A 113,182-nucleotide genomic window follows, 5' to 3' on the forward strand; every position below is an offset into this window, starting at 1 on the left:
TCGCGGTGCTCGGCTGGACGTCCTCACGGAAGGCCAACGCATGATCATCGACATCCTCTCCGGAGGCGTCCGCGGCGGCACGTCCCTGCTGTTCGCGGGCCTGGGCGAGACCATCTCCGAGCGAGCCGGCGTCATCAACCTCGGTACCGAGGGCTCCATGCTCGTCGGGGCGCTCGGCGGCTACGCGGTGACCTACCACACGGGCAGCCCGTGGCTCGGGGTCCTCGGCGGCGCCGCGGCCGGAGCGCTGCTCTCCCTCATCCACGCGATCCTCGTCGTGAGCCGCGGCGCCAACCAGTACGCGAGCGGCCTCACGCTGTTCTTCCTGTCCCTCGGCCTCACCGCGCTGTTCGGCGTCGACTACGTCAGCCGCCAGATCACCGCCTTCACCACCGTGAAGATCCCGGTCCTCGGCGACATCCCCCTCATCGGGCCCGTGCTGTTCAACCACGACCCGCTCGTCTACGCGGGCTACATCGTGGTCCCGCTCGTCGCCTGGGTCATGTTCCGCACCCGTGCCGGGCTGCTCCTGCGCTCCGCAGGGGAGCGGGCCGACGCCCTCGGCGTCAACGGCTACTCCGTCAAGGCCGTCCGGTACGTCGCCGTCGTCGCCGGCGGGGCGCTCGCCGGCATCGGTGGGGCGCACATCTCCATCGCCTACGCCAACAGCTGGTTCGAGAACATGATCGCCGGCCGCGGGTTCATCGCCGTGTCCCTCGTGATCTTCGCGATGTGGCACCCCGTGAACGTCCTCCTCGGCGCGTACCTCTTCGGCGCCGCACTGTCCCTCGCCTCGGTCCTCCAGGCGAACGGCGTGGACGTCAACCAGTTCGCGCTCAACGCCATCCCGTTCCTCATGACCCTCGTCGTCCTCACCGTCCTCGGCAAACGCACCCTCCGCAAGGCTCCCGACGAGCTGCTCAAGGTCCTCGACACCGCCAAGGCCTGACCGGGCGGGCGCACCACCCCCGGCGCCCGTCCACCCGAAGCCCCCACCTCACGCACCGAAGGATCACCATGACCCTCTCCGCACGCCGCACCCCGACCACCCGCCAGCGACTCGTCTCCGTGCTCGCCGGTGCATCGATCCTCACCCTCGCCCTGAGCGCCTGCACGAGCGCCACCGAGTCCAGCGCCGGCGAGTCCTCGTCCGACGGCGCACCCGGTGAGGACGCCACGACGATCGGCTTCATCGCCGTCGGCCCCAAGGACGACTTCGGCTACAACCAGGCCGTCTACGACGGCATCCAGGCCGTCGCCGAGGCCAACCCGGACCTCGAGATCCTCGAGGCGTACAACATCCCCGAGAACGACCAGGCCGTCGAGGCCCTGCAGACGATGGTCGACCAGGGCGCCACCGTCCTGTTCGCGACGAGCTTCGGGCACCTCGACGCCGCGCGTCAGGTCGCCGAAGCCAACCCCGACGTGGCCGTCATGCACCAGGGCGGGCTCATCGACGACTCCTCGCCGGAGAACCTCGGCACGTACTACGGCACCGTGTACGAGCCCGTGTACCTCGCCGGGATCGCCGCCGGTGCGGCGACGGAGACCGGTGTCCTCGGCTTCGTCTACGGCTACCCCGTGCCCCAGGTGCTCGCCAACATCAACGCCTTCACGCTCGGCGCGCAGTCCGTCAACCCGGACGTGAAGACCATCGCGGTCTCCACGACGAGCTGGTGCGACCCCGCGACGCAGGCCGACCGTGCAGCGTCGCTCATCAGCCAGGGCGCCGATGTCCTCACCCAGCACCAGGACTGCACCAAGACGATCATCGAGGCGGCCGAGGCCGCGGGCGTCTACAGCGTCGGGTTCCACGCGGACGCGTCCGAGCTCGCACCCGAGGGCTGGCTCGCCGGCTCGCAGTGGGACTGGACGGGCCTGTACCCGTCGATCGTCGAGACGATCATCGACGGCGACTTCATCGGCAGCGAGTACAACGCGAACTTCCGCGGCGGCGCCGCGGACGGCAACAGCCCGTTCGTCCCGTCGCCCCTCGGCGCGTCGGTGACCCCGGACACGAAGGCGCTCATCGACGCAGCCCAGGCGCAGCTCTCCGACGGCTGGACCCCCTTCACCGGCCCGATCCTGGGCCAGGACGGCGTCACGCCCGTCATCCCCGAGGGCACGACCCTCACCCCCGCCGACGCCGACCAGATGGACTACTTCGTCGCGGGCGTGACCGGGAACCTGGCCGGCTGAGCATGCACGTCGCCGACACCACTCCCTACCCGTGGCCGTACGACGGCCTGTTCGGCGAGGCAGGCACCGCGTTGCTCCTCGTCGAGCGGGGCGGGCATGGCGGAACAGACGTGGCGTCGGCCACGGGCGGGGCGGCGCGGGACGCCGTCGCCGCCCTGGTCGGGGCCGCGGCCGCGGCCGGAGCCCCGATCATCCACGTCACCACGACCCTGCCCGCCGTCGCGCTCCGGCGCGGCGCGGGCGGGGCCCGCCCGGAGTCGGCGGGCGCGTCCGCGCTGCCCGACGACGCCGCTCCGAGCAACGACCGCACGACGTACCACCTCATCACCCACCGACTCGCTGCGCGGGGCGTGGACGCCTTCTACGAGTCCGACCTCGAGCTCGTCCTCACCGGGGCCCGCATCCGGCGTCTCGTCCTCGCGGGGTCGCCCCTCGAGGCGGAGGTGCACTCGACGATGCGGGCCGCGAACGACCGCGGGTACGAGGTCCTCCTCGTCATCGACGCCTGCATCTCCGCGGACCCGGCGCTCGCGGCCGCGTCCCGCGGGATGGTCGAGACGTCCGGCGGGATCTTCGGCGCCGTCGGCACCACGGCCGAGGTCGTCGCCGCGTGGGCGGCGTCGTCCGGAGCCGTCGCCCCGCCCGTCGCACCACGTCCCGACCAGGCCCTTCTCGCCGCAGCCCCGGCGCTCGTCGCCACCTCTTCCACCGCACCCAAGGAGCACTGACATGGACCAGCACCCGGGCGCCGCACACTTCCCCGCGGTCGACGCCGAGCCCTACACGTGGCCGTTCGACGGCACCTTCTCCGCGGCCACGACGGCCGTGGTGAACATCGACTGGCAGGTCGACTTCTGCGGCGAGGGCGGCTACGTCGACGCCATGGGCTACGACCTCGAGCTCACCCGCGCGGGCCTCGCGCCGACCGCCGCGATGCTCGAGGTGGCGCGTGCAGCGGGGCTGCTCATCATCCACACCCGTGAGGGCCACCGCCCCGACCTCGCGGACCTGCCGGCCAACAAGCTGTGGCGGTCCAAGCGGATCAACGCGGGCATCGGCGACGCCGGCCCGTGCGGCCGCATCCTCACCCGTGGGGAACCGGGCTGGGAGATCGTCCCCGAGGTCGCGCCCCTCCCGGGCGAGCCGATCATCGACAAGCCCGGCAAGGGCTCGTTCTACGCCACGGACTTCGACCTCATCCTGCGCAACCGTGGCATCACGCACCTCATCTTCACGGGCATCACGACGGACGTCTGCGTCCACACGACGATGCGCGACGCCAACGACCGCGGGTACGAGTGCCTCCTGCTGTCCGACTGCACGGGCGCGACCGTCTACGAGAACTACCTCGCGGCGCTCGAGATGATCAAGATGCAGGGCGGTGTATTCGGGGCCGTCGCGACGTCGGAGGCATTCATCGCGTCGCTGAAGAACCCCGTCACGGACCTCGCTCTCGACGGGGTGTCCGCATGAACGGACTCGGTGGTCTCAACCCGGCGCCCGGCGCCCTCGTCCTCGGCCTCGTGCAGTTCGCCGTGCCGCACATCGCGACCCGCGACGACGTGCTCAGCACGGTCGACCGGATCGCGGGGATGGTCCGCGGCGCCAAGCGCGGCATGCCGACGCTCGACCTCCTCGTCTTCCCGGAGTACAGCACCATCGGGCTCGCTCCCGAGAACTGGCTGAACGACGAGCTGCTGCTCGACGTCGACGGCCTCGAGGTCGCGACCCTCGCTGCCGCCTGCGCGGAGGCGTCGATGTGGGGCTGCTTCTCCGTCATGGAGCGCAACCCCGGCGGTGCGCCCTTCAACACGGGGATCATCGTCGACGACGCCGGCACCGTGCAGCTCGTCTACCGCAAGCTGCACCCCTGGGTGCCGCTCGAGCCGTGGGCTCCGGGCGACACCGGCATCCCGGTGTGCGACGGGCCCAAGGGGTCCAAGCTCGGGCTCATCATCTGCCACGACGGTCAGCTGCCCGAGGTCGCCCGGGAGGCCGCGTACCGGGGGGCCAACGTCATCCTGCGCACCGCGGGGTACACGTACCCGATCAAGCACAGCTGGCGTGCGACGAACATCGTCAACGCGTTCACCAACCTCGCGTTCACGGCCTCGGTGTGCCTCGCCGGGGCCGACGAGGCCGGCATCTGGTCGCAGGGCGAAGCCATGGTGTGCGGGTTCGACGGGTCGATCATCGAGGAGGGCGACGGCCTGCCGGACCGCATCGTCACCGCCGCGGTCGTCCCGGCCCAGGCCGACGAGGCCCGCCGCACGTGGGGCGTGGAGAACAACATCTACCAGCTCGGCCACCGCGGGTACGTATCCGTGGAGGGCGGCGCGACCGACAACCCGTACACGTACATGCGTGACCTCGTCGCGGGGGAGTACCGGGTGCCGTGGGAGGACGAGGTGCAGCACACCGACGGGACGCTCGTGGGGTACCCGGAGCCTGCGGGGGTGCGGGAGAAGGCGCAGCCGAAGTAGGGGAACTGCAGGGGGCCGCGACCAAGGGACGGTCGCGGCCCGTCCCAGCCAATGGTGCCGACCCCACGGGGGACGAACAGGACCCTCGACCCACGGCGGTCGTGGGATCGTCACCGGCCGGAAACACCGCGTTCGTACCGTCACCCCCGTGCCACTGACACCGACGACGACGATCCATCCCGACGACACCTCGGGACCTCTCACCTCCTGGTCCGCCACGTCCCTGAGCCGCGCCCTGCGCGCCGGGGAGCTCTCAGCACGGGAGGTGATGACTGCTCACCTCGACCGCATCGACGAGCTCAATCCGCAGGTCAACGCTGTCGTCTCCCAGCTCGAGCGGGCCAGCGCCGTCGCTCTCGCGGACCGCGCGGACGCTCGTCGGGCAGCAGGTGAGCCAGTGGGTCCGCTCCACGGCCTCCCCGTCGCCGTCAAGGACCTCTCGGACGCCGCCGGGCTACGCACGACGCTGGGATCGCGGGCGTTCGCCACTGCACCCCCCGCGGCGCATGACGCCCCCTTCGTCGCGCACATGCGCCGCGCCGGGGCGATCGTCATCGGCAAGACCAACACGGCGGAGTACGGGGTCGGCGCACTCGCCGCGAACGAGGTATTCGGTGTCACGCGCAACCCCTACGACCTCGCACGTCACTCGGGCGGGTCCACCGGAGGGGCAGCCGCCGTCGCGAGCGGCATGCTGCCGTTCTCCGACGGCTCCGACTCCGGTGGGAGCATCCGGGTGCCCACCGGGTTCTGCAACGTCGTCGGGCTGCGCACGACCCCCGGCCTGGTGCCCAGCCAGGGGCACGGGAACGTCTGGGAGCCGCACGCCATGCAGGGGCCCGTGGCGAGGGACTCCCGTGATGCTGCGCTGCTCCTGTCCGCGATGTCCGGGGCGGACGTGGGCGACCCGGGCTCGTGGGGGCGGACGGCGACGGCGCCTATCGCCTCCGGGGAGTGGGGAGACGCACCCGTCAGGCTGGCCTGGAGCGCTGACCTGGGAGGAGTCCCGGTGTCACGAGAGGTCCGGGCCGTGATGAACGGTGCGCGGGTGGAGCTGGAGCGCCACGGGATCGAGGTCGTCGACGTCCCACTCGATCTCAGCGAGGGCGACGCCGCCTGGCAGGTGATCGAGAAGCTCGACCTCTTCGGTTGGGGTGGACCGGGCGTGGCCGAGCACCCTGAGCTGTACGGCGCAGAGATGGTGCGTAACTCTCGCGAGGGCGGCGCGCTCACCGCTACCGAGATCGGCGCGGCGAAGCAGACGCGCTACGCGCTGTACCTGCGGATGGCAGCGGCGTTGCAGGGATTCGACGGTCTCGTCGCGCCTGCCGCTCCCGTCATCGCCCCGCCCGCCGAAGAGACGTCGGTGTGGCAGGTCGACGAGGTGCGCTTCGAGCGGTACTACGAGTGGCAGTCGCTCGCGACGCGCTTGGCGATGACCGCGCACCCCGTCCTCGTGACCGGCGCGGGCTTCACCCCGGGCGGGCTTCCGGTCGGGATGCAGATCGTGGGAGCCATGGGCTCGGACCGCCGTCTGCTCGCGCTGGGTGAGCGGATCGAGTCGCTCACGTCGTGGAACCGGGTGCAGCCGGTGCTCTGAGGACCGCTGCTCTTGACGGACGCCGACCCTCCCCCTCCTCGCGGGTGTCGCAGGGCGAAGCCATGGTGTGCGGGTTCGACGGGTTGATCATCGAGGAGGGCGACGGCCTGCCGGACCGCGTCGTCACTGCCGCGGTCGTCCCCGCGCAGGCCGACGAGGCCCGCCGCACGTGGGGCGTGGAGAAACGCGCCTGGCGTGATCGCGCCGACCTACGTACTGAGCGCCCCGAGCAGGTCCATGCCGACCCGGTCGACGCTGCGCGCGTCGTGGGCCAGGGCGACGACCCGACGCCGGTGGCCGGGACGAAGTCGGCGACTGTCGCGCATCGCGCAGAACCAAAAAAGGGACGACGGGTCGCTCATCCGTCTGGAAAATCGGGGGACTGTGACCGGAGCGGAGATTCCGAACTTCGTCGACGTCGGCGCACGCCTCGGCGCAAGACTTTGCATCGAGCGGCATTGCGTTGCGTTGACTCGCCTGAAGAAGCACACAGGCGGCAGCGCGGTCGGTTCAGGCAGAAAGTCACTTGCATGCTGAGCGCGCGCGACGCGTGGTGACCTCTTTCGCAAGACGCAACGGCTGGTCCGTGGAGACGCAATCCACGCCTTCAACGATGATGCACGCGTTGGTGGTGGGGCGGGACTGAACCCCATACCTTGCAACCCATGGGTTACGAGGCGTCTCGCTGGCTAACTTCTCGGGCGACCCCACAGTCCTGGGTAGGAGCGAGCATGCATCAGTCCGAGATGAGCACCGTCAGCGGCGCGCCGGCCGTCTGTTGCAAATAGTTGGCAACACCGGCTAGCACTGGAAGCTGATCGTCGCGGACCTTTGACTTCGCCAGCCCTGGTTGGGCGATGATCACCTCAAATTGCGGACGAAGTTGACCGGAGAGTTCGCAGATTCGGACGAGCGCCGCCTCGTCACCGATCTCAAAGGGCTGGTGTCCGAGCTCGAGCTTCCGACCCGCCCGACGAGCCAGTAGGTCAAGCATAATGCCCGTGCGTTTGCGTCGACGTATGCTCCGCACCGACTGTCCGCACACTTCGTACAGGTCCTCAACCCGTGCACCTGGCGCCGACTCCGCCGAGTACTTGCAGTGCACTAAGGTCACGACCAGATTGCCGTCGGAAACCCGGAGTCCGACCAGGTCGGCGACCTCTCCGGTGCCGTCATCATCAAGCAGCACGTCGAAGGTCCGCAAGTCTCGCAAGTACCGGGAAACGTAGTGCTGGATAGAGTCGGGCCTCTTCTCCCGGCGCTGAGACTCCTTCTTCAGGTTGACGCCCGTCCAAGGAAGTGCAATGAGACGATCGCGCGCAAAGGCAGGGGTGACCTTCGCACGCAACACCTGCCGCCCCTCATACACGAGCACGTCGTCGGCCAGCACTAGCGTCGGCGGATGGTCCGTGAGCCACTGCGCGAAGGGGAACTCGTCACCGCGCGTCGAACGCACGGTCACGTCGGATTCAACGGCCGAAAAAGTCAGCCTCTTATCCTTGACGCTTAATGCGTATTCGACTTGCCACTGCTGATCGTGGTCCGGGGCTTGCCGGAGCAATGCCAAGCGCTTAGGCGCGCCCGGAGACGAGGGAAGAGCGACCAGGTCTAAATCAAGTAGGTCCCAGATCACGCCGGCGCGATCCTCGATCTCAGGCAATGCGGTAAGGCTCTCGTACACAAGTGCGGGCCACTCGACCGCGAGCAACATCTCCTCTGGCATTTGCTTTAGTGGCTCAGGGACCACGAAACCCTTGATTACCTCGACAGGGTTGATGCTGGAATCTAAGAGTTTTCCGCCTTGCACATCGCACCATCGGACCCACTCCTGTACGCTCTGCGCCGAACGCGGGCTCCAGATCCGCCCTGATCTAGCCGCGCTGATCACGACACGGTCGCCCTCGTCGAATCCCTTGAGTGCGATATGCGTCTGGGACTTCGTGCCGGTGTCTTGCGTCCGCAGTCCGGCAGTGACATCCCCGCCGGTGTGCATACTGAAGCGGTTGTCCCCGTCGATGAGGTCCACTAGACCGACGTTCGTGGGAACCGGGTAGCCTAATCCGCTGAGGACACGGAACGCGGTTGCCTCCTTAAGCAACTCGGCTTGTCCCTGCAACACTGCATCGGCCACATCCTCAAACTTGCTTGACTTCTCTGACCCGTGAATGAATAGCAACCTGCGCTCAGGGTCAAAACGCATGACTACGAGTTCATGGGTCGCGTCCTCCATCTGCGCCGACGATGACCAGGGCACGGCATCCAGACGCGAGACGATAAACCAGGCGACATTGCCCTCGTGGCCCACGGTCAGTGGCGACACTTCCAACGCGGCGGCACGGAACACGCTCGGGCTGACCGAAGGGTCCCACCGGCTCGACGGAGTCCGGAACGCAACAGCGCTGAGAGTAGGGCGCAGTGTCGAGGTGGGTATCGCCTCCCCGGAAGCGGTGAAGGACCTATCAAAATCGGCTGTGCGCTCCGCCTCAGCCGTGAGCCGCTCGCTGGCGTCCCTCATAATGCCGTTCCAGTCGGCATCCTCCCGGTAGAGCTCGCTCAGAGGCGACAGTGCACTCTGTGCGTCTCGTGCAGCGAAGACCGACGCGGTTCCCAGAGCGCTGTCTTCCGCGGTACGCGTGAAGCGTCCGACGAGCTGGATGAGGGGGCTGAGACTCTTTCGGGGGTCGTGCAGCGCTGCGACCTTCAGCTGCGGCATATCAAAGCCCTCACCGAGCATGTCAACACAGATGATGACGCGGCTCTTGCGCGTACGTATGGCCTCGAGCGCCTGGCGCTTTGCTTTAACGCTTAGACGACTGTGGATAATAACCGGCACGAATTCGACAGCGATATCCATATAGAGGGACTGGAGCTCCGAGGTCCTCGGAATCGACCCGACCCGGGCCATCAGGAGATGGTCCTTCCCTGCCGTAAGGTCCTGCCGAAGCCGATCGACCGCCGCTTGAGCGATGCGCCGATCAGCATCGTGGAGACTCACGATTGCCGAGTAATCGATTTGCCGGTAGTAGCCTGCATTCTGTGCGGCCGCGAGTGAATACCGGTAGATCTGCCGTCCCCGCAGCCCCTGCTTGTCTCGTCGGTGCGGTGTCGCAGTGAACAGCAGCACCTGTCTTCCTGGGAAGCGGCTGATTGGGGCTTGCCACGTGGCTGCGGGCGCGTGATGGGCTTCGTCGACAAACAAGTGACTGCTTCCATTAAGCAAGACGTCCTGCGCCTCGCTCGAACAGGCGCGGAGTGAGTCCGGAGTTGCAACCACGACTTGCGCTGCCGCGAGAAGAGATAGCGCGTCCTCACTGGTTGCTACCCCGCGCTGGAGCTCAACGACTGCGGGCAGGAGCGCACTGTCCGCCACGACCCCCTCGCGCTGGAGAATCCCGAGCGTGAGGAACTTGCGGGCAAGTTGCTCACGCAGCGCTGCAGTGGGGACCAGGACCAGTAGATGGCGCACACGCTCGTGTACCGCGATCGCGAGCATCGACTCAGTCTTGCCCGTCCCCGTCGGCATGACGATCAGTCCTGGCTCCTCGTTGCTCGACAAGAAGTGGCCGAGGGCCGCGTGAACGGCGCCGATCTGCGGGCTCCGAAGCGCGCCAGGCTGATCGGGTTCACCGAATCGGAACGCACCTTCCCAGGAAGCGCGAACCTTCTCAGGGGCGGGTGGGTCAGTCTTGCCGGTCCACGCGACGCCTTCTGCCGCGCCTCCCGACCGGGCAAGTACGGCGAGCGGCCCGTCCTCATCGGCCACGGCCGTAATCGGCCACGCGCCAAACCGCCCCGTCACGCTGCCACCGACGGCCTCAACCGCGACCTTCATCGATGGCAAAACCAACTGGCGCACGACATTGCCAGCGATCTTGATCGGTTCAGCCCACAACTCGGGCATGTCCAGCGTGTTCATTTAGAGTGCTCACCGTTCATCACAAGTGCGACGATAGAGGCTGCGGCCCGGAAAGAGCCGGTGTTCTGCCGTTTGGCTTGCGTGTCCTTTTGGTAGGCATACCTGCACAACCCTTCGCAGCACCCGTTCGCGCCCTAGGCGTAGGCGAGCGGCTTTCGCCCTTGACTGCGTCCTGCAACCCTAGGGTTGCGAGACGTCTCGCCGATTTCGCCGACGCCGGGACGGAACGGCGCGGCGACGGCGGCCCGCGTGTCTCGTAGCTATGTCTCGCAAGATAGCGGCACTTTCGTTGTCATAAACCTGGCTTGCGTGACAGGTGGACGCCGTCCAGCGGGACGGTGATCGGCTACGCACGAGTCTCGACTCGTCATCAGAGCACCGACCTTCAGCTGGTCGACCTCGCCGCAGGTGTGCGCATCCGACGAGCCAGGCCTTGGGTCTATTCACGCGGCGTCGATTGTGTGGCAGGCGGAGCGCTCCCCCTGCGGCGCGATTGCGGGCGCCGGCGTGGGGACGGGTGGGTCAACCGGCGGGACGACGACCGGCACGATGGCGAGGACGAACTCTTGTACGGCGATCATCTCCCCGGGTGCGCTGGAGGCTGGGCCGCCCCGCGCTGCTCACCGGAGCGCATCGGTCGCCAGGGTGCGCCAGGCCAGCCAGCCGCGGCACAGGACGTAAGCCGACGCGACGACCGCCACGAGCACGAGGTCGACCACGGCGGCTTGGAACGCCTCGGGGACGTCCCCGACCAGGAAGGCAAAGACCGTCAACCCCGCCTTGCCGACGAGGAGGATCTCCCACACGCCCGCGGAGCGCCGGGGGCGCAGCGCGAGCAGGGCAAACAGCCCCGTGAAGATCGCGAAGCTCGAGACCCGCCAGCCTTCGACGAAGAGCCGGTCGGAACCGGCGGCGCTCGTCAGCAGCAGCCCGTGGGCGAACGCCCCCGCGGTAGCGAGGGCGGCAAGCCCGACGAGCACGCGACCGGCGAGGTCGGCCCCGCGAGGCGGTGCGGCGGGGGTGGTACGGGCAACGGTCACGGTGGTCATGGCAGCTCGTCTCTCGTGGCGGGTCAATGACTTTACGCCTGTAAACCTACCTCCTCGATTAACGGGTGTAAAGTGATCGATATGACGACGTCGAAGACACGAGCACCCAACCGGCGCGGCGATGGTGCGCAGCTGCGCGAGGAGATCGTCGACGCGGCCACCCGGCTCGTCAACGCCGGCTCGGTGCCCGTGACGCTGCGGGCCGTCGCCCGCGAGGCCGGGATCTCCGCGCCCGCGATCTACGCACACTTCCCCGACCTCGACTCGGTCCTGCTAGCAGTGACCCAGCGCGCCTTCGCCGCCCTCGAGCAGGCGCTCGACGTACCCCAGGACAGCGACCCGGCGGAGCGACTGCGGGCCGTGTGCGCCGCCTACCTCTCCTTCGCCGAGGAGCAGCCCCACCGATACCGGGTCATGTTCGGTGCCGTCTGGGACGCCAGCCGCGCCCTCGACCGGTCGCCGGCGATCGCCGACGAGGTCGCCACGCTCGGCATGGGCGCCTTCGACGTCCTGCGGCGCGCCCTCGCCGACTGCGTCGCGGCCGGGCGTTCGACCAGCACCGACCCGTTCGTCGACGCGACCGCGTTGTGGGTGGGCCTGCACGGGTTCGCCCAGCTGCAGGTTGCGGCGCCGGTGTTCCCCTGGCCGGCGCCGCTCCGCGGCATCATCGTCGACCGGCTCGCACTGCTCGTGTGAGCTGTGCTCGGTGCGCGATGAACGCTTAGGACGCGCGTCTACAGCGAGCCCTGTGCGGCTCGCCAGCTGTTCGAGCTCAGTCGGTAGAGCACGCTGCGCCGCAGCGGGTGGCCGACGGGGATCGTCGGGTAGTCGAAGTCGCCGTCGAGGTCACGGGTCATGCCGATGCGGCGCATCACCGCCTGCGAGCGTTCGTTGGACACGGCCGTGAACGACACGACCTCGTCCAGTCCGAGCTCGACGAACGCGAATCTCAGGGCCGCTCGCGCGGCCTCGGACGCGTAACCGCGCCCCCACGCCCACGAGGGCAGTCGCCAACCGATCTCCACGCAGGGGGTGAAGGCTGCTTCCCAGGTGGGGACCGACAGGCCGGTGAAACCCGCGAACCGTCCGCGGTCCTCGCCGTCCGTGACCTCGAGCGCCCACAACCCCCAGCCCCGCTCGGTGAGGACCGTGTCGGCGCGGTCGGCCAGTGCGTCGCTTCCCTGTCGATCGAGCAGTCCGGGGAAGTGCTCCATGACCCGCTCGTCCGCGTTCATCTCCGCGAACGGGTCGCGGTCCTCGGGCGTCCAACCGCGCAACAGCAGGCGCTCAGTCTGAATCTGCGTGGTCACACTGGGCAGTGTTCCTTGTCTCGGCCGCAGACGCCATCCCCGCAGGGTCGTCGGCGATGGCGCGTTGCGACATGCTGGACCGGTGCCTGAGCAGAGCATCTTCCTCAACGGATCAGTCGGCGTGGGCAAGACGACCACGGCCGGTGCGCTGAGTGATCTTCTGATCCGCCGACAGATCCCGCACGCTGTCGTCGACCTCGACGAGACGCGCCGGATGTGGCCGAGCCCCCCGGGCGACAGGTTTCATCACGGGCTCTCGATGCGGAACCTGTCCGCGCTGAGTGCGAACTACCGAGCAGCAGGTGCACGACGGCTCGTGCTTGCCGGGGTCGTCGAGTCCCGGCATGACGTCACGGCAGTTGAGCAGGCGATCGGGGGCGACGTTGCTGTCGTCCGGCTCGTTGCGGCAGGAGATGTCGTCGACGCGCGACTGCGAGGACGCCATGTCCACGACGTCGATGGCCTTGCGTGGCACCTCGAGCGCCGAGGCGAGCTCGACGCGCTCCTCGATGCGGCACACCTCGACGACCACGTGATCGTGTCGGATGGCCGACCGCCGGGGGCGCTCGCCGAGGAGATCTTCGCGCGCCTCGGGTGGTGAGGCGACCCGCTCCGCCCAACAGTGGGGTCGATCGCCGCGGCGGCCCACCACCGCGACCGCCAACTCAGCCCAGGAGCTGCCCGGCGAGTACCGCGTGCCGTGGGAGGACGAGGTGCAGCACACCGACGGGACACTTGTGGGGAACCCGGAGCCTGCGGGCGTGAGCGCTCAGCCCGCCACCGAAACTGGGCGGGCCTTCCCATGTTGTGGGGACTGGACAAACTCATGCCTCGGCTCCCGCTCATGCCGATGAGCGCGCTCATGGTGCGCCTGGCGACGCTGCCACCGGTGCGGGTCCCGGGTAGCGTGACCACCGTGCCACTGTTAGGACCCGCGGACCCTCTTCCCGGCCAACCCCGTCGAATCCTTGTCGCGGGAACTTCCGGATCGGGGAAGACCACCCTGGCTGCACAGATCGCCGCGGCGTTGGACGTGCCCCACGTGGAGATCGACGGCCTCTTCCATGGCCCGGACTGGACAGCACGGCCGTCCTTCGAAGACGACGTGCACCGCTTCAGCGCCGAGCCTGCATGGGTGACTGAGTGGCAGTACAGCTCCGTTCGCGCCCGCCTCGCTGAGCGCGCCGACCTGCTGGTCTGGCTGGACCTACCGAAAGCCATCGTCATGCGCCAGGTCGTTCGTCGCACCCTCGTGCGCCGGATGCGCCGCCAGCAGTTGTGGAACGGGAACATCGAGCCGCCGTTGCGGACCTTCTTCTCCGATCCGGAGCACATCGTGCGGTGGGCCTGGACCACCCACCACAAGACGTCGATCCGCGTCACGGAACTGCTCGAGCAGAACCCGGATGCCGTCGTCATCCGCGTCCGCAGCCATGACGAGGCACGCCGCTGGTTGCGAGGACCCCTGCTCGGTCGCGAGCTCGCAGGCTGACCAGCAGAGCTGGCCATCCCGACATGCCGCAGGCAGCGCGCGGCAGCACGCCCAGGGCGGGCTCGGCTGCGTAGGCGGTGAGGAGGCTGGGCGGCGGCCGGACTCAGCCGAGCAGCTCCGCAGCGAGCAGCCGCAGCGTCTCCTCGCGCGTTGTCGCCTGCTTCGGGTCGCCCCCGGTGTGCTCGGACGCGACGGGGGAGATCATCACCTCGTCGGTCCCGACGAGCACGGCGAGCTCGCGGACAGCCGCGGCGGCTGTCGCGGGGGTCCCGATCGCCCAGGTGGAGCGCATCTGGGTGGCCATCGCGGCGTGCTGGGCGCCGACGGTCTCCTGCTCGGCGTCCTCGATGAGCTCGAGCGGCTCGAGCCCGCCACCGCTGCGCAGCCGGATCATCGACTTCGTGTGCGGCAGGGCCCGGCGCTGGGCCTCCTCGTCGGTCTCGGCGACGACGGCGTTGATGATCGCGAAGGTCTTGGGCGCGTCGAGGTACTCGGACGGGCGGAACGACGACCGGTACGTCTGCATCGCCTCGAGGGTGCCCTGCCCGGCGAAGTGGTGGGCGAAGACGTAGGGCAGGCCGAGCGCCGCAGCGAGCTGCGCGGAGTACATGGACGACCCGAGCAGCCACGCCTCGGGGGACGACGTCGCGCGGCTCGTCGCGCGCAACGGGTACTGGCGTCCGCGCAGGTCGAGCGTCACGCCGGCGGGGGACATGAGCTCCATGACGTCGCGGATGTCGTCGGGGAAGGTGTCGACGGACTCGTTGCCGCGGGCGGCGCCGGAGCGCAGCATGTGGCTCGTCACGGGGTCCGAGCCGGGTGCCCGGCCGAGGCCGAGGTCGACGCGCCCGGGGAACGCGGCCTCGAGGAGCGCGAACTGCTCCGCGATGACGAGCGGCGCGTGGTTGGGCAGCATGACGCCACCGGACCCGAGCCGGATCTGCTGCGTCGCGCTGGCCAGCAGTGCGATGAGCACCGCGGGGTTCGTCGAGGCGACGGCGGGCATGTTGTGGTGCTCGGCCACCCAGTAGCGCCGGAACCCGAGCTCGTCGGCAGTCTGCGCCAGCCGGGTGCTCGCCGCGAGGGCGTCACCTGTCGTCTGGTCCGTGCGGACGGGGATGAGATCGAGGACGGACAGGGCGTTGACAGGCTGAGTACTCACCCACGGTGCAACCCGGGGTGCGGTGGGGCTATTCCGACGCCTCCGGGGCGGTTGACCCGCGAACCTGTTTTACGGCCGCGTATTCCGTTCGGCACCAGTGCGAAACGTCCGGGGCGTTGACTCGGTCCACGGCACGCGAGCGGCCGTCGAGCACAGGCTAGAGCATCCCCTGGAGGCACCGTGACGACCGTCGACCTCACCCTCACCCGACGGCCCCCGGAGATCCCGCTCGCCGCGTCAGGCTGCTGCCCCCCGGCGGCCACCACCAGGTCCACCACCCCGACCGGCAGCACCACCCCGGACGCGCTGGACACCCGCCTCGACGTCGCGGTGCGGGGCGTCCGCGTCGACGCCCCCGTTCACCGCGAGGCGGGCGCCGGGCCGAGCGACGACGGTCACGTCCTCCTCGACGGCGCGCAGAGCGCGATCCCGCTCGACCCCACGAGCCCCTACGAGGTCCGCGACGGCCGGCTCCTGCTCGACGGCGCGGACCTCGGTATGGACGTCACGCCCGTGGCGCGGCCCCGGTTCTACGACCTCGTCACCGCCGAGGGCGTGCCCTACGAGAAGATCGCCCGCCTGCACGGCGCGACCGTCCTCGCGACGACGGTCGTCCAGACGTGCATCCGCTACGAGGAGTCCCAGCGGTGCCGGTTCTGCGCGATCGAGGCGTCGCTCGCCGCCGGGTCGACCGTCGCGGTGAAACGCCCGCACGAGATCGCGGAGGTCGCCGAGGCCGCCGTCCGGCTCGACGGGATCCGCCAGATGGTCATGACGACGGGCACGACGAACGGCCGCGACCGCGGTGCGACGCACCTCGCCCGCTGTGTCCGGGCGGTCCGGGAGGTGCTGCCTGACCTGCCGATCCAGGTCCAGTGCGAGCCCCCCGCGGACCTCGCGACGATCACGGACCTCTACGACGCCGGCGCGCGGTCCATCGGCATCCACGTCGAGTCGATGGACGACGTCGTGCGGCGCCAATGGATGCCCGGCAAGTCTGCCGTGAGCCTCGACGAGTACCGGGCCGCGTGGCGGGAGGCCGTACGGGTGTTCGGCCGCAACCAGGTGTCCACCTACCTGCTCGTCGGGCTGGGGGAGGACCCCGACGAGATGGTCGCCGCGGCGCGCGAGCTCATCGAGATGGGCGTGTACCCGTTCGTCGTGCCGTTCCGCCCCCTGGCCGGGACACTCGCGACCGACGTCGACAAGATCCCCGCCCCCTCGGCCGAGACCCTCGGGTACATCTCCCGCGCGGTGGCCGGCGAGCTCGTTCGGGCGCGGATGTTCGGCGCCGACCAGTCCGCCGGGTGCGCCGCGTGCGGTGCCTGCAGCGTTCTGCAGAGCGCAGGAGCCTGACGATGACGGTCGAGGCCCTCTCCGTCCTCACCGGTCCGGTGCTGCGCACCGCGCCGGCGCCGCGCTCCGACGTGCTCGTCGAGGAGGCCGATGCCGCCCAGGTCGCGGCCTACCGCGCCCTGCGCCGTGCGGCGTTCGTCGAGGAGCAGGGCCTGTTCGACGGCACGGACCACGACGACGTCGACGACGACCCGCGGACGGTCGTCCTCGTCGCACGCGACCGCACGGGGACCGTCGTCGGCGGGGTGCGTCTTGCGCCCATGACCCCCGGGCGGGACCTCGGCTGGTGGGCGGGCAGCCGCCTCGTCGTCGCACCCGGCGCCCGGGGTGGCGCGGGCCTGGGGACGGCACTCGTCCGCGCCGCGTGCGCGCTCGCGGAGTCCCGCGGCGTCCTCCGGTTCGACGCCCAGGTGCAGCGCACCGCCGCGGTCCTGTTCCGCCGCCTCGGGTGGCGGCCGACGGGCACGACGACCCTCCGCGGCGTCGAGCACGTGAGCGTCACGTGGCCGATCGACCGGGTGGAGCGCCTCGTCACCGCCTCCAAGGCGCACCTCGCCGCCCTGCTCGGCCCCGGGAGCGCACCACCGGGGTTCGTCGGCGACGACGGCGCCCCCGTCGCCGGGACGGACGTCATCGCGGCCTGCGACGCGATCCTCCCCTCGATGGTCGAGCGCCAGCCCGAGTGGGCGGGCTGGTGCGCGGCGCTCGTCAACCTCAACGACCTCGCCGCCATGGGCGCCACCCCCGTCGCCCTGCTCGACGCCCTCGGTGCGCGCGACGCCTCGTTCGCGACCCGCGTCATGTCCGGGCTGCGCGCCGCCGCGGACGCGTGGGGGGTCCCGCTCATCGGCGGCCACACCCAGCTCGGCGTCCCGGCGTCCCTCGCCGTGACGGCGCTGGGACGCACGAGCCGCCCCGTGCGCGCCGGCGGGGGACGAGCAGGTCACGCGCTCACGGTCACCGCGGACCTCAGCGGGGGCTGGCGCCCCGGCTTCGCGGGGCAGCAGTGGGACTCCACCTCCGGACGCACCCCCGCAGAGCTGCGTCACCTGCAGGGCATGGTCGCCCGCGCCGCGCCGGCGGCTGCCAAGGACGTGAGCATGGCCGGGCTCGTCGGGACGGCCGGGATGCTCGCCGAGGCGTCCGGCTGCGCCGCCGTGCTCGACGTCGCGAGCGTGCCCGCTCCGGCAGGCGCCTCGACCGGTGACTGGTTCACGTGCTTCCCGGGCTACGCGATGATCACGGCGGACGACCCGGGGACCTCCCGGATGGGGTCGGACCTCACGACGCACGCCGAGTGCGGCACGCTCGAGGAGGGGTCCGGCGTGCGCCTGCGCTGGCCCGACGGCGTCCTCACGAGCGCGGTGCCATCCACCGTCACCGGGCTGGGTACCGCGTGACGGCCGTACCGCGGATCGCGCTCCTCACGTACTCGACCAAGCCCCGCGGCGGCGTCGTGCACACCCTCGCCCTCGCCGAGGCGCTCGCCCTCGCGGGCGCGGCCGTCGACGTGTGGACGCTCGGCCGGGGCGGCGACACCACGTTCTACCGCGACGTCGACCCCGCCGTCAGAGTCCGCGTCGTCGACTTCCAGGCCCGCGACGGGGAGGACGTGGGCGCGCGCATCGTGCGGTCCATCGCGACGATGCGCGCCGCGTTCGACCGCACCGGGTACGACGTCGTGCACGCCCAGGACTGCATCACGGCCAACGCGGTCCGCGGCGTCGTGCGCACCATCCACCACCTCGACACCTTCACGACGCCGGAGCTCGCCGCGTGCCACGAGCGGGCCGTCGTCGAGCCCGTGGCCCGGATCTGCGTGTCCGACGCCGTCGCCGCCGAGGTGCGTGCCGGGTGGGGCCTCGACCCGGTCGTCATCCCCAACGGCGTCGACTCCGCGCCGTACGAGGCCGCGGCGGCTGACGTGGCCGGCATTCGTCGCTGGCGCGACCGGCTCGGCGACTACGTCCTGGCCGTCGGCGGCATCGAACCCCGCAAGGGCACCCTCGACCTGCTCGACGCGTACGCCGGGCTGCGGGACGCCCACCCCGGGCTCCGGCTCGTCCTCGCGGGCGGCGAGACGCTCTTCGACTACCGCGACTACCGCGCGGCCTTCGACGCCCGGGCCGCCGAGCTCGGTGTGGAGCCCGTCCTCCTCGGCACCGTGCCCCAGGCGGACATGGCGCCGCTCGTCGCCGCGGCGCGCGTCATGGGGTTCGTGTCGACGAAGGAAGGGTTCGGGCTCGCGGCCATGGAGGCGCTCGCGGCCGGCGTGCCCGTCGTCGCCCGGGACCTGCCCGTGCTGCGCGAGGTGTTCGGCTCGGCCGTGCGGTACGCGGGTGACGTGGCGGGAATCCGCGAGCAGCTGCACGACGCCCTCGTCGACCCGGCCGCCATACCGGCTGCGCGCGGCGCCGGGCTGGCGAGGGCCCACAGCTGGGACCGGGCCGCGCGGGAGCACCTGCGGTTCTATGCCGGGCCCGGCATGGTCAGCGTCGGTAGCTGACCGGCACGCGTTCCTTGAGGTGGGACAGGGTCCGCCGGGACCGCGTCACCTCGGCCTCGACGTCGAGCTCGGCGGTGACGAGCCCGCCCTTGCCCCACAGGCGCGCGAGCGTCTGACCGCCCGGCCCGACGATCTTCGACTGCCCGAGGAACCGCAGCCCACCGAGCGTCCCCGTGTGGTTCGCGGAGACCACGACCACCTGGTTCTCCGCAGCACGCGCCTCGTCGTAGAGGTCGAACAGGTGCGACTGGCGGTCGGCGCGCATCCGGTCGGAGCGTTCCGTGACGCTCGCCGGCCACGCCGAGAGGCACGCGAGGAGGTGGGCGCCGTCGAGCGCGAGGGACCGCGCGCCCTCGGGGAACGTCTTGTCGTAGTCGATGAGCATGCCCAGGCGCCCGACGGGGGTGTCGATCGCGTCGAACGTCGTGCCCGGCGCGTAGACGTCCCGCTCGCCGAGCGTGAGGTGCACCTTGTGCTGCACGCCGAGCACCCCGTCGCCCGAGAGGCAGACGGCGGTGTTGGTGGGCAATCCCGTGGCCGACGCCGCGGCGAGGCCCACGCACACGACCATCGGACCCGCAGCCGCGACGAGGCGGCTCACCTCGGGGCCGTCGAGCGCCACCGGTGGCGGGACCGCGCCGGACGACGGGTCCTCGAGCTCGATGAGATACCCGCCGATCGTCGCGCCCGGCAGGACGAGGAGGTCGACGCCCTGGCCGCGCGCCTGCTCGAGGATGCCGTCGAGCTTGTCCATCGTCCGGCCCACGTCTCGGCCGAAGTGCCCGGCGACGGCACCGAGGGTGAGCAGGCTCATCCGGTCAGCCTAGGCGAGGGCCGGGGCGCCGAGCGGGACACCGACCGGGGACGCGGGGTGCGCAGCGGCGGGCGAGGCGTCCACCGCTGCTGCCGGTGCCGTCGGCACCACCGGGCCGAGGGTGGCGGTGATGTGCTGCGCGAGGTGCTCGGCGTCGCGCGCGATCGCCGCGAACCGGCCCGAACCCCACGTGTGCAGCCAGGGCAGGCCGATGAACGACAACCCCGGCACGGAGGTGATCCCGCGGCGGTGGGTGGGCCGACCGCTGCCGTCGAACACCCCGACGTCCACCCAGCGGTAGTCGGCCCGGAAGCCGATGGACCACAGGACGGTCGTGATGCCGGCGGCGGCGAGGTCGAGCTCGGCCGGCTCGTCGGCCGGCTCCCACACCGGCGTGTAGCGCGGCTCGGTGGGTGCGTCGATGCCCTGGGCCGCGATCCACCGGTCGATGTCGTCCTTGATGGACTCCGCCACGGAGTCGGCGTGGTCGAGGGACTGACGCAGCGTCGGCGCGAACCGCAGCGCGCTCCCCGTGCCGCCCGTGAGCCGTCCGTAGAGGGACATGCCCTCGCTCGCGAGGCGCCGCAGGTCGAGGTCCCGACCACCGTCGCGTCCGGTGACGTAGTGGTTGGTGTTCTCCCGCTTGGCGAGGCCGCCGGCGTGCTCCTGGACCGCGACGTCGTACACCCCCATGTCGTGCAGCCACGCGACGCAGTCCCGGCCGCGGTAGCGGCGCGCGACGCGCGGCGCGTTGCCGACGGCCAGGTGCACCTTGCGCCCCGCGAGGTGCAGGTCTTCCGCGATCTGCGTCCCGGACTGCCCCGTCCCGACGACGAGGACCGCGCCGGGCGGGAGCTGGTCGGCGTTGCGGTACTCGTACGAGTGGAGCTGCCGGACCGTCTCGGGGATCCGGTGCGACACGGGCGGCACGACGGGCACGTGGTACCCGCCGGTGGCGACGACGACGTGGTCCGCAGTGAAGGCGCCCGCGGTGGTCGTGACGGTGAAGCCGCCACCCGCGCGCTCGCAGACCGACGTCACCGCGGTGCTCTCGCGGACGTCCGGGGAGAACGTGTCGAGGTACCCGCGCAGCCACGCGTACACCTCGTCGCGCGTCATGAAACCGTCCGGATCGTTCCCGGCGTAGGGGTAGCCGGGCAGGACGCACTGCCAGTTGGGGGTGACGAGCGTGAAGTTGTCCCAGCGGCCCGAGAGCCACTCGTGGCCCGCGGTGTGCCGCTCGACGAGGACGCACCTGACGCCGGCCTTCTCGAGGTGCCAGGCGACGGACAACCCCGCCTGCCCGGCCCCGACGACGAGGACGGGGACGTGCTCGGCGGTCGCGGTGCTCATGACGCCTCCTGCGGTCGCGGTGCTCATGACGCCTCCCGGGGGAGCGGCGGTTCCATCGACAGGACGCGCACGGGACGACTCTCGTCCGGGGCGTACCGGGTGGCGCTCTCCCGCAGCTCGGCGAGCTGCTGGCGCGCTGACGTGCACTCCATCCCGTACCTCGCCCGCACCCGAGCACTCGCCTCGGTCAGGGCGGCCGCGGCCTTGTCGAGGAACTCCGGGACCGGGTACGCCTCGCCCGGCGCGAGGTGGTCGTGCAGGACGAGCGACGGCGAGTAGCAGGACTCGACGACGCCGTCCGGCCACGCGATCTCCATGCGCATCTCAGGCATGAGCGAGCTCCGTGGGGTCGAGGGCTGCCGTCCGCCGCACCCGGGCGTCGGGTGTGATGACGGCGTCGGCGACGACCGCCTCGTAGGCGAGAGGCCGCCGGTCGCGCAGGTGGAACATGCCCTTGCGCATCGCGGAGAACGTGGCGTCGACGTCGATGTCCGCGACGGCCATGCCGCCCTCGACGCCCGTGCTCGCCAGGACGTTGCCGCCCGGGTCGACGACCTTCGCGTTGCCGACGTACCGCAGCGACCCGAACGTGCCCTCCTGGTTGGAGGCGAGCCAGAACACCTGGTTGTCGAGGGCGCGTGCGGCGTCGAAGAGGTTGAACCGGTACGTCCACCGGTCGTCCTGGAGGTTCTCGGCGGTGGCCGTGCGGGCCGCGGGCCACGCGGACATGCTCACGATGATCTCGGCGCCGTCGAGCGCGAGGCTGCGCGCGGCCTCGGGGAACGCCTTGTCGTAGCAGATCTGCAGCCCGATCCGGCCGACGGGGGTGTCGAACGCCCGGTACCCGTCGCCCGGGGAGTAGGACATGTTCTCCCCGAGCGGCTGGTGCACCTTGCGGTAGGACCCGAGCACCCCGGAGCCGTCGACGGCGGCTGCCGCGTTGTAGCGGGTCTCCCCGTCGTCGTCGAGCTCGCAGAAGCCGATGCAGACGACCATGTCGCCCGCGATCTCGGCGACGCGCGCGAGCTCCGGCCCGTCGAGGCGGATCGCGGGCGGCAGGGAGCGCGTGGTGGTGCGGGCCGTGTCCCCGTGGTCGCCGAGGGAGGACAGGTAGCCGCCGATCGCGGCCTCGGGGAGGGCGAGGAGCCGTACGCCACGGGCGCGAGCGGCGCCGACGAGCTCCGTGATCGTCGCGAAGTTCTCGTCGAGGTCGCGACCGAAGTTCGCGGCGCACGCCGCGACCGTGAGCGTCATGGCGACCTCCTCAGAGGTTGTACGTCGAGTTGATGATCGCGCCCTTGCGGGCGTAGTGGATGACGGCGTCCTGGACGTCGAGCGGGTGCGCCGGGATGGTGCCCTCGATGAGGTCCTCCTCGCGGATGCCGTGCAGCGACAGCCCGAACCGGCAGACGAACACGGTGCCGCCCTCGGCGATGAACGTCTTGAGCGCGTCGTTGATGTTCTGCTCACCCGGGAACGCGCTGTCGCCCGTGGTCGGGAACCCGCGGGTGTCGACGGCGTTGATGGCACCCGGACCGTAGAAGTAGATGGCCGACTCGAACCCCTTGCGCAGCGCGCGGGTCGCCTGGAGGATCGCCACGAAGCTCACCGACGACTCGTGGGCGATGCCGTGCACGAGCGTGAAGTACGCCTCGCCGTTCTCGGCCTGGTAGTCGGGGAAGATCTTCGTCGACCCGTAGATGTTGCTGCCCTTGGGCAGCGACGGGTGGGGGATCTCGGCGATCGACTTGGCGATGTTCTCGGCGATGGTCTGCTCGACGTCGGGCATGATGCTCCTCGGGGGCTCCTGGGACCTGCGCGCCGCTGCCGTCGGGGCGACGACCGGCTCGTGCTCACCAGCGTGGCCACCGGCCGTGTCGCAGTGGTTTCCATGGGAAGTCGGTCCGGTAAAAGCACGACGAGGGCATGGAGAAGCCCGTGGGCTGGTGGTTTCCCACCGCGCCGTGGTGGACGATTCCACGGCTCCCACGGGCTCCGGTGACTGCCTGGTACTCGCTGCCGCCCACCTCTCGGTGCGGGCCCGGGTATCCGACGATGTCGACCGGTCGTCCGCGTGTGTCCGGGCCTGGGGCCCGGTCAGCACTGGCGACTAGCGGACAGCCACCTCACGTGTCCTAGGGGAAATCATTTCTGGGACCACCTCCTTCCTCATGTGCCCCCGACGCTACGCCCGGCTGTCAGGGCCGGGCAAGGGTTTTTCCCGGTGGCGTAGCGGGGCATTCGGGAGGGTGGTGGTCAGTCGCCGAACAGGCGGGGGAAGCGCACCAGTCAGTGCATCATCGGTGCAGGCTCTCCCACGACCGTCGGGGGCTTGCGGACGAAGGCGCTCGCGGCGATGGCAAGCAGGCTGACGAGCGCCCCGACGAGGAACGCGGCCTGCACGCCGCCCGCGGTCGCCTCGACCTCGCTCGCCCCCTCGGCGATGCGGTCGGCCGCGCCGGTCGTGAGCAGGGTGACGAACAGCGCGGTGCCGACGCCACCCATGACCTGCTGGACGGTGCTGAGGATCGCACTGCCGTGGGAGTACAACGCCGGTCGCAGCGACCCGAGCGACGCGCTGAACAGCGGCGTGAACGTCATGGCGAGGCCGATGCTCAGGACGACGTGCACCACGGGGATCATCACCTCGGACGTGTCCGCGCGCAGCGTCGTCGCCATCGTCCACAGCGCACCGCTCACGAGGACGGACCCGCCCACGAGGAGCGCGGTGGGGCCGACGCGGTCGTAGATGCGCCCGACGAGAGGTGAGAGCACACCCATGATGAGCCCGCCCGGCAGCAGCAGCAGACCGGTGGTCAGCGTGCTGAGGCCCAGGACCGACTGCATGTAGATGGGCAGCACGATGAGGCTGCCGAACAGCGTGATGCTCGAGATCGCGATCATGACGATCGGGATGGTGAAGTTCCGGGTGCCGAAGGTCCGCAGGTCCAGCAGCGGGGCCGACGTGCGGGAGAGCTGCAGCTGACGCAGCACGAACAGGACGAGCGCGACGGCGCCCACACCGACGGGCACGAGCGGGGACACGGACGGCGACGCACCGTGCGCCGCGCCCTCGCCGACGGCAGACAGCCCGTAGAGCAGCCCGCCGAACGCGAGTGCGGACAGGACGACGGACAGCACGTCGAGCGGGACCTTGCGCGGCTCCGTGACGTTCTGGATCTTCGAGCCGCCGAGGACGAGCGCCGCGATCGCGATGGGCAGGACGAGGATGAACATGAAACGCCAGCTGAGGACGTCGAGGATGATCCCCGAGATCGTCGGGCCGATCGCCGGTGCGACCGAGATGACGATCGAGATGTTCCCCATCGTGCGCCCGCGGGAGGCCGCCGGGACGAGCGTCATCGCCGTGGTCATGAGGAGCGGGAGCATGATCGCCGTGCCGCTGGCCTGGACGACCCGGGCGACGAGGAGGATCACGAACCCTGGTGCGACGGCCGCGAGGAGCGTCCCGACGCTGAACAGCGACATCGCGAGCAGGAAGATCTGCCGCGTGTGGAAGCGCTGGAGCAGGAACCCTGTGATCGGGATGACCACCGCCATCGTCAGCAGGAAGCCGGTGGTGAGCCACTGCGCCGTCGGGGCGCTGATCGAGAGGTCGGTCATGAGCGTCGGCATCGCGACGCTCATGATCGTCTCGTTGAGGATGACGACGAACGCCGAGACGATGAGGATGCCGATGACGAGGCGGTTGCGCGCCGCGTGGGGGTCGGGTGCGTGCGGATCGCCCGTGGGAGGCGTTGTCCCCGTGGACGAGGAGGCGGTCGAGGGAGCTGTGGGCGCGTTCGGCACAAGGAGTCCAGTGTTCGTGCGGCTGGGGGGGGTCGGCGTGCCCGACCTCGGTCGGTGCTGCGCGTAGACGGTACCCAGGGGAGCGCGGCTCGCGTGAGTTGTATTCCCGGTGAGGACATGGGCAGGTGGAACGACCAGGGCCGGGTCGGTAGGTTCGACCGCATGAAGCACACACCCCACGACTCTGTGATCGCGCTGCTCATCGGCCTGACGGCGGTGACGGGCGCGGCGACGATCCTCACCATCCCGAGCCTGTTCGGGCCGGACGGGGGCCGGGTGTGGGTCACCGTGGTGCTGGGGTGCGCAGCGCTCGCCTTCGCCGGTCTCGCGGTGCACGAGCGGCGCCGCCGCCCGTCGGGGCACAGCTAGTCGGCGCGACGCCGGGGGCCGAACAGCGCGAGACGAGAGGTCGTGGGATGTACAGGATCATGACGGTCTGCACCGGCAACATCTGCCGTTCGCCGATGGCGGAGGTCGTGCTGCGGGAACGGCTCGCGGAGGCTGGTTTGGACGACCGCGTCGTCGTCGACTCGACCGGCATCAGCTCCGAGGAGCGGGGCAACCCGATGGACCGGCGCGCCCGGAAGGTGCTGCAGGCAGCCGGGTACACCGACGCGGCCCTCGACGACCACCGGGCGCGGCAGGCGCGCCCGGAGCACCTCGCGGACCGGGACCTCGTCGTGGCGATGACCGCCGAGCACGCCCGCGCGCTGCGGCGGCTCGCCGACGGCGCTCGTGACGTGCCTGACGACGTGGTGTCCCGGGTGCGGATGTTCCGGTCGTTCGACCCGGCCGCACCCGCCGTGCACGGCGTCGAGGACGAGCACCGGCTCGACGTCGAGGACCCCTGGTACGGGGATCTCACCGACTTCGAGGAGTGCCTCGAGCAGGTGGAGGCCGCCGTCGACGGCATCGTCGCGCACGTCCGCTCGCGCCTGACCTGAGCGCCGTCCCGGTTGCGGGCATCGCTGACCCACGGTCGAATCGTCCCTGGACATCCCACGACGAGAGGGGCTCGACATGGACAACGACCAGGTGGTCTGGGCGATCGCCGCGGTGGTGGTGCTGGCGGTGATCGTCGTCGCGGTGCTCGCAGCGAAGAAGTCCCGGGCGGCTCGCGAGGAGAAGCAGCGTGAGGAGCAGCGCCACGAGGCGCAGGAGATCCGGCGGCGTGCCGAGAAGGAGCAGGTCGAGGTGCAGCGCCGTGAGGCCGAGGCCGCCCGTGTGGACGCGCAGGCCCGCCTCGCGCAGGCCGAGGCAGACGCCCGCGCGGCGGACGCCGCCCAGCTGCAGCAGGAGGCGCGTGAGCACACCGAGCACGCGACCGGCGCCCGCTCCGAGCTCGACGAGCAGTTGCGCCGCGCCGACGAGCTCGACCCGGAGGGCACGCCCGCCGCGGCCGCGGACCCGCGTCCCGCACAGTCCGGCGACCAGTCGGACGTCCGTCCCCAGCACAAGGAATAAGCCGATCACCGACACCGAGGCACCCACGACCACGAGCCGTCCGCACCGCGCGAGCAGGTGGGAGGACCGCTTCACCCACGCGACCGCCAGTGCCCTGCGGCGCCGCGGCTGGCAGCCACGGGTCGAGCCGTACACCGGGTACGGGCTCGCTCCGGGCAGCGAGCCCGGGGCCGACGGCAACCCCGCGGGCGCCGGATGGGTGCGCGTCCTCGCGCGCGTCATGCTCTCCCCGCAGAGCCCTCCGGGCACCACGACGGAGCGGGACGACGCCACGGCGCGGCCGGAGGACTCCGCTCCGGAGCCAGCGGCCGTCAAGCGCGAGACCACCACGACGACGAGCCCCGACGCCCTGCGGGCGGTGCGCGGGTGGCGCAGCTTCTTCACCGCGCAGCTGCCGCTCGCCGAGGTCGAGATCCGCGTCGGGGAGCGCGTCCACCGGGTCCGGGCGGACCGCGGTGGGTACGTCGACGTCGTCGTGCCGTCCTCCCTCGGGGAGGGGTGGCACGAGGTGAGCGTCCGCCCCCGCGGCGGCCCCGCCGTCGACGCGCCCGTGCGCGTGCTCAGCGACGAGCCGCACCTCGGCATCGTCAGCGACATCGACGACACCGTCATGGTGACCGCCCTGCCGCGACCGCTCATCGCGGCGTGGAACAGCCTCGTGCTGCACGAGGACGCGCGGCGTCCCGTGGCGGGCATGGCACAGCTGTACGCGAAGATCGAGGCCGCCTACCCGGACATGCCCGTGCTCTACCTGTCCACGGGTGCGTGGAACGTCGCGCCCGCGCTGCGCCGCTTCCTCGCGCACCACAGGTACCCCGCGGGTCCGCTGCTCCTCACCGACTGGGGACCGACGAACACGGGCTGGTTCCGCAGCGGGCAGGAGCACAAGAACCGCACCCTGGAGCGGCTCGCGGAGGAGTTCCCGCACGTGCAGTGGCTCCTCGTCGGCGACGACGGGCAGCACGACCCGGTCATCTACGGAAAGTTCGCGCAGGAGCACCCGGAGCAGGTGCGGGCTGTCGCGATCCGGCAGCTGTCCGCCGCGCAGCAGGTGTTCGCGCACGGTGCGACGACACCCCTGCCGGCATCCCGTGAACAGACCGAGTCGGGTGGTGCGGGCCCGGTGCCGTTCGTCGCCGCGCCCAACGGGACAGGCCTGACGCGCGAGCTGCGCGACATCGGTGTGCTGCCGCCCGCGGACGGGGCCTGAGGACAGGTGCTCTAGGATCGGCGCCGTGACGAGACGGGGGACCTGATGCTCAAGCCTCCGACCGTCTATGACGTCGCGGACCTCGCCGGCGTGTCCATCGCCACCGTCTCGCGGGTGCTGCGGCGACCGCACGAGGTCGCGCAGGCGACGCGGGACCGCGTGCAGGCCGCCGTGCTCGACCTGGGGTACGTCCCGAGCGGGAGCGCGCGCGGTCTCGCGGCGCGGCGGTCCGGTGCGATCGGGCTGTGCTTCCCCGACTTCGACGGCATCCACGGGACCGACAGCCCGGACGGTGGAGCCGGCGCGATCGCGCCGGTGGACGGCCCCATCCACGTGCAGCTGGACCCGCCGGACGAGGTCGCTCCGAGCGGGGACCTGTACATCAGCGAGGTCATGCTCGGCACAGAGATCGAGGCGTGGCGGCACGGGATGGCGGTGACCATCGCGGTGGCGCGCGGCGCAGGTGGCACTGCGATCTTCGACAACCTGGCCGGACGCGTCGACGGGATGGTGACGTTGTCGCGGACCGTGCCCGACGACCTGCTCGCCCACATCGCCCGCCGCATCCCCGTCGTCGTCATCGCGGGACCTCGTGCGGGGGACGAGTACGACCACATCAGTGCGGACAACCTCGGCGGGATGCGCGCGCTGACGGAGCACGTCATCGACGCGCACGGGGTCCGTGACCTGGCGTTCGTCGGTGGCCCGGCGGACTCCCCGGACGACCACGACCGGTTCGAGGGCTTCTGCGCAGCCGTGCGCGCCGCCGGTCTCGACGCACCGAGGGAGCCGGTGCTGCGGGGCGACTTCACGCGGGGGGAGGGGCGAGGGCTGGGCCGCCGGCTCGTCGAGTCGGGAGCCGTCCCGCGTGCCGTCGTCTGCTCGAACGACCAGACGGCCCTCGGTGTGCTGGACGCCCTGCTGGACGCCGGCCTGCGCGTGCCCGAGGACGTGATCCTCACCGGGTTCGACGGGATCGACGCGTCCGAGATGTCGCGCCCCCGCATCACGACCGTCCGCCAGCCGATGCGCGAGCTGGGGCGGGCGGCCGTCGACACGCTGCTGCGCCGCCTGGGCGATCCGGGTATGACGCCGCAGACGAGGACGCTGCCGGTGACGGTCCTGCTGCGCGAGAGCTGTGGCTGCCTGACCTGACCCGCGGTGCCGCGCAAGGACACAGGGCTCGGCCACGACGCAGATAGTTGCATCCGGTGGATGTATGCGCATACATTGCTGGGACAGCCTGCCTCGCCGCCGCGCTACGCACCGATGCGCACCGCTCCGGTCGACGTGACAAAGAAGACACGAAGGAGAAGTCCGCCATGACCGATGCACCCCGTCGGACGCGCAAGCGCCTGACCTCCGCGCTGGGTCTGGGGCTCGTCGCAGCCCTCGCCCTCAGCGCCTGCGCTGCGCCCGAGGACACGTCCGAGACGACCGGATCGAGCAGCACCCTTCTGCTCGCCGCCGACAACGGATCGCCCACGTTCGTGCGGAACTTCAACCCGTTCCCCATCGACAAGCGCACGACGGCGATGATCATCCACGAGCCGCTCATGGTCGTGAACCCGCTCGACGGGACCTCGGTCGACTTCCTCCAGACCGGGTACACCCAGCCCGACGCCAAGACGATCGTCGCGGACATCCGCGAGGGCGTGACCTGGAGCGACGGCGAGGACTTCACGGTGGACGACGTCGTCTTCACCTACGCCCTGCTCCAGGAGTTCCCCGCACTCGACACGACCGGCATCTGGTCCCGCGTGGAGTCCGTGAGCGCCGAGGGCCAGCAGGTCACCTTCACGCTCAAGGCCGAGGACTCCTCCGCAGCGCTCGTCGTGCTGGGCGTCCCGATCGTGCCCGAGCACCTCTGGGCCGAGGTCGAGGACCCCGTCACGTTCACGAACGAGGACCCGGTGGGAACCGGTCCCTATCTCCTCGACGAGTTCAACGCGAACCAGTACACGCTCGTCAAGAACGAGGACTACTGGCAGGCCGACAAGGTCGCCGCCGAGAAGCTCGTCCTCCCGGCGTCCAACACCCAGCTCGACATCGTCAACAACGGCTACGACTGGGCCTACTCGTTCATGTCCGACGTCGAGAACACCTGGGATGCCGCGGAGGAGGGCAACCAGCACTGGTTCCCCGCCGGCGGCACCATCGGCATCGCCCCGAACCTCACGAAGGCCCCCTACGACGACCCGAGCTTCCGCAAGGGGCTCTCGCTCGCCCTCGATCGCGAGGTGATCGCCGACAACGCCTCCGAAGGGACCATCGGAGCCGCAGGCCAGCAGGGACTGCTGCTCCCCACGCAGGAGGCGTGGCTCACCGACGCCATCCCCGACGAGGGCATGGTCACGCAGGACACCACAGCAGCCGAGGAGGCCTTCGCGGAGGCCGGCTACACCCTCACCGACGGCAAGCTCGTCGACGCCAGCGGCACCCAGGCCACGATGACCATCACGACGCCGAACGGCTGGACCGACTGGCTGCGCGCCGTCCAGGAGATCCAGAAGCAGTACGCGGCCATCGGCATCGACGTGAAGATCAACCAGCCGCAGCCGGCCGCCTACTTCCAGGCCGTGCAGAACGGTGACTTCGACGTCGCCATGGTGTCCTTCAGCGGCAACGGATCGGTCTACCAGGGGTACTACAACCTCCTGAGCTCCGACTTCTACCAGCCGGTCGGCACGTCCACGCCGTCGAACTACCAGCGGTACTCGAACCCCGAGGTCGACGCACTCCTCACGGAGTTCCGCATGACCGTCGACGAGAACCGCCAGAAGGAGATCGCCGGCGAGCTCCAGGAGGTCATGTACAACGACGTGCCGATCATCTCCGTCTACTACGGCGGGCTCTGGGGCCTGTTCTCGGACAAGAGCTTCACCGGCTGGCCCAGCGCCGACAACCCCTACATGACGCCGACGCCGTACACCTCGGCTGCGCTCGTCGTACTGACCACCATCACCCAGGTGGACGGCTGAGACGTCCTGACCCAGGACTCGTCGTGGATGGGCGAGTGGTGCGCACAACTCCCCTCGCCCATCCCTGCCGTAACTCCCACCTCCACCTGAAGGCGAGCCTCCCGTGTGGTATCTCCTGCGCAAGCTCGGCTTGCTGCTCCTGACGGCATGGGCCGCCATCACGCTGAACTTCCTCCTGCCGCGGCTCATGCCCGGCACGCCCGCTGACGCAGCGCTCGCCAAGCTCGCGCAGAACGGACCCGTCGACCCCGCCACCCGTGCCGCCATCGAGGCGCAGCTCGGAGTCCCCACCGGCAGCGCGTGGTCCCAGTACGTGGAGTACCTCGGGAACGTCCTCAGGCTCGACTTCGGCGTCTCCTACACGTTCTTCCCGCAGAGCGTCTCCACGCTCGTCATGAACGCGCTGCCCTGGACCCTCGTCATGGTGGGTCTCGTGACCGTCGTCGCCTTCGTGCTCGGGACGCTCCTCGGAGTCCTCGCGGCCTGGAAGCGCGGCACGTGGCTCGACACGCTCCCCACCCTCGGCGGGACCTTCACCTCGGCGTTCCCGTACTTCTGGACGGCCCTGCTGCTCTTGTTCTTCCTCGGGTACGAGCTGCGGTGGTTCCCCACCTCGGGCGCGTACGGACGCCAGTCCACCCCCAACCTCTCCCTCGCGTTCATCTCCGACGCCATCGGGCACGCGTGGCTGCCCGCGCTGACGATCCTCATCACCTCCCTGGGTGGCTGGATCCTCGGCATGCGCAACAACATGATCAACACCCTGGGTGAGGACTACGTGACCTTCGCGGAGGCGAACGGACTGCGCAGCAGAACCGTCGCGGTGAAGTACGCGGCCCGCAACGCGATCCTGCCCAACCTCACCGGTTTCGGCCTCGCGCTCGGCGGCGTCGTCGGCGGCTCCCTGCTCGTCGAGCGGGTGTTCAACTACCCCGGCGTCGGCTACCTGCTCTACAACGCGGTGACCAACCAGGACTTCCCGCTCATGCAGGCCCTGTTCCTCATGATCACCGTCAGCGTGCTCCTGGCGAACTTCCTCGTCGACATCTTGTACGGACTCTTGGACCCGAGGACCCGCCGATGACCGTCCCAGCGAACCTCCCCCAGCCCACGGGCGCGACGCCTCCCCACCTCACCCCGGCAGGGTCCGACGGCTCGACCGTCGTCCCGGCGGCGCACGGACCGGCCAGCCCGCTGCGGGTGCTCACCCGTGGTGCGGCGACCATCTGGAGCAACAAGAAGGCACGCCTCGGCGTCGTCCTGCTCGCCGTGTTCGTCCTCACTGCGGTCTTCGCGCCGCTCCTCGCGCCCTACGGCGCGACCGAGAACGGCTTCGGCCGCAACCAGGGACCCTCCGGTTCGCACTGGTTCGGGACGACGGCCGCCGGCGAGGACGTGTTCTCCCAGGTGATCTTCGGCGCACGGATCTCCGTGCTCGTCGGGTTCGTCGCCGGGTTCCTCTCGACGCTCGTCGCCGTCGTCGTCGGCCTCTCGTGGGGGTACGTCCGCGGTCCGCTCGCCGACGTCATCAACTTCGTCGTCAACCTCGTGCTCGTCATCCCGGCGCTGCCGCTCATGATCGTCATCGCGGCCTACCTGCAGAACGGTGGGACGGCGATGATCATCTTCGTCGTCGTCATCACGGGGTGGGCCTACGGGGCCCGCGTGCTGCGCTCGCAGACGCAGTCCATCCGGGGACGGGACTTCATCACGGCCGCCCAGTTCTCCGGGGACGGCGCGGCCCGCATCGTCTTCCGCGAGATCCTGCCGAACATGACCTCCCTCATCACCGGGAGCTTCTTCGGTGCCGCGACCGCGGCGATCCTCGCCGAGTCCGGCCTGTCCTTCCTCGGGATCGGCGACACGACGACGGTGAGCTGGGGCTCCATGCTCTTCTGGGCCTCGAACTCCAACGCGCTGCTCACCGGGCAGTGGGTGCTGCTCCTCGCTCCCGGTCTGTGCATCGCGCTGCTCGCCACGTCGCTCACCCTCATCAACTTCGGGGTGGACGGACTGTCCAACCCCCGCCTACGCGAAGGATCAGGACGATGAGCCTCCTCGAGGTCCGCGACCTGTCGGTCGTCTACGAACCGCGCGGCGCCGAGCCGACCTTCGCGGTGAAGAACGCGTCCTTCTCCCTCGAGCGCGGCGAGTTCGTCGGGCTCGTGGGGGAGTCGGGCTCCGGGAAGTCGACCCTCGGCTTCGCGGTGACCCGCCTCGCGAAGGCACCCGCCCGGATCTCGCAGGGGGCCATCCTCTTCGACGGCCGCGACATCGCGACCATGGAGGAGGAGGAGCTGCGCAGGCAACGCCAGGGTGGTTTCGCGATGGTGCTGCAGTCGGGCATGAACGCGCTCAACCCCGTCCGCTCCGTCCGCAAGCACTTCGGTGACATCTTCGCTGCGCACGGCCACGTCCCGCCGGCCCGGCGGCTGGCCCGGGCGCACGAGCTCGTCGAGAAGGTCGAGCTGCCCCGCACCGTCCTCGACAGGTTCCCGGGCGAGCTCTCCGGGGGCATGCGCCAACGCGTCTCCATCGCGCTCGCGCTGTCGCTCGAGCCCCAGCTCATGGTCTTCGACGAGCCCACGACCGCGCTCGACGTCCTCGTCCAGCACGCCGTCATGGGCACGATCCGCGACCTGCAGAAGTCGGAGAACTTCACCGCGCTCCTCATCAGCCACGACCTCGGCACCGTCCTCGAGTCGACGTCCCGGGTCATGGTCATGAGTGAGGGCGTCATCGTCGAGGACGCGACGTCGCGGCACATCCTGCGGTCCCCGCAGCACGAGTACACCCAGATGCTGCTCAGCCACTACGCCGACCCGCGCGCCGAGGTCGTCGAGGTGCCCGGTCTCGTCGTCCGTGGGTCGACGATCCAGACGACCGGCACCGAGCACGGCGGCACCGAGGACGGCCCAGGCGTCACGGCGCCGGCGTCGCCCGCCTCCTCGCCGCTCGCCGCCCCGGCGCGCCGCCGGGCGGGGCGTCCCGAGGCGACCGCGATCGTCGTCGACGACGTCTCGAAGGTCTACCCGCCGCCGCGCCGCGGCCAGGCGGCCGTCACCGCCGTCGACCACGTCTCCTTCACGCTCGAGCCCGGCCAGTCCATGGCGCTCGTGGGTGCGAGCGGCTCGGGGAAGTCGACCCTCGCCAAGCTCATCACCGGCGTCGAGCGTCCGACGACGGGCACGATCCGCTTCGGCGAGACGCGCGTCGACACGCTCCGCCGCCGGGGGCTGCGTGACCTGCGGCGCGAGGTGCAGATGGTCTTCCAGGACCCCTACTCCGCGCTCAACCCGCTGCACACCGTCGAGTACGCGCTCATGCGACCCGTCGTGAACTACACGGGTCTGCGCGGCGCAGCGGCACGCACCCGGGTCCTCGAGCTGCTCGAGACCGTGGGGCTGACCCCCGTCGAGCAGTTCGCGGCGAAGCTCCCGCACCAGCTCTCCGGCGGACAGCGGCAGCGTGTCGTCATCGCCCGCGCGCTCGCCTGCGACCCGCAGGTGATCATCGCGGACGAGCCCGTTTCGATGCTCGACGTGTCACTGCGTGCGGGCGTCCTCGCGCTGCTCGACGACCTGCGTGTGACGTTCGGCGTCTCGATGCTCTACATCACCCACGACCTGCTCTCGGCGCGCCTCGTGACCGACCAGATCATGGTGCTCAACGCCGGCCGCGTCGTGGAGTCCGGGCCGACGGCCCAGGTGCTCCGGTTCCCCGAGGACCCGTACACGGTGCAGCTTCTCGACGCCGTCCCGCAGCCCCAGCGGGCCGGATCCGGACGCTGACCCGTCCGACGCCCGACCTTCCCGACCCGCTCGACCCCTTCCGGACCGCGGCCGCCGTGTGCGCCGCGCACGTCCCTCCTGACCGCACCGACCCCCAGACCTAGCGAGGCACCCATGCTCCACTTCCCTGAAGGATTCCGTTGGGGATCCGCCACCGCCGCCCACCAGATCGAGGGCAACAACGTCCTCTCCGACTGGTGGCGCCGCGAGCACATGGACGGCACGACGATCGCCGAGCCCAGCCTCGACGCGTGCGACAGCTACCACCGCTTCCGTGAGGACATGCAGATCCTCGTCGACGCCGGCCTGAGCATGTACCGGTTCTCGATCGAGTGGGCCCGCATCGAGCCCGTCAAGGGCTTCATCTCCCAGGCCGAGCTCGCCCACTACCGCCGCATGGTCGACACGGCCCGTGAGCTCGGCCTGGAGCCGATGATCACGCTGCACCACTTCACCATCCCGCAGTGGTTCGAGGCCGAGGGCGGCTGGCGCGCGCCGGACGCCGTCGAGCGCTTCGCCTTCTACACCCGCAGCGTCCTGCCCGTCCTCGAGGGCGTGGAGTGGGTCTGCACCATCAACGAGCCGAACATGGTCGCGATGATGGCCGGCGGCGACGGCCAGGGGACGACCCTCCAGGCGTTCGGCCAGCCCCGGCCGGACGTCAACGTCGCGCAGACGTTGCTCGAGGCGCACCGCGCGAGCCGCGCCGTGCTGGCCGAGGCCGGGGACTTCCGCACCGGGTGGACCGTCGCCACCCAGGACTTCCAGCCGGAGCCCGGCTGCGAGGAGATCGCCCGCGAGTACGGCTACCACCGCGACGCCTGGTACCTCGAGGTCGCCCAGGGCGACGACTGGGTCGGGGTGCAGGCGTACACGCGCACGAAGATCGGCCGCGAAGGACCGCTGCCGATCGCCGACGGCGCGGAGCGCACGCTCACCGGGTGGGAGTTCTACCCGCGGGCCCTCGAGGACGGCATCCGCCTCGCCCACGAGATGGCTCCCGGCGTGCCCGTGTTCGTCACCGAGAACGGCATCGCGACCGACGACGACACTCGGCGCGTGGCCTACATGCAGGGCGCTCTCGAAGGCATGCACCGCGCCATCACCGACGGCATCCAGGTCGAGGGCTTCCTGTACTGGAGCCTCCTCGACAACTACGAGTGGGGGTCCTACGCGCCCACGTTCGGCCTCGTGGGCGTCGACCGGGCGACCTTCGAGCGGACCGTCCGGCCGAGCGCCGCGTGGCTGGGCGACGTCGCACGCGCCAACGCGCTCAACGTCTGACCTCGCCCGCCCCGCTCTCCCGCACCAGCACTCCGCGCCCGACCCCGAGGGACCTCTTCGTGACCACGCACTCCGCCCACCCGTCCGCCACCGACCCCGCCGAGGCGGGGGCCGCGTCACTGCCCGCCGCGTCACTGCCCGCCGCGCGGAGCACCGCCCAGCGGACGGCCCCCGCGGGGGTGCTCGCGGCCGGCGCGACCCGCATCGAGCTGACGAGCGCCGGTGACGTGCGTGCCATCACGCACGGTGAGTCGATGCTCGTCAACCAGTACGTGCCGAGCGAGCACGACGCCATGGTGGGCGGAGTGTTCCTGCGACGCCACGGAGCCGGGCCCGACGGTGCGCGCACCGTGGCGGGCGTGCCGCTCGTCGGCGGCCGCGCGAGCGGCACCTTCACCGCGGACGCGGCCGGTGCGCAGTGGTCCGGCGAGGCGCTCGGCGCGCGCTACCGCGTCACGCTCACCCTCGACCCGAGCGGCGAGCTGTGGGTGTGGCGGGTGGACCTCGAGGCGGCTGACGCCCCGGACGCGGGGACGGTGTACGACGTCGTCGTCGCGCAGGACCTCGCCCTCGCACCCGTCGCGACAGCCGTGAACAACGAGCCGTACGTGAGCCAGTACCTCGTCCACCACGTCGTCGACGACGCCCGGGCAGGGTCCGTCGTCGCGAGCCGGCAGACCATGGCGACCGCGCCCGTCCTGCCCCTGGCGGTCACCGCCCTCGTCGAGGGCGCGCGCGCCCACCTCACGGACGGGTTCTCGTTCTACGGGCTCGAGAGCAAGCTCGACGGCCGCGCCCACAGCCTCGACGTCCCGGACTGGGACTCCCTCGTGTACCAGTACGAGTTCGCCCTCCCGGCGCTCGTCGGCTCCGAGCTCGACCTCACCGCGCCCCGGACCGTGCACGCCGTCACCGCGGTCGTCGCGGACTACCGCGGAGAGCTCGGGGACGCCCTCGACGCGGTCCCCGGACTGCTGGACCGCGCCGTCACGCTCGCCGCCGAGCCCGCGGCACGGCGCGACGACGCACCCGCGCCCGGCCGCTCGCTCCTCGTCTCCGCGCCCCTGCTCGCCGGACGCGAGCTCTCCGACGAGGAGCTCGTCGCCCTGGGCACCGCCGGCGCGCACGCCGAGAGCTCGCCCGGGCTCCTCCAGCCGGAACGTGACTCCGACGGACGGCTGCTGTCGTTCTTCACGTCCGAGGCCACCCACGTGGTGAGCCGCGCCAAGGAGCTCGCGGTCGAACGCCCGCACGGGCACGTCCTCAAGGCCGGGTCCGACGTGCGGCCGAACGACAACATCCTCTCTGCGACGGCCTACGCGTACGGGGTGTTCGCCTCGCACCTCGTCGTCGGCAACACGACCGCCAACCGCCTGCTGTCCGTCCAGCGCAACCACCTCAACCTGCTGCGCTCCTCGGGGGTGCGGGCGCTCGTCCGCACCGGTGCCGGCTGGCAGCTGCTCGGTGTGCCGTCCGCCCTCGTCCTCGACCTGGGCGGGGTCCGCTGGGTCTACGCGACGGACACCGGCCGCATCGAGGTCCGCACGACGGCGAGCCACGACGGCCGCGCCATCGAGGTCCGGGTGGACTCGGAGCAGCTGCTCGACGTCCTCCTCACGGCCGACGTCGAGCCTGGTGACCAGACGTGGAGCGTCACCCCCGCCCTCGACGGCCGCGCCCTCCTCTACACGCCGGATCCGGGCACCGACGTCGCCGAGCACTGCCCGGACCTCGCGTACGTGCTCGCGACCCCCACGGGCCGGCTCGCGGACGACGCGCCGCTGTTCGCCGACGGACGGTCCCGCGGCACCACCCTGACCACCGCGGCGTTCGAGCACACGACGTCCGCATCGCTCGTGCTCACCGGCGACCTCGATGGCGCCGCACCCGCCCTTGCCGCAGCCGAGTCGGTGCTCGGGACCCCGCTCGACGTCGAGGCCGAGCTCGCGGGCCACCGCAGCTACATCGCGGACTACACGCGCAACCTGCGGGTGGAGGGTGACGGCCGGCTCGCCGAGGTCAACCTGCTCCTGCCGTGGTTCACGCAGAACGCGCTCGTGCACTTCCTCGTCCCGCACGGCCTCGAGCAGTACTCCGGCGCTGCCTGGGGCACCCGCGACGTGTGCCAGGGACCGCTCGAGCTCAACCTCGCGTTCGGCCACTTCGACGTGGCCCGGGAGATCGTCCGCCGTGTCTTCGCCCACCAGCTGGCCGACGGCACGCTCCCGCAGTGGTTCATGTTCGACGCCTACGGCGAGCGCTACTCCGACGAGGCGCACGGCGACGTCGTCGTCTGGCCGCTCATGGCGCTCGGGGAGTACCTCACCGCGACCGGTGACACCGCCATCCTCGACGTCGAGGTGCCGTTCTGGGACGGCGACGCGCGCCGCCCGGGCACGGTCGCGGTGCCCATCGCGGAGCACGTGCGCGCCTCGCTCGACCACATCCGCAGCCACCGTGCCCCCGGCACCGACCTGCTGTCCTACGGCGAGGGCGACTGGGACGACACGCTCCAGCCCGCCCAGGCCTCGATGAAGCACGAGATGGCGTCCGCCTGGACCGTCGCGCTGCTCTACCAGGCGGCCAGCACCCTCGACGCGCAGCTGCGCGGCAGCGCGCACGACGCGCTCGCTGCGGAGCTCGCCGCGGAGGCCGCGACGATCGCGGGGCAGTTCACCGACCGTCTCGTCATCGACGACGTGCTCGCCGGGTACGTCGTGTTCGCGCCCGAGGGTCCCTGGCCCGTGCTCCACCCGAGCGACGACCGGACCGGGCTGTCCTACCGGCTCATCCCCATGACGAGGTCCATCATCGCCGGGCTCTTCACGCCCGAGCAGGTGCTGCGCCACGAGAGCCTCGTCGAGGAGCACCTGCACTTCCCCGACGGTGTGCGCCTCATGGACCGGCCCGCCCCGTTCCACGACGGGCAGACGCTGTTCTTCCGCCGCGCGGAGCAGGCCGCGAACTTCGGTCGCGAGGTCGGGCTCATGTACACCCACGCCCACATCCGCTACACCCAGGCCCTGGCGGCCCTCGGCCGGGAACGGCTCGTCACCGAGCTGCTGCGCATCAGCCCCGTCGGCCAGTTCGAGCGACTGGACAACAGCCTCCCGCGCCAGCGCAACTGCTACTACTCCTCGTCCGACGCAGCGTTCACCGACCGCTACGACGCCGCGGCGAACTTCGACCGGCTGCGCGCTGGCACCGTCGGGGTCAAGGGCGGGTGGCGCGTGTACTCCAGCGGCCCGGGCATCTACCTGCGGCAGCTCGTGCAGGGGGCGCTCGGGATCGTCGAGCAGGCCGGGGCGGTGGGCTTCGACCCCGTCCTCGCGCTCGAGGACGACGGGCTGACGATCAGCCTCGACGTCGCGGGGGAACGCCGCACGGTCCGTTTCCACGTGGAGCCCGGGCACGGCGGCGTGCGGGCGCTGGGCGACGGCGCGCCCCTCACCGGCGTCGAGACGGCGGCGCGCTACCGTCTGGGGGGCCTGTCCGTCCCGGCAGCCGAGCTCGCCGGGATCGCGGTCCTCGACGTGCACGTCGGCGTCGATCGCAGCACGATCGGAGCCTGACCCCGACCCCCCCTTGGAGACGCACCCGTGAGCACGCCGTCCGACACCCCCGTCCCGTCCCTCTCTGCCGGTGAGCAGGAGCTCGCCCAGGCCTCGACGGGCCTCGTCGACACCGACACGTTCGTCGAGCCGGAGCTCGCGGCCCTGTGCCGGGAGTCCGCTGCGGACGGGGCGGTCCTGCTCACCAACGACGGCACGCTGCCCGTGCGCGAGGGCGCGACCGTCGCACTGTTCGGGCGGGTCCAGATCGACTACTTCGCGGTCGGATACGGCTCCGGCGGGGACGTCAACGCCCCGTACTCCTGGAACCTCCTCGACGCGCTGCGCGACGGCGGCCGGGTGGCCGTCGACGCGGAGCTCGCCGAGACGTACACCCGCTGGTGCGCGGACAACCGTCCGGACGAGGGCGACTGGGGCAACTGGCCGCGCTACTTCGAGGAGATGCCCCTCGACCGCGGGAGCGTCCGCGACGCGGCCGGACGGGCGGACGTCGCCGTCGTCGTCATCGGCCGTGCCGCCGGTGAGGCGCGCGAGAACGAGCTGACCAAGGGCAGCTACTACCTCACGGATGCCGAGACCGAGCTGCTCGACGCCGTGACAGCCGAGTTCTCCAGCACCGTCGTCGTCCTCGACTGCGGCAACGTCGTCGACCTCGCGTGGGTCGAGGAGTACGGCGAGAAGATCTCCGCCGTGCTCTACGCGTGGCAGGGCGGCATGGAGGGCGCGCGGGCGATCGCGGACGTGCTCACCGGCGTCCAGGTGCCCGGCGGCCGACTCACGGACACCATCGCGCGGCACTACGCCGACTACCCGAGCGCCCCCAACTTCGGTGGGCTCGACCACAACGTGTACGCCGAGGACATCTACGTCGGCTACCGCTACTTCGAGACCTTCGCGCAGGACGCCGTCCTCTTCCCGTTCGGGTTCGGGCTGGGCTACACGCGGCTCGACATGGCGACGACGGCTGAGGTCAGCGCCGAGGCGATCACCGTCGCCGCGCGCGTGAGCAACACGGGCACCGAGCACCTCGGCGCCGAGGTCGTCCAGGTGTACGTCCAGGCACCCGACGGCGCGCTGGGCAAGCCCGCACGCTCCCTCGCAGGCTTCGCGAAGACCCGTCTGCTCGCCCCGGGCGAGACGGACATCGTGCACGTCACCGTGCCCGTCTCGTCCCTGGCGTCGTACGACGACTCGGGGGTCACCGGGCACCGCTCCGCCTACGTCCTCGAAGCCGGGACCTACACCGTGTTCGCCGGCACGGATGTGCGGACGGCGGCCGAGGTCGCGACCTTCACGCTCGACGAGCTCCGCGTCGTCGAGCAGCTCACCGAGCAGTGCGCACCGGCGGTCGAGAACCCGTTCCAGCGGATGGTCGTCGCACGTGACGAGGCGGGCAACGCCGTCGTCGGGTGGCAGGACGTCCCCACGCGCCAGGCCTCGCGCCGGGAGCGCATCGAGGCGCGCGACGTCCCCGCGGTCGAGCAGACGGGTGACCACGGCATCACCCTCGCCGACGTCGCGGAGGGCACGGCGACGCTCGACGCGTTCGTCGCGCAGCTGTCGGACGAGGAGCTCGAGGCGCTCACCCGCGGCGACCGCATCATGGACAGCCCGCTCGGAGCGAAGGGCAACGCCGGCGTGCTCGGCGGCATCACCGGGTCCTTGCGCGCCAAGGGCGTGCCGCCCGTCACGACGACGGACGGCCCGTCCGGCATCCGGCTCGCCGCCTACGCGTCGCTCCTGCCGTGCGGCGCCGCGCTCGCGGCGACGTGGAACACCCCGCTCGTGCGGCGCCTCGCCGCCCACCACGGCGCCGAGATGGTCCGCAAGGGCACGCAGGTGCTGCTCAGCCCCGGTATGAACATCCACCGCGACCCGCTGTGCGGGCGGAACTTCGAGTACTTCTCCGAGGACCCGCTCGTCACCGGCCTCATGGCCGCCGCCGTCGTGGGTGGGGTCCAGGAGGCGGGCGTCGGGGCGTGCCCCAAGCACTTCGCGGCCAACAACCAGGAGACCAACCGCAACCTCAACGACTCGCGCGTCTCGGAGCGGGCGCTGCGAGAGATCTACCTGCGCGGGTTCCAGATCTGCGTCACCGAGTCGGCGCCGCTGACGATCATGACGTCGTACAACAAGATCAACGGCGTGTGGTCGCACTACAACGACGAGCTGTGCACCGCGATCCTGCGCGACGAGTGGGGCTTCGAGGGCACCGTCATCACCGACTGGTGGATGCAGCGGTCCGTCGACCCCGACTTCCCGGCCCTGTCCGACGACGCGTACCGCGTCCGCGCGCAGGTCGACGTGTTCATGCCCGGCGGCTGGGTGGACCACGAGACAGGCGAGTTCGACGCCGAGGCCGCGGCGTCTCTCCTCGACTCGCTCGCCCGGCCCGACGGGATCACCCTCGGGGAGATCCAGCGCACGGCACGGAACGTGCTGCGGCTGACCATGGCCCTGCCGGTGCTGCGCGAGAAGATCACCGAGCTGTCCGCAGGGGCAGCGCAGGGCTGACCGTCATGAGCCACACCCTCCTCCGCTCGCTCGAAGAATCGCTCCTCACGACGGACGTGCAGCACGATTCCGCTCGCCTGCGCGAGCTCCTCCATGAAGAGTTCGTCGAGGTGGATCGGTACGGCGGTCGTTGGACGCGCGCCGAGATCATCGAGCTGTTGGCGGGAGTGGAAGAGCGGGCGGCGCCGGTCACCGACGAGTGGGAGTACAGCGAGCTGAGCCCGACCCTGACGTTGGTGACCTATCGCATCTGCGGCCCGGGCGCGACGAGCCGCCATGCATCCGTCTGGGACACCGCGGGCGACGGCCCCCGCGTGAGGTTTCATCAGGGCACACTCATCACGCCCCGATGACAATCGTCACTGGTCTATCAGGGACCTAGCTGGTCAGACGGCAGCAGTGCGGCGTGTCCAAGCCGCGTGCCGTCGTGGCCAAGGATCGCCAGTTCCTGAGGCCGGCGTCCGGGCCAGACGATGGCGACTCGCCCGTGCCACGGAACCACGACCTGCCGATCGCTGACAGCGACCCGGGCGACGTCTGCGTTGACCCGGATCGTGCCGTAGTTGATCCACCGCCCGTGGGGCCGCCAGACGTTCCCCGCGCGGCCATCCCGAACCCCACCGGAACCTTCGAGCACCAGCACCCGAGGATCCACACCTGGCGCCCCGCGGAGTCCCTCAGGGAGCTCAGCAGGTCGGTGGTCGAGTGCGTCATCCGCTGCCGGGCCGCCACCACCGCCGAGCATGAACCACTCTCCCCCGTGGCGAGCGAGGACGTGGCTCTCTTCGACGGTGCACCCCACGCTTCTGCGTACGAACATCGTGACCGCGATGTCGTCGGCGACGTCGACCGCGACCGCGGCATGCCGGCGACGCCGGCTCAGGCGAGCGACCGGCGTGACCTCACAGGACTCGATGAGTATGAGGCTCTCGGCCAGGGCGTCGTAGACCACGCTGTGAACCTATACGGCGGCACACGCGCTCACGGGCCTGACCCACAACCGCTAGTCCCTGGCCCCGGTCACATGGGGCGTTCTTGCCGGGCGGGCACCGTGAAGAATTCGGTCGGGGTCGCCGGTAGGGGGTGTGACTCCGCGCGCCCTACCGTGAGTGCGTTGGATGCCGGACTACGAGAGGTTCCGCGATGACCGACCCGACTCAGCACGACGCTGCCCTGCCGGGAGCGGAGGGGGCTCCGACGGCGGCTGCCGACAAGGCGTCGGCCCAGCTGGTGAAGATGATCGGCAGCGTCATCGATTCCGGTGTCGGTCCTTTCGCCGGCTCGATCGCCTGGGCGGAAGACAGGCTGTCGAGGGTGCAGGGCGGCCGCTACGTACCGAACCACGAGCGGACTCGCCCGGTACTCGCTGAGGATCGGGACGACGTCGAGAAGGCGATCAAGCGGCTGATCATCGAATCGGTGGAAGCCGCTGGAGTCAGTGGCTTCGTCACCGGGCTGGGTGGCTTCGTCCTTATGCCCGTCACCGTCCCGGCCAACATGGCTGGCGCGCTCGTCATCAACGCGCGGCTTGCTGCTGCAGTCGCCTATCTGCGCGGTTACGACCCCACGGATCCGCACGTCCGGACGGTGGCGATGATCGTCGCCCTCGGCTCCAACGCCCAGCAGGTCGCGCGGACCGTCGGGATCAAGGTCGGGGAGAAGCTGGCGATGCAGGTGATCAAGAAGCTCCCGATGTCCGTTGTTCACCAGATCAACAAGAAGGTCGGCTTCATGCTGCTGGCCAAGTACGGAACGAAGCGCTCGATGGTCACACTGGCGAAAGGGGTGCCGCTTGTCGGCGGAGTGATCGGCGGTGCCGTCGATGCCGGCATGACGAGCGTGGTGGGCCGTACCGCCAAGACGATGTTCCACGTCGACTGACCGGGCGGGTCTGGACGAACCCAACAGATCGGGAAGCTCGCGCCAGGAGCCGGAGAACCCGTTACTCCTGGGTGATCAGCCGGGCAGCCCCTGCACCACGTAGTCGCGTTCGATGCCCCTCGTCTCTCGGCCCCACTCGCTCTCCGTGACGCGCACCTGGTGGCGCCTGAAAACTTCCGCGCTCTCGAAGAGCTCCGAGACCGTCCACACGAGCGGGTCCGGGGTCGGAGTCACATCGAAGGCAAGACAACCGGCCTCCGCGCGGGTCAGATCGATGTGGCTAGGCAGACAGCGCGCAACAGTGGCAGCTTCCTCCGCCGTCGCGCAGATGAGGTGGCCGGTCAGCTGGACGTTGCTCACGGCGCCACGATAGACGGCGCACACGTGATCATTCGTCGGCTCCGTGCACCTGCTCACAGCCGGTGAGCCGCGTGTGAGGAGCTAGCGACCTACAAGGCCTCCGGCTTCGTGCCGCAGACGCCCGTGACGGACCTCCGGCGTCCGTGAGCAGCCTTGCGGCATGCCCGCAGACGAACTAGCGCTGGACAACCTCCTGAGTCTCGAACGCCGCGGATGGAGAGCCACTGTTCGCTCGTCGGCGACCAACTCGCGCTGACGTTGTACCCGCAGACCACCATCACCCACTGACCACCGTTATCGGTCGGGTGATAGCCGCCAGCCAGCGGTGTCGCACTGGCCGTCGTCGTTGTTGCCTGTTGCGAGGACCGTCCCGTCCGAGCGCAGGCCGAGCGTGTGGGTTGATCCTGCCGCGACCGCCACCACGCCTCGCCAGTGTTCGACGTCGCACTGCCCACGGCTGTTGTCACCTGCCGCCAGCACCCGCCCTCCAGCGAGGACTGCCACGGTGTGACGGCTTCCGGTCGCAAGGCCTATGACGTCTCGCCACGCACACGCGTCCTGGATGCCAGCGGAACGATCGCCGACTGCGACTACTCGCCCGTGTCTGGTGAGGGCGGCGGTGTGGAGGTAGCCCGCAGCGATCGCGTCGACTCCGCGCCATCCGGCGACTTCGCACTGTCCCCTGCGGTTGTTCCCAGTTGCCAGGACCGTGCCGTCGTTGCGGAGACCGACGGAGTGCCAGTCCCCGGCCGCCAGGGCTACAAGGTCGGACCATCCTTCGACATTGTTGGCTCCTTCGTTGCGACGCCCGGTCGCACGGGCTGTTCCGTCGGCAACGACAGCAAGTGTGCGTCGCCAGCCAGCGGCGATGCTGACGATGTCGCCCCAGTCGTGGACGTCGCACTGACCTTCGTTGTTCCAACCGGTCGCGAGGACAGTTCCGTCTCTGCGCAGTCCTACCGTGTGGGAACGCCCGGTGTTGGGTGCGGTGTGCACGCTTCCCGCTGCGACCGCGGTGACGTTGCTCCATCCAGTCGTGCGCAACTCCTCTGAGCCTGCGCGCCCGGCAGTCAGCACCAGTCCGCTCGTATCGATCCCTACCGAGTGCCGCCGGCCGGCGGCGATGCGGGTGTGGACCTGAGGGGAAGCCATCGGTGCATGTTGCCAGAGTCTCCTGGCCGATCGGTGTCCCGGTGGGGCGCCCGCTCGGGCGACGGCCGGCCTCGGTTCGGTGCTCTGTGATCACCCAAATCCCACTCCCCACTTGCCGAGTTCCTCACCCGCAGAGTTTCCTGGAAGTGCGCCACGGACGGTGGCCCGCAGGCAAGGAGAGACGCATGAGCGCGGCCGAGCCAGTGATCGAGATCGACGGGCTGACGAAGTCCTACGGGAAGTTCCAGGCGTTGCGAGGGGTGGACCTGCAGGTCGAGCGCGGCCAGGTGCACGGCTTCCTCGGCCCCAACGGTGCCGGGAAGTCCACGACCGTCCGCGTCCTGCTCGGGCTGCTCAGGGCCGACGGCGGGACGGTGCGTCTGCTGGGTCAGGACCCGTGGAGCGACGTGGTGGCATTGCACAGACGCCTCGCGTACGTGCCCGGGGACGTGTCGCTGTGGCCGGGGATGACAGGCGGAGAGGCTATCGACCTGCTGGGGTCCATGCGTGGAGGCTTGGACGAGAGGCGTCGCACGGAGCTTGTCGAGCGATTCGAGCTCGACCCGACCAAGCGTGGCCGGCAGTACTCCAAGGGAAACCGTCAGAAGGTGGCGATCGTCGCGGCCCTGGCCTCCGATGCCGAGCTGCTCATCCTCGACGAACCGACCAGCGGTCTGGACCCTCTCATGGAGAACGTGTTCCAAGAGGTCATAGCTGAGGCCAAGGGGCGCGGCGCGACGGTGCTGCTCTCGAGCCACATCATGGCGGAGATCGAGACCCTTGCAGACCGGCTCAGCATCATCCGCGACGGGAGGATCGTCCGGTCCGGCACCCTGACTGACCTGCGAGGTGACACCCGCACCGCTGTGCACGCCGTCCTCGAGCGAGTCCCGGACCCGCAGAAGCTCGCCGGGCTGCACGACGTCCGCCTCGATGGCAACCGTCTCAACGCGACCGTCGAGTCCGACCGCATCGGTGATGCCATGACCCTCCTGACGGGGTACGGGCTCGCGTCCCTGACCGTCGAGCCCCCGTCGCTGGAGAGCCTGTTCCTTCGCCTGTACGAGGACGAGGACGCAGCACCGGCCACACGAACGACACGATGACCGCGGCCGCAACCTCTGCCCCCCGGGTTGGTGGCGGAAGCCTCACCGGCACCCTCCCGCTGCTGCGCACCTCGCTCAAGCACGACGGGCGCGGCTTCGCGCCGTGGATCGTGATCGCGACCGTCCTGTCCGCCTCCTCGGTCCTCGTCCATCCCTGGGTCTTTCCCACCGCGGAAGCCCGACAGGGCCTGGCGAGCACGGTCGGCGCGAACCCGGCCCTCGGCCTGATCTTCGGACCCGCGTTCGACGTGACCACCGCCGACGGGTTCAACGCCTGGCGTGCCCTGGCACTGGGCGGTTTCCTCGCCGCACTCGGCGCGATCTTCGCCGTCATCCGCGCTACCCGGGGCCAGGAGGACTCCGGACAGGCCGAGCTCCTTGCCTCGGGCGTGCTCGGACGCTCCAGCCGTCTGCTCACCGGCGTCGCGATGGCCTTGATCGGTTCTCTCCTGCTCGGCCTGGTCTCCGGCCTGCTCACCGTGGCCTGCGGGGGAGGCTGGGAAGCCTCGATGCTGCTCGGGGCCACGTTCACCGCGACGGGGTGGATGTTCACCGGCGTCGCGGCAGTCACCGCCCAGCTCGGCTCGGACGCGCGCACCGCGAACTCCATCGCCGTGGCCACCCTCGGCGCCCTGTTCGTCCTGCGCGGATTCGCCTACTCCGTCAAGGCCCCCGAATGGACCGTGTGGATCAACCCGCTCGGCTGGATGACCGAAACCCGGCCAGCGACCGGAGACCACTGGTGGCCCTTGCTGCTTGCCGTCGCATTCACGTTCGCCGCCCTGGTCATCGCGTTCGTCCTGCAAGCGCGTCGCGACTTCGGGCAGGGAGCGATCAAGCCCGGACCCGGACCTGCGCGCGGCAAGGCCCGCACCGCCTGGAGCCTGACGCTGAGGCTCAACCGCGGCCCCTTCCTCACCTGGACCATCGCCTTCGCACTGCTGGGCATCGTGTTCGGATACCTCGCGACCTCCATCACCGATGTCCTGGGCTCCGACAGCGCGGCCCAACGGATCCTCGCCGCCGGTGCGACCGGGCAGTCCCAGCTCATCTCCGCGTTCCTCGTCACGATCCTGAGCCTGGTCGGCATCATCGCCGCGATCCCCGGCGTTCAGACCATGCTCAAGGTCCGCAGCGAAGAGATGGAGGATCGCGTGGAGCCGGTCATGGCCACCGCCGTCACCCGCCCCCGTTACTACGCCGGCAACGTGCTCTTCGCACTCGGCGCACCCACCATCTATCTGCTGATCGCCGGCACCCTCGTCGCGTCCCTGGCCTCGGGAGCCGACATCGGCGTCACCTTCTCCGACGCCTTCCTGCAGGCCCTCGCCACGATCCCAGCCGTGTGGACCGTCGTCGCCATCTCAGCCGCCGTCGTCGGTGCCAGGCCCGCAGTCAGCCTCGCCGCCTGGATCGGAGTCCTGGCGTCCTTCGCGCTCACCCTCCTCGGTCCAACCTTCGGACTGGACGACTGGGTCCTGGGGATCAGCCCCTTCTGGCACGTCCCCACCGTCACCGCGACCCCCGTCGACCCCACCGGGCTCCTGTGGATCACCCTGTTCACGATCGGCTTCCTGCTCATCGGGTTCACCGGATTCCGTCGACGCGACCTCGCCCGCTGATCCACCCGCCATCGCCAAGACCGTCGTGCAATCGCCCAGGGAGTACGACGAGCTCGTTGGTCCGTCGATGAGTGCGGGAGCCAGATCAGCCACCGGCTGCGCCTGGAGCACCCAGAGGACGCCCTGCACACCCCGTAGCCGGGACACCCCGGCCCGACTATGCCTCGGCGCCGCACCACGTGCGCGAGATGAGTGCGTGCGGGGTCGCCCGTGGTTGCGGGGCTCTATGCTGCGTGCGGTGAGCGCCCTACCGCTGCCTGACCCGGACTTGTCCTCCGGTGGTGTCCTGTTGCGACCGTGGCTCGCCGACGAGGCGGTCGCTCTGCATGCGGCCTTCGCTGACCCGGAGGTGCTGGCGTTCACATGGCCGTCCCCTGACCCATACCTCGTCGAGGACGCGCAGCGGTTCTTGGAGGACCAGCAGCGCTCGCGGATCGCGGGGCAGGAGTTGCAGCTGGCGGTGGCGGCGCGCGGCACGGGGATGCTGTGGGGCGGTGTGTCGCTGTACGCGGTCGATCTGAAGCAGCGACGGGCGTCCATCGGGTACTGGCTCACGACGGCGGCGCGTGGTCGTGGTGCCGCGACCACAGCCGTTCGGCTGCTGACGGGTTGGGGCTTCGACGCCCTGAACCTCGCGCGCGTGGAACTGACCTGCGGCCCCGACAACATCGCCTCGCAGCGGGTAGCTCAGCGATGCGGCTTCCGGCGCGAAGGCGTCCTGCGCTCGCACATGACGTTCAAATCGGGTCGCCGGGACACCGTCGTCCACAGCCTGCTGGCCGGAGACCTCACCGAGTGAGGGCCGCGCTGCCGTCCGATATGCCAGGGGCCCTCGTCCGGTATGGCGCCCGATGAGGTAGGCCGTCACCACGACAGTCAAGGCCACTGCGCAGGCGAGGACGGTTGACCAGGTATGGCGCATGGCGGGGGGAGAGCTCATCGGCATGACCCGACTATGAGCGGCGGTGGGTCGTGTCTATCGTCCGCTACTGCTCGAGGAGCGCTCTGACTCCCCGAAAACGATCGTCTCCAAGGGCAGGTCGCTGTGGATAGCGTGGACGCGCTTGGCTCGACGCGCGCCGCACCGACCTTCACCGAAGCTTGATGAGTCCGGCGTTGGTTGGGACGAAGCCGCATGCGTTGAAGTAGAAGCTCTTGAGGTGGTCCTCAAAGTCGACGTGGAGCCATTCGCAGCCCGCGTCGGAGGAATGCTCACGCGCGACCTCGATCAGGCGGACGCCCACGCCCTTCCGACGGGCACGCACCGCGACGAGAGTGTCTTCGACGAAGGCGTGGGCACGTCCGTCCCAGATGATGTTGACGAAGCCGATCAGTCCGTGAGCGTCGCGTGCGGTAACCCAGCCCAGGCTGTGGTTGTTGAGCTGGTGGTCCCACAGTGTGTCCTGGATGCAGTGTTCGAAGCCCTCAGCGTGCAACCTACTAACTTCTTGATTGGTGAACGATCCACGCCACTCGTAGCGGATGCGACCGAAATCGGAACTGAGCAATGCGACTCCTTAAGCGGGGCCTACATCCGGGTGGCCTCTAGAAAGTACGGTGCGAACAGTGTGCGGCCTTCATCAGCTGCTCCGTTCGGATTCTCGCAATGAGCCGCCGGCACGCGGCGGAGTCGCCCGCTTGGAACGTCTCGCAGCCATCACAGAACGCCACCATAGCGATCAACTCCACAGCCGTACCCCGCCTCGCTCACGTACCGCAAACGATCGTTTTCGACGGGTGCGGCAGGCAACGCCACCGACCGATACGCGAGTGGAAGATCCGTAGCATCTCACTGTGGACCACAACGAGATCGTGCGACTCTATGGGCCGTGGCATTCACGCACGGTCGGCGACGTAGTTGAACTCTTCGAGGGCTACGCAGGCCCATGGTGGATCGCCGGCGGGTGGGCCATCGAGGCATTCACGGGCGTCTCACGCCCTCACGGCGACATCGACCCGAGCATCCCTCGCTCCGATGCGCATCTGCTGCGGGCGCATCTCCTCGGCCGCCTGGACGCGTGGGCGGCAAACCGAGGCGACCTGCTCCCACTTGTCGACCCCTCCAGGCTGGTGCCGAAAACCTGCAGCAATCTGTGGCTAAGGGCCAACGGCGCCAGCCCTTGGGAGTACGACGTCATCCTGATGGACGCCACCCCGGCCCAATGGACCTACAAGCGAGACCCGAGAGTCACACTCGCCTTCGACGAGATCCTCTGGACCAAGGAGGGCGTGAACTACTTGCGCCCGGAGATCCAACTACTCTACAAAGCTCCGGGACTTCGACCGCAGGATCAGATGGACTTCGATGCCGCTCGTGCGTCTATGACTGATGAAGCCTCGGCATGGCTTCGAAGCGCACTGGAGACCGCCCACCCGGCTCACCCGTGGATCAAGGAACTCGTACGCTCACGTTGACCAGCGCCCAGCTCGCAGCCCTCGTGAGCAGCAGTTGCGCGATGAGTCCGCCGTAAACGCCCGCCACGAACCCGTTTCGGACAGCGTTAGCGGCACCACTTCCAGAGGTCCGAGCGCGCCCGCGCCGCAAACGATCGTTTTCGGGTCCGCGGCGTGTTGGATGATCAACGCTGTGTGATGGTGCACGACGCGGCTCGACGCGCTGATGTCGGCACCCACTCCGCGTCGGAAGGTGCGTCGTCTCGCGCCTACCGTGCGATGTGAGAGCGATTGCGTTCCGAGGGGCGCTGCTGGGCGGATCGTGCTGCGAGAACTACCCCGGCCGAGGAAGCGGCAGCCAGGGCGAGACTCAGGCCTACGGCTTTCCGATTGACCTCGATGCACTCGGGATCTGAATCTGTGCTGTCCGACATCCCGAAGAGAGGCTCCTGAATGCAGGTAGCCAAGCCGTTCAAACTCTCGGCTTGGCGGGGCACGTGAGTCCACACCCAACAGGCAAGAACGATGCTGACGACGGTGATGCTCAGGGTGCAACGCACTACAGCGCTGATCGCCCGTGATCGACACACAGCAATCACCGAGGATGTCGCGCACGCTAGAAAGACAACGCTCACTGCGGTCGCAAGTAAGACTTGAGATGAGTTCACTGTTTTACCGCCTCGGTTGCTACCGCTCGATGGTCACCTCGGGCGCGCACAGAGGGACTCTTAGGAGAACAGAACCGTGAAGTCATGGCTCAATAGGGAGCCGGTCACCAGGGATGCAGCGGGGCCGCTCTGCCGTCCTCGTGCCCACCCTGCCACCCGAGGGATGGCGACCGGGCCAGCCCGTGACAGCCTCTCACGGACGATCTAGCTGTCTCTCGTCCGCAAATGATCGCTTTCTGGGCGCTGGTAGCACCGGTAGTGGCCCGATGGTTTACTGCTCGACATGGGGCTTGATCGGTGCCGGGCAGCGGATGTCGAGGAGCTCAGGGCGTTCTTGGGCGAGGTGGATCTGACCTTGAGCGGTCTGGATGCGCCGAGTGTCCGGTTGTGGCTCGAGCGCGACGAGCGCGGCGAGATTGTCGGGAGCACGGGGTACGAGATCAGCGCCGACGGCGGTCATGTATTGATCCGCAGCGTTGCCGTGAGCCCGACGCACAGAGCGCGCGGGCGGGGCACCATCCTGGCTCGTTTCGCACTCGACCGAGCGGCGGAGGAGGGGGCTGAGACAGCGTGGTTGTTCAGTCGTCGCTCCGGCCCGTTCTGGCAGAGCCTGGGCTTCGAGCCCGCTGACCGAGATGAACTCGCCGAAGCACTCAGGAACACGCATCAAGTGCGCCTGTTCCAGGAGACCGGCCAGCTCGGCCGGGAGGTCGCGTGGTCCCGGCCCCTCGTGTCCGACGGTCTCGCGACCGACTACCCGACGCCAGCCCACGGCGAAGAGGCTGCACCCATCCGATAACCATCGTTTCCGAGCGCGTGCGGTGGGCAGCGCTCAGCGCACCGGACGGCAGCCTGAGCGGTAGGTCGCCCGTGGCACACCCTCAGTAGGTTTCTCTCCATGGCGGAGTTGCAGGACAGCACCGAGATCACCGCGGACCTCGTCCGTGATCTGTTGCGAGACCAGCACGCGGACCTAGCTGAGCTGCCGCTTCGTGAGGTGGAGGGCGGCTGGGGTAACCAGATGTGGCGCCTCGGGGACGAACTAGCGGTGCGGATCCAGCGCATGGATACCGACACCGGTCACCAGCTCAATGAGCGCCGGTGGCTGCCGCTGCTCGCATCGCGCTTGCCATTGCCGATCCCTGTCCCGGTGCGAAGTGGTGCTCCGTCTGAGCGATTCCCCAAGATGTGGACGGTCATGACGTGGGTGCCGGGCCTTCCGCTGGACCACGGGTCGATCACACGCAGCGAGCACGCGACCGACACCCTGGCGGCGTTCCTCCGGGCGCTGCATGTGGCTGCCCCCACGGATGCACCGCCTGACACGGGCCGTGGTGGGCACCCGAGTGACCTCACGCAGGGCTTCAACTACTTTCTCGAATCCGTGGACGCGGATTCGATCGGCTCTGACGCCGCCGCCCTTCGGGCCATCTGGAACGACGCCGTTGCGGCTCCCGCGTGGGCGGGGCCGCCGGTGTGGGTGCACAGTGACTTGCATCCGGCGAACGTCGTGATCGCGGACGGGACACTGGCGGGCGTCGTGGACTTCGGCGACCTGTTCGCTGGCGACCCGGCGGTGGACCTAGCGGCCGCGTGGGTGCTGCTGCCGATGGGGGCGGCAGCGCGCTTCTTTGCCGCATACGCCAAGGCCGACGACGCGACGATTCGGCGCGCCCGCGGGCAGGCCGTTCTGAAATGCCTCTTCCTGATGTTGATGGGGCAGAACGGCGACCGCGGTATGCCCGGCGGCAAGCCGGCGTGGGGTCCGGCGGGCCGGGCGGCGCTCGACCGGGTCCTCAGCGAACGCCTGACACAACTCCACGAGTAGGTCGACGGCATACCAGCTCTCCCGCACGCGAAGCCGCTCGCCTAGCCCCCGGGGCGCATCCGGCTCGGTGCCAGACTTCTACCGTGGCGACCGACGACCAGACCAAGAAGCCGACGCAGCCCGAAGCCCCCGATCCCCACCGACGAGGAGTCGATGTGCGCTTTCTCGAACGGCTCGAGGCTGCCCATGCCGAGTCGCAGATGGTCGGCTGGGACTTCTCACGGCTCGACGGCGCTCTCATCGCTGATGACCCCTGGTGGGACTACGAGACCGACTGCCTGCAAGCGCTGCGTGTCTCCCGGGTCGGGGCTCTTGACCTGGGGACGGGCGGGGGCGAGCGACTGTCAACGCTGCTGGAGTCGCTGTCGCACGAGTGTGTTCTTCCGCCTCAGGTCGTCGCGTCTGAGGGGTGGCAGCCGAACCTCCCCGTAGCGCGCGCACGCCTCGCGCCCCGGGGCGTAGCCGTACTGAAGTACGACTCGGAGGACGGAGACTCCCTCGATCTCCCCGACCAGAGCCTGGACCTGGTCATGGCTCGACACGAGAGCTACGACGCGGCAGAGGTTGCACGCGTCCTAGTTCCTGGGGGGCGGCTCCTGACACAACAAGTTGATGGATTCGACGCCCCCGAGCTCCACGAGTGGTTCGGGAGCGAGTACCTGCACCCCGACGTCACATTGGAGATCCACGCGAGTGCCCTCCGCGAAGCGGGGATGCGGATCGACCAGGTCGACACCTGGGAGGGATCGATGACCTTCAGCGATGCCATCGCGCTCGTCACCTACCTCGGCCTTGTCCCGTGGGACGTTCCAGGGTTCATCGTGCAAGAGCACGCTCAGCGCCTCCAGGACCTGGAGGCCTCAGCCCCCATCGCCGTGACGCAGCGCCGGTTCCGCGTTTACGCGACCAGGGAGTAACCCCTCCCTGGGTGCAACGGGGCCCTCCCCTCACCGAGATCGCGACCGAAACGATCGTTTCCGGGGGGAGGCCCGCACGGGCGAGCCCACGGTCAGCCGTGTGCCCCAGCCCGGACGCGTAGGCAATTCAAACGCGTCGACTGGTAGTCACTGCACCAACTTGTGTGCGAACGCGAGGAGGCCCTGTTCTGGAGGTGGACGTCGGTGGCCGCACAGACCTTCATCGAGGACAGCTCGTGGACGACGGGCCGTTGGTGCGGTCGGTTCACGACAGGACCTGCAGGGCCTCCGCGGCGCGTGCGTCGATCAGACCCGCGACGCGGTCCACGTCGATGCCCACTCCTGTGCAGGCGGTCAGGGCCGAGCGCACACCTGTCGCCACGGACGTGATCGTCGCGCAGACGTCCCCGTCGCTCAGTCCCCACGTGGTCGCCTCGCGCCGCAGGTGGCTCACGGTGAGGTGGCGCAGCCGTCCCTGGCCGTCGAGATGATGGCCGAAGCTCTGGAAGACCGGGTCGAGGAGGTACACAGGCGCGACGTCGTACAGCGGGGCCATCGCATACGTGGCTGTGTCGCTGATCGTCAGGGAGTAGTTCTTGGAGTGCGCGTCCCCGTTCCCGATGAGCAGGTTGAGGGTGACCTGGGCGAGCAGGTCACGGACGAGTGCGTCCGGGACGAGCGCTTCACCGCTGGCGGTGCGGGCGACGGCCCGGAGCCGCTGCTCGGTCGACGTCGTCTCGTACTTGTCGCGCGTGGCGATCCCCAGCGCCTGGGTGAGGTCCTCCTGGTGTGTCCGTGCGCCGTCGTGCCGGTCGAATCGTTCGACGACGAGCGCGAGGCGGCCGTCGAAGTCCGCGAGCTCGGCGTGCGCGGCTGGCAGTCCGGCGGTCCGCGCGAGGCGGAGCGTCCACTCCTCCCACCGGACGAGGTCCGGGACGGCGATGTCGGAGGTCGGCTCTGGCTTGATGAGGTGGGTCGACATGGCGCCCTCCGCGGGCCACGCCCACCCGGTGGCGGTGCGGGCGAGCAGCACCTTGGCCTGGACGCCGCCGAGGGACGCGCTCACGACCTGCCCGGGGGGCGGGTCCAGGGTGGGGAGGCGGGCCACGATGCCGTCGACCTCGTCGTCGGCGAGGGCGACGAGGCGGCCGGGTCCCGGCGGGACGTCATCCGTCGTGAGCTGGACGGCCCCGGCGCACTCCGCGCCGATGTGAGCCAGCAGGCCGAAGCTGTCACCGGGAGCGAGCCGGTGCTTGCGCTCGAGTGCGCCGCGCACGCTGCCCTCGGGCAGGAGGTTGTCCAGGAACCGCTCGAGATGATCGCCCTGGACGCGCTTCTCGGTGAGTGGCAGCGACAACGACAGCGGCCGCGAGCCCACGCCGTAGGTGTCGAGCGCCGCGGGGTCGAACCGCATGCGCAGGCGGCCGGTGCGGAGCTTCTCGACCTCGCCGAGGCGCTCGCCGCGCAGCCAGACGTACAGGGTGCGGGTCATGACGGCGGCTCGACCTGCACCCGGGATCCGCGGGGGACGACCACGAGCTCGTACCCGCACTCCGTGAGGGCGTCGATGAGCGTGTCGGTCGCCACGGGCAGCCCGCGCTCCATGCGGGAGATGGTCGGTCGGGACGAGCCGATGGCCTCGGCGAGCTCGCCCTGAGTGCGCTTCGTGGAGACGCGAGCACCCCGGACAGCGCTCGCCAGCGAGGCCGGGGTGCGCCCACGATAGAACCGGAGGTGCGTCACGGATGATTCATCCACAGGTGGAGTCATCCATGAATCATATACGCGTCATTTGCGGTTCGGCGCGACATGAATCAGATATGAGCACTCGCGCGGAGCCGGCTCCTTCGGTCTATTCGGTGTCGATCTGCGCGACGAACGGCGCGATCGTGCGGTCCACGAGCGACTGACGGGCGTCCTGGGGCAGCATGAGGCACTGCACGGTCACGCCGTCGATCATCGCGAAGAGCTGTGCGGCCGCGTCGTCGGAGAGGCCCTGGTCGATGAACCAGCCACGCAGCTCCTCGTCGAGCCGCGCCGCAGACGTTGCGAGATCCGCATCGACTGCCGAGATCGCGGCGTAGGCGAGCCACACGCGGGCGCGGCGTTCGCGCCGATCGTCGAGGGGGAGCCACTGCAGCACGACCTCCATGAGGGTGGTGGGCCGTGCGGCTGCGACGTCCGCGAGGAACTGCTCGCCGGCATGGTCGAAGCCGGCGCGCACGAGCTCGCTCTTGGTGCGGTAGTAGTACTGCACCTGAGCGGGGGACACGCCCGCTGCGGCGGCGACGCTCCGCACGCTCAGCGCACCGACGCCCTGCTCCGCGAGCACGGTCAGCACGCCGTCGAGCAGGTGGGTGACCGCCATCAGTCCTGGGGGCGACCGGGCCGGGTCCGCGACCACACGGTCGCCACGATCTCGACGACCCCGAGCACGGTGAGCACCAGGCCGGTCTGCCGCAGGCCGATGACCGGGGTCTCGACGTCACCGAAGACGGTGAACAGCACCAGCCCCCCGACGATCATGACGATTCCGATGACGAGTTCCCATGTGTGCTTGCTCATCTCGTTCCACCCCTCTGTACGAACGCACTGTACGTTCGTACAGCACGATAGCGCGTCGCGGCGGACGGCGCGCCCCGTGCCCTGCCGGGCCGAGAGCCGCGCCCCCCAACACTGGTTGCGCTGGGTACCGTCATGTCCCATGAGCACACATTCCAGCCTCTTGGTCATCGGCGGGAGGTCCGGCGTCGGCAAGTCCTCAGTGGCGTTCGCACTGCATGACCAGCTCGCCGCGGAGCGTGTCCGCCACGCCGTCATCGAGGGTGACGCGCTCGACCTGGCGTGGCCACCACCGTGGGAGGACCACCTCGCGGAGCGCAACCTCGCCGCGGTCTGGTCGAACTATCGCGCCCTGGGCTACGAGCGCCTGATCTTCACCAACACGGTGAGTGTGCTGCACGCTGACGCGCTTGCAGCCGCGATGGGTGTCGGCACCGAGGTCACGGCGGTCCTGCTCACCGCGGCCGACTCGACCGCGCACGCGCGCCTCGCTGGACGTGAGCACGGCGATTCCCTCGCTGCTCACCTCCAGCGGTCAGCGGCTGCCGCGCGCCACCTCGACACGAGCGCTGCATCGCACGTCCACCGGCTGGCAACAGATGGGCGCGACGTCGACTCCCTTGCCGAGGAGATACGGAGACGGTGGCTCACGGCGTGGTCGGCCGAATAGTCCCCGAGGCGGTACGCCCATGGTTCGGCGGTTGTCCCGCACTCAGATCGAGAGATGGCCGATGTCGTCCAGCTCGTAGATCGTGCGATTGTGGAAGAAGTCGTCCTCGACGAGCGTCGAGATTCCACCGGGCGTGAAGTGGAAGGCCACCTTCCCCGCAGACTCGAGGGGCATCGCGATCCACGCGGCCAGGACGAACGTGGCGGCCATGCCATGGGTGACCACGACCGCGTGCTCAGCAGGTGATCGCACGATGTCCTCCATCGCCGCGTAGACCCGGGCCGCCAGGTCCCATTTCGTCTCGGCCCCGGGCAACCCTTCGTCGTGCCGCATCCGCTCACCGACCACCGGTGGCGGGATGAACCTCCTGTCCAGCCAGGCCTGTGGTCGGCCCTCAGCGGCGCCGTACGACTTCTCTCGCAGCCTCGGCTCGAGCGTGAGGTCCGCATCCAGTCGATCGGCGATGCCCTCTGCCGTCTGACGGGTGCGCCGGAGGTCCGAGGTGAGGACGACCGTTGGGGTCCCCTCCGGGATGCGTCTGGCCAGGGCCGCGGCGATAAGACGCGCGTGAGCCTCGCCCCGCTCGGTCAGCGCGGAGTTGAACTGACCACCGACGAGCCGGTCGACGTGGTGTGTGGCCTCGGGGTGTGTGATGACGTACAGCGTCCGCACCGTCGTACCTCCATGGTCGTGCCACCCACCAGCTGGGCGGCTCGGCTAGACGAGAGTGGCCCCCCTGCCGGGTCAGCGGCGGAGTGCATCGAGGACGTCGGCCTCCTGGCCGGTGGTGCGACCGACGACAAGCCCGCAAGTCACCAGGCGAGGACGGCGTCGGGTCGTCACGACCGCAGGTACGCCAACGTCGCCAGCACCCGCCGGTGGCCGCTGTCCGACGACGCGAGGCCGAGCTTGCTGAAGATGTTGCCGATGTGCTTGCTCACGGCGGCCTCGGACACGACGATCGTGTCCGCGATCCCGGCGTTGTCCATGCCCTGGGCGACGAGCCCGAGCACCTCGCGCTCGCGCGGCGTGAGGGTCCGGATGGGGTCGTCCGTGCCACGCCGGCTGAACAGCTGGGAGATCACCTCGGAGTCCATGACCGTCCCGCCGCCCACGACCTTGCGGAGGGAGTCGACGAACTGCCCGACGTCGCCCACCCGCTCCTTGAGCAGGTAGCCCACGCCCTCGGACCCGCCGGCGAGGAGCCGCGACGCGTACCGGTCCTCGACGTACGCGGAGAGCACGAGCACGGGGAACCCGGGCTTCTCCTCGCGCAGCCGCAGCGCCGTCTGGAGTCCCTCGCTCGTGAACGTCGGCGGCATGCGGACGTCGAGCACCGCGCCGTCGGCCTCCGTCGTCATGAACGCGGCGTAGAGGTCGTCGCCGTTGTCGACGGCGGCGACGACCTCGAAGCCCTCGCTCTGCAGCAGCAGGGTCATGCCGGCGCGCAGCAGCGCGTCGTCCTCGGCGATCAGGATCCGCACGGGAGCTCCACTCGTATTCGGGTCGGCCCACCGGGTGGGCTGGACAGGTGCAGCGCGCCCTCGAACGCCGCGGCACGTCGCGCGATGCCCGCCAGGCCCGTGCCGGACCCGTCGAGCGTCGCACCGCCGCAGCCGTCGTCGAGGACCTCGATGACGAGGACGTCCGCGCCGCGCACGGTCTCGGTGCGCAGGGTGACGTCGATGCTCGTCGCCGCAGCGTACTTCGCGGCATTGGTGAGCACCTCGGCGAGCATGAAGTACGCGGCGGACTCCACGGCGGCCGGGGCGCGGCGCAGCCCGCCGACGTCGAGCGTGCAGGGCACCGGCGCGCGGCTCGTGAGCGACGACGCCGCGCCACCGAGACCGAGCTCGTCGAGCACGGGCGGGTAGATGTCGTGCACGACGTCACGCAGCCCGGACAGCGCCTGGGTCGCGACGTCCTGCGCGCGCTCCACGAACGGCAGCGCCGCGGCGGGGTCGTTCTCCAGGGCCCGCCGCGCAAGTCCGAGCATCATGACGACCCCGACGAGCTGGTTCTGCGCGCCGTCGTGCAGCTCGCGCTCGATGCGGCGCAGCTCGGCGCCGTGCGCGTCGAGCGCGGCCGCACGGCTCACCGAGAGCGCCTCGACGCGCTCGGACAGCTCGGCCGTCCGGGTGCGACCCAGCAGGAGCACGGTGCTCGCGGACAGGCGCCGCGCCGCCCACGGCACGACGTACCAGGCGAGCGCGCCGTAGGCCGCGCTGAGCAGCAGCGCAAGGAGCGCGGGTCGCCACCCCGTGGGTGGCGGGGTGACGAGCTGCGAGAACGGCAGGACGTCCCGGACGACGGCGGCGTCCGTCCACGACAGGGCGCTCGTGGCGAGGTAGAGGACGACGTTGAACGGCGCGCCGAACGCCAGCACCGCCAGCACGAACGCGAAGAGGATGTGCAGGCCCAGCCAGCCGAGCGCGCGGCGGGTCACCGGCTCGGTGAGGATCCGGATGAGCTCGTCGACGGTGCGCGGATGCCCCGGGGTGGGCGTGCGGGGCGAGACAGCCACCCCGCGGAACCGGCCTGCGCGCTCGAGCGCCGAGCCGGCCAGCCGGTCGAAGGCGGCAGCCCCGCGGGGCACCAGCGACCACCCGATGCCGAACACCGTGAAGGGCAGGACGAGTATCGCGGCAGCACCGAGGGCGAGCGACGCGAGCCAGTACGCACCCTCCACGAGAAGGTACCCCGCAGCCCGGTAACGCACCCGCCACGCGGAGCTGTCGGGGTCGGGGGGGAGAGTCATGTGCCCATCATGCCGGGCACGTCCCGGGCTGTCGGTAGTGCTGGCACCACCATGCGCTCGTGTGCTGGCACCACCCCGGATCGGCCTGCTGGCGCCATCGTTCGGGCGTCCGCGTCTCCGTAGCGTCGTCGTCATGAGCAACGAGGGGCCTCCGGCACCCTCCCGACGTGAGGACCTGCACATGTTCACCGAGACCCACGACCCCGTCACCGCACCACCGACCCTCGCCGTCCAGCTCGAGGGCGTCGTGAAGACCTACGGCTCCGGCGCCAACCCCGTCGTCGCGCTGCGCGGGGTCGACCTCGTCATCCCCACCGGCTCGTTCACCGCGATCATGGGGCCGTCCGGGTCCGGCAAGAGCACCCTGCTGCACTGCGCGGCAGGGCTCGACCGGCCGACCAGCGGACGGATCGTCCTCGGCAGCACCGACATCTCCGGGCTGGCGCCGACGGCGCTCACCCAGTTCCGCCGCGACCACCTCGGGTTCGTCTTCCAGGCGTACAACCTGCTGCCGCACCTCACCGTCGCCCAGAACGTCACCCTGCCGCTCCTGCTCGCCGGCCGTCCGGTCGACGAGGCGTGGTTCCTGGCAGTGACGCGGGCCGTCGGCCTCGCCGAGCTCACCGAGCGTCGCCCGCAGGAGCTGTCCGGCGGCCAGCAGCAGCGGGCCGCCATCGCCCGCGCACTCATCAACCGGCCCGACGCGGTGTTCTGCGACGAGCCGACAGGTGCGCTCGACTCCCGCACCGGACGCCAGGTGCTCGAGCTGCTGCGCGAGACCGCCACCGAGCTGGGCCAGACCGTCGTCATGGTCACCCACGACCCCGTCGCCGCGTCCTACGCCGACCGGGTCCTGTTCCTCGCCGACGGCGAGCTCGTCGGCTCGCTCGACGCACCCGACGCCCAGAGCATCGCCGACCGCATGACGCACCTCGGGGAGTGGTGACCATGAGCACCCAGAAGACCACCCAGCACGGCCTGTCCATGTGGGGCCTCGCCCGGTCCTCCCTCCGCCACAACCGCCGCGGCTTCGCCGGCGTCTTCATCGCCGTGCTGTGCGCCTCGCTCCTCGTCACCGCCCTCGGGGTGCTCCTCGAGTCCGGCATCCGGGGCGGGACCCAGCCCGACCGCCTCGCCGGCGCCGACGTCATCGTCGGCGCCCCCCAGTCGCTGCCCGTCCCGGGCGACATGGCCGAGGCCTTCCCCGAGCGCGTCGCCGTCCCGGAGAGCACCATCGCCGAGATCGCCGCGGTCGACGGCGTCGAGCGGGCCGTGGGGGACATCAGCGTCCCGCTCACCACGGAGTCCGACGCCCTGGTCGACGCGCACGGCTGGAGCTCCGCGGAGCTCACCCCGTACACGCTCACCGCCGGCAGCGAGCCGCAGAAGCCCGGCGACGTCGTCGTCGACGACTCGTTCGGCGTCACGCCGGGGGAGACCCTCACCCTCGCCCATGGCGGCACCGCGACGCAGTACTCCGTCGTGGGCACCGTCGAGGGCGGGGCCGACGGTCCGCGCGGCGTCGCCGAGAGCGACGAGCCGGTCCGCACCGTGTTCCTCACCGACGCTGCCGCCGCGGAGCTGTCGCCCCGCGAGGGCCACGTCGCGATGGTCGGTGTCATCGCCCAGGACGGCGTCGACGCCGAGCAGCTCGCGGACGACATCACCGCCGCCGTCAGCGGGGTCGACGTCTACACCGGGGACCGCCGCGGGGACATCGAGACCATGGGCGCGTTCGGCGCTCGCGGGATGCTCACGGCACTCAGTGCGTCGTTCGCCGGGACGGCGCTGCTCATCGCGGTGTTCGTCGTCGCGAACACCCTCGCCCTGTCCGTCGCGCAGCGGCGCCGGGACTTCGCGCTCCTCAAGGCGGTCGGCACCACCCGTGGCCAGATCCACGGGATGATCGCCCGCGAGGTGCTCCTCGTGGCCGTCGTCGCCGCGGTCCTCGGTTCCGTCCCCGGGTACTGGCTCGCGTCGTTCCTGGGTGAGCAGTTCGCCAAGGGCGGGATCATCCCGGAGTCGTTCGTGCTCGTCCGTTCGCCGTTCCCCGCTCTCGCAGCCATCCTGCTCAGCGTCCTCACGGCCCTCGGTGCTGCTGCGGTGGCCGCTCGCCGGCCCGCCGCGATCGAGCCCGTGGACGCCCTGCGGGAGTCCGCGGTCGAGACCCCGGTGCTGGGCCGCGGACGCATCATCACGAGCGTCGTGCTCTTCGCTCTCGGGCTCGGCGGATCCATCTCGCCGTTGTTCCTCCCCGGCCTCAGCGGCATGCTCGTCGTCGGCAGCTCCGCGCTCGTCCTCGTCATCGCCGCAGGGCTCGCCGGCCCGTGGATCGTCGAGCGCGTGCTGCACGTCCTCGGTCCGGTGCTGCGGCGCAGCCGGTCGGCGTCCGTCGTCCTCGCCGACGCGAACGCCCGCGGCTACACGCGGCGCCTGAGCGCCGCAGTGGTGCCGCTCGCCCTGGCGATCACGCTCGGCTCCGTCCAGATGTTCACACCGACGACGGTCTCGGCCGAGGCGGGCCGGCAGTCGGCCGACGGCACGGTCGCCGACCTCGTGGTCGCGGCACCTGCCTCCGGGATCTCCGACACCATGGCCGCGGAGGTCGCGGCTCTGCCGGGGGTGGACGCGGTCAACGCCATCTCGACGTCGGGGGCCCTCGTGATCACGGACGTCATCGACGGCGAGGCGATGGTCGGTCAGCTCGGCGTCCAGGGTGTCGATGCCGAGGCGATGGAGGCCACCCTCGACCTCGACGTCACGAGCGGGGACGTGACGCGGGTCAGCGAGCCCGGCACGGTCGCGCTGAGCACCGACGCCGCGCGCTCGCTCGGGGCCCGGGAGGGCGAGGAGGTCACGTTCCACCTCGGCGACGGCACCCTGACGACCTCGACCGTCGTCGCGGTCTACGAGCGGGGCCTGGGCTTCGGCGACGTGACGATGTCCGGTACGGAGCTGCGGGCGCACACGACGACCGGACTCTCCGAGTACCTCCTCGTGGCGACGTCCGCACCGCAGGACGTCCGGGCGACCGTGGCTGACCTGGGGCTCGTGTCCCAGAGCAAGGCCGAGCTCGCCGCCGCTGCGGGCGACGTCAACGCCGGCGAGGACTGGGTCTCGCTCCTCATCCTCCTGGTGATCCTCGGGTACGTCGGCCTCGCGGTCGTCAACACGCTCGTCATGGCCACGGCGGAACGGCGCCGGGAGTTCGACCTCCTGCGGCTCATCGGTTCCACGGACCGCCAGGTGCGCCGGATGACGGCGGTCGAGTCGCTGCTCGTCGTCGGTATCGCCGTGGTGCTCGGGACGGCGATCGCGATCCCGCCGCTGGCGGGGATCGCCCTGGGGGTGAGCGGTCAGCCGTTCCCGACGATCTCGCCCGTCCCGTACCTGCTCCTCGCCGGGGTGACCGTGGTGCTCGGCGTGGCCTCGATCGCCATCCCCACCCGGATGGCCCTGCGCGCCCCGCTCGGTGGGTAGCGCGGCGTGAGGAGCTCCCGCGGGTGGTGGGTCCAGGCCCACCATCCGCGGGAGCGGGCAGGTCCAGGTGGTCCGGATATCGTGCCCGGAAGGGGGTGGACTGACGTGAACGTCCTTGCGAAGGTATACCCCCGGGGGTATGTTGGAGACATGCACCAGACACCTGACAGCACCCCGCGCCGCATCGTCATCGTCGGGGGCGTCGCCGGTGGCATGAGTGCCGCCGCCCGCGCCCGCCGCCTCGACGAGTCGGCCTCGATCACCGTCCTCGAGCAGACCGACTACGTGTCCTTCGCCAACTGCGGACTCCCGTACCACCTGTCCGGCGAGATCGCGGACCGCTCGTCCCTCCTGCTGCACACCCCGGAGACCCTGCGGGCCGCGCTCGCGCTCGACGTCCGCACCGGCAGCCGGGTCGTCGCCATCGACCGCACCGCCCGCACCGTCACCGTCGAGGCCCACGAGGCGACCGAGGAGCTCGGCTACGACGCCCTCCTGCTCGCCCCCGGCGCCGTACCCGTCGTCCCGCCCGTCGAGGGCCTCGACCACCCTGCCGTGCACGCGCTGCGCACCGTGCCGGACCTCGACGCCCTCATGGCTGCCGCAGACCGCCTGCCCACCGACACCTCGCGCCGGGCCGTCGTCGTCGGCGCCGGCTTCATCGGCCTCGAGGCCGTCGAGGCGCTCGTCGCCCGCGGGATGCAGGTCGACCTCGTCGAGCTCGCCGACCACGTGCTCCCGCCGCTCGACCCCGAGCTCGCGCCCGTGCTGTCCACTGAGCTGCGCGCGCACGGCGTCGGCCTGCACCTCGCCGTGTCCGCGACACGCGTCGCGCCCGACGGTGCCCGGGGTGTGCGCGTGGCGCTCTCCGACGGCACCGAGATCGCCGCCGACCTCGTCGTCGTCAACGTCGGCGTCCGCCCCGCGAGCGACCTCGCGCGGGCCGCGGGCCTCGACCTCGGGCCGCGCGGAGAGATCCTCGTCGACGCCGACCAGCGCACGAGCGACCCGCACATCTGGGCCGTCGGGGACGCCGTCGGCGTCGTCCGCGCCGTCACCGGCGAGGTCGCCCCGGTGCCCCTCGCCGGACCGGCCAACCGCCAGGGCCGTCGCGCGGCCGACTCGATGCTCGGCCACCGCACGACCCCGCAGGCGCCCGTGCTCGGCACCGCGATCGTGCGCGTCTTCGGTCAGACCGCCGCCGTCACCGGCGCGAGCAGGGCGTCGCTGCAGCGAGCAGGCATCGACCACGAGGTCGTCCGCATCCACCCCGCCCACCACGCCGGGTACTTCCCCGGGGCGGAGCAGGTGCACATCCTCGCGACGTTCGCCCGCGACGGCCGGCTCCTCGGCGCCCACGCGGTGGGGCGTGACGGGGTCGACAAGCGGATCGACGTCCTCGCCACCGCGCTGCGCGCCGGGATGACCGCCGACGACCTCGCCGAGCTCGAGCTCGCCTACGCCCCGCCCTACGGCTCGGCGAAGGACCCCGTGAACATGCTCGGCTTCGTCGCCCAGAACGTCCTCGACGGCACCCTGCCCCAGTGGCACCCCGGCGACCTCGACGAGGTCCGCCGCAGCACCCTCGTCCTCGACGTCCGCTCCCGGGCGGAGTACGAGCAGGGCCACCTCGACGAGTCGCTCAACATCCCCCACACCGAGCTGCGGGAGCGCGTCGAGGAGGTCCGCGCGGCCGCCGCAGGACGACCGGTGAGCGTGCACTGCGCCAGCGGTGTGCGGTCCTACATCGCCACCCGCGTCCTGCTCGCAGCAGGCCTCGACGCCCGCAACCTCTCCGGCGGCTGGATCAGCCTGACGACCGCCCACCCGGAGCTCGCCCACCCCGAGCTCGACGCCCGCCAGCACGCCGACGGCGCCGCGCGCCACTGATCGATACCTGATCGACCGCGGCCGGGCCCCGGCCGCGCGACACCACCAGAAGGAGAACCACCATGTGCAGTCCCATCCGTTGCACCACCTGCGGCAAGGTCACCTGGACCGGCTGCGGCATGCACGTCGACGACGTCATGGCGACCGTGCCCGAGGACCAGCAGTGCACATGCCACTGACCACCACGACGCCCACCGGCGTCGGTGACCCCGAGGGACACGTCATGACCTACGCCCTGACCATCACCACCCACCTCGACCACCCCACGGCCCTCGCCGCCGTCCGGCGGGCCCTGGCCGAGAACGGCTTCGGCATCGTCACCGAGCTCGACCTCGGCGCGACCCTGAAGAACGCCCTCGACGTCGACGTCCCCCGCCAGGTGGTGCTCGGCGCCTGCAACCCCGTGCTGGCGCACCAGGCGCTGCAGCGGGAACCGAGCATCGGGCTGCTCCTGCCGTGCAACGTCGTCGTCCGTGACGGTGACGACGGGCAGACGGTGGTCGAGGCCCTCGACCCCTCCGCGATGGTCGTCCTCACGGACAACCCCGCCCTGCGGGCCGTCACCGAGGACGCCACCAAGCGCCTGCGTGCTGCCCTGACGAGCGTCCGCGCCGCCTGAACGACCCGCGTCGGACGGCTACGCCCCGTAGCATGAGCCCGGCCCAACCGAGGAGGACCCCGTGGAACTCGACCGCGACGAGATGATCAAGGTGAGCAACCGCCTCAAGCGTGCACAGGGCCAGCTGGCCGGGGTCATCCGGATGCTCGACGAGGGCAAGGACTGCGAGGACATCGTCACCCAGCTCTCCGCCGTCTCCCGGGCCCTCGACCGCGCCGGGTTCGCCATGATCGCCTCCGGGATGCGCCAGTGCCTCGTCGCGGAGCCCGGCGCCGAGACGCCGTCGCTCGACGTCGCCAAGCTCGAGAAGCTCTTCCTCTCCCTCGCCTGACGGCCGACCCGCGAGGCCCTGGCGCGAGCGGCTGCCCGTCCGGTCGTCGTGTCACTACGCTGAGCGCACACCGTCGGGACGGCGCGGAGACGAGGAGCGAGGGCGATGGCACGGACACGATCCACGACGAGCGAACCATCGCTCGTCCACTTCGCCGACGGCCAGGTAGCCGTCGAGGCGCCCTGGGGGAGGCTCACCGTCGCGTGGCTCGTCGACACCCTCCTCGTCTGGGTGGTCGCCATCCCCATCATGGTGGCCTTCGTGGGGGTGACGGGCCCCGAGACAGCGGGCGCGCTGCCCGTCCTGTGCCTCCCCCTGACCCTCGTCGTGTACGGCATGGCGACCGGTCACCGACGGTCTGTCGGGCAACGACTGACCGGCCTGTGCACGTTGAGGGTCGCGGACGGCTCGGTCCCCGGCGTGTGGCGCGCAGCCTGGGTGATGGTCGCGCGCCTCCTGCTCATGCCGTTCGTTGCCATCCTCGAGCTGCTTTCGCTCCTCGCTCTTGACGGCGGAGGTGTCGACGGCACGATCAGGCACGTCTCGATCGACGTCCGGGCGACGGCGCGGCTCCGGGCCGGCGAGGTCGCTGGGAGGATGACGGGATGAAGATCTCGCGCCGCGCCCAGGTCCCCGCGTTCGCCGTCATGGAGATCCTCGCCGCCGCCAACGCCCGACGCGCGGCAGGGGAGTCGGTGCTCAACCTCTGCGCGGGGGAGCCCTCCACGGGAGCGTCGGAGGCCGTGCGGCACCGCGCGATCGACCTGCTCACCGCGGGGGACCTCGGGTACACGGAGGCGATGGGCGCCCCGGCGCTCCGGCAGGCCATCGCCGACCACTACGGCCGCTGGTACGACGTCGAGGTGTCGCCCGCGCAGGTTGCCGTCACCACCGGGTCGTCCGGCGGGTTCATGCTCGCGTTCCTCGCCGCGTTCGACGTCGGCGACCGCGTCGCCCTCGCCCGCCCCGGCTACCCCGCGTACCGGAACATCCTCACGTCGCTCGGGTGCGAGGTCGTCGAGCTCGACTGCGGCCCCGAGACCCGCTACCAGCCGACCATCTCCCAGCTCCAGCAGGCGTACTACGAGGGCGGGCTCGACGGCGTCGTCGTCGCCAGCCCTGCCAACCCGACGGGCACGATGATCCCCGCGGACGACCTCGCGGCGCTCGCCGCCTGGTGCACGGAGTACGACGTCCGCCTCATCAGCGACGAGATCTACCACGGCATCACCTACGGCGACGAGGTGGCGGGACCCGGTGAGGCCGCCACCGCACCCCAGGTCGCGACCGTCGCGTCCTCGCTCGCTGGCGGGCACGTCGTCGTCAACTCGTTCTCGAAGTACTGGGCGATGACCGGCTGGCGGCTCGGGTGGCTGCTCCTGCCGCCGGACCTCGTCGGGCCCGTCGATGCGCTCGCGAGCAACGTGTCGCTGTGCCCGCCGGCCCTCGCCCAGCACGCCGGAGTGGCTGCTTTCAGCGACGAGGGTTACGCGGCGGCCCGGCAGAACGTCGAGCAGTACGCCGTCTCCCGGCAGCTCGTCCTCGACCGGTTGGACGACCTCGGCTGGGAGACCGTCGCGCCCGCCGACGGCGCGTTCTACATCTACGCGAACATCGCCGCCTCCGGCATCGACTCCGTGACGTGGTGCGAGCGAGTGCTCGCCGAGACCGGCGTGGCTCTCACCCCGGGCACCGACTTCGACACCGTGCACGGGCGCGACTGGGTGCGGCTGTCGTTCGCCGCGGCGCCGGAGACCGTCGCGGAAGCGGTGGACCGGATCGTCGCGTGGCAGGGCGGCCTGTCCCGCAGAGCCTGACGACGAGTCGGGTGATCCGTCCGACTCGTCATCGGACCCCGCCCGCGGGCTCCCGACGTGCCCCGGCGGTATGTCAGGCTGGACGCATCACCTTTCCTCAGGCCGCGCGAGCTGCCTGAAAGTCATGCCGTCTGGACCCTGTGCCGTCGAGAGGAACCGCCCCTGTGAACCTGCTCCGCCCGACCATCGACTTCGGCCGAGGCGCCCTCATCGGGACCGTCGAGATCATCCCGGGAGTGAGCGGCGGTACCGTCGCGCTCATCGTGGGCATCTACGACGACCTCATCGAGTCGGCAGGGAGCCTCGTGCGTGGGGTGGTCCGTGGAGCGATCGATGTCACCCAGGGCCGCGGCACAGACCGGGCACGTGCCCACCTTCGGGACGTCCGCTGGAGCATCGTGCTGCCGGCCGGCATCGGGATGCTCCTGGCCATCATCGTGGCGTCCGCCCTCCTCGGCCCCCTCATCGAGTCCCACCCGGTCGAGACGCGTGCGGTGTTCGCCGGCCTCATCGCTGCGTCGATCATCGTGCCCGCCCGGATGATCGGTGGGCGGTGGGCCGCACGGGACTATGCGGTCGCCGCGCTCGCGGCGCTCGCGGCGTTCCTCCTCACGAGCATCCCCGCGATCAGCCCCATCGAGCCGGCACGCTGGCTCGTCGCCCTCGCCGCGGCCGTCGCCGTGTGCGCGCTCGTGCTGCCCGGCGTGTCCGGGTCGTTCATCCTGCTCACGGTCGGCATGTACGAGCCGACGCTCGCCGCCGTGAACGACCGCGACCTCGCGTACCTCGGCGTGTTCGTGCTCGGCGCCATCGTCGGCCTGAGCATCTTCGTCTCCGGGCTGCAGTGGCTGCTCGAGCACCGGCGTCGCCTCACCCTGACGATCATGACCGGTCTCATGGTCGGTTCCTTGCGCGCGCTGTGGCCGTGGCAGACCGAGGACGGCGGGGTGCAGGCCCCCGACGGTGACGTGCTGCCCGTCGTCCTGCTCTTCCTCGCGGGCGTCGCGGGCGTTGCCGCGCTCATCGTCGTCGAGTCACAGCTCGTGCGGCGGCGCCTCGCGACGGGGGACGACGTCCTTGACCCGGAGGTCGCGCAGGACGACGCGTGACCAGGCGTTCCACGTGGCGGGTCCCCCCGGTACGCTGACCCCCTAACCACATATCGCGCTGCTCGAACCGCGGCGGGAGAGCCCTGACCCCGCTTCCCGCACACGTCAGGCGCCGAAGGAGCAAACCCTCCCCGGGAAACTCTCAGGCCCACGTACCGCCACGGCGAGGCAACTCTGAACAGCAGGCGCGCAGCCCCTCGTGGTCGCTGCGCGCCTCACCGAAGGGGCAAGCCCGTGCGCACGAGGCGCGGGCCAAACTCTCAGGTCGACACTGACGAGCGTCACGGCCCCTGCCCGGGGCCGCGTCTGAGGACAGAGCGGGGAGGGTCCCACCGCCCGTGGGACGGCTCCGCCGTCCCCGATCCCAGGAGCCCTCGTGACCCAGCCCGCTCAGACCCACCCGGGCGACGTGTTCGTCCACCGGCACATCGGCCCCGGCGACGGTGAGGTCGGCCGCCCGGACGAGGTCGCGACGATGCTCGCGCACCTCGGGTACGACTCGGTCGACGCGCTCATCGACGCGGCGGTCCCCGCGTCCATCCGGCTCGACGGTGCGCTCGACCTCCCGGCCGCGCGGACCGAGGCGGAGGTCCTCGCTGACCTGCGTGGCCTCGCCGCGAAGAACCAGCCCCGCACCCAGATGATCGGCCTCGGCTACTACGACACGATCACGCCGGCCGTCATCCGCCGCGGCGTCCTCGAGAACCCCGCCTGGTACACCGCCTACACGCCGTACCAGCCGGAGATCTCGCAGGGTCGCCTCGAGGCGCTCCTCAACTTCCAGACGATGGTGAGCGACCTCACCGGCCTCGAGGTCGCCAACGCCTCCCTGCTCGACGAGGCGACGGCCGTCGCCGAGGCCGTGGCGCTCATGTGGCGCGCGGCCAAGCGCCCGGCCACGGCGGGTCCCGGCGTCGTCGTGCTCGACGCCGACCTCTTTCCCCAGTCGCTCTCGGTGACGAAGGGCCGCGCGGAGGCGATCGGCCTCCCCGTCGTCGTCGCCGACCTCACGGACGGGTTCGAGGCCGGCACGCGCGCCGCGCTCGACGCCGCCGGTCTGGCAGGGGCCGACGTCGTCGGGCTCGTCGTCCAGCAGCTCGGCGCGAGCGGCCGCGCCCGTGACCTCACGACGCTCGTCGCGGACGCGAAGGCGGCGGGCGCTCTCGTCACGGTCGCGACCGACCTGCTCGCCCTCACCCTTCTGACCGCGCCCGGCGACGCGGGTGCGGACATCGCCGTCGGCTCCGCCCAGCGCTTCGGTGTCCCGCTGTTCTACGGTGGCCCGCACGCCGCGTTCATGTCCGTGCGCAAGGGGATCGAGCGCATGCTCCCCGGCCGCCTCGTGGGCGTGAGCGTCGACGCCGACGGCGCCCCCGCCTACCGCCTGGCGCTGCAGACCCGCGAGCAGCACATCCGCCGCGAGAAGGCGACGAGCAACATCTGCACGGCCCAGGCCCTCCTTGCCATCGTCGCCTCGATGTACGCCGTCTACCACGGCCCGGACGGGCTGCGCGCGATCGCCACCCGGGTCCACGCCCACGCCACGGCGGTCGCGCAGGCAGCCGCGGACGCCGGCTACGAGGTGGAGCACGAGGTCTTCTTCGACACCGTCCGCATCCACGCTCCCGGCTCGGCAACGGCCCTGACGGTCGCAGCCGACGACGCCGGCATCAACATCTACGCCCCGGACGACGACCACATCCAGATCGCCTGCGACGAGACGACCACGACGTTCCACGTGGAACAGCTCCGTCAGGTCCTGGTCGCAGCAGCGCGGAGTGCGGGGAGCCCGGCAGGGCTCGGCTCGGGCATCGGCGACGAAGGAGCCGCGGGCGGGCCGGGGTCCCCGCATGCCGCGCCCCGCGCCGACATCCCACCGGCGTTCCTCCGCAGCTCCTCATACATGGAGCACCCGGTGTTCCACGTGCACCGCAGCGAGACGCAGATGATGCGGTACCTCCGCGCGCTCAGCGACAAGGACCTCGCGCTCGACCGCACGATGATCCCGCTGGGCTCGTGCACCATGAAGCTCAACGCTGCCGTCCAGATGGAACCCATCTCGTGGCCGGAGTTCGCGGGGCTGCACCCCTTCGTCCCGCGGGAGCAGGCGGCCGGGTACACCGAGCTCATCAGCACCCTCGAGGCGCAGCTCGCGGAGATCACCGGCTACGCCGCGGTGTCCGTGCAGCCCAACGCCGGGTCCCAGGGGGAGTTCGCGGGTCTGCTCGCGATCCGCAACTATCACCGGTCCCGCGGCGACGACGCCCGCACCGTCTGCCTCATCCCCGCCTCCGCTCACGGCACCAACGCCGCCTCGGCAGCGATGGCGGGCATGAGCGTCGTCGTCGTCAGGACGGCCGACGACGGCGAGATCCTGCTCGACGACCTCCGGGCGAAGCTCGAGCAGCACGGCCCGCAGGTCGCGGCGATCATGATCACCTACCCCTCGACGCACGGCGTGTACGAGGAGCACGTCCGCGAGGTGTGCGACCTCGTGCACGCCGCGGGCGGCCAGGTGTACATCGACGGCGCGAACCTCAACGCGCTCGTCGGGCTCGCCAAGCCCGGGCAGTTCGGCGGCGACGTGTCGCACCTCAACCTGCACAAGACGTTCTGCATCCCGCACGGCGGTGGCGGCCCCGGAGTCGGGCCGATCGGGGTCGCTGAGCACCTCGTCCCGTTCCTCCCCGGCGACCCGCGCGACCCCGCAGCTGCGACGCCCGTCTCGGCCGCGCCCTTCGGGTCCGCGGGCATCCTGCCCATCCCGTACGCCTACGTGTCCCTCATGGGGCCGGACGGTCTGCGCCTGGCCACGGAGATCGCCGTCGTCTCCGCGAACTACCTCGCGGCGCGCCTGCGCGACGCCTTTCCCGTCCTCTACACCGGACCGGGCGGGCTCGTCGCGCACGAGTGCATCCTCGACCTGCGCCCCCTCACGGCGCAGACCGGTGTCACCGCCGAGGACGTGGCCAAGCGCCTCATGGACTACGGGTTCCACGCGCCGACCCTGTCGTTCCCCGTCCCGGGGACGCTCATGGTCGAGCCGACGGAGTCCGAGGACCTCGGGGAGATCGACCGCTTCATCGACGCGATGCTCGCCATCCGCGCGGAGATCGACGCCGTCGCCGACGGCACGTGGTCGCTCGGTGAGTCCCCGCTCCGCAACGCACCGCACACCGCGGTGAGCGTGACGAGCGACTCCTGGGACAAGCCGTACGGGCGGGAGACCGCCGCCTACCCCGTGGCGTCCCTGCGAGCCGGGAAGTACTGGCCGCCCGTCCGCCGCATCGACGGCGCCCGCGGTGACCGCAACCTCGTCTGCTCGTGCCCCCCGATCGAGGCGTACGCGGACGACGTCCCCGCGCCACGGTCCGCACCCGTCGCCGCCGTCGCACCCCAGTCCACCGAGGAGTCCTGATGCAGCCCACCCAGACCCCGGAGCCCGCCGGCCAGGACGCCCCGGCGCCCGACCGCCGCAGCCCCCTGCACGACGAGCACGTCGCGCTCGGGGCGAGCCTCACCGGCTTCGGTGGCTGGCTCATGCCCCTGCGCTACGGCAGCGACATCGCGGAGCACACCGCGGTCCGCACGGCCGCCGGCCTGTTCGACCTCTCCCACATGGGCGAGATCACGGTGACCGGACCCGAGGCCGGTGCCGCGCTCGACCACGCGCTCGTCGGGTGGCTGAGCGTGCTCGAGGTCGGCCGGGCGCGGTACACGATGCTCTGTGCCGAGGACGGGTCCGTGCTCGACGACCTCGTCGTCTACCGCCTGGCCGACACCGAGTACCTCGTCGTCGCCAACGCGGGGAACGCCGACATCGTCCTCGCGGAGCTCACCGCCCGCGCCGAGGGGTTCGACGCCGACGTCACCTCGACGTCCGACGCCACCGCGCTCGTCGCGGTCCAGGGGCCGCGGGCGCAGGAGATCCTCGTCCGCCTCGTCGGCGCGCAGGACGCGCAGTCCGTCCGGTCGTTGAAGTACTACGCGATCACGCCCGCGGTCGTCGCGGGAGCGCCCACCCAGGTGGCCCGGACCGGGTACACGGGCGAGGACGGTTTCGAGATCTTCGTCGACGTCGCTGACGCACCCGCGCTGTGGCGCGCGCTGCTGGAGGCCGGGGCGCCGGACGGGCTCGTGCCGGCGGGCCTCGCCGCGCGCGACAGCCTGCGCCTCGAAGCCGGGATGCCGCTCTACGGCCACGAGCTCGACCGCACGACCACCCCCTACGAGGCCGGCCTCGGACGGGTCGTCCGGCTCGACAAGACGGGCCCGGACGGTGAGCCCGTCGACTTCGTCGGCCGCGCTGCGCTGCAGGCTCGCAAGGGCTCCCCGCCCGCCCGGGTGCTCGTCGGGCTGCGCGTCCTCGGGCGGCGCCCCGCGCGCGCCGGCCACCCGGTGCTCATGGACGCGACGAAGCCGGTCGTCGGGCACGTGACGTCCGGAGCGCCGTCGCCCACGCTCGGGTACCCCGTCGCGCTCGCGTACGTGACCCCCGAGGTCTCGGCCGTCGGGACGCGCCTCGCGGTCGACGTGCGCGGCCGTGCCGAGGAGGCCGAGGTCGTCGCCGTGCCGTTCTACCGCAAGCCCGCCACCGCCTAGTCTGAACGCACGACCCGAGGAGAACCTGCCATGACGAACTTCCCCGCCGACCTCACGTACACCGCCGAGCACGAGTGGCTCACGAGCACCGAGCCCGCGACGATCGGCATCACGTGGACCGCGCAGGACGCCCTGGGTGACATCGTCTACCTCGAGCTCCCAGCCGTGGGCACCGCCGTGGTCGCGGGCGCCGTCGTCGGTGAGATCGAGTCGACGAAGTCGGTCTCGGAGCTGTACTCACCGGTCACCGGCACGGTCGTCGAGGTCAACGAGGCCGCGGTCGCCAGCCCGGAGCTCGTCAACTCCGACCCCTACGGCGAGGGGTGGTTGCTCAAGGTCGCCGTCGAGAGCACGGGGCCCGTGCTCACAGCCGACGAGTATGCGGAACGGTTCGGATCGTAACGGTACGGTCACGACGCGGGTGAATTCCTCATGACCTGGGAGGAGTCTGACGATGAGTCGGGCGTCCCGTTCGAGAGACGCCGACCGCAATGTTCCCTATCCTGAAGTCCGGGACAGGAGGCCGGCAACGGGGCAGGACCTCATGTGCTTTCCACGCAGGACGGAAAAACTGAAAGTTCCGGGTGAACCGGCGTCATAGACGCAGGAGAACCGACTCTCTCCATATAGCAGATGAACCGGTTACGTGATCCAGAGCAACTGGGCCGCCGGGAGAACGTTGGAGGAACCATGACCACGATGGAGTTGTCTGGAGCGGCGAAGGCGTCGAACGGCTCGCTCACCCGACGGGAGCGCGTCGTCCTGTCGAACCTCAGCGAAGAGGTCACCCTGGAGCAGATCGCATCCAAGCTGTTCGTCACCCGCAACACCGTGAAGTCGCAGGTGCGCAGCGTCTACCGCAAGCTGGGCGTCTCCACCCGTGCCGAGGCCGTGGAGTGGGCCCGCGAGGCCGGACTGTACAAGGGCGACAGCTGAGCACAGCCACGTAGCACGAGCACGATGCACGACCGGCACGTCCGGTCATCCGCAACGACGCGGATGCCGGGACCGTACGACACGTGCGCGACACCTTCACCTGAGACACTTCCGGTATGAAACAACCCGTCCTCGTCGTCGCAGCGGCGATCGTCGACGATCTCCGCACCCCCGGTCGTCTCCTCGCCGCGCGCCGCTCACGCCCGGAGCACCTCGTGGGGCGCTGGGAGTTCCCCGGGGGCAAGGTCGACGCAGGCGAGACGCCAGAGGCCGGCCTCCACCGCGAGCTCCGCGAGGAGCTCGGCATCGACGTCGAGCTCGGTGACGAGATCGTCGGACCCGACGCCGGCGGATGGATCATCACCGACCGCCACGTCATGCGGCTGTGGCTCGCCCGCGTCACCGACGGGGTCCCGCGGCCGCTCGTCGAGCACGACGCCCTGCAGTGGCTCGACCACAGCGAGCTGTTCGACGTGCCGTGGCTCGACGGCGACGTCCGGATCGTCGACCACCTTGCCGGGATCCTCACCCCGCAGCGCGCGACAGGCTGACCAGCCCGGGCGGACGCGCGCGGCGACCGCCTACCAGGCGGAGGGCTGGTAGTCCTTGAGGAAGCAGCCGAACACGTCCTCGCCCAGCTCCCCGCGGACGATCGGGTCGTAGACCCGCGCCGCGCCGTCGACGAGGTCGAGGGGCGCGTGGAACCCCTCCTGCGCGAGGCGCACCTTCGTCGTGTGGGGCCGCTCGTCCGTGATCCACCCCGTGTCGACACTCGTCATGAGGATGTTGTCCGTCTCGAACATCTCCCGTGCGCTCGTCCGCGTGAGCATGTTCACCGCGGCCTTCGCCATGTTCGTGTGCGGGTGGCCCGGACCCTTGTAGCCGCGGCTGAACTGCCCCTCCATCGCGGAGACGTTGACGATGTACCTGCGGGGCGAGGGCGAGGACGCCATCGACGCCCGCAGCCGGCTGATGAGGATGAACGGCGCGGTGCTGTTGCACAGCTGGACCTCGAGGAGCTCGAGAGGGTCGACGTCCTCGACGTTCTGCACCCAGGAGTTCGTGTGGACGAGGTCAGGCACGAGGCCCGCAGCGTCGATCGCGGTCGCGTTCTCGACGCGCTCGAGCGAGGCCGACCCGGCCGTGAGCGCCAGCTTCGTCAACAGGTCCGCCGTCGTCACCGAGGCGTGGGCGTGCGCCGTCGCCTCCGCCGGCACCGTGCCCTCGAGCGAGGCAGGGTGCGTGTCGTGGCTGCGGCCGAACGTCGTGACCTCCGGCAGGTAACCGGCCGGGAGAGGAGCGTCCTCGGCTGCTGCGAGCGGCGCGTACGCGCCGGGGGAGCGGCGCACCGTCTGCGCGGCGTTGTTGATGAGGATGTCGAGCGGACCCTGCGCGGCCACGTCGTCAGCGAGAGCGACCACCTGGGCCGGGTCGCGCAGGTCGATGCCGATGATGCGCAGGCGGTGGATCCAGTCGGCGCTGTCCTCCATCGCGGTGAAGCGACGGATCGCGTCGTTGGGGAACCGCGTCGTGATGGTCGTGTGCGCGCCGTCGCGCAGGAGACGCAGCGCGATGTACATGCCGATCTTCGCGCGCCCGCCGGTGAGCAGGGCCCGCTTGCCCGTGAGGTCGGTCCGCGCGTCACGCCGGGCACGGTTGAGCGCCGCGCAGTCCGGGCAGAGCTGGTGGTAGAAGACGTCGACGTCGTTGTACTGCTGCTTGCACACGTAGCAGGCCTGCGACTTCAGGAGGCGTCCGGCGCTGGTGCCCTGCGCCGCGGGGACGAGCTCGAGGCCCTGCGTCTCGTCGTCGATCCGCGTCGGGGCGCCCGTCGCGGTCGCGGCGATGACCGCGTTGTCCGCGCTGCGGATCGCGTCCTTCGCGGCATCGCGCCGCTGCTTCTTCACGGTCTTGTAGAGCTTCGCGGTCGCTCGCTGCATCGCGACCTTGTCCGGGTGCTCGGGGTCGAGGTCGTTGACCTGGTCGAGGACGCGCAGGACGGTCGCGAGGTCGGACGGGTCGATCACGGAGGGGGCAGGCTCAGCAGGCACGGGTTCGATTATCCCCCGTCAGGGGGACTGCATCGTCATCATCGGCAACGGGCGCCCGACGAGGGACCCGGCCTCCGCCCCCGGCAGCGCCCGCGCGTACAGCCACCCCTGGGCGTTGTCGCAGCCCATCTCGCGCAGCCGGGTCGCCTGGTCGGGCGTCTCCACGCACTCGGCGACGACGTCGAGCCCGAGCACACGGCCGATCTCGACGATGATCCGCACGAGCTCCGTGGTCTCCTCCACGGACCCGAGCTCGCGGATGAACGACCCGTCGATCTTCAACGCGTCCACCGGGAAGCTCCGCAGCGCGTGCAAGGACGACTGACCGGTGCCGAAGTCGTCGATGTGCAGCAGCAGCCCCATGTCGTGGAGCTCGTCCATGACGGCGCGGGCACGGTCGAGGTCCGTCATGATCACCGACTCGGTGATCTCCAGGACGACGTCCGTGACCGGGACCTGGTGCCGTTCGAGCGCCCCCCGGACGGCGTCGGTGAGACCTTCGGCCCAGAACTCGTGGTGCGAGACGTTCACGGACACGATCGCCTGGTGCAGCAAGGAGGCACGCCACTCGGCGATCTGTCGGCACACCTCGTCGAGCACCCACCGTCCCAGGGCGACGATCGAGCCGTCCTCCTCCATCGCGGGCAGGAACTCCACCGGGCCCAGGAGACCCCGCGTGGGATGCTCCCAGCGGACGAGGGCCTCGAAGTGCACGAGCGGCGTCCCGTCGAGCGGCACGATCGGTTGGTAGTGCACGACGAACTGGCGCTCCGCCAGCGCTGTGCGCACCTCCCCGCGGGCGCGCAGCCGTCGGCTCGCCCGGACGTGCATCTCGGCGTCGAACATCGACGCGGAGCCGCGCTCGGCGACCTTCGCCTCGTACATCGCGATGTCGGCGTCCCGCAGCACGTCCTCAGGGTCCGTGTACCCGGACTGCGACGTCGCGATGCCCGCGCTCGCGGTGACCGTGACGTCGTGCCCCGCGAGGAGCACGGGGTCGGCGATGCTCGCCTGGATGCGACGCGTGATGCTCAGGAGCTCGTCCGGCAGCGGGTCGGTGAGCAGCACGGCGAACTCGTCACCGCCGAACCGGGCGGCGGTGTCCACCGGCCGCAGCTGGGCGCGGAGCCGCTCGGCGACCACGACGAGCAGCTCATCACCCACGAGGTGGCCGAGGGAGTCGTTGACGAGCTTGAACCCGTCGAGGTCGAGGAAGATCACCGCGTACTCGGCACCGGGCCGACGGCTCGGCTGCGCCACCGCGACCGACAGGCGGTCGAGGAACAGGCGCCGGTTGGGCAACCCCGTGACCGTGTCGAAGAGGGCGCCCCTGCGCAGCTGCTCCTCGAGCTCCTTGCGCGGGTGGATGTCCGCGAGCGACCCGACGAGGCGGGTGACGCGACCCAGGGCGTCCGTCGGGCCCAGTCCGCGGCTGAGGACCCAGCGCCACGTGCCGTCGGACCGGCGGACCCGGTACTCGCACTCGATGGGCTCGCCGTCCTGCAGCGCGGTGCCCATCGCGGCCGCGACGCGCTCCCGGTCGTCCGGGTGCACGGCGGCGGTCCAGCGGTCGAGCTCGATCTGCTCCTCGGCGCGGAGCCCGAGCAGCTCACGGCACCGCCCGGAGACGTACATCTCCCGGCTGGCGATGTCGAGCTCCCACAGGCCGTCCCTCGAGGCCTGCGCCGCCATCGCGTAGCGCTCCTCGCTGACCCGCACGCTGCGCTGGAGCTCACGCTCCTCGAACGCCGAGCTCAGCAGGCCCGCCCAGTGCAGGTACGTCTCGTGGCTCGCGACGGTGTCGATGGGCACGATCACGGCGAGGACGCCCCAGTCCTTCTCCCCGCTGCGCACGGGGACGACGAGGGTGACCTCTCCGGCCCGTCCGGCGGTGGCGTCCACGAAGGCGCGCGGTGGGAAGTCGCGCACGTGCACGGTGCCCCCGGGGCGCATGTCGAGGATCCCGCGCGGGTCATGGACGCCGGTGATCCGCAGGATGCCAGCGGCGGGGCCACGTTCCCACATGCCGAGCGCGGCGCACCGCAGGTCGGAGCGCTCGAGCCAGCCGAGGCGCTCGGGGTGGGTCGCCTGGGAGGTGATGAGGTCGGTGGCGATCCGGTGCTGCTCGAGAACGGTCGCGGCGAGGTGCGCCGTCCGCTCGACGTACGCGCGCATCTGCAGCTGCCACAGGGCCGCGTCCACCCGGGACGCCGAGAGCGCCGAGACCCCGACGGACGCGTCCCCGGCATGCTCGACGAGGCGCTGCACATACTCGCCCAGGGCCGACGCGACCCGGTTCAGGGTGTCCTCGTCCCGCGCGACCCGGCGCAGCATCGCCACGAGGTCGCGGACGTCGGAGAGGGTGAGGTCCTCCGCGGACAGGACGAGCCGCTCGATCTCGACGACCGCCGCGCGGACGTCCGGGGGAGGGCCGCCCGCGCGCTCGTACCGGCTGATGAGCACCCGGAGGATCGACGCGAGCTCCGCGCGCAGGTCCACCCGGACCTCGGTCGCGTTCGTGGAGACCGCCCGGGTGTCCATGAGGTCCACCCGGCACCCGCACGAGCTCCGGACGTTGACGACGGCGGCGCGCGCGACGTGGTGCACGGGTGCGGGCGGGTAGCCCTTGAGCGCGGAGACGACGAGCCTGCCCGCGAGTGCCCCCACCTCGTCGAAGTGCTGCCCGACGCTCGACAGGCTCGGACCGCCGACGGCACCCTCGATCGTGTTGTCGAACCCCATGACCGCGACGTCGTGCGGCACGGCGACGCCTGCGTCGGTGAGGACACGCATGAGGCCGATGGCGTTGCCGTCGGTGGCTGCCATGACGGCGCTGGGCAGGTCGCCGCGGGCGAGCATCTCCTCGCCCGCGAGGGCACCGGACCGTTCCGAGTAGCTCTCCGCGAGGTAGAACAGCGAGTCGTCGACGGGGAGGCCGTGCGCGGTCAGCACCTCCTGGTACGCGGCGTAGCGCTCGCGGAAGTCGAGCTGGTCGAGGTTGCCGACGAACCCGATCCGGCGGTGCCCGTGCGCGACGAGGTGCTCGACCGCGGCGGTGACCCCACCGACGTTGTCCGGCATCGACGTCGCAGCGACGATCCCGTCGACCTCCTGGTCGGCGAGGACGAGGGGCTTGCCGAGGGCCTGGAGCGCGCGCAGGTACGAGGCGCCGACACCGAGAGCGACGACGACGACGCCGTCGATCTGGTCCCAGGCGACAGGGAGGTCGAAGTCGGGGGACGTGACGTTGTCCCAGGTGTCCGTCCCCGGGTCCGCGGTCTGCACGACGATGACCCGTCCACCGGCGTCGCTGATCTCGCGCGTCAGGCCGGCGAGGAGCTCACCGTGGTAGAACCCGCCCGTGTTCCGGCTGAGGGCGAGCACTGTCAGGGGGCGTGGCACTGCGTATGGTCCTTCCGACTCCTGTGACGCACGGTCTCTGCCTGCCTATCGGCACCTCGGGGTGCTACGTGAGTGGTGCGGCGCTGCGCGTCGCACCGAGCGGGGAACCGATGAGCTCGCCGGCCTCCGGGCCCGGCAGGGCCTTGGCGTACAGCCAGCCCTGCGCGTAGGCGCAGTTCATGGCCCGCAGTCCGTCCGCCTGCTCCTGGGTCTCGACGCACTCGGCGATGACGTCGAGGCCGAGGACGCGACCGATCTCGACGATGATCCGCACGAGCTCGGTGGTCTGCCCCACGATCCCGAGCTCCCGGACGAACGAACCGTCGATCTTCAGCGCGTCGACAGGGAACGTGCGCAGCGCGTGCAGGGAGGACTGCCCGGTGCCGAAGTCGTCGATGTGCAACCGCACGCCGAGGGCGTGCAACGCCGTCATGACCTCCGTGGCGGCCGCTGCGTCGAGCATGACGACGGTCTCGGTGATCTCGAGGACGAGCTGGTCGGGCGGGATGCCGTGCGTGGTGAGGGCGTCGCGGACGACGGCGACGAGGTCGGGCGCCCAGAACTCCTGGTGCGAGACGTTCACGGACACCGCGGCGCGGCGGCCCTGGGTGTTCCACTGCGCGATCTGGCGGCATGCCTGCTCGAGGATGCGGCGTCCGAGCGTGATGATGCTCGAGCTGTCCTCCATCGCCGGGAGGAACTCGCCGGGCCCGAGGAGCCCGCGGCGGGGATGCTGCCACCGGACGAGCGCTTCGAAGTGGGCGAGACCGGAACCATCGAGAGGCACGACCGGCTGGTAGTGGAGCACGAACTGCTCCTCGGCCAGGGCGGTCCGGAGCTCGGCCCGCAGCCGGAGGCGCTCCGTGGCGCGTGAGTGCATGCCCGGGTCGAAGACGAGGGCCGAGCCGCGCTCGGCCCGCTTCGCTTCGTACATCGCGATGTCGGCATCCCGGAGCACGTCCTCGGGCTGGGTGTAGCCCGTCGCCGACATCGCGATGCCGACGCTCGCGGTGACCGAGACCTCCTGGTCGCCGAGCACGACGGGCGTCGCGATGCGGTCCTGCAGCCGGCGCACGACCGTGAGCACCTCGGCCGGGGCGGGGTCGCACAGGAGGACGGCGAACTCGTCACCCCCGAACCGGGCGGCCGTGTCGACCGGACGCAGCTCGGAGCGCAGGCGTTGTGCGACGACGCCGAGGAGCTCGTCCCCCGCGAGGTGTCCGAGGGAGTCGTTGACGAGCTTGAACCCGTCGAGGTCGAGGAAGATCACCGCGAAGCTCGACGAGCGGGCGCGGCCCGTGATGCTGAGCACGGCCCGCAGGTGCTCGAGGAACAGACGCCTGTTGCCCAGGCCGGTGACGGCGTCGTGCAGCGCCCCGCGTCGCAGCTGTTCCTCGAGCTCCTTGCGGGAGCTGATGTCCGAGGCGGACCCGACGAGACGCTCGACGGCACCCGAGGGTCCCGCGACGCCGAGCGCGCGGTTCGCCACCCATGCCCACCCGGCGCCGCGACGGATCCGGAACTCGCTCTCCGTCGGCACCTCCGGTGTGGCTTTGGCGCGGTCGAGCACGGCGCGGGCGGCGGGCAGGTCCGCGGGATGCACGCGCCCGAGCCATGCCTCGACGTCGAGCTCGGTGTCCGCGGGGATGCCGAGGATCTCGCACAGCCGCCCGGAGGCGAACATGTTGCCGGATGCGGTGTCGATCTCCCACAGGCCGTCGTTCGCAGCCCGCGCGGCGTGGGCGTAGCGCTCGTCGCTGATCTGCTTCTCACGTCGGAGCTCGGTCTCGGCGAGCGCGGAGGCGAGGAGGGTCGCCCAGTGCAGGTACATGTCCCGCGAGGACGTCGTGTCGATCTCGCCCACGACGGCCAGCAGGCCCCAGTGCCGGTCGACGTCCTGGACGGGCACGACGAAGCACGCCTCGCGCTGCTCGGGCCGCACGCGGTCGAGGAGCTCTGACGGCGGGAACTGCGTGACGGGGACCGTGCTGGCAGGGCCGGGGGCGTCGCCAGCCGTCGGGTCGTACGCCCCGGCGATGACGAGCTGACCATCGCTCGCCTCGCCCGTCCACAGAGCGAGCACGGCGGCGCGCACGCTGGTCCCCGTGAGCCACGCGAGGCTGTAAGGGTCGACCGCAGAGGTGTGCAGCAGCCCGGTGGCGACCCGGAACTGCTCGTTCATCATCGTGTCCTGGTGGGTGCTGCGCTTGAGGTACGCGCCGGCGCGCAGCTGCCACAGGCCGGCGTTGAGCTCCGAGATGCGGGTGTCCGGCCCTGCACCGCGGATGTAGTCGAAGATCCTGTCGCCGATGCGGTGGAGGCGCTCGGGCCGCGAGCGGAGCCCGGTGAGGATGGTCAGCAGGGACCGCACCTCGCGCGGCGTCGACTCCGCCGAGCTCGTCAGCCGTGTGAGCACCGCGTCCGCCTCGAGGACCGCGGCCTCGTGGTCGGAGATCTTGCTGGAGTACAGGAGCGTGTCCGCGAGCATCGTTCGAAGCTCGCTCCGCAGCACGGCTGTCTCGGAGGTGTCAGGCACGTCGGCCGGAGCGGAGCGCTCGCCGCCGATCATCCCGTCGGCCGTGCACCCGCAGGAGCCACGCCAGGCCATGACGACGTCACCGTCCGGGCGGTGCACGCACGCCGGCGGGGGGTCGCCTGCGATCGACCGGAGGAGCAGACGGCCGGCCAGCGCTCCGACCTCGCTGAAGGACAGGTCGACGCTCGTCAGCGAGGGGACGGCGAAGGCGCCCGCTTCGGTGTTGTCGAAGCCGATGACCGCGACCTCGTCGGGCACCCCGACGCCCTCGTCGGCGAGCGCTGCCAGCAGCCCGATGGCGTTGCGGTCCGTCGCCGCGACGATCGCGGTGGGCCGCTCCACGGCGCGTGCGACCTCGAGGCCCGCGAGGTATCCGCCCGTCTCGATGGCGTCCTCGGTGGCGAGGAAGAACTCCGAGCGGGGCGCGATGCCGTGCTCGGCGAGCACCTCGACATACATGTCGTACCGTTCGCGACGGTCCGTCTGGCTGAGTTCGCCGACGAACCCGATCTGCCGGTGCCCGTGCGCGATGAGGTGCTCCACAGCGGCGCGCGCGCTGGCGAGGTTCCCGGGCAGGACGACGGGTGCGTCGAACCCCTCGACCGCGTGGGTGAGGATCGTCGGCTTGCCGGCGTCGCGCAGCCGCTGCAGGACGGGAGCGTCCGCGGCGAGGACCATCGCGACCGCACCGTCGACGTGGTCGACGGCCAGCGGGAGGTCGAACTCGGGGAGACCGACCATGAAGTCGTCGGAGTCCTCGAGGTCGAGCGTCTGCAGGACGATGAGCCGACCGCCCGACGCCGCGACCTCACGATTGATGCCGGCGAGCATCTCGCCGAAGTAGTGGCCCGTCGTGCTGCGTGCGTAGGTGAGCACGGTGGGATGGACGCACCGCGCGGCGTCCTCGCCCTCGGGTGCGTCAGCGGGACGGGTGGACCCGCTGTCGGCCACTGGCCCCTCCCTGCTGCTGGCTGTCCCTGTCGCTGTCACCATCGGCACGACCGCGGTGTTCATGAGATGTGCGGGCTCCGGCTCACCAGGCGTCGTCGGGTCGGTGGTGCGACGGCGGCACGACGAAGTCGGGGTGCTCTCCGGGCGTGAGGTACGTGCGGGCGAACGCGAGCGACGTCTGGACGTCGGACCGGCGCTCGGCAGCCGTTCGGGCCTTGCGGGTGCCGATCTCGATCGCGACGTCGCCCGTCCACCCGGTCTCGACGAGGTGGCACAGCAGCTCGGCACAGGGCTGGTTGCCCCGGCCGGGGACGAGGTGCTCGTCCTTGCCGGAGCCCGACCCGTCGGCCAGGTGCACGTGGCGCAGCCGGTCACCGAAGCCCTTGGCCATCTCGAGGCTGTCCTGGCGTGCGGTGGCGGCGTGCGACAGGTCGAGTGTCACGGCGTCGTACGCGTGCTCCGTGGGGTCCCAGCCCGGCAGGTACGCACCGTAGTCACGGCGCTTGCTGCGCCACGGGTACATGTTCTCGACCGCGATGGTGAGCCCGGACTCCTCGGTGAGGTCCTGCACCTGCTCGACGAACCGGCGCGAGTACTTGCGCTGCCACGAGAACGGGGGGTGCACGACGACGGTGCCCGCGCCGAGGGCACCGGCCATGTCGACGGCCTTGGCGAGCTTGGGACCGGGCTTGCTGCCCCAGACCTTCTGACTGACGAGGAGCGTGGGGGCGTGGATGCTGCGGATCTCGACGCCGTGGTCGGCGGCGAGCTGCGCGAGCGCGTTGTCGTCCTGCGTCGTGGGGTCGGACCACACCATGACCTCGATGCCGTCGAAGCCGAGCTCGGCGGCGAGCTCGAACGCGTAGCCGACCTTGCGCGGGTACACCGACGCGCTGGACAACGTGACCTTGATGTCCTGCCCTGGTCGTCCTCCGGGTGTGGCGTCTCTCGCTGCGTCGCGCATCTTTCCACCCTAGTCCCGCTGTGCCCGACGGTCCTGCAGAGCGTGAGGCGCGCTGTGGAAACCGCATGCGGTCAGCACAGACGCTCCCGGACCCCTTCCCGCGGCGGATGTTAAGCGCTAACCTTCCGGCAGGAAAGTTGAGCGCCATATTTCACCCGGTTGAAATCTCGCGGCGCACCAGGACCGACGGAGGTCAGCATGAGCGGATCAGCAGGCGCTGCACACTGGAGCCCGGCATGTTGGCCACGATGAGCCGGTACGACGTCGGGACGGGCGTCGACCTCATCCGGATCGCCGAGCGACCTGAGCTCGTCGAGGTCTGCGCCGCCTGGGGCTTCGGCAACTGGGGCAGCCAGAGCGGCAGCACGCTGCAGCGGGCGCTCAACACCTACACCTTGCCGTTGCACGACGACGCCTACGAGACCGTCGTCGCGGTCAGGCACGGCAAGGCGGTGGGCATGGCGAGCCTGTGGCCGTCCGACTACCCCCGCCGCCCTGATCTCACGCCGTGGCTCTCCGCGTTGTTCGTCCACCCGGAGCACCGCGGTCTCGGCTTGTCCGTCCGGCTGAGCGAGGCCATCGAGGCTGCTGCCGTCGCGCGGGGCCACGAACGTCTGCACCTCATCACCGAGCACCATGAACGGCTCTACACGAAGAGCGGCTGGGTGAGCCTCGAGAACGTGCGCTCGGTGCACGGGCCGGCTGTGCTCATGGCGAAGACGCTCACGGGGGCGGGGCTCTGATGGCCGCCCACGTCCCGTCCCTCGCACGTCGGGTACCCGTGCGGACGGCCCCCGGGGTGCGTCGTCCGACGGCCCTGGCGGGCCGGGTGCTGCAGCGACAGGGAGTGCTCACGAGCAGCGCGCGACTCGTCAAGGTCACCGCCGCGCAGCCAGTGGTCCGCACAGGACTTCTCGGCGTGCTGGGGATCGCCTGGCTGCGACGCCGGGCCGGCCGGAGCCAGCCCGACGCCGCGGTGTGGCTCAGCCGAGGCGTGTCCGCACGGTCGCGGCAGCGGCGACGAGGTGCTCGAGGGACGGCGTGGTCTCGGCGTAGCCTCGCGTCTTGAGGCCGCAGTCGGGGTTGACCCACAGCAGGGCCGGGTCCACCGACTTCACGGCGAGCTCGAGCAGCTCGGTGACCTCCTCCAGCGACGGCACGCGCGGGGAATGGATGTCGTAGACGCCCGGCCCCACACCGCGTGCGAACCCGGACGCGGCTAGATCGGGCAGGATCTCCATCCGTGATCGCGCCGCCTCGATCGAGGTGACGTCGGCGTCGAGGGCGTCGATCGCCCCGATGACCTCGCCGAACTCCGAGTAGCACAGGTGCGTGTGGATCTGCGTGTCCGGGCGCACGCCCGCGGTCGCGAGCGTGAACGACCCGACGGACCAGCTGAGGTACTGCGCCTGGTCCACGGTCCGCAGGGGCAGCAGCTCGCGCAGTGCCGGTTCGTCGACCTGGATGATCGCGATGCCGGCGGCTTCGAGGTCCGCGACCTCGTCCCGGAGCGCCAGACCGATCTGGTGGGCCGTCTCCGCCAGCGGCACGTCGTCCCGCACGAACGACCACGCCATGATCGTCACCGGGCCCGTGAGCATGCCCTTGACGGGCTTGCTCGTGAGCGACTGCGCGTACTGCGCCCAGCCGACGGTCATGGGTGCCGGCCGGGAGACGTCGCCCCAGAGGATCGACGGGCGCGTGCAGCGTGACCCGTACGACTGCACCCAGCCGTTGCGGGTCACCGCGAACCCGTCGAGCAGCTCCGCGAAGTACTGGACCATGTCGTTGCGCTCGGCCTCGCCGTGCACGAGGACGTCGAGACCGATGCGCTCCTGGAGGTCGACGACCCGGCGGATCTCGCCGCGCATCTGCTCCTCGTACGCCTCGAGCGAGAGCTCTCCGCGGGCATGAGCGGCGCGGGCGCGGCGGATCTCGGCGGTCTGCGGGAACGACCCGATCGTCGTGGTGGGCAGCAGGGGCAGGGCGAGGCGTTCCGTCTGCGCGGCGCGCCGTTCGTGCGCCGGACCCCGGTGGAAGTCACCGTCCTGCAGGGCTGCGGTGCGCTCCCGCACGGCCGGGACGAGGACGCCGGTCGCCCGCGCCCGCGACGCGAGGGCGTCGGAGGCGGCGAGGAGCTCGGCGTGGATCGCCTCGCGTCCCTCGGCGAGGCCCTCGGCGAGGGTGACGACCTCGGCGACCTTCTGGTCGGCGAACGCGAGCCAGGACGCGAGCGTCGGGTCGAGCGCGGGCTCGTCCTCGACGTCGTGCGGGACGTGCTGGAGGGACGTCGAGGTGCCCACGCTCACGGCGCCCGCCCCGAGTCCTTCGAGGCGTTCGAGCACCTCGAGCCTCGCGGACAGGTCGGCCCGCCAGATGTTGTGACCGTCGACCACTCCGGCGACGAGGGTCTTGGTCTCGAGGCCCTGGACGGGCGCGGTGGGTGCTGCGCCCTTCACGAGGTCGACCGCGAGGGCGTCGACGTCGCTCGCGGCGAGGATGGGCAGCGCGTCCAGGAGGTCCCCGTACGGCGCGGCGACGAGGAGCGCGGGTCGCTCGGGGCGTGCCAGCCCGGTCCCCAGCACACGGTAGGCCTCGGCGAGGGCGCGCTGGGCGTCGACGAGCGGCACGTCGATCGTGTCCGTGACGAGGCCCGGCTCGTCGAGCTGCACCCACTGCGCACCGGCCGCGGCGAGCGCGCGGAGCAGCTCGGCGTAGACCGGGAGCAGGTCGGCGAGCCGCGACAGCGGCCGGAACCCGGCGGGTGCGTCGTCGGCCGCCTTGCTCAGGAGGAGGAACGTCACCGGTCCGACGATCACGGGACGGGTGCTCACGCCGTCGGCGAGAGCCTCGGTGAACTCGGCGACGATCCGGTCGCTGGCGTACCGGAACGTCGTGTCCGGGCCGATCTCGGGGACGAGGTAGTGGTAGTTCGTGTCGAACCACTTCGTCATCTCGAGGGGAGCGTCGTCCCCGGCGCCGCGCGCGACGGTGAAGTAGCCGGCGAGGTCGAGCCGGCCGTCGGCGTCGGCGAGCCCTGCGAACCGCGCGGGGACGGCGCCGACGGTCGTGGCGGCGTCGAGCACCTGGTCGTAGAAGGAGAACGAGCCGGGGACGGCGCCTCCTGCGGCGGGCAGGCCGAGCTCGACGAGGCGGTCCCGGGTCCGCTTGCGCAGGGCCGCGGCGGTCGCCTCGAGGGTGTCGACGTCGGTGCGTCCGGCCCAGAAGGCCTCGACGGCCTTCTTCAGCTCGCGGCGCGGGCCGATCCTCGGGTAGCCGAGGATGGTTGCCGCCGGGAACGGGGCGGGAATGGTCGGTTGTGTCCGGCTTGTCGTCCGGTTCTGGGCATGGGTGTGCTCGTGGTGCGTCATGGGGTCATCCCTAGGAGTTCTGCGCGGCGACCGGGGTCGCAGGCGGGTGGAGTGCTGCTATGGATGCGCCGACCCACGGCCCGCTGGCCAGGTCCGAGCCGGCACCGGAGGCGTCTCCGGTGCTGTGCCCGCCGCCGAGGTGTACGCCCTCGAGCAGGTCTAGTGCGGCTTCGTGCTTGTTGAACGTGTAGATGTGCAGGCCCGGGGCTCCGGCTGCGAGGACGGCGTCCGCGAGGTCCACGGTGGCGCGGATGCCGAGAGTGTGGCGGCGTGCCGGGTCGCTGACCTTCTCGAGGTCGCGGACGACGGCTGCCGGGGCGGGGACGCCGGTGAGGGTCTCGACACGGGCGAGCCGCGCTGGGTCGGTCATGGGCAGGATCCCCGCGAGGATCGGGAGCGTGACGCCCGCGCTGCGGGCGGCGTCCACGAAGTCGATGTACGTGCTCGGCTCGTAGAAGAGCTGGGTCATCGCGAAGTCGGCGCCTGCCCGCTGCTTCTCGAGCAGCCGCTGGACCTCCTGCTCGCGGCTCGTCCCTGCGGCGAGGTTCCCCCCGGGGAACGCCGCGACGGCGATGGTCAGCGGCTGCGCGGCGGACCGCAGCGCGGTGGAGGGGTCCGCGGCGCAGCGCGAGGCCTCGACCTCGCGCAGCAGCGCGACGAGCTCGTCCGAGGAGTTGACGCCGTCGGGGCTGGGGCGCCAGTCGGGCTGGTCGCGCGGGGGGTCTCCCCGGAGCGCGAGGAAGCTGCGCACGCCCTCGGCGAGGAACTCGTCGATGACCTCGGCCACGTTGTCCCGGGACGCCCCCACGCACGTGAGGTGTGCGATGGGCAGCACGGGAGTCTCGCGGATGAGTCGGCTCACCACGGCGCGCGCCGTGGCCCGGTCACCGCCGGCGGCGCCGTAGGTGACGGAGATGAAGTCGGGGCGCGCAGAGACGAGGCGCTCGGCCGTGGCCCAGAACTTCGGTGCCGCGTCGGGGTTGCGCGGGGGCATGATCTCGAACGACACGGTGGGTCGCTCGACCCGGGGTCGTTCGTGGGGCGCACCGCGGTGCGCCGGGGGTACTGCTGCGGAAGCCGTCATGGGTGATCTCCATCGGACCTGGCGTTAGCACCCGCACCCTCAGGAGGCTTCCATTGTGGGGGGTTGCTGCGGCGTCGACGAGCCAGGACTCTCGACCGCTCTGGATGGTTGTCGCCACTGTAGGTCGGCATCCACCAGCTGGTCCAGGACTGTCCATCCGCTGAGACGTCAGGTGGGTCGGTCCTGGGACGCGAGGCGGCGGGACCATCGGGTCCACGGCGGGGCGACCCGCCAGTTCACGGCAAGGGTGCGGAACGCCCAGCGGAAACGCCGTGCCAGGCTCCCGGGGGAGGCGAAGGTCCGCCCCGAGACCCCGACGACGAGGTCGCGGTCGTACCGCACGCGGACAGACGGGTGGAGCTGGAAGCTCAGGTCGGTGTCGTCGTGCACGAGCGGGTCGTCGCGGTGCACCTGGTCGCTCACCTGCGCCCACGTCTGCCGGCGCAGCGCCATGTTGGATCCCCACAGCGGCACCCCGGCGAGGGCGGCGTGCATGCCCCAGTAGTACCCGCGCATGTAGAAGGTCCGCGCTGCGACCCCGCGCAGGCCAGGGAGGTCGTAGAACGTCCCCGCCCCGGTGAGCGCACCGAGGCGCGGGTCGTCGACGAACGCCGCGTGCACCCGCTCCAACCAGTCGACCGGCGGCAGCGTGTCCGCGTCGCACCGGGCGATGACGTCACCGGTCGCGGCGTCGTACCCCGCGGACGCGGCGGCGGGGATCCCGGGGGCGGGCTCGACGACGACGCGAGCGCCTGCAGCCCGTGCCACGTCCGCGCTGTCGTCCGACGACGCGTTGTCGACGACGACGATCTCGTCCGCGAGGTGCGTCTGGCGCGCCAGGGCCTCGAGGCAGCGGGCGAGGAGCTCCGCATCGTCCTTGCACGGGATGACGACGGACAGCCGCAGGCTCACCGGCGGGGCGCCCGTGCGAGCAGGATGCCCGCGAGCAGGGAGCCCAGCCCGCCGGCTGCGAGGTCTCCGAGCGTGTCCTGGTACCCGACGCTGATCGTGTCCTCGACGAAGGTGTGGCCGGCCCACTCGCCGAACTCCCACAGGACGGCGAGCAGCATGCCGATCGCGGTCGTCGTCACGGCGATGCCGAGCCGCGGCCGCCGGAGGACAGTGCTGCCGGGCGGCGCGGCCGGACCCGGCGCGGCCCGGCCCGGCGCCGGCGGTACCGCCCCGACCGCGGCGAGCAGCTCGTAGAGGAGCACGGCGAGCACGCCGTTCGCGACGAGGTGCACGGCGAGGTCCAGCCAGCCGACCGACGTGTACAGGTCGAAGGCGCTGATCCACCCCGCAGCGAGCAGGACGACGCCGTTCGACAGGTCGAGCGGACCGGGCAGCCCCACGGCCCGCGGCACGACGAGGCCGAGGAGGACGAGCGCGAAGAGTGCGACCCCGACGAACCCGAGCCACACGCCAGCGACGACGATGCTCACCGCCCCGGCCGCCCGGAGCCCGTCCGCGACGAGGATGGTGCTGGTCCGCGGTCTGAGGGCCTCGGCGGTGATCACCGGGCAACACTAGCGACGACGGGGGCGGGCTGCCGCGCTCAGCGCCTCACGCGGCGCGGCTCACCCGGCGGGCGCTCACCGTCGTCCGTGCCGTCGTCGGCGGCGAAGAGCAGGTCGGCGAGCTGGACGTGGACGCGCTCGATGTTCGGGATGTCGTGGAGCACGACACCGGCCTTGTCGGTCGCGTCGGAGATGACGAGCGTGCCGCACCCGAGGATGCGGTCGAGCAGCCCCTTCTCGTACGTGACGTCGTTGATGCGGTAGAGCGGGATGTCCCGGCCGGTACGCGTGAGGATGCCGCTGCGGGTGATGAGGCGACGGTTGGTGAGGGTGTAGCGGGAGGTCACCCACCGCAGGAACGGCACGAGCGCCCAGCCGAGGACGGCGACGAGCGCGAGGATGCCGACGGCGAGCTGGAGCCAGCCCTGCGCGTCGCTGTCCGGGATGAGGAGCAGCGCCGCGAGCACGGCCGCGACGGCGAGCACGAGCACGAGAGCCGGACGGAACAGGGCTTTGGCGTGCGTGCGCAGGTTGAGGACGACGTGCTCGCCCTCGCCGAGCGTCTGGCTGATGGTCATGGCGAGCATCCTGCCACCTGCGGGCTCAGGCCCCGGGACACGTGCGGACGCGCGCGGCGCCCACGGCCGAGCAGGGCCTGGCCGCAGGTCTCAGCTCAGCGCCGCGGCGTACCAGCGTCGGTGGGCCTCGGTGAGCCGGAACGCCTCGGTCGGGGGCGTGCCGACGAGGGACCACACGAGGTCCGCGTCGTACCAGTGGTCCTGCGTGAGCAGGGCGAGCTGGTGGTCGCTGACCTGCTCCGTGGGCAGGACGGCGCGCGCCTCGGCCGCGGTGAGGTTCCGCCCGGGGGCGGGGAGGCCGAGGTCGGCGACGAGGGAGTCGATGATCGACCGCACGGCGACGGGTTCCGGAGCGCTCGCGTGCAGGACCGTGCCCGACGACGAGAGGGCTGCGGCGGCCGCCGTGCTCGTGCTCAAGGTCGCCACGATGCGCGCGAGGTCCTCGACGTCGATCACGGAGATGCGGGCAGCGGCGTCCTCGAGCGTCGCGCCGAGCCGGGCGGTGACGGCAGCGAGGGCGGGCACGAACCACCTGTCCCCGGAGCCGTAGACGAGGTTGGGGCGCAGGACCGTCCCGCCGGCCTCGAGCACGAGCCGCTCCGCCGCGAGCCGGTGCGTGCTCGCGACCGACTCCGGGTGGGTCGCCACCTCGTCCTCGGCGATCCCGCGGTGCGGGCCGGTGCCGTACACGGAGGTCGTCGACACGTAGACGGTGCGCTGCACCCCGCCCTGCCGGGCGGCGGCGAGGAGGGCCGCGGTGCCCGCGACGTTCGTCATCTCGCTCACCGCGGCGTCACGTCCCACGTAGGACGCCGCATGCACGACCACGTCGGCGCCCTCGACCGCAGCGAGGAGGGTGGACGGGTCGGCGAGGTCAGCGAGCACCGTCCGCACCCCGGGCTGCACGGGCGCGCCCGCGCGTCGTGTCGTCGAGGTGACGGCCGCGACGCCGTCCGCAGCGAGCGCGCGGACGATGTGGGACCCGATGAAGCCGGTACCGCCGACGACGACGACGCGGGGTGCACCGCTCATGCGTGCGCGCCGAGCGGCTGCTGCTCCGAGGTCCGGACCCCGTCCCGGGCCCGACCGGTGGCCACGCTCGTCGCGATGGGCGTGCTGCCCTGCAGGAATGTCACGACGACGCGGTGCTCCAGCTCGTCGACAGCGACGCGGAGCTCGAGCGCCGGCTCGAACTCGGGGAACGCAGCGCACGTGAAGTCGACGCCCATGATCTCGGAGCCGGGCAGTGCGACCCCGAACATGTGCGTCGTGGAGTGCAGCAGGAGCATGCCGGGCAGGTGATCGACGGGGTGGTCGAAGAAGAAGGGGTTGGCGTGGCTGTAACCGATGGTGGCCTCGTAGCCGCCGGCCACGGGGCGCAGGTCGCGGACCGGTGCGTCGTCGTAGCGGCGGGGCACGTCCTCAGGCCGCGGTGCTCGGCGCCGGAACGCCTTGTAGTGGACGGGGCTGATGCAGCGGAGCTCGCCCGTGCCGTGCGCGACGGTCTCACCGTCGAGGTAGAACTCGATCGTCGCGGACAGGCCGCTGACGACGCCCTTGCGCATGAGCTTGTCCGTCACCGTGACGAGGGCGGTGAGCTCGATCGGCGCGAACTCGGGGAACTGCACCGCTCCGTCCCCCGACCACGCGAATGTCGCTCCCTGGAGGGTGAAAGCCCAGTCCCGGGGGATGCCATACCCCGCGTGGCCCATATAGAGTCCCATCTGCCGGATCGCCTCGACGGAGAGTGTCAGGGGGAGCTCGGTGGCTCGCGGCGGGAGCATGACGTGCCCACGCGGGATCTGGACGTCGAACATCCAGGCATGCGGACCGCGCTGGTCCGCGCCTGTGAGAAAGACTTCCGCAGCGGCGCGTCGGTGCACCATCGCCCGGTCCACCGGGCGGGAAAAGGTAGGCTCGTGCATATTCCGCCCGTATGGATCTTCCTCAGTCATGGGGTGAATGGTACGACCGGCTCGTAATTCGACCAACCCCCGGGGAGCAGTGCGTGTCACGACGAAGCGACCAGCGGGCAGCCACGAGGGCTGCCATCCTCGAGGTGGCCGCGGAGGAGTTCGAGGCGCACGGCTACGTCGGTGCCTCCCTGTCCGTCATCGCGGAGCGCCTGGGACTGACCAAGGGAGCCCTGTACTTCCACTATCAGTCCAAGGGTGACATCGCGAAGTCGATCGTCGACAACTACCACGGCGCCTGGGAGCCGCTCGTCCGCGAGGCGGAGGCGCGCGGACGGGGTTCCCTCGAGGCGATCCGCTGGCTGACGGGCCAGGTGGCGATCGCCTACCGCGACGACATCCACATCCGCGCGGCCGTGCGTCTGGTCCGCGACCGGGCCGCGATCGACGTCGAGCTGCCGCGTCCCTTCATCGCCTGGATCCAGACGTCCCAGATGTTCCTCGAGCGCGCCGCCGAGGCCGGCGAGATCCGCAAGGACCTCGACATCCCGCGTGTGGCCCACCTGTCCGTCGCGGCATGGTTCGGGGTGCAGCAGGTGTCGGAGGACCTCGACGAGCGGCAGAGCCTCGAGAACCTCACCGACGGACTGTGGGACCTGCTCCTCAACGGGATGGCGTAGCAGGGGCCGTCCGTCCCGCGCTCACCTGCTCGCGCAACAGCACGACGGGGCAGGTGACGAGGTGGTCGTCGACGATCCCGCACGCCTGCATCGTCGCGTAGGCCGTCGTCGGGCCGACGAACGCGAAGCCGTGCGACTTGAGCGTCTTCGCCAGCGCCTTCGACCCGGGCGTGGACGCGGGGACGTCGGAGGGCAGTCGCGGTCGTTCCCGCGCGGTCGCGTCGGGAGCGGCGGACCAGATGATCTCGTCGAGGGTCTGGCCCGCGTCGTGCAGGGCGACGACCGCCCGGGCGTTGCGGACCACGGCGAGGATCTTCGCGCGGTTGCGGATGATTGCGGTGTCCTCGAGGAGCCGTGCGACGTCGGCGTCGGTGAAGCGGGCGACGACCTCCGGGTCGAACCCGGTGAAGCGGTCGCGGAACGCGGGGCGCTTGCGCAGCACCGTGAGCCAGGAGAGCCCGGACTGGAAGCCCTCGAGGGCGAGTCGCTCGAACAGTTCCGCCTCGCCGTGCACGGGCACGCCCCACTCGGTGTCGTGGTACTCCTCGTAGAGCGGGATGCCGTCGCCGAAGCACCTCCCGGTCGTGCCGGGCGGGAGCTGCGGGGCGGGCTCGTCAACGGAGGTCCGGGTCGCTGCGGTGGTGGGAACGTTCATCCCCCTACTGTGCCCGGCGCCACCGATGATGGCTGGTTCGCACGCAGGTGCGGTGGACACGGGCGGTGGTCCACACGTGGGCGGACGGCTGCTCCTCCTGCTCCGCGAGCTCTCGTGGTTGGCTGGGGTCATGGTCCTCACGAGTCCACGGCCCTCCTCGTCCGACGCTCCGGCACACGTGCTGGACACGCTCCGCACCCTCGAGCCGGCGACCGCGGAGCAGGAGCGGGCGCGGGCCCGGGCGATCGCGCACCTCGTCGAGCACGGGGCCGCCGCCCTCTCGCGGACCATCCCCGAGCACCTCACCGGCAGCACGATCGTCTTCGACGCCGGACTGACGAGCACCCTCCTGTGCTACCACCGCAAAGGACGCTTCTGGGTGCAGCCCGGTGGGCACACCGACCCGGAGGACGACAGCCTCCTCGCTGGGGCGCTCCGGGAGCTGCGGGAGGAGACGGGCCTCGAGCGGTTCGCCGTGCCGTCGCGGGCCCCCGCCGACATCGACCGGCACGCCCTCGGCGGCGGCTTCGGCGCGTGCGCCTGGCACATCGACGTCGGGTTCGTCGTCGTGGCAGACCCGGCTGACCCGGTGGCGGTGAGCCCGGAGAGCACCGACGTGGCGTGGTGGCCGGTGGACGCGTTGCCTGCCGGGTGCGCCGACGGGCTCGACGCGCGGGTCGAGCGTGCCCGCGCGTTCGCCCGCTCCCAGGTGCTCGCGGCGGCACAGGACGGGTTGGCGCGATGACCGGGGGGCCGCTCGCGGCGCGCGGGGGCGACCTCGTCCTTCTCGGCGGTGAGGTCCACACGGGCAGCCACGTGCTCGCCGACGGGTGGCTCGCGCTCGTCGGTGGACGTGTCGCGGGCTCGGGCAGCGGTCAGGTGCCGGAGCGGTGGGCGGGGTTGCCGCGGCGGGACGCCCGCGGGCACCGTGTCGTCCCGGGGTTCGTCGACCTGCACTGCCACGGCGGCGCAGGGGGAAGCTTCGCGGACCTCGCCGCCGAGGAGGACGTCCTGCGTGCCGTCCGGCTGCACCGTGCTCACGGCACGACGACGCTCGTCGGCAGCCTCACGACGGCGCCGGTACCCGTGCTGCGCACCGCTGTCGCGGGCCTCGCCGACCTCGTCGCGGACGGCGAGCTGGCGGGGGTGCACCTCGAGGGCCCGTGGCTCAGCCCGCACCACCGTGGCGCGCACGACCCCCGGTTCCTCGTCGACCCGGACCCCACGGACATCGACACCGCGCTGTCCTCCGGCGTCGTGCGGGTGGTGACACTGGCGCCCGAGCTGCCGGGCGGCCTCGACGCGGTGCGCCGCGTCGTGGGGCACGGAGCCGTGGCGGCCGTCGGGCACACGGGTGCCGACGCCACGATGGCGACCGCTGCCGTCGACGCCGGGGCCCGGCTCGCGACGCACCTGTTCAACGCGATGCCGCCCGTCCACCACCGCGCGCCGGGGCCGGTCCTCGCGCTGCTCGAGGACCCGCGCGTCGTCGTCGAGGTCATCGCCGACGGCGTCCACCTGCACCCGCTGACGCTCGCGCACGCCGTGCGCTCGGCCGGTCCCGGCCGGGTCGCGCTCGTCACGGACGCGATCGCCGCTGCGGCGATGCCTGACGGCGAGTACACGCTCGGCGGGCTCGTCGTCGACGTCGTCGGCCGGGTGGCCCGGCTGCGGGACGGCGGGGCGATCGCGGGCAGCACGTTGACGCTCGACGCCGCGCTCCGGTACGCGACGGACGTCGCGGGAGTGCCGTTCGAGGTCGCGCTCGCTGCGGTGACGAGCACGCCGGCTGCGGTGCTCGGACGCAGCGACGTCGGGCACCTCGCGGACGGGGCGCGCGGGGACGTCGTCGTCCTCGACGCGCAGGGCGCGGTGCGCGAGGTCTACCGCGAGGGGTGGCTCGTCGACGGGACCCCGCCGGGTGGCGGGGGCCCGCGGGGCTGACTCCGCGACCGGCGACCGGAGGTCAGCCGGGGAGCTGCCTCGAGGGTTCCCCGGCGGAGCCCGACCCACCATCGGTCATACTTGTGGGAAAAGTATGACCGATGGGAGGCGACGTGGACGTTGAGGATCTTCCCCCTGGACCGCCGGGGAAGTTCGCCAGCACGGTCAAGGTGGGTGAGAAGGGGCAGATCGTCATCCCGAAGGGCGCCCGTGATCTGTTCGGCATCAAACCGGGCGACACGCTGTTGCTGCTTGCCGATGCCGAGCAGGGCATGTCGATCGTGCGGCAGGACGTCTTCGACCGCTTCATCGCCCAGGCGATGCCTCCGCGTCCGGGGTCGCCGAGCGCCACCGGAGACGACACCGGACGTGGGGGCCATCAGTCGTGAGTGTGGTGGTGTGTGAGGCGGTGACGCGTCGGTTCGGAGACGTCGTGGCTGTCGATGATGTCTCCTTCCAGGTCACGGAAGGGGAGATTCTCGGGATCATCGGCCCGAACGGCGCCGGCAAGACCACGCTGCTGAACTGCATCGAGGGACTGGACGAGCCGACGTCGGGCAGCATCAGCGTGCTCGGTCTCCACCCGATCACCGATCAGCACGAGCTCACGTTTCGCACCGGTGTGCAGCTGCAGAGCGCGGCGTTGCTGCCGCGTATCACCGTGGCAGACGCGATGCGACTGTTCTCCGCCTTGTACGACGATCCGGCTCCGTGGGAGGAGCTGCTCGGCACGCTGGGCATCGCAGGCAAGCAGAAGACCAGGGTCGATCGCCTCTCCGGTGGCGAGCGGCAGCGTGTCTTCATCGCTCTGGCCCTGCTGCACCGGCCCGAGGTGGTGTTCCTCGACGAGCTGACCACCGCGCTGGATCCGCAGGCACGCCTGGCGATGTGGGACGTGGTGAAGGACATCCGAGACCGCGGCACGACCGTGGTCCTCACCACCCACTACATGGAGGAAGCCGAGCACCTGTGTGACCGGGTCGGGATCATCGACCACGGCCGACTGATCGCGCTGGACACCGTCCCCGCGCTCATCCGCGACCACGCCGGTGAGTCTTCCGCACGCCTGACCCTCAGCCAGCCGGCACCCGAACCGCTCGACCTGGAAGAGATCGACGCCGTGACCAGCGTGCACTCCGACGGGCTGCACCTCACCGTGCATGGCACCGGGGGCTTCCTCCAGGAGGTGCTCCCGGTGCTGGCCGATCGCGGTGTGCGCGTCGCCGATGTGCGCACCACCTCACCTGGACTGGAGGACGTGTTCTTGAACCTGACCGGCCGCGAGATGCGCATCACGGAGCCCGCATGACCGGCTACCGACAGCTCACCGCCACCCTGTTCCGGTCCCAGGTCCGCGAACCGGTCGGGTTCTTCTTCTCGTTCCTCTTCGCGCCGCTCCTCGTGCTCATCCTGGGGCTGATCTTCGACCGCGGCCCCGACCCGGTCTTCGGCGGACGCAGCTTCATCGAGGCCACTCTCCCGGCCTTCCCCTCTCTGGTCCTGGCGATCACCGGCGTCCTGCTCGTTCCCGCGGGTCAGCTCAGCCTGCGCGAGAGCGGCGCGCTGCGCCGGCTGCGCCTCACCCCACTGCGCCCGTCGACGTTCGTCGCCGCAGACCTGACCGTGAACTTCGCGGTCGGCATGACGGGCATGATCGCCGCACTCGCCGTGGGATGGCTCGTCTTCGGTGTCACACCGTCGGGCAACCTCGTCGCCGTGCTGGCGGCCGCAGCACTGGGACTGGTGGCGTTCCTCGCGCTCGGCTACGCCCTCGCCGGGATCTACCCGTCAGCGGGCGCAGCCACCGGCATCGGGAACGTCCTCATGCTGCTGCTCATGATGTCCTCCGGCGCCTTCATCCCGCTCGCGACCATGCCCGAGGGTGTGCAGACGATCATGAACTTCTCCCCGGTCCGACACGTCGCCGACCTCATCCAAGGACTCTGGCAAGGCGAGGCGTGGTCCACCATGCTCCTGCCCACCGGAATCCTCATCGCCATGACCGTCGTCTTCGGCGCCCTCGCGTCATTGCTCTTCCGCTGGGAACGCGCGTGAGAGCCACACCACGGACGCGCGTGAACGCCTGGCGGTAAGCGACGGCCAGGTGCTCGCCGTCGAGACCCTCGTCCCGTGCACCACAGACGATGAGAACCGGTGCCCACGGTGGGTTTCCCCAGACGACGCCGACGCGCTCCTCGAGGTGCCCGCCGGAGAGCTGAAAAGCATCGAGGCCCGGAGGAAGAAGTCGACGGACTCGGCCACGACGTCGGCCCTGGCGCGCGGGTCGTCGCCCCGGGCGAGTCCGTGCGCGACGTCGGCATGGCCACGGTGGTGGTCTCCGCTCAGCCGGCGGACGTGTGGAGGAGTAGGAGGACGGCGCCCGCGAGGGAGAGCAGGGCGCGGGCGTGGTTCGCCGTCGTCCAGGGCCGGTCGTAGCTGCGCCAGAGGTCCTCCGCATGAGCGGCGCGTCCCGGTGCGTCCGCACCCGGGGCTGCGGCCAGCCGGGTGTTGAGGGGGACGTTGACCGCCATGGTCAGGGCCCAGCCCGCGAGGTATCCCGCCCCTCCTGCCGCAGCCCACGCCGAGAGGTCGTCCGTGAGAGCGAGGACGAGTGCGGTCGCCGAGGCTGCCGCGGTGCCGAAGAACAGGAGCATGAACACCGGTCCCACGGCTCGCTCGTTGATCGCCACCATCGTCGCGATCGCGTCCTGCGGGGGCCGACGGCGCAACGCCGGCATGACGACGGCCGAGAACGCGACGTAGAAGCCGCCGACGGCGGCGGACCCCACGCCGGCGACGAGCGGTAGCCAGGTATCCATCCGCACAGGGTGACGCACCTCCCCGGCCCCGGGGAACCCCGCGCCCTCCTCAGCCGTGCTGCAGGTGGGCGCGCTCCGCGTCCTGCGTGAGGATCATGAGGAGCTCGGCAGGGGTCGTCAGGCCCGGGTCCGCGCCCCGCGCAGCGCTGCGATCTCCTGCCCGGCACGACGAGCGCCGGCCTCCGCCTTCTCCTTGAGCGCCGCGGCGACGTCCGTGAAGGCGTCCAGGGCGGGGTTCACCCCGACGAGGGTGAAGGGGCGCTCGACGACGCGCAGGTCGAGACCCAGCACGTCCGCGAGGATGCGGCGGAGCCACGGGGTCGAGTGGTCCCAGCCCTCGCGCGGGGTGCCGGGGGCGTAGTTGCCGCCCTGGCTGGTGACGAGGGTCGCGGGGACACCCTGGAGTGCGGTGCTGCCCGGGCCGAGGCGGCTGTCCGTGGCGAGGAGGTCGAACCAGAGCTTGGCGTGCTGCGACGGACCGAAGTTGTACAGGGGGATGGCGAGGAGCAGGGCGTCGGCGGCGATGACCTCGTCGGCGAGGGTGGCGGCGAGGGCGACGGCCGCCTGCTGTGCATCCGAGCGGTGGTCCTCCGGCGTGAACCCGGCGAGGACGGCGTCCTGCCATGCGGTGGCGGGGAGCGGGTCGGCGGCGAGGTCGCGGCGCACGACCGTCGAATCGGGGTGGGCGGCCAGCCACTCCTGCTCGACGAGGTCGGCGAGGGCGCATGTGACGCGATCAGCCTCGCCTTCACCATCCTCGGCAAGCGCTGGAACGCCGTGATCATCAAGGCGCTCGGTCCTGGGCCGTTGTCCTTCGCCGGGGTGCGCCGCGCGGTTGGCGGCATCAGCGACGCGGTCCTCTCCGACCGCCTGTCCGAGCTCACCGACGCCATGCTGCTCTCGCGGGAGGTCGACGCCGGCCCGCCCGTCGCGGTCCGCTACGCCCTCACCCCGGGCGGTCAGCGTCTCCTCCCCCTGCTCGAGCATTTGGGGGAGTGGGCGACCGACACCCTCGGCGCAGACTCGAGGCCCCCCCTTGGCAATCGGTAGCTCCGGGGTGAGACTCAGTATCTAGGCTTTGCCGACGCAAGGAGCAGATCGTCATGCGCCATCCCTCTGACCGCGTGCTCCACGACCTCACGGCCGAGCCTGCGCGCGTGGCCGACTCCGACCGGGATCACGTCTCCGGCTGCTCCCGCTGCCTCGGGCGTCTCGATGCACCGCTCGATGCCGCACGCGCTGCTCGGGCACTCCGTCGCGTGCTGCGCCACCCAGCGGTCGCGGCCGTGCTCGCGGTCGGCGTCGTCGCCGGTGCCGGCGCGGCGGCCGCCAACGACTGGCTGCCCGTCTTCCGCACCGAGCAGGTCGCGCCCGTGGCGTTCGACCCCGCGGACCTCGTCACCCTCCCTGACCTCAGCGCCTTCGGTGACGTCACGGTCGTCGGTGGTGACGAGCCGCGCACCGTGCCCGACGCCGCGACCGCCGCGGCGGAGACGGGCCTCGACGTGCCCACCTTCGCCGCCCTCCCGCAGGGCGTCACGGGGTCGCCGACCTACCTCGTCGGCGACGAGGCCACCGCGACCTTCACGTTCTCGGCGGACCGCGCGGCCGACGCCGCCGCAGCAGCCGGGACGACGCTCCCCGCACCGCCCGCGGGCCTCGACGGCAGCCAGGTGCAGGTGACCGGCGGCCCGGGCGTCGTCCAGACGTGGTCGCAGGAGCAGGGCATGCCGTCGCTCGTCGTCGGGCGGGCCGTCGCGCCCACGGCGTCGTCGTCCGGCGTGGACTTCGCGACCGCCCGCGACTACCTGCTGTCCCTCCCGGGGGTCCCGGAGGACGTCGCCGCGCAGCTGCGCACCTTCAGCGAGGACGGCACCACCCTCCCGCTGCCGGTCCCGGCAGACCGCGTCACCACCTCGAGCGCGACCGTCGGGGACGTGACAGCCACCGTCCTCGAGGTTCCCGAGGCGTCGCTGGCCGCCGTCGTCTGGGTCGAGGACGGCGTCGTCACGGTCGTCGGCGGGCCCCTCAGCACCGACGAGCTCCTCACCGTGGCGCGGACCCTCGGCTGATGGCCGAGGTCGTCGCGAGCCTCCCACCGTCGCCCGCGATCTGGTGCTCCGGGCTGCGCAAGCAGTACGGCAAGCGGCACGCGGTGCACGACGTCTCCCTCGAGGTCGGCCGCGGCCAGATCGTCGGGCTGCTCGGGCCCAACGGGGCCGGCAAGACGACCGTCATCAAGATGCTCCTCGGGCTCGTGCGGCCCGACGGCGGCGACGCCATGCTCCTCGGGCGCCCGACGTCGGAGCCCGCCGCCCGCGCCCGCGTCGGCTACCTTCCCGAGCTCTTCCGCTACCAGCCGTGGCTCACCGCCACCGAGCTCCTTGCGCTCCACGTCCGCCTCGCGGGGATCGACGTCCCGGTCGCGGAGCAGCAGGCGACGCTCGGGCTCGTCGGGCTCGGTGCGCGCACCGGGGACCGCCTGGGCGGGTTCTCCAAGGGGATGCAGCAGCGACTCGGCCTCGCCGTGGCGCTCGTCGCCCGTCCTGAGCTCGTCATCCTCGACGAGCCGACGAGCGCCCTCGACCCCCTGGGGCGGGCCGACGTGCGGGACATCGTCCTCGAGCTGCGCTCCCGCGGGGTCGCCGTGCTCCTCAACTCCCACCTCATCGGCGAGGTCGAGCGGGTGTGCGACCGGGTCGTCATCCTCGACCAGGGCCGGGTCGCCGCGTCCGGCACGCTCGCCGAGCTGCTCGGCCAGCGCGAGGTGCGGCTGCACCTCACCGGCCTCACGCCCGACGCTGAGGCGCGCCTCACCGCGACCGGCGTCACGGAGCACGCGGGGGAGTGGTGGACCGTCATGCTCGGGCTCGACGACGACGAGGCCGCCGTGCCCGCCCTCGTGCGGGACCTCGTGACGCTCGGCGCCCAGGTGCACGCCGTGGAGCCGGGACGGATCAGCCTCGAGGAACGGCTCCTCGGCATCCTGCGCGCGGGCCATCCGCAGGACGCCGGGGCGTCCGGCACCGCAGCGCCCGCGGGCGCGACCGACGGACGCCCCGACGCGGGAGGCCACCGATGAGCACCGTCCGCACCGCCCTGACCATCGCGGCCCTCACCGTCCGCGAGGCGTCCAGGCGCAAGGTCATCCTCGCCGTCCTCGGCCTCACCGTCCTGCTCCTCGCACTGAGCGCGTGGGGCTTCTCGCGGCTCGCGGCCGAGTCCGGTGGGCTGACGAGCGGCCAGGCGCGGCTCACCGCGTCGATCGTCCTCAACCTCGTGATGTTCGGGTTCAGCCTCATTGCCGCGCTCGGCACCGCGTTCCTCGCCGGCCCGACGCTCGCCGGGGAGACCGAGTCCGGCATCGCCCTCGCCATGCTCGCCCGGCCCGTCCGCCGCCCCGCGGTGCTCCTCGGCAAGTGGCTCGGGCTCGTCGCGTTCGGCACCGTGTTCGCGGTGCTCGCCGGGCTCGCGCAGTGTCTCGTCGTCCTCGCGACCGTCGACTACTGGCCACCTGACCCGGTGGCCGCGCTCGCGCTCCTGGCCGCGCAGACGGTCGTGCTGCTCACGCTCGCCCTGCTGCTCTCGACGCTCATCTCGCCGATGGCGTCGGGGGTCGTGGCCGTCGGGCTGTTCGGTGCGACGTGGATCGCCGGTGTCGTCGGCGGCATCGGTGCGTCCCTCGGCAACGAGTCCGTCGAGCGGGTCGGCACGGTGTCCCGCGTGCTCCTGCCGACCGACGGGCTGTGGCGTGGCGCGATGCACGCGTTCCAGGACCCGACGGCGCTCATCGCCTTCGGTGGGCCCGATGCCGTGGCGTTCCCGTTCCTCAGCGCCGACTCCCTCGCTCCCGCCTACCTCGCGTGGGCTGTCCTGTGGGTGGCGGTCGTCCTCGGACTCGCCGCGCTGTCGTTCCAGCGCAAGGACCTCTGACGCACCGTAGGGTCGGACCGCTGCGCCGCGAACGGCGCGACCACCCCCACGCGAGGAACACATGCACCCGACGTCGCTTGCCCAACCCCTGACCCAGCTGCACGCCCAGTCGGTGACGGAGCTCATCTCGGAGATCGCGAACCGTCCGGCCGTCCTGTTCTTCGGGGTGATCGTCCCGCTCGTCGTCGTCGCGGTCCTCGCGTCGGTGCTCGTGCGCAAGCGACGGCGCGAGGCGGCCCGGGTGTGGGCGACGTCCCGCGGCTGGACGTTCGCCGAGAAGGACCCGACCTACGACTCGCGCTGGGAGGGCCCACCGTTCGACGAGGACGCGCTCGTCGAACGCGCCGAGGAGGTCCTCACGGGCCAGTGGGACAGCCGTCCGGCCGCCGCGTTCCGGCACATCACCGAGGTGAAGTCGAACCGCAACGACACCTCGACGTCCCGGGACAACCGCACGACGACCACGCGGCACGTCGTGACCCTCACCGTGCCCGCAGGCCTCGGCGACCTCACGCTCACGCCCGCCGGGCTGGGCGACAAGATCCGCGCCCGCGCCGGCCGGGGCGACATCACCATCGGCAACGCCGCCTTCGACGCCGCCTGGACCGTGTCCTCACTGAACCCCGCGGACGTGCCGCGACTGCTCTCGTCGTCCGTCGTCGAGCGGCTCATGCGGGACGACGCGCGGACCATCGGGATCCGCGTCGACCACACCGACCTCCTCGGGTGGGCGAAGGGCGGAGCGAGCCTCTCCGAGATCGAGGCCCGGCTCACCGTCCTGGCGGACCTCGCGAAGCTCCTCCCGCAGACGCCGCGGGCCGGCTGGAGCGTCGACTGACGCGACGCCGATGGTGCACGTCGGGTGCTGCCGGAGTCTCGGCGACGCGCACGAGGACTCGACGAGAATGGGGCCATGTACCGGGAGTGGGAGCTGCCTCAGGCCGAGGTCCGGTGCGCCTGGTCGGTCGAGACGACGACGGGCGGCTGGTGGACCCAACCGGCGACGGAGTTCTGGGGGCTCGGGTTCGGCTCGACGGCGAACGGCGTGCGCGTCGAGCTCGTCGGTCCCGCCGCGCACCCTCAGCGCTTCGAGATGCTGGCCGGTGACCGGTTCTGGGGCGTCGAGCTGCAGGCGCACGTGTTCCTGCGCGCTCTCCCGAAGTCCTCGTTCGAGCAAGTGCAGGTCCTTCCGTCGACCCCGCTGACGTTCCGGCTGGGAGAGCGCGATCATCCGATCCCGGACGAGCACCACCTCGGGGAGCTCGTCGACGACCTCGTCGCGGGGGGCGTGCTGTCGACAGAACCGGCGGTGGCGCTCGCGCTCTCCGGGAGTGGACCGCAGGGTGGCCGGACCCTGCGCCGGCAGGTGCTCCAGGTCACCGGGCTCAACCGTCAGCAGATCGCCGGCATGGCCCGCGCCCGCGCCGCGTTCACGATGCTCAGCGACGGGACGGGTATCGGTGAGGTCGTGGAGCGGGCCGGGTACAGCGACCAGGCGCACCTCACCCGCTCTCTCCGCGCCCTGGTGGGCCGGACGCCGCGGGAGATCCTCTCCGGGCTGTAGGTCCGGGTGGCCACATCGTTCAAGACCGGAGCGAGGGCCACCCGAGACACTGGGGGCACACCGAAGGAGTTCACCGTGCCTCTCTCCCCGTTCCACATCCGCATCGATCCCGCTCGCATCACCCTCCTCGGGGAGCGGCTGGCGACCACGCTCTGGCCCAACGTCCCCGCCGGTCTCGACGGCCACGGCATCGCCGTGGACCGCGTGCGCGAGCTCGTCACCTACTGGCGTGAGACGTTCCGGTGGAGCGACTTCGCCGCGTCGCTGGACCAGCTCGAGCACCTCGTCCACGACGACGGCGACTACCCGCTGCACCTCGTGCGCGCCCGGGCTGAGCACCCCACGGGACTGCCGATCGTCCTGCTGCACGGATGGCCCGACACGTTCCTGCGCTACCGCAAGCTCATCCCTCTGCTCACGCAGGCCGGTCACGACGTCATCGTGCCGTCCCTGCCCGGCTTCGCCTTCTCCGGGCAACCCGACGAACCCCTGACCGTGGGAACCGCCAGGGAGCGCGTCCACGCGGCGCTGGTCGAGCTGGGTCTCACACGCTACGTGCTCCACGGCGGGGACTTCGGCAGCATCGTCGCGGACGAGATCGCGACGTCGCACCCCGACGAGGTCGCCGGTCTCCACCTGACGGACATCCCGTTCCCGAAGCAGTTCCTCGTCGACCGGGACTCGCTCGACGCCGAGGAGCGCGCCTTCTACGAGGCCTCGGACGCGTGGATGGAGAAGGCCGTCTACTTCACGGTCCAGTCCGCCGAACCGCTCACCCTCGCCTACGGTCTCACCGACTCGCCCGTGGGGCTCCTGGCCTGGATCGCTGACAAGTTCGACGCGCTCAGCGATGACGTCGACCCCGAGGACGTCGTCGGGCTCACGGCGCTGACCTGGCTGACCGGAACCGCGTGGTCGGGGCTCAGGCTGTACGCCGACGACCAGACCGACTGGGACGAGTCCGGGTGGGGCGCGGACGAAGGTGCCACCGACTGGTCCCAGGACGCCCCCGCGGGAGCGGCCGAGGGTGAACAGCGGTGGGGCGCTGTGGCGGAGAAGCCCCGCGCCGCGTTCTCGATCTTCCCGAGGGACATCGGGGTGCCACCGGAGGCGCTGGCCCGCCGGTTCTACGACGTCGTGCAGTGGACCACGCACGAGCGGGGCGGACACTTCGCGGCGACGGAGCGGCCCGAGGCCGTCGCTCATGACCTCCTGCAGGCGGCCTCGCTGTTCGGCCGGGGGTGCGCGGCCCGGTGATGAGATGATCGGGGCATGAACGTGCCGAGCCCGACACGCCCTGTCCTGCGATCCGTCCTGGGAGAGGCTTCCGGCCCGTCGTCCGCCCGCATCGAGCGGGCCCTGGGGCTGCTGCTCGAGGAGCTCGGCATGGAGGTCGCTTTCGTCGGCGAGCTCGACGCGGGGGAGCGCGTCATCACGCACGTCGCGCACGCGCCCGGGGTGACTCCCGTGCCCGTGGGCACGAGCCACCCCGTCGAGCAGACGCTCTGCCACCAGTTCATCACCGGCAGTGCCGGCCCGGTCGTCGCCGACGTGCGGGCGGACGCCGGGCTCGCGGCGCACCCCCACGCGGCGCTGTTCGACGTCGGTGCGTACGCCGGCGTGCCGCTGCTCGTCGACGGTGCCGTCGTCGGGACGTTGTGCTGCGCGTCGTCGTCAGCCGTCTCGGTGATCGAGGACAGGGTCGTCGCGACCCTGCAGACCGTCGCCGAGTACGTCAGCGCGCTCCTGCGCCCCGCGTCGACCGAACTCCAGACGGCGCCGGGCGCGAGCGAGCTCGAGCGCGTCGCCGGTGCGGTCGCGGAGAGCGGGACCCTCGAAGGTCTCACCCGCCCCCTGCTGGAGATGCTGCAGGCTGCGACCGGTCTCGACTCGACGTACCTCACCGCGGTCGACTGGGAGGCGGACGAGCAACGGATCCTCTACGCGCTGAACACGGCCGAGATGACGATCCCGGAGGACGCGGCCTTCGACTGGTCGGACACGCTGTGCCGGCGCTCGCTGGAGGAGGGCCGGGCGTGCACGACGGACGTCCCGTCGGTCTGGGGAGACTCCGCCGCGGCGCAGGCGCTCGGGATCCGCACCTATGTGAGCGTCCCGGTGATGGATGCGGACTCGACCGTCATCGGCACGCTGTGCGGCGCGAGCGGCAGCACCGTGGAGGTCGACCCCCGCAACCTCGCGACGATGCAGATGTTCGCCGTGCTCATCGGTCAGCAGATCGCCGCCCAGGCCAGCGCGGCGGCCGAGCAGCAGCGTGCCGCCGACCTCGAGTCCCGCCTCTCGGAGCTCGACGACCTCGCGCTGCGGGACCCGCTGACGGGGCTGTTCAACCGGCGCGGCATCGAGCGCTGGCTCGTCCTCGCGTCGGCCGACGTCCGCCCGGGCCTCGATCAGATCGCGGTCGGGTTCTGCGACCTCGACGGGTTCAAGCAGGTGAACGACACGCTCGGCCACGCCGCGGGGGACGACGCCCTGCGCCAGTTCGCCGGAGCGCTCCTCATGGTCGGCCGGGTGGGGGACCTGCACGGGCGCCTGGGCGGCGACGAGTTCGTCGTCGCCGCCGTGCTGCCCGCCGGCCCGGCGGCGCTCGCGGTGTGGACCAACCGGCTCCGGCGTGCGGCCCGCACGACGATCGTCGGAGGGTCGGGCACCCACGACGTCCACGCGAGCGTCGGCGTCGTGTCGTTCAGCGGACCGACGACCCCCGCGGAGGCACTCGCTGCTGCGGACGCGGCGATGTACGAGGACAAGACGAGCAGGCGCGCGTCGCGCTGACCGGCGGCGGGTCCCTCGAAGCCTCGCTCGGCGACCACCTCGAACCGCTCTACGCCACCCCGGACACCGTCGTGGACGAGCGCCAGATGCTGACGATCCTCGATCACGCCGGGGCGATCACTCCCGACCACACCGGCCATCCGCAGCCGTCCCCGCAGCGTGGCCTGTTCTGGGCACGCATCACGCAGGACAAGTGGCTCGGCGGCGTGTGCCTGGGCATCGCGGCGCGCGGCTGCTGCCTCCGGTCGCATCGGTGAGGGAGTACCAACGGCTCAGCGGTGCAGCCGGACGCGGCTAGCTGCACGAAGCCCGCCTGTCACGAGACGCCGCCGCACTCCAGGGTGGAAGCCGAACAGTCGACCACGTCCGTGGACGGCTCGGGCTCACCATGTCCTCTCGACACGCCGGACCGGAGATCATGGCCGGGGGAGTGCTCTGCACCAGACTGACCTCGGCCCGGCCACCGTCCGGCGAGCGCGACGGTGCGCTCGCGGTGGCCGCGCGCGAGAGGTGGTTGTGCAGGCATGGGGCACGTGAGCATCGACGACGGCGTCGGGACGCCGCACCGGCTGGTCAGGCTCGACGCATCCGCCCGGCAGTGGACGGACGCACTGCCCGTGGGCAACGGCCGGATCGGCGCGATGGTGTTCGGCCACACCGGCAGTGAGCGCATCCAGGTGAACGACGAGACGTGCTGGACCGGTGGACCGGGCCGCGGTGACGTCGCGCCGCTCGCCGGGCCGGGCGGCGGACCCGGGCGGGTCGCAGCTGCGCGGGCGGCGCTCGCCGCCGGGGACGTCGCCGCCGCGGAGGACCACGTCCGGGCCGTGCAGAGCGGCAACCCCGAGGCGTACCAGCCGCTCGTCGACCTCGTTCTCAGCAGCACGCCGGGCGCGGTCTCCGGCTACGCACGGACGCTCGACCTGCGCGACGGCGTCGCGCACCACGCGTGGGTCTCGGACGACGGCGTGCGCCACGAGCAGGACGTCCTCGTGAGCCACCCCGACGACGTCCTCGTCGTCGAGCGGCGCACGTCGGTCCCGGCGGACCTCACGGTCCGGCTCGCATCACCGCACCCGTGGGTAGCAGCACCGGCGGCCGCGGACCACACGGGCGACGTGGTCCTCGCCGTCGTGCAGATGCCCACCCACTCGACGCCGTCGTGGCCCCCGGGCTCGACGCAACCCGTGCGGTACGAGGGCGCGGGCGTGCTCGCCGTGGTGGGGACGACGGTCGTCAGCGACGGCGACGTCGCCACCGTGGACGGCGAGGTGCGCGTCACCGGAGCGACGAGGACGGTCGTGCTCCTCACGACCGCGACCGACCACACGCGGGGCGTGACGGCGCTCCACGGTGACGTCGGAGTCCTGCAGGACGCGGTGTTCGGCACCTTGCGCTCTGCTGTCCCGGGTGACGGCGTGCCGGACGCGGGACGCCTCGCGCTTCACCTGAGGGAACGCCACGTCGCTGACCACCGGGAGCTCATGGGCCGGGTCACGCTGGACCTCGGCGCACCCCGTCCGGGCATCACGCAGGAGCGTCTCGAGGCGGTCGCGCGGGGCGAGGACGATGCGGACCTCGCCGCCCTGGCGTTCGACGTCGGGCGCTATCTCCTCGTCGCGTCGTCGCGCCCCGGCGGCCTGCCCTCGAACCTCCAGGGCATCTGGAACGAGCGGCTCGACCCGCCGTGGCACGCGAACTACACGCTGAACATCAACACGGAGATGAACTACTGGCCGGCGCTCGTCACCGGTCTCGCGGAGTGCCACGAGCCGCTCCTGGCGTTCCTGCCGGTCCTCGCGCGCCGCGGCGCCGTGGCGGCCCGCGAGCTCTACGGGCTGCCGGGCTGGACGGCACACCACAACGCCGACCCCTGGGGCTTCTGCCTCCCGACCGGCGACGGGAACGAGGAACCGTCGTGGTCGTTCTGGCCCATGGCCGGCGCGTGGCTGTCCCAGCACGTCGGGGACCACGTCGACGTCACGGGGGACACCTCGGTCCTCGCGGACGGGTGGCCGGTGGTCGTCGAGGCGGCGAGGTTCGTGCTCGCCTGGCTCGTCGAGCGCGGCGACGGCACCCTCGGCACGTCGCCCTCGACGAGCCCGGAGAATACCTACCTCCTGCCCGACGGCACGCGCGCGGCACTCGACGAGAGCACCACCGCGGACCTCGCGATCGTCCGCGGGCTCCTCGCGCAGGTCCGGGACCTCGCGCCGGTCGCCACCCGGGAGGGTTACGCCCGACCGGGGGACGACGAGGTGGCCGCCGCCGCCGTGGCGGCTCTCGAGCGCCTGCCCGCCGAGCGGGTCGCCCCCGACGGGCGGCTCGCGGAGTGGTCGACGGACGTCGCCGACGCGGAACCCGGGCACCGGCACCAGTCGCACCTCTACGGGGTGTTCCCGGGCACGACGATCGACCCGGCCACCGCACCGGAGCTCGCTGCCGCCGCCGCCCGGACGCTCGTCGAGCGCGGCCCGCACTCGACGGGCTGGTCGCTCGCGTGGCGCACCGCGCTGTGGGCGCGCCTCCAGGACGCCGACGGTGTCGCTCGGAGCGTCCGGGCGGCCCTCCACCCCGTCGACGCACCGCCCGGGGCACTCGGGGAGTCCGGGCCGGACGCCGTCGCCCCCGGAGAGGTGGGTGGCGCCCACCGGACGATGCTCTGCGCCCACCCGCCGTTCCAGATCGACGGGAACTTCGGTATCACCGCAGCGATCGCCGAGGCGCTCGTGCAGGCCCACCGCGTGGGTCCCGACGGCGTCCGCGAGGTCCACGTCCTCCCGGCGTGCCCGTGGCCTGACGGTTCGGTCAGGGGCCTGCGCACACGGGGCGGGTTGACCGTGGATGTGGACTGGGCGGCGGGGCGACCAGAACGCGTGACCCTCGGTGCCGTGCGCGACACGGTGGTCGCCGTGCGGTCGGGCGCCACGACGGTGCGGGTCGCGGTGCCCGCGGGGCGTCAGGTGACGGTGGCGTTCCCCGACGGACCGACCGAGCCGGGGACCGTTCCTCCGAAGATCTCGAACGTCGGGCCCCCGTCCGTGACGACGAGCCGCCCCTGACGTGTGAGACCGAGCGCGTCGTAGAAGAGTGCGGCCCCGGGGTCAGCGGTCTCGAGGTGGACGGCGAGCCCGGTGGCCGCAGCGCGAGCGAACCCGGGCGCCAGGACGCTCCTGCCCAGGCCACTGCGCTGACGGTCGGGGTCTACGGCGAGGAGGTTGAGATAGGCGTGGGGCTCGTCCGGCGTGAAGCGGCGAAGGCCCGACAGGGCCTGCCCGACGTGCCGCGCGCGCTCCGGCCCGACGAGCGCGGCGAGCAGGCCGGAGGTGCTCGGGAGCGCTGGGACGGCGACCGGGTCCCCGGGCAGACGCCATGCAGCGGCGGCTGCGAGCTGCCCGTCCGTGCGGAGCACGTCGACGTGATGGTGCTCGAGGTACTCCTCCGCGAACAGGCCGAGCCATGCCGACGTCGCGTGGGGTCGGAGGTCGGCGTCCGGGAAGATCCATGCCATGAGGGGGTCGTCCTGGTAGGCGCGCGCGAGGAGCGTCCTGACCTCTCGGGCGGTGGCTGGCACCAGTTCACGTTAGACCGTGCGTCGCCGCGGGCGCCAGAGGTGGCCGAAGAGCCGGGGGCGCAGCTGGCAGCGTGTTCACTAGCATCGACGCATGGATCACCTGTCGGTCGCCCGCCGGTTCGTCGAGAAGCAGTACCCGCAGGCCACCACCGTGGTCCTCGCCGGCAGCACGTCGCGCGGCACCCGGACGGCGACGAGCGACATCGACCTGCTCATCGTCGGCCCCGAGACGATGTTCGAGCCGGCGGCCGACAGCCGAGCGGAGACGCACGCGTTCGACGGCGAGGTGTTCGAGGTGTTCGCGTACACGCCCGCGGGGTTCGAGGAGTGGGCGCGGTCCCGCGTCGCGCAGTTCCGTCCCGTCATCGTCCACATGCTCCTCGAGGGCGTCGCGATCCGGGGCGGTACCGAGCTCGACGCGCTGCGCGCCACGTGGCAGCCGGTCATCGACGCCGGTCCCACGCCGGCCGCACACGACCTGGACATGCTGCGGTACGTCGTCACCGACCTGCTCGACGACCTCGTCGACGCCACCGACCCCCTCGAACAGCGCATCGTGGCCGGCGTCCTCCTCGAGAAGATCACGACCCTGCTGCTGCTCAGCGACCACCGATGGATCGGAGCCGGGAAGTACCAGGCCCGTCGGCTGCGCGAGTGGAATCCCGTGCGGGCCGAGCGGCTCGCGACCGCCTTCCTCGCCGACGACGCCCACGCCTTCGCGGACGCGGTGCGGGCCGAGCTCGAGACGGTCGGAGGCCGCCTGCAGGACGGGTTCGTGCGAGGGTGACCGGCGGCGGCCGACGTCTCTGACGGCTCCGGCGTCAGTTCGATACCGCGGGCGACAACACCGTGCGCCGGGGCGGGACGAGGAGCCACGGCGCCCGACGCAGCACCGTGTCCGCGAGCCGCAGCGGCAGCGCGACGCCGAGGACGGCGAGCGCCGGGACCGTCAGGACGACGACGAACCCGGCGACCGGGTCCGCGAGGAGCCCGTCGGGGGCGAGGTGCACCGCGAGGACGACGAGGTGGATGAGCACCGGGTGGACGAGGTACACGGGCAGGGTCCGGGCGGCGACGTACCGGGCCACCCCGGCGCAGCCGGCGCTGAGGCCGACGCTGAGGACGATCATCGTCACGAGCCCGACGACGGTGAGGACGGGGCGCCAGACGGACCCCGCCGCGTCGCTGCCGAGCAGGAGCGTGCCACCCACGAAGGCCCAGCCTCCGAGGGTGACGGTCGCCCGCCGGGGGAGCCGGGCGACGCGCTCGACGACCGCACCGCCGAAGCACCCGGCCATGAACCAGAAGGCCGTGAGCGACCAGCGCGCACCGGTCGTCGCCACGGGCCCGGGGAGGTGCCCGTCTCCCCAGGCCGTGAGGAACGGCGCGGCGAGGAGCGCAGCGAGGGTCACGGCGAGGGCCCAGGAGCAGCGCGCGCGCATGAGCCGGGCGGCGACGAAGAACACGACGAGCGCCGGGAGGTACCAGTAGCCGCCGCCGAGCGCGGCGGCGTCCGCGAGGATCGCGAGGAAGCCCGCCCAGGGCCGGGAGGGCTCCCGGGCGAGGGCGACGACGAGAGCGAGCGGGACGCTCCACAGGAGGAACGGCCACAGCAGGTGCGCGACGCGTGGTCGCAGGACCGCGCCCCAGGGGCGGCTGAGCGCACGTGCCGCGAGCAGCCCGGAGACGAGGAAGAACAGGGGCATCCGGACGGGGAGGAGTGCCGAGGAGAACCCTGTGATCACCGTGAGGGCGACGTCGTCGCGGCCGGGCACGAGGTATGCGGTCGTCGCCGTGCACGCGTGGTGGAGCACGACGAGGACGATCGCCAGGGCTTTTGCGACGTCGTACCAGGCGGTGCGGACGACCGCGGGTGGCTCGGCGGCGGGAGGCTCGGCGGGGAGGGGTGCGGCGCCGGCGCTGGAGGGGGCGCTCACGGGGAGGATCTTTGCACAGCGGGCCAGCGGACAGCCCCTGACCGCCCGGGGTGGGAGGCTCGTCCTATGGAGAACGCGCAGCCGTCCGACCTCCTCGTCGTGCCCGACGTCCGTGCGTGGCGCGCCTGGCTCGACGCCCACGAGCACTCGTCGGACGGTGTGAGCCTCGTCCTCGCGAAGAAGGGCGTCACCGAGCCGACGTCGCTCACCTATGCCGAGGCGCTGGAGGAGGCGCTGTGCAGCGGGTGGATCGACGGGCGCCGCAACGCCCGCGATGCCACGACGTTCCTGCAGCGCTTCACGCCCCGCCGGGCGTCGTCCATCTGGTCGCAGCGCAACGTGGGC

Annotated in this window: 105 protein-coding genes and 2 riboswitches (2 of these 107 only partly in view); of the genes, 68 read left to right on the forward strand and 37 right to left on the reverse strand. The window is 71.2% G+C overall.

What is annotated here, in order from left to right; genetic code table 11:
- The 7 genes from AC54T1_RS03195 to AC54T1_RS03225 form a co-directional block, all read left to right on the forward strand.
- Positions 1-44, forward strand: the 3' portion of a protein-coding gene (locus AC54T1_RS03195) for an ABC transporter permease (protein ID WP_484343884.1). 1,039 nt of this gene lie to the left of the window's left edge; the window shows 44 of its 1,083 coding nt (coding positions 1,040-1,083); its start codon lies off the left edge, out of view; its stop codon occupies positions 42-44.
- Positions 41-949, forward strand: a complete 909-nt coding sequence (locus AC54T1_RS03200; RefSeq protein ID WP_484343885.1) for an ABC transporter permease — start codon at positions 41-43, stop codon at positions 947-949. The genes AC54T1_RS03195 and AC54T1_RS03200 overlap by 4 nt, the downstream gene beginning before the upstream one ends.
- 68 nt (positions 950-1,017) lie before the next feature.
- On the forward strand, positions 1,018-2,199 hold the full coding sequence (locus AC54T1_RS03205; protein WP_484343886.1) for a BMP family ABC transporter substrate-binding protein: 1,182 nt from the start codon (positions 1,018-1,020) through the stop codon (positions 2,197-2,199).
- Between the two features lie 2 nt (positions 2,200-2,201).
- Entirely contained in the window at positions 2,202-2,927 is a 726-nt protein-coding gene (locus AC54T1_RS03210) for a cysteine hydrolase family protein (protein ID WP_496911001.1), read from the forward strand.
- Between the two features lies 1 nt (position 2,928).
- A complete protein-coding gene (biuH, locus tag AC54T1_RS03215) occupies positions 2,929-3,672 on the forward strand; it encodes a biuret amidohydrolase (protein WP_484343888.1) in 744 nt (247 codons plus the stop codon).
- Positions 3,669-4,682 carry a formamidase gene (locus AC54T1_RS03220; RefSeq protein ID WP_496911002.1) on the forward strand — a complete coding sequence of 338 codons (1,014 nt, stop codon included), beginning with the start codon at positions 3,669-3,671 and terminating at the stop codon, positions 4,680-4,682. Before biuH ends, AC54T1_RS03220 begins: the two co-directional genes overlap by 4 nt.
- 148 nt (positions 4,683-4,830) lie before the next feature.
- Positions 4,831-6,282 (forward strand): amidase, encoded by a 1,452-nt coding sequence (locus AC54T1_RS03225; RefSeq protein WP_496911003.1) that lies wholly within the window; start codon positions 4,831-4,833, stop codon positions 6,280-6,282.
- Positions 6,283-7,018: 736 nt separating this feature from the next.
- Here AC54T1_RS03225 and AC54T1_RS03230 read toward each other — a convergent pair.
- Both AC54T1_RS03230 and AC54T1_RS03235 read right to left on the reverse strand, forming a co-directional pair.
- The gene (locus AC54T1_RS03230) at positions 7,019-10,198 is read right to left on the reverse strand and encodes a DEAD/DEAH box helicase (RefSeq protein ID WP_496911004.1); all 3,180 of its coding nucleotides are present in this window, start codon (positions 10,196-10,198) and stop codon (positions 7,019-7,021) included.
- Between the two features lie 620 nt (positions 10,199-10,818).
- Positions 10,819-11,247, reverse strand: a complete 429-nt coding sequence (locus tag AC54T1_RS03235) for a hypothetical protein (RefSeq protein WP_496911005.1) — start codon at positions 11,245-11,247, stop codon at positions 10,819-10,821.
- A gap of 81 nt (positions 11,248-11,328) precedes the next feature.
- Between AC54T1_RS03235 and AC54T1_RS03240 the strand changes: the two genes are divergently transcribed.
- Positions 11,329-11,943: a TetR/AcrR family transcriptional regulator gene (locus AC54T1_RS03240; protein WP_496911006.1), complete on the forward strand. Its 615-nt coding sequence runs from the start codon at positions 11,329-11,331 to the stop codon at positions 11,941-11,943.
- A 38-nt stretch (positions 11,944-11,981) separates the two neighbouring features.
- Here the strand turns inward: AC54T1_RS03240 and AC54T1_RS03245 are convergent, their stop codons facing one another.
- Complete coding sequence (locus AC54T1_RS03245; protein ID WP_496911007.1) at positions 11,982-12,557, reverse strand: GNAT family N-acetyltransferase; 576 nt, start codon at positions 12,555-12,557, stop codon at positions 11,982-11,984.
- 82 nt (positions 12,558-12,639) lie between these two features.
- Between AC54T1_RS03245 and AC54T1_RS03250 the strand changes: the two genes are divergently transcribed.
- Positions 12,640-13,158, forward strand: coding sequence for a hypothetical protein (locus tag AC54T1_RS03250; RefSeq protein ID WP_496911008.1), 519 nt, complete (start codon positions 12,640-12,642; stop codon positions 13,156-13,158).
- Between the two features lie 441 nt (positions 13,159-13,599).
- Positions 13,600-14,049, forward strand: coding sequence for an AAA family ATPase (locus tag AC54T1_RS03255; protein WP_496911009.1), 450 nt, complete (start codon positions 13,600-13,602; stop codon positions 14,047-14,049).
- 103 nt (positions 14,050-14,152) lie between these two features.
- On the opposite strand, the gene AC54T1_RS03260 is transcribed toward AC54T1_RS03255, so the two are convergent.
- Complete coding sequence (locus AC54T1_RS03260; protein WP_496911010.1) at positions 14,153-15,211, reverse strand: LLM class flavin-dependent oxidoreductase; 1,059 nt, start codon at positions 15,209-15,211, stop codon at positions 14,153-14,155.
- Between the two features lie 180 nt (positions 15,212-15,391).
- Between AC54T1_RS03260 and AC54T1_RS03265 the strand changes: the two genes are divergently transcribed.
- From AC54T1_RS03265 to AC54T1_RS03275, 3 genes are read left to right on the forward strand one after another with little or no spacing between them, the layout of a single operon-like run.
- Positions 15,392-16,567, forward strand: a complete 1,176-nt coding sequence (locus AC54T1_RS03265; protein ID WP_496911011.1) for an MSMEG_0568 family radical SAM protein — start codon at positions 15,392-15,394, stop codon at positions 16,565-16,567.
- 2 nt (positions 16,568-16,569) lie between these two features.
- Complete coding sequence (locus tag AC54T1_RS03270) at positions 16,570-17,967, forward strand: MSMEG_0567/sll0787 family protein (RefSeq protein WP_496911012.1); 1,398 nt, start codon at positions 16,570-16,572, stop codon at positions 17,965-17,967.
- The gene (locus tag AC54T1_RS03275) at positions 17,964-19,073 is read left to right on the forward strand and encodes an MSMEG_0565 family glycosyltransferase (protein WP_496911013.1); all 1,110 of its coding nucleotides are present in this window, start codon (positions 17,964-17,966) and stop codon (positions 19,071-19,073) included. The genes AC54T1_RS03270 and AC54T1_RS03275 overlap by 4 nt, the downstream gene beginning before the upstream one ends.
- Here the strand turns inward: AC54T1_RS03275 and AC54T1_RS03280 are convergent.
- The 6 genes from AC54T1_RS03280 to AC54T1_RS03305 all read right to left on the reverse strand — a co-directional run bounded on the left by AC54T1_RS03280 (position 19,057) and on the right by AC54T1_RS03305 (position 25,050).
- On the reverse strand, positions 19,057-19,887 hold the full coding sequence (locus tag AC54T1_RS03280) for a carbon-nitrogen hydrolase family protein (protein ID WP_496911014.1): 831 nt from the start codon (positions 19,885-19,887) through the stop codon (positions 19,057-19,059). The two genes, AC54T1_RS03275 and AC54T1_RS03280, sit on opposite strands and share 17 nt — an antisense overlap.
- A 9-nt stretch (positions 19,888-19,896) precedes the next feature.
- Positions 19,897-21,240, reverse strand: a complete 1,344-nt coding sequence (locus AC54T1_RS03285) for an MSMEG_0569 family flavin-dependent oxidoreductase (RefSeq protein ID WP_496911015.1) — start codon at positions 21,238-21,240, stop codon at positions 19,897-19,899.
- A 23-nt stretch (positions 21,241-21,263) separates the two neighbouring features.
- Positions 21,264-21,572 (reverse strand): MSMEG_0570 family nitrogen starvation response protein, encoded by a 309-nt coding sequence (locus AC54T1_RS03290; protein ID WP_496911016.1) that lies wholly within the window; start codon positions 21,570-21,572, stop codon positions 21,264-21,266.
- Positions 21,565-22,494, reverse strand: a complete 930-nt coding sequence (locus AC54T1_RS03295) for a carbon-nitrogen hydrolase family protein (RefSeq protein WP_496911017.1) — start codon at positions 22,492-22,494, stop codon at positions 21,565-21,567. The genes AC54T1_RS03290 and AC54T1_RS03295 overlap by 8 nt, the downstream gene beginning before the upstream one ends.
- A 10-nt stretch (positions 22,495-22,504) precedes the next feature.
- Positions 22,505-23,029, reverse strand: coding sequence for an MSMEG_0572/Sll0783 family nitrogen starvation response protein (locus AC54T1_RS03300; RefSeq protein ID WP_484343905.1), 525 nt, complete (start codon positions 23,027-23,029; stop codon positions 22,505-22,507).
- 500 nt (positions 23,030-23,529) lie between these two features.
- Positions 23,530-25,050 (reverse strand): DHA2 family efflux MFS transporter permease subunit, encoded by a 1,521-nt coding sequence (locus AC54T1_RS03305; protein WP_496911018.1) that lies wholly within the window; start codon positions 25,048-25,050, stop codon positions 23,530-23,532.
- Between the two features lie 162 nt (positions 25,051-25,212).
- Between AC54T1_RS03305 and AC54T1_RS03310 the strand changes: the two genes are divergently transcribed.
- The 13 genes from AC54T1_RS03310 (at position 25,213) to AC54T1_RS03370 (ending at position 42,219) form a co-directional block, all read left to right on the forward strand.
- Entirely contained in the window at positions 25,213-25,419 is a 207-nt protein-coding gene (locus tag AC54T1_RS03310) for a hypothetical protein (RefSeq protein ID WP_484343907.1), read from the forward strand.
- A 59-nt stretch (positions 25,420-25,478) separates the two neighbouring features.
- Complete coding sequence (locus AC54T1_RS03315; protein WP_484343908.1) at positions 25,479-25,994, forward strand: low molecular weight protein-tyrosine-phosphatase; 516 nt, start codon at positions 25,479-25,481, stop codon at positions 25,992-25,994.
- Positions 25,995-26,070: 76 nt separating this feature from the next.
- Complete coding sequence (locus AC54T1_RS03320) at positions 26,071-26,514, forward strand: hypothetical protein (protein WP_496911019.1); 444 nt, start codon at positions 26,071-26,073, stop codon at positions 26,512-26,514.
- A gap of 199 nt (positions 26,515-26,713) precedes the next feature.
- Positions 26,714-27,724, forward strand: a complete 1,011-nt coding sequence (locus AC54T1_RS03325; RefSeq protein ID WP_496911020.1) for an App1 family protein phosphatidate phosphatase — start codon at positions 26,714-26,716, stop codon at positions 27,722-27,724.
- Positions 27,725-27,769: 45 nt separating this feature from the next.
- A complete protein-coding gene (locus AC54T1_RS03330; RefSeq protein WP_484343911.1) occupies positions 27,770-28,879 on the forward strand; it encodes a LacI family DNA-binding transcriptional regulator in 1,110 nt (369 codons plus the stop codon).
- 167 nt (positions 28,880-29,046) lie between these two features.
- Positions 29,047-30,705, forward strand: coding sequence for an ABC transporter substrate-binding protein (locus AC54T1_RS03335; RefSeq protein WP_484343912.1), 1,659 nt, complete (start codon positions 29,047-29,049; stop codon positions 30,703-30,705).
- 103 nt (positions 30,706-30,808) lie between these two features.
- A complete protein-coding gene (locus AC54T1_RS03340; protein ID WP_484343913.1) occupies positions 30,809-31,789 on the forward strand; it encodes an ABC transporter permease in 981 nt (326 codons plus the stop codon).
- Entirely contained in the window at positions 31,786-32,757 is a 972-nt protein-coding gene (locus tag AC54T1_RS03345) for an ABC transporter permease (RefSeq protein WP_484343914.1), read from the forward strand. Before AC54T1_RS03340 ends, AC54T1_RS03345 begins: the two co-directional genes overlap by 4 nt.
- Entirely contained in the window at positions 32,754-34,496 is a 1,743-nt protein-coding gene (locus tag AC54T1_RS03350) for an ABC transporter ATP-binding protein (protein WP_496911021.1), read from the forward strand. The genes AC54T1_RS03345 and AC54T1_RS03350 overlap by 4 nt, the downstream gene beginning before the upstream one ends.
- A gap of 114 nt (positions 34,497-34,610) precedes the next feature.
- Complete coding sequence (locus tag AC54T1_RS03355; protein ID WP_496911022.1) at positions 34,611-35,780, forward strand: glycoside hydrolase family 1 protein; 1,170 nt, start codon at positions 34,611-34,613, stop codon at positions 35,778-35,780.
- 59 nt (positions 35,781-35,839) lie between these two features.
- Complete coding sequence (locus AC54T1_RS03360) at positions 35,840-39,352, forward strand: hypothetical protein (protein WP_496911023.1); 3,513 nt, start codon at positions 35,840-35,842, stop codon at positions 39,350-39,352.
- A gap of 27 nt (positions 39,353-39,379) precedes the next feature.
- Positions 39,380-41,866: a glycoside hydrolase family 3 protein gene (locus AC54T1_RS03365; RefSeq protein ID WP_496911024.1), complete on the forward strand. Its 2,487-nt coding sequence runs from the start codon at positions 39,380-39,382 to the stop codon at positions 41,864-41,866.
- Positions 41,867-41,871: 5 nt separating this feature from the next.
- The gene (locus AC54T1_RS03370) at positions 41,872-42,219 is read left to right on the forward strand and encodes a DUF4440 domain-containing protein (RefSeq protein ID WP_496911025.1); all 348 of its coding nucleotides are present in this window, start codon (positions 41,872-41,874) and stop codon (positions 42,217-42,219) included.
- 17 nt (positions 42,220-42,236) lie between these two features.
- Here the strand turns inward: AC54T1_RS03370 and AC54T1_RS03375 are convergent, their stop codons facing one another.
- Positions 42,237-42,818 carry a hypothetical protein gene (locus AC54T1_RS03375; RefSeq protein ID WP_496911026.1) on the reverse strand — a complete coding sequence of 194 codons (582 nt, stop codon included), beginning with the start codon at positions 42,816-42,818 and terminating at the stop codon, positions 42,237-42,239.
- Positions 42,819-43,009: 191 nt separating this feature from the next.
- Between AC54T1_RS03375 and AC54T1_RS03380 the strand changes: the two genes are divergently transcribed.
- The gene (locus AC54T1_RS03380; protein ID WP_496911027.1) at positions 43,010-43,747 is read left to right on the forward strand and encodes an EcsC family protein; all 738 of its coding nucleotides are present in this window, start codon (positions 43,010-43,012) and stop codon (positions 43,745-43,747) included.
- A 75-nt stretch (positions 43,748-43,822) separates the two neighbouring features.
- On the opposite strand, the gene AC54T1_RS03385 is transcribed toward AC54T1_RS03380, so the two are convergent.
- Positions 43,823-44,107: a putative quinol monooxygenase gene (locus AC54T1_RS03385; RefSeq protein ID WP_496911028.1), complete on the reverse strand. Its 285-nt coding sequence runs from the start codon at positions 44,105-44,107 to the stop codon at positions 43,823-43,825.
- A gap of 294 nt (positions 44,108-44,401) precedes the next feature.
- A complete protein-coding gene (locus AC54T1_RS03390) occupies positions 44,402-45,259 on the reverse strand; it encodes an RCC1 domain-containing protein (RefSeq protein ID WP_496911029.1) in 858 nt (285 codons plus the stop codon).
- 185 nt (positions 45,260-45,444) lie between these two features.
- Here AC54T1_RS03390 and AC54T1_RS03395 point away from each other — a divergent pair, with 185 nt between their 5' ends.
- The 3 genes from AC54T1_RS03395 (at position 45,445) to AC54T1_RS03405 (ending at position 48,786) form a co-directional block, all read left to right on the forward strand.
- A complete protein-coding gene (locus tag AC54T1_RS03395) occupies positions 45,445-46,365 on the forward strand; it encodes an ABC transporter ATP-binding protein (protein ID WP_496911030.1) in 921 nt (306 codons plus the stop codon).
- Positions 46,362-47,987 carry an ABC transporter permease gene (locus tag AC54T1_RS03400; protein ID WP_496911031.1) on the forward strand — a complete coding sequence of 542 codons (1,626 nt, stop codon included), beginning with the start codon at positions 46,362-46,364 and terminating at the stop codon, positions 47,985-47,987. The genes AC54T1_RS03395 and AC54T1_RS03400 overlap by 4 nt, the downstream gene beginning before the upstream one ends.
- A 238-nt stretch (positions 47,988-48,225) precedes the next feature.
- Positions 48,226-48,786: a GNAT family N-acetyltransferase gene (locus AC54T1_RS03405; protein ID WP_496911032.1), complete on the forward strand. Its 561-nt coding sequence runs from the start codon at positions 48,226-48,228 to the stop codon at positions 48,784-48,786.
- Positions 48,787-49,078: 292 nt separating this feature from the next.
- Here the strand turns inward: AC54T1_RS03405 and AC54T1_RS03410 are convergent, their stop codons facing one another.
- Positions 49,079-49,495, reverse strand: coding sequence for a GNAT family N-acetyltransferase (locus tag AC54T1_RS03410; protein WP_496911033.1), 417 nt, complete (start codon positions 49,493-49,495; stop codon positions 49,079-49,081).
- A 286-nt stretch (positions 49,496-49,781) separates the two neighbouring features.
- On the opposite strand from AC54T1_RS03410, the gene AC54T1_RS03415 reads away from it, so the two are divergent.
- The 4 genes from AC54T1_RS03415 (at position 49,782) to AC54T1_RS03430 (ending at position 53,794) form a co-directional block, all read left to right on the forward strand.
- Entirely contained in the window at positions 49,782-50,402 is a 621-nt protein-coding gene (locus tag AC54T1_RS03415) for a nucleotidyltransferase domain-containing protein (RefSeq protein WP_496911034.1), read from the forward strand.
- Positions 50,403-51,332: 930 nt separating this feature from the next.
- A complete protein-coding gene (locus AC54T1_RS03420) occupies positions 51,333-51,848 on the forward strand; it encodes a GNAT family N-acetyltransferase (protein ID WP_496911035.1) in 516 nt (171 codons plus the stop codon).
- 99 nt (positions 51,849-51,947) lie between these two features.
- The gene (locus AC54T1_RS03425; protein WP_496911036.1) at positions 51,948-52,877 is read left to right on the forward strand and encodes an aminoglycoside phosphotransferase family protein; all 930 of its coding nucleotides are present in this window, start codon (positions 51,948-51,950) and stop codon (positions 52,875-52,877) included.
- An 83-nt stretch (positions 52,878-52,960) separates the two neighbouring features.
- Positions 52,961-53,794: a class I SAM-dependent methyltransferase gene (locus AC54T1_RS03430; RefSeq protein WP_496911037.1), complete on the forward strand. Its 834-nt coding sequence runs from the start codon at positions 52,961-52,963 to the stop codon at positions 53,792-53,794.
- Positions 53,795-54,059: 265 nt separating this feature from the next.
- Here AC54T1_RS03430 and AC54T1_RS03435 read toward each other — a convergent pair whose 3' ends face one another.
- From AC54T1_RS03435 to AC54T1_RS03450, 4 genes are all read right to left on the reverse strand, one after another.
- Complete coding sequence (locus AC54T1_RS03435) at positions 54,060-55,286, reverse strand: type II toxin-antitoxin system HipA family toxin (protein ID WP_496911038.1); 1,227 nt, start codon at positions 55,284-55,286, stop codon at positions 54,060-54,062.
- Positions 55,283-55,564, reverse strand: coding sequence for a helix-turn-helix transcriptional regulator (locus tag AC54T1_RS03440; RefSeq protein WP_496911039.1), 282 nt, complete (start codon positions 55,562-55,564; stop codon positions 55,283-55,285). Before AC54T1_RS03440 ends, AC54T1_RS03435 begins: the two co-directional genes overlap by 4 nt.
- 82 nt (positions 55,565-55,646) lie before the next feature.
- The gene (locus AC54T1_RS03445; protein ID WP_496911040.1) at positions 55,647-56,162 is read right to left on the reverse strand and encodes a TetR/AcrR family transcriptional regulator; all 516 of its coding nucleotides are present in this window, start codon (positions 56,160-56,162) and stop codon (positions 55,647-55,649) included.
- Positions 56,162-56,359 carry a DUF5708 family protein gene (locus tag AC54T1_RS03450; RefSeq protein WP_496911041.1) on the reverse strand — a complete coding sequence of 66 codons (198 nt, stop codon included), beginning with the start codon at positions 56,357-56,359 and terminating at the stop codon, positions 56,162-56,164. The genes AC54T1_RS03445 and AC54T1_RS03450 overlap by 1 nt, the downstream gene beginning before the upstream one ends.
- A 139-nt stretch (positions 56,360-56,498) precedes the next feature.
- Between AC54T1_RS03450 and AC54T1_RS03455 the strand changes: the two genes are divergently transcribed.
- Complete coding sequence (locus AC54T1_RS03455; RefSeq protein WP_496911042.1) at positions 56,499-57,026, forward strand: ATPase; 528 nt, start codon at positions 56,499-56,501, stop codon at positions 57,024-57,026.
- A 42-nt stretch (positions 57,027-57,068) separates the two neighbouring features.
- Here the strand turns inward: AC54T1_RS03455 and AC54T1_RS03460 are convergent, their stop codons facing one another.
- From AC54T1_RS03460 to AC54T1_RS03470, 3 genes are all read right to left on the reverse strand, one after another.
- Positions 57,069-57,698: a histidine phosphatase family protein gene (locus tag AC54T1_RS03460; protein ID WP_496911043.1), complete on the reverse strand. Its 630-nt coding sequence runs from the start codon at positions 57,696-57,698 to the stop codon at positions 57,069-57,071.
- A 167-nt stretch (positions 57,699-57,865) separates the two neighbouring features.
- Entirely contained in the window at positions 57,866-58,510 is a 645-nt protein-coding gene (locus AC54T1_RS03465) for a response regulator (protein WP_496911044.1), read from the reverse strand.
- Positions 58,498-59,784 carry a sensor histidine kinase gene (locus tag AC54T1_RS03470; RefSeq protein ID WP_484343938.1) on the reverse strand — a complete coding sequence of 429 codons (1,287 nt, stop codon included), beginning with the start codon at positions 59,782-59,784 and terminating at the stop codon, positions 58,498-58,500. Before AC54T1_RS03470 ends, AC54T1_RS03465 begins: the two co-directional genes overlap by 13 nt.
- Positions 59,785-59,965: 181 nt before the next feature.
- Here AC54T1_RS03470 and AC54T1_RS03475 point away from each other — a divergent pair, with 181 nt between their 5' ends.
- The 14 genes from AC54T1_RS03475 (at position 59,966) to AC54T1_RS03540 (ending at position 75,119) form a co-directional block, all read left to right on the forward strand.
- Entirely contained in the window at positions 59,966-60,730 is a 765-nt protein-coding gene (locus AC54T1_RS03475) for an ABC transporter ATP-binding protein (protein WP_484344245.1), read from the forward strand.
- Between the two features lie 2 nt (positions 60,731-60,732).
- Positions 60,733-63,264, forward strand: coding sequence for an ABC transporter permease (locus AC54T1_RS03480; protein ID WP_496911045.1), 2,532 nt, complete (start codon positions 60,733-60,735; stop codon positions 63,262-63,264).
- Between the two features lie 150 nt (positions 63,265-63,414).
- On the forward strand, positions 63,415-65,154 hold the full coding sequence (locus tag AC54T1_RS03485) for an FAD-dependent oxidoreductase (protein ID WP_496911046.1): 1,740 nt from the start codon (positions 63,415-63,417) through the stop codon (positions 65,152-65,154).
- 62 nt (positions 65,155-65,216) lie between these two features.
- Positions 65,217-65,333 (forward strand): DUF8730 family Cys-rich protein, encoded by a 117-nt coding sequence (locus AC54T1_RS03490; protein WP_496911047.1) that lies wholly within the window; start codon positions 65,217-65,219, stop codon positions 65,331-65,333.
- Positions 65,324-65,773 carry a DUF302 domain-containing protein gene (locus AC54T1_RS03495; RefSeq protein WP_496911048.1) on the forward strand — a complete coding sequence of 150 codons (450 nt, stop codon included), beginning with the start codon at positions 65,324-65,326 and terminating at the stop codon, positions 65,771-65,773. The genes AC54T1_RS03490 and AC54T1_RS03495 overlap by 10 nt, the downstream gene beginning before the upstream one ends.
- A gap of 61 nt (positions 65,774-65,834) precedes the next feature.
- Positions 65,835-66,104: a metal-sensitive transcriptional regulator gene (locus AC54T1_RS03500; RefSeq protein WP_484343942.1), complete on the forward strand. Its 270-nt coding sequence runs from the start codon at positions 65,835-65,837 to the stop codon at positions 66,102-66,104.
- Positions 66,105-66,209: 105 nt separating this feature from the next.
- Entirely contained in the window at positions 66,210-66,713 is a 504-nt protein-coding gene (locus tag AC54T1_RS03505; RefSeq protein WP_484343943.1) for an RDD family protein, read from the forward strand.
- A complete protein-coding gene (locus AC54T1_RS03510; protein ID WP_496911049.1) occupies positions 66,710-67,921 on the forward strand; it encodes a pyridoxal phosphate-dependent aminotransferase in 1,212 nt (403 codons plus the stop codon). The genes AC54T1_RS03505 and AC54T1_RS03510 overlap by 4 nt, the downstream gene beginning before the upstream one ends.
- Before the next feature lie 164 nt (positions 67,922-68,085).
- On the forward strand, positions 68,086-69,030 hold the full coding sequence (locus AC54T1_RS03515; RefSeq protein ID WP_496911050.1) for a DUF368 domain-containing protein: 945 nt from the start codon (positions 68,086-68,088) through the stop codon (positions 69,028-69,030).
- A gap of 63 nt (positions 69,031-69,093) precedes the next feature.
- Positions 69,094-69,198: riboswitch (glycine riboswitch) on the forward strand.
- Between the two features lie 208 nt (positions 69,199-69,406).
- Positions 69,407-72,448: an aminomethyl-transferring glycine dehydrogenase gene (gene gcvP / locus AC54T1_RS03520; RefSeq protein ID WP_496911051.1), complete on the forward strand. Its 3,042-nt coding sequence runs from the start codon at positions 69,407-69,409 to the stop codon at positions 72,446-72,448.
- Positions 72,448-73,632 carry a glycine cleavage system aminomethyltransferase GcvT gene (gene gcvT, locus AC54T1_RS03525; protein WP_496911052.1) on the forward strand — a complete coding sequence of 395 codons (1,185 nt, stop codon included), beginning with the start codon at positions 72,448-72,450 and terminating at the stop codon, positions 73,630-73,632. Before gcvP ends, gcvT begins: the two co-directional genes overlap by 1 nt.
- A 30-nt stretch (positions 73,633-73,662) precedes the next feature.
- The gene (gene gcvH, locus AC54T1_RS03530; RefSeq protein ID WP_484343948.1) at positions 73,663-74,034 is read left to right on the forward strand and encodes a glycine cleavage system protein GcvH; all 372 of its coding nucleotides are present in this window, start codon (positions 73,663-73,665) and stop codon (positions 74,032-74,034) included.
- A gap of 288 nt (positions 74,035-74,322) precedes the next feature.
- The gene (locus AC54T1_RS03535; RefSeq protein WP_484343949.1) at positions 74,323-74,568 is read left to right on the forward strand and encodes a LuxR C-terminal-related transcriptional regulator; all 246 of its coding nucleotides are present in this window, start codon (positions 74,323-74,325) and stop codon (positions 74,566-74,568) included.
- Positions 74,569-74,684: 116 nt separating this feature from the next.
- Positions 74,685-75,119, forward strand: coding sequence for a (deoxy)nucleoside triphosphate pyrophosphohydrolase (locus tag AC54T1_RS03540; protein WP_496911053.1), 435 nt, complete (start codon positions 74,685-74,687; stop codon positions 75,117-75,119).
- 30 nt (positions 75,120-75,149) lie between these two features.
- Here the strand turns inward: AC54T1_RS03540 and AC54T1_RS03545 are convergent, their stop codons facing one another.
- The 4 genes from AC54T1_RS03545 to AC54T1_RS03560 all read right to left on the reverse strand — a co-directional run bounded on the left by AC54T1_RS03545 (position 75,150) and on the right by AC54T1_RS03560 (position 84,472).
- Positions 75,150-76,619 (reverse strand): SDR family NAD(P)-dependent oxidoreductase, encoded by a 1,470-nt coding sequence (locus AC54T1_RS03545; protein WP_484343951.1) that lies wholly within the window; start codon positions 76,617-76,619, stop codon positions 75,150-75,152.
- A gap of 18 nt (positions 76,620-76,637) precedes the next feature.
- On the reverse strand, positions 76,638-80,021 hold the full coding sequence (locus AC54T1_RS03550; RefSeq protein ID WP_496911054.1) for an EAL domain-containing protein: 3,384 nt from the start codon (positions 80,019-80,021) through the stop codon (positions 76,638-76,640).
- A 64-nt stretch (positions 80,022-80,085) separates the two neighbouring features.
- Positions 80,086-83,508, reverse strand: coding sequence for an EAL domain-containing protein (locus tag AC54T1_RS03555; protein WP_484343953.1), 3,423 nt, complete (start codon positions 83,506-83,508; stop codon positions 80,086-80,088).
- Between the two features lie 82 nt (positions 83,509-83,590).
- Positions 83,591-84,472, reverse strand: a complete 882-nt coding sequence (locus AC54T1_RS03560; RefSeq protein WP_484343954.1) for a sugar phosphate isomerase/epimerase family protein — start codon at positions 84,470-84,472, stop codon at positions 83,591-83,593.
- 236 nt (positions 84,473-84,708) lie between these two features.
- Here AC54T1_RS03560 and AC54T1_RS03565 point away from each other — a divergent pair, with 236 nt between their 5' ends.
- Positions 84,709-85,215 carry a GNAT family N-acetyltransferase gene (locus tag AC54T1_RS03565; RefSeq protein ID WP_484343955.1) on the forward strand — a complete coding sequence of 169 codons (507 nt, stop codon included), beginning with the start codon at positions 84,709-84,711 and terminating at the stop codon, positions 85,213-85,215.
- A gap of 240 nt (positions 85,216-85,455) precedes the next feature.
- On the opposite strand, the gene metE is transcribed toward AC54T1_RS03565, so the two are convergent.
- From metE to AC54T1_RS03600, 7 genes are all read right to left on the reverse strand, one after another.
- Positions 85,456-87,843, reverse strand: a complete 2,388-nt coding sequence (metE, locus tag AC54T1_RS03570) for a 5-methyltetrahydropteroyltriglutamate--homocysteine S-methyltransferase (RefSeq protein ID WP_496911055.1) — start codon at positions 87,841-87,843, stop codon at positions 85,456-85,458.
- 10 nt (positions 87,844-87,853) lie between these two features.
- Positions 87,854-88,927, reverse strand: coding sequence for a methylenetetrahydrofolate reductase (locus AC54T1_RS03575; protein ID WP_496911056.1), 1,074 nt, complete (start codon positions 88,925-88,927; stop codon positions 87,854-87,856).
- A 6-nt stretch (positions 88,928-88,933) separates the two neighbouring features.
- A riboswitch (SAM riboswitch) is annotated at positions 88,934-89,038 on the reverse strand.
- Between the two features lie 57 nt (positions 89,039-89,095).
- Positions 89,096-89,839 (reverse strand): glycosyltransferase family 2 protein, encoded by a 744-nt coding sequence (locus AC54T1_RS03580; RefSeq protein ID WP_496911057.1) that lies wholly within the window; start codon positions 89,837-89,839, stop codon positions 89,096-89,098.
- Complete coding sequence (locus tag AC54T1_RS03585) at positions 89,836-90,444, reverse strand: DUF2238 domain-containing protein (RefSeq protein ID WP_496911058.1); 609 nt, start codon at positions 90,442-90,444, stop codon at positions 89,836-89,838. The genes AC54T1_RS03580 and AC54T1_RS03585 overlap by 4 nt, the downstream gene beginning before the upstream one ends.
- A gap of 38 nt (positions 90,445-90,482) precedes the next feature.
- Entirely contained in the window at positions 90,483-91,022 is a 540-nt protein-coding gene (locus tag AC54T1_RS03590; RefSeq protein WP_496911059.1) for a PH domain-containing protein, read from the reverse strand.
- Positions 91,023-91,112: 90 nt separating this feature from the next.
- Positions 91,113-92,054, reverse strand: a complete 942-nt coding sequence (locus tag AC54T1_RS03595; RefSeq protein WP_496911060.1) for an NAD-dependent epimerase/dehydratase family protein — start codon at positions 92,052-92,054, stop codon at positions 91,113-91,115.
- Positions 92,051-92,977, reverse strand: coding sequence for an AfsA-related hotdog domain-containing protein (locus AC54T1_RS03600; protein WP_484343962.1), 927 nt, complete (start codon positions 92,975-92,977; stop codon positions 92,051-92,053). Before AC54T1_RS03600 ends, AC54T1_RS03595 begins: the two co-directional genes overlap by 4 nt.
- 53 nt (positions 92,978-93,030) lie before the next feature.
- Between AC54T1_RS03600 and AC54T1_RS03605 the strand changes: the two genes are divergently transcribed.
- A complete protein-coding gene (locus AC54T1_RS03605; RefSeq protein ID WP_484343963.1) occupies positions 93,031-93,615 on the forward strand; it encodes a ScbR family autoregulator-binding transcription factor in 585 nt (194 codons plus the stop codon).
- Here AC54T1_RS03605 and AC54T1_RS03610 read toward each other — a convergent pair.
- Positions 93,599-94,270 carry a DNA-3-methyladenine glycosylase I gene (locus AC54T1_RS03610; protein ID WP_496911061.1) on the reverse strand — a complete coding sequence of 224 codons (672 nt, stop codon included), beginning with the start codon at positions 94,268-94,270 and terminating at the stop codon, positions 93,599-93,601. The two genes, AC54T1_RS03605 and AC54T1_RS03610, sit on opposite strands and share 17 nt — an antisense overlap.
- A gap of 25 nt (positions 94,271-94,295) precedes the next feature.
- On the opposite strand from AC54T1_RS03610, the gene AC54T1_RS03615 reads away from it, so the two are divergent.
- From AC54T1_RS03615 to AC54T1_RS03635, 5 genes are all read left to right on the forward strand, one after another.
- Positions 94,296-95,015, forward strand: a complete 720-nt coding sequence (locus tag AC54T1_RS03615) for an NUDIX hydrolase (RefSeq protein WP_496911062.1) — start codon at positions 94,296-94,298, stop codon at positions 95,013-95,015.
- Positions 95,012-96,214 carry an N-acetylglucosamine-6-phosphate deacetylase gene (locus AC54T1_RS03620; protein ID WP_496911063.1) on the forward strand — a complete coding sequence of 401 codons (1,203 nt, stop codon included), beginning with the start codon at positions 95,012-95,014 and terminating at the stop codon, positions 96,212-96,214. Before AC54T1_RS03615 ends, AC54T1_RS03620 begins: the two co-directional genes overlap by 4 nt.
- Positions 96,215-96,315: 101 nt before the next feature.
- Positions 96,316-96,603 carry an AbrB/MazE/SpoVT family DNA-binding domain-containing protein gene (locus tag AC54T1_RS03625; protein WP_496911064.1) on the forward strand — a complete coding sequence of 96 codons (288 nt, stop codon included), beginning with the start codon at positions 96,316-96,318 and terminating at the stop codon, positions 96,601-96,603.
- A 44-nt stretch (positions 96,604-96,647) separates the two neighbouring features.
- Positions 96,648-97,523, forward strand: coding sequence for an ABC transporter ATP-binding protein (locus tag AC54T1_RS03630; protein WP_496911065.1), 876 nt, complete (start codon positions 96,648-96,650; stop codon positions 97,521-97,523).
- Positions 97,520-98,269 (forward strand): ABC transporter permease, encoded by a 750-nt coding sequence (locus AC54T1_RS03635; protein ID WP_496911066.1) that lies wholly within the window; start codon positions 97,520-97,522, stop codon positions 98,267-98,269. Before AC54T1_RS03630 ends, AC54T1_RS03635 begins: the two co-directional genes overlap by 4 nt.
- Before the next feature lie 287 nt (positions 98,270-98,556).
- Here the strand turns inward: AC54T1_RS03635 and AC54T1_RS03640 are convergent, their stop codons facing one another.
- Positions 98,557-99,033, reverse strand: coding sequence for an anthrone oxygenase family protein (locus AC54T1_RS03640; protein WP_496911067.1), 477 nt, complete (start codon positions 99,031-99,033; stop codon positions 98,557-98,559).
- A 117-nt stretch (positions 99,034-99,150) separates the two neighbouring features.
- Complete coding sequence (locus AC54T1_RS03645; protein WP_496911259.1) at positions 99,151-99,726, reverse strand: NAD(P)H-dependent oxidoreductase; 576 nt, start codon at positions 99,724-99,726, stop codon at positions 99,151-99,153.
- Here AC54T1_RS03645 and AC54T1_RS03650 point away from each other — a divergent pair.
- The 10 genes from AC54T1_RS03650 (at position 99,715) to AC54T1_RS03695 (ending at position 110,388) form a co-directional block, all read left to right on the forward strand.
- Positions 99,715-100,083 carry a winged helix-turn-helix transcriptional regulator gene (locus AC54T1_RS03650; protein ID WP_496911260.1) on the forward strand — a complete coding sequence of 123 codons (369 nt, stop codon included), beginning with the start codon at positions 99,715-99,717 and terminating at the stop codon, positions 100,081-100,083. The two genes, AC54T1_RS03645 and AC54T1_RS03650, sit on opposite strands and share 12 nt — an antisense overlap.
- 53 nt (positions 100,084-100,136) lie before the next feature.
- Entirely contained in the window at positions 100,137-101,105 is a 969-nt protein-coding gene (locus AC54T1_RS03655) for a hypothetical protein (protein WP_496911068.1), read from the forward strand.
- Positions 101,105-102,115, forward strand: coding sequence for an ABC transporter ATP-binding protein (locus tag AC54T1_RS03660; protein WP_496911069.1), 1,011 nt, complete (start codon positions 101,105-101,107; stop codon positions 102,113-102,115). The genes AC54T1_RS03655 and AC54T1_RS03660 overlap by 1 nt, the downstream gene beginning before the upstream one ends.
- Positions 102,112-102,966 (forward strand): ABC transporter permease subunit, encoded by an 855-nt coding sequence (locus tag AC54T1_RS03665; RefSeq protein ID WP_484343975.1) that lies wholly within the window; start codon positions 102,112-102,114, stop codon positions 102,964-102,966. The genes AC54T1_RS03660 and AC54T1_RS03665 overlap by 4 nt, the downstream gene beginning before the upstream one ends.
- A gap of 61 nt (positions 102,967-103,027) precedes the next feature.
- Positions 103,028-103,804: a hypothetical protein gene (locus AC54T1_RS03670; RefSeq protein WP_496911070.1), complete on the forward strand. Its 777-nt coding sequence runs from the start codon at positions 103,028-103,030 to the stop codon at positions 103,802-103,804.
- Positions 103,805-103,879: 75 nt separating this feature from the next.
- Positions 103,880-104,530 (forward strand): AraC family transcriptional regulator, encoded by a 651-nt coding sequence (locus AC54T1_RS03675; RefSeq protein ID WP_496911071.1) that lies wholly within the window; start codon positions 103,880-103,882, stop codon positions 104,528-104,530.
- A gap of 75 nt (positions 104,531-104,605) precedes the next feature.
- Positions 104,606-105,787: an epoxide hydrolase family protein gene (locus AC54T1_RS03680; protein ID WP_496911072.1), complete on the forward strand. Its 1,182-nt coding sequence runs from the start codon at positions 104,606-104,608 to the stop codon at positions 105,785-105,787.
- A 15-nt stretch (positions 105,788-105,802) separates the two neighbouring features.
- The gene (locus tag AC54T1_RS03685; RefSeq protein ID WP_496911073.1) at positions 105,803-107,326 is read left to right on the forward strand and encodes a sensor domain-containing diguanylate cyclase; all 1,524 of its coding nucleotides are present in this window, start codon (positions 105,803-105,805) and stop codon (positions 107,324-107,326) included.
- A gap of 86 nt (positions 107,327-107,412) precedes the next feature.
- Positions 107,413-107,583 carry a hypothetical protein gene (locus tag AC54T1_RS03690; protein WP_496911074.1) on the forward strand — a complete coding sequence of 57 codons (171 nt, stop codon included), beginning with the start codon at positions 107,413-107,415 and terminating at the stop codon, positions 107,581-107,583.
- A 267-nt stretch (positions 107,584-107,850) separates the two neighbouring features.
- Positions 107,851-110,388 carry a glycosyl hydrolase family 95 catalytic domain-containing protein gene (locus tag AC54T1_RS03695; RefSeq protein WP_496911075.1) on the forward strand — a complete coding sequence of 846 codons (2,538 nt, stop codon included), beginning with the start codon at positions 107,851-107,853 and terminating at the stop codon, positions 110,386-110,388.
- Here the strand turns inward: AC54T1_RS03695 and AC54T1_RS03700 are convergent.
- Positions 110,286-110,900 carry a GNAT family N-acetyltransferase gene (locus AC54T1_RS03700; protein ID WP_496911076.1) on the reverse strand — a complete coding sequence of 205 codons (615 nt, stop codon included), beginning with the start codon at positions 110,898-110,900 and terminating at the stop codon, positions 110,286-110,288. The genes AC54T1_RS03695 and AC54T1_RS03700 overlap by 103 nt on opposite strands.
- A 91-nt stretch (positions 110,901-110,991) precedes the next feature.
- On the opposite strand from AC54T1_RS03700, the gene AC54T1_RS03705 reads away from it, so the two are divergent.
- Positions 110,992-111,687 (forward strand): nucleotidyltransferase domain-containing protein, encoded by a 696-nt coding sequence (locus AC54T1_RS03705; RefSeq protein WP_484343982.1) that lies wholly within the window; start codon positions 110,992-110,994, stop codon positions 111,685-111,687.
- A gap of 34 nt (positions 111,688-111,721) precedes the next feature.
- Here the strand turns inward: AC54T1_RS03705 and AC54T1_RS03710 are convergent, their stop codons facing one another.
- Positions 111,722-112,837 (reverse strand): acyltransferase family protein, encoded by a 1,116-nt coding sequence (locus tag AC54T1_RS03710; RefSeq protein ID WP_496911077.1) that lies wholly within the window; start codon positions 112,835-112,837, stop codon positions 111,722-111,724.
- 66 nt (positions 112,838-112,903) lie between these two features.
- Here AC54T1_RS03710 and AC54T1_RS03715 point away from each other — a divergent pair, with 66 nt between their 5' ends.
- A protein-coding gene (locus AC54T1_RS03715) for a YdeI/OmpD-associated family protein (RefSeq protein WP_496911078.1) crosses the window boundary here: on the forward strand, positions 112,904-113,182 show its start. 333 nt of this gene lie beyond the right edge of the window; only the first 279 of its 612 coding nucleotides appear in the window; it begins with the start codon at positions 112,904-112,906; its stop codon lies beyond the right edge, outside the window.

It is taken from the genome of Sanguibacter sp. Z41_6 (assembly GCF_059621145.1).

What these genes read in the sequence shown, in the direction of transcription:
- AC54T1_RS03200 (WP_484343885.1), top strand. Translation starts at nt 41, where the DNA reads ATGATCATCGACATCCTCTCCGGAGGCGTCCGCGGCGGCACGTCCCTG.
- AC54T1_RS03205 (WP_484343886.1), top strand. Translation starts at nt 1,018, where the DNA reads ATGACCCTCTCCGCACGCCGCACCCCGACCACCCGCCAGCGACTCGTC.
- AC54T1_RS03210 (WP_496911001.1), top strand. Translation starts at nt 2,202, where the DNA reads ATGCACGTCGCCGACACCACTCCCTACCCGTGGCCGTACGACGGCCTG.
- biuH (WP_484343888.1), top strand. Translation starts at nt 2,929, where the DNA reads ATGGACCAGCACCCGGGCGCCGCACACTTCCCCGCGGTCGACGCCGAG.
- AC54T1_RS03220 (WP_496911002.1), top strand. Translation starts at nt 3,669, where the DNA reads ATGAACGGACTCGGTGGTCTCAACCCGGCGCCCGGCGCCCTCGTCCTC.
- AC54T1_RS03230 (WP_496911004.1), bottom strand. Translation starts at nt 10,198, where the DNA reads ATGAACACGCTGGACATGCCCGAGTTGTGGGCTGAACCGATCAAGATC.
- AC54T1_RS03235 (WP_496911005.1), bottom strand. Translation starts at nt 11,247, where the DNA reads ATGACCACCGTGACCGTTGCCCGTACCACCCCCGCCGCACCGCCTCGC.
- AC54T1_RS03240 (WP_496911006.1), top strand. Translation starts at nt 11,329, where the DNA reads ATGACGACGTCGAAGACACGAGCACCCAACCGGCGCGGCGATGGTGCG.
- AC54T1_RS03270 (WP_496911012.1), top strand. Translation starts at nt 16,570, where the DNA reads ATGACGGTCGAGGCCCTCTCCGTCCTCACCGGTCCGGTGCTGCGCACC.
- AC54T1_RS03280 (WP_496911014.1), bottom strand. Translation starts at nt 19,887, where the DNA reads ATGAGCCTGCTCACCCTCGGTGCCGTCGCCGGGCACTTCGGCCGAGAC.
- AC54T1_RS03285 (WP_496911015.1), bottom strand. Translation starts at nt 21,240, where the DNA reads ATGAGCACCGCGACCGCCGAGCACGTCCCCGTCCTCGTCGTCGGGGCC.
- AC54T1_RS03290 (WP_496911016.1), bottom strand. Translation starts at nt 21,572, where the DNA reads ATGCCTGAGATGCGCATGGAGATCGCGTGGCCGGACGGCGTCGTCGAG.
- AC54T1_RS03295 (WP_496911017.1), bottom strand. Translation starts at nt 22,494, where the DNA reads ATGACGCTCACGGTCGCGGCGTGCGCCGCGAACTTCGGTCGCGACCTC.
- AC54T1_RS03300 (WP_484343905.1), bottom strand. Translation starts at nt 23,029, where the DNA reads ATGCCCGACGTCGAGCAGACCATCGCCGAGAACATCGCCAAGTCGATC.
- AC54T1_RS03310 (WP_484343907.1), top strand. Translation starts at nt 25,213, where the DNA reads ATGAAGCACACACCCCACGACTCTGTGATCGCGCTGCTCATCGGCCTG.
- AC54T1_RS03315 (WP_484343908.1), top strand. Translation starts at nt 25,479, where the DNA reads ATGACGGTCTGCACCGGCAACATCTGCCGTTCGCCGATGGCGGAGGTC.
- AC54T1_RS03320 (WP_496911019.1), top strand. Translation starts at nt 26,071, where the DNA reads ATGGACAACGACCAGGTGGTCTGGGCGATCGCCGCGGTGGTGGTGCTG.
- AC54T1_RS03330 (WP_484343911.1), top strand. Translation starts at nt 27,770, where the DNA reads ATGCTCAAGCCTCCGACCGTCTATGACGTCGCGGACCTCGCCGGCGTG.
- AC54T1_RS03335 (WP_484343912.1), top strand. Translation starts at nt 29,047, where the DNA reads ATGACCGATGCACCCCGTCGGACGCGCAAGCGCCTGACCTCCGCGCTG.
- AC54T1_RS03345 (WP_484343914.1), top strand. Translation starts at nt 31,786, where the DNA reads ATGACCGTCCCAGCGAACCTCCCCCAGCCCACGGGCGCGACGCCTCCC.
- AC54T1_RS03350 (WP_496911021.1), top strand. Translation starts at nt 32,754, where the DNA reads ATGAGCCTCCTCGAGGTCCGCGACCTGTCGGTCGTCTACGAACCGCGC.
- AC54T1_RS03355 (WP_496911022.1), top strand. Translation starts at nt 34,611, where the DNA reads ATGCTCCACTTCCCTGAAGGATTCCGTTGGGGATCCGCCACCGCCGCC.
- AC54T1_RS03370 (WP_496911025.1), top strand. Translation starts at nt 41,872, where the DNA reads ATGAGCCACACCCTCCTCCGCTCGCTCGAAGAATCGCTCCTCACGACG.
- AC54T1_RS03380 (WP_496911027.1), top strand. Translation starts at nt 43,010, where the DNA reads ATGACCGACCCGACTCAGCACGACGCTGCCCTGCCGGGAGCGGAGGGG.
- AC54T1_RS03390 (WP_496911029.1), bottom strand. Translation starts at nt 45,259, where the DNA reads ATGGCTTCCCCTCAGGTCCACACCCGCATCGCCGCCGGCCGGCGGCAC.
- AC54T1_RS03395 (WP_496911030.1), top strand. Translation starts at nt 45,445, where the DNA reads ATGAGCGCGGCCGAGCCAGTGATCGAGATCGACGGGCTGACGAAGTCC.
- AC54T1_RS03400 (WP_496911031.1), top strand. Translation starts at nt 46,362, where the DNA reads ATGACCGCGGCCGCAACCTCTGCCCCCCGGGTTGGTGGCGGAAGCCTC.
- AC54T1_RS03420 (WP_496911035.1), top strand. Translation starts at nt 51,333, where the DNA reads ATGGGGCTTGATCGGTGCCGGGCAGCGGATGTCGAGGAGCTCAGGGCG.
- AC54T1_RS03425 (WP_496911036.1), top strand. Translation starts at nt 51,948, where the DNA reads ATGGCGGAGTTGCAGGACAGCACCGAGATCACCGCGGACCTCGTCCGT.
- AC54T1_RS03435 (WP_496911038.1), bottom strand. Translation starts at nt 55,286, where the DNA reads ATGACCCGCACCCTGTACGTCTGGCTGCGCGGCGAGCGCCTCGGCGAG.
- AC54T1_RS03440 (WP_496911039.1), bottom strand. Translation starts at nt 55,564, where the DNA reads ATGACTCCACCTGTGGATGAATCATCCGTGACGCACCTCCGGTTCTAT.
- AC54T1_RS03445 (WP_496911040.1), bottom strand. Translation starts at nt 56,162, where the DNA reads ATGGCGGTCACCCACCTGCTCGACGGCGTGCTGACCGTGCTCGCGGAG.
- AC54T1_RS03450 (WP_496911041.1), bottom strand. Translation starts at nt 56,359, where the DNA reads ATGAGCAAGCACACATGGGAACTCGTCATCGGAATCGTCATGATCGTC.
- AC54T1_RS03455 (WP_496911042.1), top strand. Translation starts at nt 56,499, where the DNA reads ATGAGCACACATTCCAGCCTCTTGGTCATCGGCGGGAGGTCCGGCGTC.
- AC54T1_RS03470 (WP_484343938.1), bottom strand. Translation starts at nt 59,784, where the DNA reads ATGACTCTCCCCCCCGACCCCGACAGCTCCGCGTGGCGGGTGCGTTAC.
- AC54T1_RS03475 (WP_484344245.1), top strand. Translation starts at nt 59,966, where the DNA reads ATGTTCACCGAGACCCACGACCCCGTCACCGCACCACCGACCCTCGCC.
- AC54T1_RS03480 (WP_496911045.1), top strand. Translation starts at nt 60,733, where the DNA reads ATGAGCACCCAGAAGACCACCCAGCACGGCCTGTCCATGTGGGGCCTC.
- AC54T1_RS03485 (WP_496911046.1), top strand. Translation starts at nt 63,415, where the DNA reads ATGCACCAGACACCTGACAGCACCCCGCGCCGCATCGTCATCGTCGGG.
- AC54T1_RS03490 (WP_496911047.1), top strand. Translation starts at nt 65,217, where the DNA reads ATGTGCAGTCCCATCCGTTGCACCACCTGCGGCAAGGTCACCTGGACC.
- AC54T1_RS03495 (WP_496911048.1), top strand. Translation starts at nt 65,324, where the DNA reads ATGCCACTGACCACCACGACGCCCACCGGCGTCGGTGACCCCGAGGGA.
- AC54T1_RS03505 (WP_484343943.1), top strand. Translation starts at nt 66,210, where the DNA reads ATGGCACGGACACGATCCACGACGAGCGAACCATCGCTCGTCCACTTC.
- AC54T1_RS03510 (WP_496911049.1), top strand. Translation starts at nt 66,710, where the DNA reads ATGAAGATCTCGCGCCGCGCCCAGGTCCCCGCGTTCGCCGTCATGGAG.
- gcvT (WP_496911052.1), top strand. Translation starts at nt 72,448, where the DNA reads ATGCAGCCCACCCAGACCCCGGAGCCCGCCGGCCAGGACGCCCCGGCG.
- gcvH (WP_484343948.1), top strand. Translation starts at nt 73,663, where the DNA reads ATGACGAACTTCCCCGCCGACCTCACGTACACCGCCGAGCACGAGTGG.
- AC54T1_RS03535 (WP_484343949.1), top strand. Translation starts at nt 74,323, where the DNA reads ATGACCACGATGGAGTTGTCTGGAGCGGCGAAGGCGTCGAACGGCTCG.
- AC54T1_RS03540 (WP_496911053.1), top strand. Translation starts at nt 74,685, where the DNA reads ATGAAACAACCCGTCCTCGTCGTCGCAGCGGCGATCGTCGACGATCTC.
- AC54T1_RS03560 (WP_484343954.1), bottom strand. Translation starts at nt 84,472, where the DNA reads ATGCGCGACGCAGCGAGAGACGCCACACCCGGAGGACGACCAGGGCAG.
- AC54T1_RS03565 (WP_484343955.1), top strand. Translation starts at nt 84,709, where the DNA reads ATGTTGGCCACGATGAGCCGGTACGACGTCGGGACGGGCGTCGACCTC.
- metE (WP_496911055.1), bottom strand. Translation starts at nt 87,843, where the DNA reads ATGACGCACCACGAGCACACCCATGCCCAGAACCGGACGACAAGCCGG.
- AC54T1_RS03575 (WP_496911056.1), bottom strand. Translation starts at nt 88,927, where the DNA reads ATGACGGCTTCCGCAGCAGTACCCCCGGCGCACCGCGGTGCGCCCCAC.
- AC54T1_RS03590 (WP_496911059.1), bottom strand. Translation starts at nt 91,022, where the DNA reads ATGACCATCAGCCAGACGCTCGGCGAGGGCGAGCACGTCGTCCTCAAC.
- AC54T1_RS03595 (WP_496911060.1), bottom strand. Translation starts at nt 92,054, where the DNA reads ATGAGCGGTGCACCCCGCGTCGTCGTCGTCGGCGGTACCGGCTTCATC.
- AC54T1_RS03600 (WP_484343962.1), bottom strand. Translation starts at nt 92,977, where the DNA reads ATGACTGAGGAAGATCCATACGGGCGGAATATGCACGAGCCTACCTTT.
- AC54T1_RS03610 (WP_496911061.1), bottom strand. Translation starts at nt 94,270, where the DNA reads ATGAACGTTCCCACCACCGCAGCGACCCGGACCTCCGTTGACGAGCCC.
- AC54T1_RS03615 (WP_496911062.1), top strand. Translation starts at nt 94,296, where the DNA reads ATGATGGCTGGTTCGCACGCAGGTGCGGTGGACACGGGCGGTGGTCCA.
- AC54T1_RS03620 (WP_496911063.1), top strand. Translation starts at nt 95,012, where the DNA reads ATGACCGGGGGGCCGCTCGCGGCGCGCGGGGGCGACCTCGTCCTTCTC.
- AC54T1_RS03625 (WP_496911064.1), top strand. Translation starts at nt 96,316, where the DNA reads ATGGGAGGCGACGTGGACGTTGAGGATCTTCCCCCTGGACCGCCGGGG.
- AC54T1_RS03635 (WP_496911066.1), top strand. Translation starts at nt 97,520, where the DNA reads ATGACCGGCTACCGACAGCTCACCGCCACCCTGTTCCGGTCCCAGGTC.
- AC54T1_RS03640 (WP_496911067.1), bottom strand. Translation starts at nt 99,033, where the DNA reads ATGGATACCTGGCTACCGCTCGTCGCCGGCGTGGGGTCCGCCGCCGTC.
- AC54T1_RS03655 (WP_496911068.1), top strand. Translation starts at nt 100,137, where the DNA reads ATGCGCCATCCCTCTGACCGCGTGCTCCACGACCTCACGGCCGAGCCT.
- AC54T1_RS03660 (WP_496911069.1), top strand. Translation starts at nt 101,105, where the DNA reads ATGGCCGAGGTCGTCGCGAGCCTCCCACCGTCGCCCGCGATCTGGTGC.
- AC54T1_RS03665 (WP_484343975.1), top strand. Translation starts at nt 102,112, where the DNA reads ATGAGCACCGTCCGCACCGCCCTGACCATCGCGGCCCTCACCGTCCGC.
- AC54T1_RS03670 (WP_496911070.1), top strand. Translation starts at nt 103,028, where the DNA reads ATGCACCCGACGTCGCTTGCCCAACCCCTGACCCAGCTGCACGCCCAG.
- AC54T1_RS03675 (WP_496911071.1), top strand. Translation starts at nt 103,880, where the DNA reads ATGTACCGGGAGTGGGAGCTGCCTCAGGCCGAGGTCCGGTGCGCCTGG.
- AC54T1_RS03685 (WP_496911073.1), top strand. Translation starts at nt 105,803, where the DNA reads ATGAACGTGCCGAGCCCGACACGCCCTGTCCTGCGATCCGTCCTGGGA.
- AC54T1_RS03690 (WP_496911074.1), top strand. Translation starts at nt 107,413, where the DNA reads ATGCTGACGATCCTCGATCACGCCGGGGCGATCACTCCCGACCACACC.
- AC54T1_RS03695 (WP_496911075.1), top strand. Translation starts at nt 107,851, where the DNA reads ATGGGGCACGTGAGCATCGACGACGGCGTCGGGACGCCGCACCGGCTG.
- AC54T1_RS03705 (WP_484343982.1), top strand. Translation starts at nt 110,992, where the DNA reads ATGGATCACCTGTCGGTCGCCCGCCGGTTCGTCGAGAAGCAGTACCCG.